The following is a 115,343-nucleotide window of genomic DNA, read 5'->3' as shown; positions in this document are numbered from 1 at the left end:
AGTTGGTGCCACCGACGCCGAACGCACTGACCCCGGCCACGAACCCCTTGTCGGGCAACGGGCTCAACCCGGTGTTCACCCTGATCCCCAGCGACTCCAACGAAATGGCCGGGTTGGGCGTGACGTGGTTGAGGCTCGCCGGCAACCGGCGATGGCTGATCGCGAGCACGGCCTTGGCCAGCCCGGCGATCCCCGCCGCGCCCTCCAGGTGCCCGATGTTCGTCTTCACCGACCCGACCAGCACCGGCTCACTGCGCCCAGCACCGATCACCGCGCCGATAGCACCGGCCTCGACCGGGTCGCCGACCTTCGTACCGGTGCCGTGCAACTCGACGAAGCAGGTGTCGGACGGAGTGGTGCCGGCCCGCTCGTGCGCGAGCCGGATCACGGCCTCCTGCGCCTCCTGCTCCGGCGCGGTGAGGCCGGTGCCGCCACCGTCGTTGTTGACCGCGCTGCCGCGGATCACGCACAGCACGCGGTCGCCGTCGGCCACCGCGTCCGCCAGGCGCTTCAGCACCACGACGGCGCCGCCCTCGCCGCGCACGTACCCGTTGGCACGCGCGTCGAACGTGAAGCACTCGCCGTCCGGCGAAAGTCCGCCGAACCGGTCGGCGACGACCTTGCTCGCGGGCGCCAGGTTCAGCTGCACGCCGGCGGCCAGCGCGATGCCGGACTCCCCGGTGCGCAGGCTTTCGCAGGCCAGGTGCACGGCCACGAGCGAGGACGACTGTCCGGTGTCGACGGTCATGCTCGGGCCGCGCAGCCCGAGGAAGTACGAGACCCGGTTCGCGATGATGCCGCGCTGCAGCCCGGTCAGGCTGTGCTGCGTCACCGCGTCCCCGGACCTCACGAGCGTGGCGTAGTCATCGGCGATGGAGCCGGCGAACACCCCGGTCCGCGAACCGCGCAGCTCCGCGGGAACGACGCCCGCGTCCTCCAGGGCCTCCCAGCTGAGCTCCATCACGAGTCGCTGCTGCGGGTCCATCGCCGCCGCCTCGCGCGGGGAGATGCCGAAGAAGTCGTGGTCGAAGAGGTCGATCCCGGCCAGGTAGCCGCCACGGCCCGCGGCGGGCCGCCCGGACGGTGCCTCGTCCAAGAGCGCCGAACGGCCGTCGGCCAGCAGTCGCCAGTACTCCCGCGCGTCGAGCGCACCGGGCAGACGGCACGCCAGCCCGATGACGGCGATCGCGTCGTTTCCAGACATGTCCGTCCCTTTCAGCCGACGAGCCGCAGCGGGGCCGTCTCGGCGATGCCCGCGAAGAGGTCGTTCTCAGGCAGTTCGGTGTGCACCCGAGTGCGGGCGAGGTGGAAGTCCTCGGTCGGCCACGCGGCGCGTTGCACGTCCGCCGGGAAGACGAACCAGAAACCCCGAGGATCGATCTGGCTCTGGTGGGCGCGCAGGGCGCGCTCCTTGGTCGCGAAGTGCTCGCCGCACGGGACGCGGGTGGTCACCGGCAACGTGGGCCACGGGTCGTGCGCGAGCAGCGTCTCGACCTCACCCGCCCACGACGGCGGGCGCTCCACCGCGGCGTCCAGCAGCGCGGCGAGCCGCGCCGGGTGCAGGCCGACGTGGAAGTACAGCTTGCTCGCGAGCCACGCGGGACCGTGCTCGGGAAAGAGGTCGGGGTCACCCGCCGCGTCGAACGCCTCGACCGCGGCCCGGTGGCACATCACGTGGTCCGGGTGCGGATAGCCGCCGGTGCGGTCGTAGGCGAGCACGACGTGCGGCCGGAACTCACGCATGACCCGGACCAGCGGCGCCGTCACCACGTCGAGCGGCTGCCGGGCGAAGCACCCGTCCGCCTGCTCAGCCAGTCCGGAGTCGGCGAACCCGAGGAGCTGGTGGCGGACACCGAGCAGCTCGCACGCCCGCGCCAGTTCGGCGCGGCGCAACGAGCCCATGTCGTGCTGCCCCGGAGCCATCTCCGGGTTCAGCACGTCGCCCTGTTCGCCGCCGGTGCAGGTCACCACGAGCACCTGCGCGCCGTCCGCCGCGTACTTGGCCATGGCGGCCGCGCCCTTGCTCGACTCGTCGTCGGGATGGGCGTGCACGGCCATCAGCCGAAACCTGTTGTCGTCGTCGTTCGTGCGCAAGAGTCACTCCCCCATGAATCCGTGCTCGATTCATGGACATCCTGACCTCGCGGCACCACATTCCGGCACCCCTAGGGTGCCCCTGGAATGCGCTCGGCGCGGACCCTTAAAGGGTCATTCGAAACGCGCGGTCAACGCACTCACCACGCGGGGCGCAGCGGCGGCAGATCCGTTCCGGCGAGTTCGCGAATCAGCCGCGACAATGCCACCCGCAGCTCCATCAGGCTTTCCTCGCCCAGCCGTGCGGACAGCTCCGCCTCGAGCTTGTACAGCACCTGTCCGGCCACGGCCATGTGTTCGTCGGCTTTGCCGGTCAGCACCACCAGCCGGCGGCGGCCGCCCTCGGGATGGTCGACCCGGCTCAGATAACCGCGCTGTTCGAGGTCCGCGACCATCTGCCCGGCCGCCTGTTTCGTGACCCCCAGGCGCTCCGCGAGCTCGGTGCTCGTCGCACCCCTGCCGCGCAGAGCCTGGAACACCGCTCCATGCGCGGGCCGCAGTTCAGCGTAGCCCTCAGCGTCGAGGCGCCGCACGAACTCGGCCACCACGAGCTGGAACGCCATGCCGAGCACGAAGGTCAGCTCGGTGCGGGCTAGGGGGTCGTCGGGGTGCACCTGACAATATTGACACAAGTCGTGGCAAGTCGCTTTACTCACTTTGTGACCAACACCTCCAAAGCGTGAATCTTCAGTCACGCACCGTCACACACGTGGATGACTCGAGAACGACCCCTGTGATCGCATGAGCATCCCCTCCGGGCCCGCGAACCATGGCTACGCTCGCGCTCGGCACATCTTCGGAATCGGCACCGCCAGGGGAGCGAAGCCGAGTGCTCTGGGGCGACGAAGGACGCAGCCGCCGCGTCCACACGCGATGGGGGAAATACTTCGCGATGAACCTTGTCGAACGAGAAGACTTACTCGGTGAATTAGAGAACGCATTCACACGATCGCTGATGAGCGACGGCCGCACGGTGCTCATCAGCGGACCGCCGGGAACGGGCAAAACCGCCCTTTTGCGGACTGCGGGCGCGATGGTGGGCATGTCAGACACCTTGCTGCTCCGGGCCACCGCGTCGCGCGGTGAGCAGAACGTCGCGTTCGGCGTGCTGAGCCAGCTGTTCACGGGCATCGAGCTGTGCGGCGAACGCACCCAGTTGCTGCACCAGCTGCTGGAGATCGGCGCGCTGAGCGCGGAGATGAGCGACGCGCCGCAGAGCGCTCCCGTACCGCGCCAGGTGCTCCACGGAGTGCTGGCGATGGTGCGCCACCTGGCCGGGTGCAGCCCGGTCGTGATCGAGATCGACGACGTGAACCACGCCGATCCGGCGTCCCTGTGCTTCCTGCTGTACCTCGCCCGCAGGCTGTCCTCGCTGCGCGTGCTGCTCCTGCTCACCGAGTCGGCCGAAGTTCTGCCCGCCTACACCGGGTTCCGCGCCGAGATCGCCGAGACCGCCGACGTCCTGCACCTCGTCACCAGGACGCTCTCCCCGGCGGGCGTCGCCGAGCTCGCGGGCGAGCGCACCAGCCGCCACGCGTCGGCCGCCGACGACATGGTCCGCCTCACGGGCGGAAACCCCTTGCTGCTCAACGCGTTGCTGCACGACCGGAGCGCCGGCGACCAGGTGCGGGCGGGCGACGGTTTCCGGCACGCCGTGCTCTCCTGCGTCGCGCGCTGCGGCCCGGTCGCGACCCGCGTCTCCCGCGCGCTGGCCGTGGCGGGCGAAGCGGTGTCCGCCGACGCGCTCGCCGGTCTGCTGGACCTCCCTGCCGCCGGCACGACGGCGGCGCTCGGCACGCTGACCGACGCGGGCCTGGTGTGCGACGGCCGGTTGCGGCACGACGAGGTCCGGTCCGCGGTGATCGACGGCATGCCGACCGACGAGCGCAAGTCGCTGCACGTGGCGGTCGCCCGGCAGCTCGACACGACGAACGCGTCGGCGTCGACCGTCGCGAGGCATCTGCTCGAAGGCGAGTCGACCGCGGTTCCGCACGCGGCGGCCCAGCTCCAGGAGGCGGCGGGCCAGGCGTTGCGGGACAACGACTTGAAGCTCGCGATCCGCTTCCTGCAGCTCGCGTTGCGCGCCGAGCCGGACGACGAGCGCCGCACGACGATCATCAGCACGCTCGCCATGGCGAAGTGGCAGGTCGATCCCGGCTCGGTGCACCAGTATCTGCCCCACCTGGTCGACTCGGTGCGGGCCGGCCGGATCAAGGGCCAGGAAGCGTTGGACGCCATCGGTTATCTGCTCTGGCACGGCAGGCTCGACGAGGCCGCGGCAGCGCTGACCGCCCTCGGCCACGACGACGAGCTCGACACGACGCGCTGGCTGTTGTCGTGCACCTACCCCGAACTTGCGGGCGTCGAGGACGCCGATCGCTCCATCGAGCGGATCGAGCAGGTCCTGGAAACCGTGGCCCAGCGCGATTCCGCGAGCCCGGTCGCCATCGCCGCCCTCGCCGCGCTCATCTACGCCGACCGGCTCGACTGCGCCGCGCGCTGGTGCGACCGGCTGCTGCGGCAGGCCCAGGACCACAAGCGCCCCACCATGCACGCGTTGTTCGCCGCCGCCAAGGCCGTCATCTCCGTGCGGCGCGGTGACCCGGTCGCCGCCCAGCGCCGCGCGCACGCCGCGCTGGCGCTCGTGCCCCCGAAGAGCTGGGGCGTCACGGTGGGCGTGCCGCTCGCCGCGATGGTCCAGGCCGCGACCGCGATGGGCAGGCTCGAGGAAGCGGCGACGTACCTCGCCGTGCCCGTGCCGGCGAGCATGTTCCGCACCACGTACGGACTCCATTACCTGTGCGCCAGGGGTCAGTACCACCTCGCGACCGGCGCCGCCGCCGAGGCACTCGCGGACTTCCGGCGGTGCGGTGAGCTGACGGCGGCCTGGCGGCTGGACGCGACCGTGATCGTGCCGTGGCGGATCGGGATCGCGCAGGCGCACCTCGGCCTCGGCGACCACGCGGCCGCGGATCGTGTGCTGCGCGCCGAGGTCGAACATCCCCGCCCACGGCCGGGAAGCCCGCGCGACCGGGGCGTCGCCCTGCGGCTGCTCGCCGCGCGCGCGACCGGACGGCGGCGCCTCGACCTGCTGCGCGAGTCGGTGCGGGTGCTGCAGGGGTGCGGTGATCGCGTGGATCTCGCGCACACCCTCGCCGCGTTGAGCAAGGCCCACCACGAGTCGGGCGATCTGCGCGAAGCCCAGCTGCTCGCGCACCGCGCGCACCGGCAGGCCCAGCTCTGCGGCGTGGAGCCCGTTCTGCTGGAGCTGCCGGCCGAACTCGTCCCCGCCGAGCCGGCGCGACGACGCATGGATGTCGCAACCACCAACGGAACAGGCCGGGGCACCGCACCGCTCGACTGTCTCACCGACGCCGAGCAACGGGTCGCGTTGCTCGTGCGGGAGGGCCACACCAACCGCAAGATCGCCACGAAGCTGTACCTCACGGTCAGCACGGTCGAGCAGCACCTGACGAGGATCTACCGCAAGCTCGACGTGCGGAGCAGGCGGGATCTCGCCGAGGTGATCGGCGAACAGCCGAAGGTGCCGGCGCTGTGAGCGGGCGGAGGCAGCAGCGAACCCCGGCGGTCCTCCGCCGGGGTGAGTGCCTTTCACAGACCTGTTTCGAGCCATTTCAGCGCCTCGCCTCGCACGGCCGCGGCCAGCTCCGGCCGGTCGTCGCCCGGCAGGTCCTGGGCGAGCTCGTGACCGTCGAGCGCCAGCAGGTAGGAGAGAAATCGGTAGGACGGCCGGTACTTCTCCAGGTCCTCCGGCCGGATCTCCGGCGCCGTGCCGGGAATGACGGGCACGAGCGCGTCGCGTTGGTAGATCGACTCGAACCGCACGATGCGCCAGCCGTCCGGCGTGCGCCGCGCTCTGGTCAGCAGGCGCGCGTAGGCCGTGTTGTCCACCTCGACGCCGGCGACCCGGCGGCGCAGCTCGACGGCGATGTCGGTCTCGGCGATCGCTCGATCTCCGTTGCTCCGCACCAAGGACGGCCACAGGCGATGCCGCCCGGTCAGTCCACTTCGGGCGATGCCGCGGGACCGTTCGACGAACTCGGCACCGCTGCCGTGGAACCAGCTGATGTGCACAACGGAATCGGGGGCGTATGAAGCAGCCATCTCTTCCCAGCGCTCGTGGTCACGCGCATCGCGTTCGAACCGCACGAGCTCGGCCACCGCGAGGCGGTCGAGAAGCGGGGCGGCAGTGTCCTGCCGCCCCACCTCAAGGGGACCAGTCACCAGGTCACCGGCAGCGAGTAGAGACCGAACAGCAGACCGTCGGTCTTGAACTTCAGCGAGGACACCGGCTCGGCGAGACGCAGCCCGGGAGCCTTGCGCAGCAACGTGGTGTACGCGATGTCGAGCTCCAGCCGGGCGAGGTTCTGCCCGATGCACTGGTGGATGCCGTAGCCGAAACCCACGTGCTGGCGCGGGTTTCGCCGCACGTCCAGCGTGTCCGGGTCCGGGTACACCGAACCGTCGCGGTTCGCGGCGGCGCCGAGGGCGATCAGGCCCTCGCCCGCACGGATCACGGTGCCGCCGATCTCGATGTCCTCGGTCGCGGTGCGGAAGAGCGCCATGTCCGCCACGGTCAGGTAGCGCATCAGCTCGTCCACGGCTCCCGGAACGAGCGAGAAGTCGTTGCGCAGCAAGTCGAGCTGGTCCGGGTTCTCCAGCAGCACGGTGATGCCGAGCCCGATCATGCTCGTCGTGGTCTCGTGCCCGGCGTTCAGCAGGATCTGCGCCGTGCTGATCACGCGCTCGCGGTCGTACTCGCCGGCTTCCTGGTACCGCACCACGAGCCTGCTGAGCAGGTCGTCGCCCGGGTCGTTCTCCTTGGCGATGATGAGGTCGTTGAGGAACGCGCGCAGTTCGCCGATCGCGGCGCCGATCTGCTGCGGGGTGCTGTCGCCGTGCACGATGGTGTCACCGATGCGGTGGAACGTGCGGTGGTGCTCGAAGGGCACGCCGAGCAGCTCGCAGATCACCAGCAGCGGCACGGGACGCGCCACGGCCTCCATGAGGTCGGCCGGTCCGCCGCCCGCGAGCATCTTGTCGATGTGCTCGTCCACGATCTCCTGGATGCGGGGCCGCATGCCCTGGATCCGCTTGACGGTGAACTCGGCGGTGACGTGCCTGCGGTGCTCCGTGTGGTCCGGCGGATCCATCGCGATGAGCGGCCGCGACCTAGGGTCCATCACGGACGGCGGTACCGGGATCAGCCGGGGGCAGCCAGGCAGCGTGCGGTCGGAGCTGACCCTCGGGTCGGCGAGGATCTGACGCACGTGCTCGTGGCTGGTGATCAGCCACGCGGGCGCGCCGTTGCGCAACGTCACGCGCGAAATGGGTTCCTGGTCCCGCAGCTCGCCGTACTGCGGCGGCGGGTCGAACGGGCACTTCCCCGTCCGTTCCATCGGGAACGTGGGCAGTTCGGTCATCGCGGGTCCCCCTGGTTCGTGGTGGTCGAAGAGAAAGGGGCCGCCGGCACCGAGGCCGGCGACCCCACGCGCTCACTGAGCCCAGGGCAGCGCCTGGCGAACGTCACTGCCGGGCGCGCCGGCCTTGCCGTTCGGCAGCATGGCGACGATCGCCTGACCCGGTCCCTCGATGACGCGGAACTGGCGGGCCTCGTTCGCCTCCAGGACGACGGTCTGACCGACGGTGGCCTTCACCGTCTCGTCGCCGACGGTGAACTGCCAGGTGCCCGCGATGAACGTCCAGATCTGGTCGTGGTCGATCAGGTGCAGCGGCGAGTCGACGTCGGCGGCCATCTCGACACGCCACGTGCTGATCTGGTTGCTGCCCTGGCTCGGGGCCGCGAGACCTGCCATGAGGCCGGCCGGCGTCCGAGTCGTCCGCTCTTCGGTCTCGCTGATAACACGCATTTCAACTCCAGTGTCAGGTCGGTTTACTCGTCTGATTAAACCCGCTTGACTCACCTGTGTCAACCCGCTTTACTAACCACCGAAGCAACCCAGAGGAAGTGCCACGACATGCAGTTGGTCAGCGAAAGCCCAGCCCGTACTCACACCACACCGATAGCCACGATGTTCGGGCTCGCGGCGCCGAGCCAGGGCAGCTCCGAGCTGAGCACGTGGCGCATCCGGATGGAGTCACCGCATTCCCCTCCCCCGCACTCGATCGATCGCGACCAGGTGTGGATGCCCACGTCAGGAGCGTTCTCCTTCACCGTCGACGGCGAGACGACCGTCGTGCGGCCCGGCCAGGCACTGCTCGTGCCCGCGGGGTCGGAGCGCCAGTTCCACGCCGTGGAGCACGGCACCGAGGCATTCGTCTGCATGAGCCCGGGAGGCCGGGCCACGATGATCTCCACCGGGGTCGTGTACGACCTGCCGTGGACCGAGTGATTGAAATGTCCACACCGAACAGTCGAGGACTGGCGATGACCAACACTGAACTCAGCCCCGGACGGCGCAAGGCCGTCCTCATTCTGCTGGCACTGACCGGTCTGGTCGTCGTAATGGACCTGACCATTCTGAACGTCGCGCTGGACACCATTCAGCGCGACCTGGACGCCTCGACCGCTGGTCTGCAGTGGGCGCTCGACTCCTACCTGATCACGTTCGCCGCGTTCATCTTCACGAGCGGTGTCTGCGCCGACCGGTTCGGCCGCAAGAAGACCCTGCTCGCGGGCATCGTGATCTTCGGTGTCGCGTCGGCGTTCGCCGCGTACTCGGGCACGATCGGCGAGCTGATCCTCTGGCGCGCCGTGATGGGTGTCGGCGCCGCGGTCGTGCCGACCGTGACGCTGGCGATCCTGATCAACGCCTTCCCGCCGGCCGAACGCCCGAAGGCGATCGGCGCGTGGGCGGGTGCGGCGGGCGTCGCCATCGCCGTCGGCCCGCTCGCGGGTGGCCTGCTCCTGCAGTCGTTCTGGTGGGGTTCGGTCTTCCTGATCAACGTGCCGCTGGTCGTGATCGGTGTCGTGCTGATCGCCTGGCTGGTGCCGGAGTCCCGCAACCCGCAGAACACCAAGTTCGACCCCGCGGGTGTGGTGCTGTCGATCCTCGCCGTGGGTGCGCTGGTGTACGGCATCGTCACCGGCGGCGAGCGCAACGACTGGCTCGCGCCGCCCGTGATCGGGTCGCTCGTCGCCGGTGTCGCGCTCATCGCGCTGCTCGTCGTCGTGGAACGCCGGATCGCCACCCCCGCGCTCGACGTGAAGCTGTTGAAGGAGACCAAGTTCACGGCGGGCACGATGTCGATCGCACTCGCGTTCTTCGCGATGATCGGCGCGCTGTTCATCACCTCGCTGTACTTTCAGGCGGTGCACGGGTTCTCGCCGCGCACGGCGGGTCTGCTCATGCTGCCCATGGGCGTCGGCACGGTGATCATGTCGACGCGCAGCCCGAAGCTCGCCATGAAGTTCGGGCCGAAGGCGGTCGTCATCGGCGGTTCGCTCGGGATGGCCGTGGCGTTCGCCGCGTTCAGCGTGGTCGGCGCCGACACGAACATCTGGGTGCTGGCGGCGGTCCAGCTCGTCTACGGCCTGGGCTGGGGCTGCATCACCGCCCCGGCGACGGCGGCGCTGATGTCCGTTGTGCCGCCGGTCAAGGCGGGTGCGGGCCAGGCGGTGTCGGGCACCGTGCGGCAGGTCGCGGGCGCGCTCGGTGTCGCGGTCGTCGGCAGTGTGCTCGGCGTCGTCTACCGGACGACCATCGGGTCCACTGTGGACGTTCTGCCGGAGGCGTCGCGTGACGCCGCGGCCGGCTCGCTCGGTGCCACGCTCCGCGCGATCACGGCGGCGGGCGGTGACCCGGCGACGTTCGGGGCGCTGCGCACCGAGGCGCTCAACGCCTACCTGTCCGGCATGCAGGTGACGATGCTGCTCTGCACGGCTTTCTCGCTCGGAGCCGCGTTCGTCGCGCTGCGCTGGCTGCCCGGCAAGCCTCCGGCCGCCCCCGTGGCAGCGGCGGCGGCACCGGCGGCCGCCGCACCGGCCCGGTAGTAACAGCACGAAACGCGGGCCGCCGATCCACGATCGGCGGCCCGCAGTCGTCTTCGTCCGTCTCACCAACGCACCAGCGCGAGGCCGAGTGCCATTCCCCCACCGAACGCGGTCAGCAGCACGTCGTCGCCCCGTGCGATCTCACCGCGTGCGGCGGCGAGCGTGACCGGAATGGACGCGGCGCCGGTGTTCCCGAATTCGCGGACCGTCTCGTGCATTCGCGCGTTCGGCAACCCGATCTCCGTCGCGAGCTCGCCGAGCATGATTCGGTTGGCCTGATGCGGAATGAAATGCCGGACCGCGTCGGCCCGCACCGGAAGATGTCCGATGAAGTCGTGGACGGCCCCCGGAACCTCCTGTTTCACGAATTCCCGCACCGCCCGGCCGTTCATCTGGAAGTAGTGCTCGCCGGCGAGCAGCGACTCCTTCGACGGCGGAATGCGGCTGCCGCCCGCCGGCACCCCGATCAGCTCGCGGTGGCTGCCGAAGCTGGCCAGCCGCACGCCGTGGATCGCGCCGGTGGCGGACGGCCCGAGCACCACCGCGCCCGCGCCGTCACCGAACAGCACGGCCGTGCGCCGGTCCGCCGGGTCGATGATGCGCGAGTACACGTCGACGCCGACCACGAGCGCGAACCCGCCGTCGGCGACCATGCGCCGGGCGACGTCCAGCGCGAAGACGAACCCGCTGCACACGGCGTTGACGTCGAACGCGGCCGCACCGTGCGCGCCGATCCGGTGCTGCAGCACGCAGGCCGTCGGCGGCTGCGGTGAGTCGGGCGTCGACGTCGCCAGGACGATCACCGACACGTCGGCCGCCGTGATCCCGGCGTCCTCCAGCGCCTCGGCGCACGCGTGCGCGGCGAGGTCCGACGCGGCCTGGTCCTCGTCGGCGAACCGTCTGCTGAGGATGCCTGTGCGTTCCTCGATCCAGCCGGGCGGCACCCCGGCCGCCGCGGCCACCTCCTCGTTCGACACCACGCGCGGGGGCAGGTAGCTGCCGCACCCGATGATGCCGACCGGATTCCGATTATCGCCCTCCGCCCAGGTGGCAAGAGCGCAGCCACAATGGCAGGATTCGTCGGCGACCATCAAAGGTCCTCCTGACCGTACGCGGATATATGTCCGCTGGAAGGCTATGTTGCCCGATTTCCGCTGGACACCCCTCAACACCGCCCCCTTAAGGGTCGGCCGACTGTTAGGGGTCCTCGGCGAATTGTTCGCTCGTTAACATCGGAGCGTGCAGCAGATTGTCGACGCAATGGTGTCCGATGCCGCGAGCCACGAGGACTTCGCCGCGCTCGCCGTGCCCGATCACTACCGCGGCTGCCTCGTGCGCGAGGACGAGTCCGCCATGTTCGAGGGGATGGCGAGCCGCGACAAGGACCCCTCGAAGTCGCTGCACGTCGAGGACGTCGCGACGCCGCAGCTCGGTCCGGGCGAGGCGCTGGTGGCGGTCGCGGCGAGCGCGATCAACTTCAACACCGTCTGGAGCGCGCTCTTCGAGCCCGTGTCCACCTTCAAGTTCCTGAAGAGGTACGGCCGCACCAGCGAGTGGGCGGCGCGCCACGACCAGCCCTACCACGTGCTCGGCTCCGACCTGTCCGGCGTGGTGCTCCGCACCGGTCCTGGCGTCACGAGGTGGCGTCCCGGCGACAAGGTGGTCGGCCACTGCCTCTCGGTGGAGCTCGAGTCTCCCGACGGCCACAACGACACGATGCTCGACCCCGAGCAGCGGATCTGGGGCTACGAAACGAACTTCGGCGGCCTCGCCCAGCTCGCGATCGTCAAGGCGAACCAGCTGATGCCGAAGCCCCGCCACCTCACGTGGGAGGAGGCAGCCTGCTCCGGCCTGGTGAACTCCACCGCGTACCGGCAGCTGGTGTCCCGCAACGGTGCCGGCATGAAGCAGGGCGACGTGGTGCTGATCTGGGGCGCGGGCGGTGGCCTCGGCTCCTACGCGACCCAGCTCGCCCTGAACGGCGGCGCGATCCCGGTCTGCGTGGTGTCGAACGACGCGAAGGCGCAGATCGTCCGGGACATGGGCGCCGAGCTCGTCATCAACCGCGCCGAGGAGGACTACGCCTTCTGGACGGACGACGACCGGCAGAACCCCGCGGAGTGGAAGCGTTTCGGCGCCCGCATCCGTGAGCTGACCGGCGGCGAGGACCCCGACATCGTGCTGGAGCACCCCGGCCGGACCACGTTCGGCGCCAGCGTCTTCGTCACGCGCCGCGGCGGCACCATCGTCACCTGCGCGTCCACGTCGGGCTACCAGCACGAGTACGACAACCGCTACCTGTGGATGAACCTGAAGCGGATCGTCGGCACCCACTTCGCCAACTACCGCGAGGCGTGGGAAGCGAACAGGCTGATCTGCAAGGGACTCGTCCACCCCACTCTGTCCACAGTGGTCGGATTGGACGACGCGGGCGCGGCGACCGCCGCGGTGCACCGCAACGAACACACAGGCAAGGTCGGGGTGTTGTGTCTCTCACCGGGCGAGGGGTTCGGCGTGGAGGACCACGAGACGCGGGCCCGGCTGCTGCCTGAGATCACCAGGTTTGCTGTGCAGTGCTAGTTCACGAGTAACCAGTACATCAAGGGCGCTCCCCCCCGGAGGGAAGTGCCGGGGCACAGCGCTAGTTCACGAGTAACCAGTACATCAAGGGCGCTCCCCCCGGAGGGAAGTGCCGGGGCACAGCGCTAGTTCACGAGTAACCAGTACATCAAGGGCGCTCCCCCCGGAGGGAAGTGCCGGGGCACGTGCCGTACCAACAGGGGGAAGCGTTATGGAGGAACGACGAACAGTCATCGGCGTGATCGGCGGCAACGACGACTGGGTGCTCGACGCGGTGCGTGGCACCGACCATGAGGTGATCACGGCTGAGCACGACCTGGACGCCCTCGTGCGGGCCGACATCGTCATCGACACCACGCCGGACGTCCAGCACGAGAAAGCCGCGCTGCTGCAACGCCTGGACGCCATCTGCCCGCTGGACACGCTGCTGGTGACGATGATCTCCACGTCGTCGGCCGAGCACCTGGCCGCGCTGTCGGGCCGGCCGTCCCACGTGGTCGGCCTGCGCGTGCCGCTGCCCCCACCGGCGGGCACCGGGGCGGAGCTGCTGCTCACCCCGATGACGTCCACCACCACCGCCGGGCGCGCCTCCGTGCTGCTGAAGTCGCTGGGACTGACCGAACTCACGATCGGCGCCGCCACCGCGTCCGCCATCCGCGAACTGGTCTTCAGCTACCTCAACCGCTCCGCCGCCCTGCTGGAGGAGGGCTACGCGAGCCGCGAGGACATCGACACGGCCATGCGTCTGGGCTGCGGCCTGCCGTCCGGCCCGCTGGAGCTGCTCGACCACATCGGTCTCGACACGGCCCACGACCTGATGATCGACCTGATGGACCGCACCGGCGACAAGTCGTTCCACCCCACCGGTCTGCTGAGCTCACTGGTCGACGCGGGCCACCTCGGCCGGCGGACCGGGCGCGGGCTGCACAGCTACGACGACCAGGGCAACCGCTCGGATCCTGGCCGCGACGCCAGTCCGCTCGACGTCCAGGTGCGCCGGGTGGGCGTGGTGGGCGCGGGCACGATGGCGTGCGGCATCGCCGAGGTGGCGGCGGCCGCGGGCATGACCACGATCCTGGTTGCGCGTGACCGCACCAAGGCTGGCCGTGCCCTGGAAACGCTGACCGCCTCGCTGACGAAGTCGGTCCGCCGCGGTCGCATCAGCGTGCAGACCAAGCAGGCGGCACTCGACCGGTTCGAGGCGACCGACGACATGGAGGCCCTCGCCGACTGCGATCTCGTGATCGAGGCGGTGGCCGAGAACACCGCGGTGAAGCGCGCCGTCTTCACCGCGCTCGATCGCACCTGCAAGCCGGACGCCGTGCTGGCCACCACGACGTCCAGCCTGTCCGTCACGACGTGCGCCTCGGCGACCGAGCGCCCGCAGTCGGTGGTCGGCCTGCACTTCTTCAACCCGGCGACCGCGATGAAGCTCGTCGAGCTGTCCTGCACCGACGCGACCAGCGACCAGGCCGCGGCGGTCGCCCGCGCGTTCTGCCGGCAGACCGGCAAGACCTCCGTCGACTGTCACGACCGGGCCGGCTTCATCGTCAACTTCCTGCTGTTCCCTTACCTCAGTCGCGCGATCGGGCTGCTGGAAGCGGGCGACGTGACGGTCGCCGAGGTGGACAGGTGCGTCGAGCAGGCTTTCGGTTATCCCATGGGGCCGTTCAAGTTGCTCGACACCATCGGGCTCGACGTCTCGCTGGCGATTCAGCGGCGGCTGCACGAGGAGTTCGGCACCGCGGAACACGCGCCGTCGCCGGTGCTCGAGGCGATGGTGGCGGCCGGGTGGCTCGGCCGGAAGAACGGCAGGGGCTTCACCACGGCCCCGTAGGTCGGCCGAACCACTCTCAATCCGCTCAAAGCCCACTCGAGGAACGCCGTCCGCGCACTCCCCCGCGGCTATGTTGGCGCTACCGCAACGGTGTGCCAAGGGGGAGCGGATGACGCATCAGGTGATCGAGGACGTCGAGCCGCTGGAGTTCCACCGCCGCGCCCTGCGCACCGTGCCCGTCGAAGAGGAGCCGCGAGCCGACGTGGCACGCGTGCTGGTCGCCGGACCGGATGTGCTGGCACGGCGTGGAATCACGGCCGTGCTCGGCACGCACCTCGACATCACGGTCGTCGGCGACTGCGAACCGGGAACGGCGGTGCGGCCCGCGATCAGCAGGCTGTGGCCGGATGTCCTGCTCCTGCACGGCGTGCGCGAGGGCGAACCGGCACTCGAAGCCACGCTCACCGCGGTACGGCACGCGCGGTGCACCACGAGGGTGCTCACGGTCGGCGCTGGACAGACGCCCCGCTTCGACGACGGTGTCTGCGGGGCGCTGCCGCTGTCCGCGACGCCGGAACAGCTGGTCGCGGCGGTGCGGATGGCGTCGGCCGGCTACGTGATGATCAGCGGCGCGCTGCCGGGCGAGGACGTCCAGGCCGCCGCGCGGGACGGGCTGACGCGGCGCGAGTGCGAGGTGCTGTCGTTGATCGCGCGTGGGCTCAGCAACGCCGAGATCGCGCTCGCGCTCACGTTGTCCGAGCACACCGTCAAGTCGCACGTGCAGAACCTGCTCAGCAAGCTCAAGCTGCGCAACCGGGTGCACGCGGTGATCTACGCGTTCGAGGCCGGCCTCGGCAGCCGGCCCCTCACACCCCTCGTCTGACGTCTGTTACTAAAGCCGCCAGCCGGTCCAGCCCCTGGGAGATCTCCGCGCCGGTCACCGCGCTGCACGACAACCGAAGCTGGTTGAACCCGCCGGTACCCCCGTAGAAGTGGTGCATCGGCGTCCACACCACGCCATACCGCGCCGCAGAGTGCTCCAGCAGCGCGTCGTCGACCCGGAAATCCACGGTGAGCACCACGAAGAACCCACCGTCCGGCGCCGTCCAGGTCACGTCGGAGAACCGGCCCAGCCCGGCCAGCATCAGGTCCATGTTGCGCCGGTAGATCGCGGCCTCCCGCACGTTCGCCGCGACGAGGCTGCACCCGTGCTCCAGCAGTTTGCCGCCGACGACGGCCTGCGCGATCGGCGAGGTGTTCACGGTCAGCATGCTCTTGAGCTTGCCGAGCTCGTCCGCGAGCACCCCGGAGCCCACCGGCTGGTCCGCGACGACGTAGCCGACTCGGGCACCGGGCACCGCGGTCTTGGCGAACGAACCGAGGTAGACGACGCGACGGTCGGTGTCGAGTGCCTTCAACGTCGGCGGGCGCTCGCCGCGCCGGTGGAACAGCCCGTACGGGTTGTCCTCCAGCACCAGGAAGTCCTCGGCCGAGGCGATCTCCAGCAACCGCCGCCTGGTCGGAACATCCAGGCTGACGCCCGACGGGTTGGCGAACTCCGGCACCAGGTAGAGCGCGCGCGGGCGCAGTCCCGCCGCCCGCGCGCCGCGCACCTGTGCCAGCAGGTCGTCGAGATCGATGCCACCCGCGCCGTCGCGCACCGGGAGCACCGGCATGTCCAGCAGCCGTGCCGCACCGGTGAGCCCGACGTAGGTCGGCGCCACCGCGAGCACCACGTCCTGCGGGCCCGCGCGCAACGCCCGCAGCACCAGCACCATCGCCTCCTGGCAGCCGACCGTGACGACGATCGACTCCGGGTCGGCGGTGATGCCCTCGTCCACGAGCAGGTTGCGCGCCACCAGGTCGTTGATCACGCCTTTGGTGCGGCCGTACTGCATCAGCTCGCGGTTCACCTGCGCGTCGCTGTATCCCTTGTCCCGCACCAGATAGTCGCGGTACAGGCCCAGATACCGGGACAGGTCGGCGAAGTCGAAGTGCTCCTCTGTCGGCCGCCCGGCCGCGAACGAGATCGCGGCCGGGTACCGCTCCGCGATCTCGTTGAGCAGGTTCATCGACGTCAGCGCGGAGTCCCCCAGCGCGGGGAACAGCTCGGGCGAGACGGCGACCGTCACAGCTGTTCCTGGGCGGTGATGCGCTCCATCTCGACCGCCTGGTACAGCGCCTGGACGTTGCCGCTGCCGAACGTCTGCGCGTGCAGCCGCTCGATGACCTCGAAGAACAACGTGCGGCGCGGGTGCGTGGAGCGGGTGAAGATCTGGAACAGGTGGCCGTCGTGGTCGGCGTCGACCAGGATGCCGAACGGCTCCAGGTCGTCGATCTCGTGCCGCACCAGCTCCAGCCGGTCGGCCAGCATGCGGTAGTAGGTCTTGGGCGGGTCGAGGAACCGCACGCCGCGCCGGGTCAGCGAGCTGACCGCCTGCACGATGTTCGACGACGTGAAGGCGATGTGCTGCACGCCAGCGCCGCCGTGGTCCTTGAGGAAGTCGTCGATCTGGCCGGGCTTCGCGGTCGTGTCGGGCTCGATCAGCGTGAACGTGACGGTGCCTGACGCGCTCTGCACGGCCTTGGAGTTCATCGCCTGGTCGCCGACCGCGATGCGCTCCTCGAAGATCGCCGAGAAACCGAGCACCGACTCGTAGAAGCCGACGGCGACCTCGAGGTCACCCGCCTCCAGGCACACCGCGAAGTGGTCGAGCGCGATCAGGCCGTGCTCCCGCGCCGGCGGCTCTGGCAGCACGCCGAAGCCCGGCAGGTACCGCTCGGGGGCCTGCAGCAGCGTGTGCACGACGTCGCCGAACGCACCGATCACCGCGGAGACCACACCGGCGGACTCCATCGGCTCGGCGATCGGCAGGGCACCCTTGGCCACCGCGCCAGCGAACGCGGCGCGGGCGTCGGCCGTGCGCAGGACGATGTTCGCGACGCCGTCACCGTGCCGCGCCACGTAAAGGCTCGCGGGGTGGTCGTCGTCGTGCGGCTGGGTGAGCACGAAGATGATCTCGGCCTGACCCACCGCGATCGAGGTGTGGCTCGCCTCGCTGACCTTGCCGAGCACCTCGAAACCGTAGCCGCCGGTCAGTTCGGCGAGCGGCACCTCGATGTCGGCGACGTAGAACTCGACGTGCCCCATTGTCAGGTCGTTGTACAGCATCGGGAATCCCCCTGGTTTCCTCAAACAGCCGTGATGACGGAGAAGTGCGAGTTCGGGATGGCGCGAACGGACTGCAGCGCGTAGCCGGAAGCGGCCAGCAGCACCTCGAACTCGGTGCGGGTGCGTTCCTTGCCGCCGGTGAGCACCATCATCCCGACGTCGCTCCACTTGCTCGGGTGCCAGTCGTCGCCGTCGGGCACGATCATCTCCACGATGTGCAGCCGGCCACCGGGATCGAGCGCTTCCTTGCTGTGGCGCAGGATCCGCGTGCACTGCTCGTCGGTCCAGTCGTGCAGGACGCTGCACATCAGGTGGGTGTCCGCCCCAGCGGCCACCTTCTCGAAGAAGTCACCGCGCTCGCAGCGCAGCCGCTCGCCGAAGCGGGCGGGCAGACCGGAGTCCTCGACCACGTCGACCGTGGCCGGGCGGTCGAACAGCACACCGCTGACATGCGCAGCGTGGTTCAGCACGGTCTCGATCAGGTACCCGTCGCCGCCGCCGACGTCCATGACGACCGAGCTGGGCGTCCAGTCGACGGCGGTGGCGAACTCGGGGTACGACCGGCTCGCGCGTTCCCGCATGCGGCGCAGGAACATCCGGTTCGCCTCGAGGTCGTCGTCCTTGTGCGAGAAGAACTCCCCGCGGTGAGCCTGGTCGAACGACGACCTGCCGGACCGGATCGTGTCGGTCGCCCTGATCCACGCGAGCTGCGAGTCGATGTTCACCAGCGAGGCCCAGGAGGCGCGCAGCCGCTGGCCGCGCTCGGTCAGCGCGAACGTGCGGCCGGACTCCGTGACCAGACCGACGCTCGCCAGCGCACGCAGCAACCGGTGCACCGAGTCCGCGTCAGCGTCCACAACGGACGCCAACGAGTCAGAACTGGCCGGCAGGTGATCGGCGATCTTCAGCTCGGCCGCGATCCGCAGCACGTGCGGCAGGACCGCGACGCAGCTGTCGTCGACGAGCGTGAAGTAGTCGTCGACCACCGAGTGCCCGGTGTCAGCCATGGAAGGCCTCCACCAGACTCTTCGGGCGCAGGTCGGTCCAGTTCTCCTCGACGTGAGCGAGACAGGCCTGCCTGCTGTCCTCGCCGAACGCCACGCGCCAGCCGGCGGGCACCTCGGCGAACGCGGGCCACAGGGAGTGCTGGCCCTCCTCGTTGACCAGCACGAGGAACCGGTGGTCGTCGTTCTCGAACGGGTTCGTCATGGTCTCAGTGCCTTTCGTTGAGCACGCGGGCCACCTCGGCCAGCGCGTCGGGTCGCGTCATGCCGCCGTGGTCGGCGTCGACGAGGTGGTCGCTGATGCGTCCGGTGATGTACGGCTGCCACGCCCCCGCGTCCGGCGAGGACTCGGTGCGGCCCCGTGCCGCGGTGAAGAAGTCGAGATCACCGTCGAAGACCGCGGGTTCGAAGCGCTGGATCAGCCTGCTGTTGTTGAGGAACACCTCGAGCATCGCGTCGATGTGCCGCTCGCCGAGGTTCGCGAGCGCGCTGCCCTCCTCGCGGAGCACCTCGCGCACGGTCTCCCTGGTCAGCGGCCGGTCGCCGGTGGAGGCGTTGACCGCGTTCAGCAGCAACCGCAGGATGTCCTGCTCGCCGAGCTCGTGGCCCTCCTCCCAGGCCGCCGGGAACGCGTCGAGCACGACGAGCCGCGCGACCTCGTCCCCCTGCTCGCGCAGCCTGGTCGCCACCGCCTGCGCGACCATGCCGCCGAACGACCAGCCGAGCAGGTGGTACGGGCCCTGCGGCTGGGCCTTGCGGATCTGCTCGACGTAGTCCGCCGCCATCTCCTCGATGGAGCCCGGCAGCGGGTCGGGTGAGCCGAGACCCCGTGCCTGCAACGCGTACAGCGGCCGGTCGCCGAGGTGACGCAGCAGTCCGGAGTAGATCCAGCCGATGCCACCGGCGGGGTGGACGCAGAACAACGGGGCGTCGTCACCACCGGCGCGCAACGGGAGCAGCACGTCCAGCGAGTCGTGCTCGGTGCCGACCTCCAGCCGTTCGGCCAGGGTCGCCACGGTCGGTGCCTCGAACAGGTCCCGGATGCCGACGGTCAGGCCGAGCACCGCGGTGATCCGCGCGACCAGCCGTGCGACGAGCAGCGAGTGCCCGCCCAGGTCGAAGAAGCTGTCGGTCCTGCCCACCTTGGCGAGCCCGAGCACCTCGGCGAAGAGGCCCGCCAGCACCTCTTCCTGTGGCGTGAGCGGCGCTTCGGCGGTGTCCGAGACCGCCCAGTCCGGTGCGGGCAGCGCGGCCCGGTCGAGTTTTCCGTTGGGGGTCAACGGCAACCGATCGAGCACGAGCAGCGCCGACGGGATCATGTAGTCGGGCAGCGTGCGGGCGAGGTGCTGACGCAGTTCGGCGAGGTCGGCCTGCTCGGCGACCAGGTAGCCGACGAGCCGGTCACCGGTGCGGACCACCGCCGCCCTCGTGACGTCCGGGTGCGCGGCGATCGCCGTCTCGACCTCGCCCAGCTCCACCCGGAAACCGCGGATCTTGACCTGGTCGTCGGCGCGACCGGCGAACTCCAGCGTGCCGTCCGCCCGCCACCGCGCCACGTCACCGGTGCGGTACATCCGGGAGCCGGCCGGGCCGAACGGATCGGCCACGAACCGCTCCGCAGTCAGCGCCGCGCGGCCGAGGTACCCGCGGGCCAGACCGGCGCCCGCGAGGTACAGCTCGCCCACGACTCCGGTGGGAACAGGAGCCAGCCGGTCATCCAGGACGTAGCTGCGGACACCGTGCAACGGGCGTCCGATGGGGACGGTCGGCGGCACCGGCTGCGACGCGGTCAACGTCAGGAACGTGGCGCCCAGCGTCGTCTCGGTCGGTCCGTAGAGGTGCTGCACGACGGTGCACGGGCAGGCGTCGAGCACCCGTTTGATCGCGGTGGCGGACACGACGTCGCCGCCCGTCCACACCTCGCGGACCCCGGCGAAGCACTCCGGCGCGAGGTCGGCCAGCAGGCCGAACAGGCCCGCCGTCAGCATCACGCAGGTGGCCCCGGCGATCGCCTGCCGCAGCGCGAGCACGTCGAGATCACCCGGCGGTGCCACGACGATCTGCGCGCGGGACAACAGCGGCACCCACAGTTCGTAGGTCGAGATGTCGAACGCGTGCGGCGAGTGCATCAGCACCCGCTCCCCCGGCCCCGACCGCCAGCACGGGTCGAACGCCAGGCTGAGCACGTCGCGCTGGGTGATGCCGATGCCCTTGGGCGTGCCGGTCGACCCCGAGGTGTACATGACGTACGCGAGCTGGTCGACGTGCCCGAGCACACCGGGGTCCGTCGCCGGCGACAGCAGCTGGCTCACCGCGACCTCGACGCAGCCCAGATCGGTCTCCCGATCGGTGATCAGCAGCTGCGCCCCGGTCTCCTGCAGCACGAGCCGCATGCGTTCGGCCGGGAAACCGTGGTGCAGCGGCACGTACACGCCACCGGCCTTGATGATCGCAAGTGTCGCCACCACGACGTCCGGCGAGCGTTCGAGCAGCACGCCGACGGCGTCCTCCGGCGCAACCCCCAGCTCGATCAGCCGGTTGGCCAGCCGGTTCGCACGCTCGTCCAGCTCGCGGTAGGTCAGTTCGACCCCGGTACCCGACACCGCGACGGCGTCCGGGGTGCGTGCCACCTGCTCGCCGAACCACTGCGCGATGGTGCAGTGCGGCGTCGGCACCTCGGGGAACACGACCATCGCCCGCTCGGACTCGGTGCGCACGTCGATCTCACCGATCGCAGTGTCCGGAGTGGACACCGCCGCGCGCAGCACCGTGATCAGACGCTCGGTGAGCGCCTCGACCGTGCCGCGGTCGAACAGGTCCGTGCGGTACTCGATCACCGCGTCGACGCCGGACGTGCGCTCGGTGAGGTTGACCGTGAGGTCGAACTTCGCCACCCCGATGCCGAACGGCTCGACGCGGGCTTCCAGCCCAGGCAGCCCGATCGCCGCTTCCGGGGTGTTCTGCAGTGCGAGCAGCACCTGGAACAACGGCTGCCGCGAGAGCGAGCGTTCCGGGTTGAGCGCCTCGACGAGCCGCTCGAACGGCAGGTCCTGGTGCGCGTACGCAGCGAGGTTCGCGGTCCGCACGCGGTCGATCAGCTCGCGGAAGGTCGGGTCGCCGCTGGTGTCGGTGCGCAGCACCAACGTGTTCACGAAGAACCCGACCAGGTCGTCGAGCGCCTCGTCGGTGCGACCGGCGATCGGGCTGCCGATCGGCACGTCCGTTCCGGCACCCATCCGCGTCAGCAACGTCGCCAGCGCGGCCTGCAACACCATGAACAGGCTGGCGCCCTGCGTGCGGGCGAGGTCGTTCAGCGCCCGGTGCAGGTCGCCGTCGAGCTGGAAGAGCACGGTGTCGCCGTCGGCACCGCCGATCGCGGGGCGCGGCCGGTCGGTCGGCAGCACGAGCTCGTCCGGCAGCCCGGCGAGCGCGCCGCGCCAGAACTCGATCTGCCGGGCCACCAGGCTGCCGGGGTCGTCCTCGGAACCGAGCAGTTCGCGCTGCCACAACGTGTAGTCCGCGTACTGCACCGGCAGTTCGGTCCACTGTGGAGCCTCGCCGCCGCACCGTGCGGTGTAGGCCGTCACGAGGTCACCCATCAGCGGGGCCAGCGACCAGCCATCACCCGCGATGTGGTGCAGCAGCAGGCACAGCACGTGCTCGTCGTCCGAGACCTCGAACAACGTGACGCGAATCGGCAGTTCGGCCGCAAGGTCAAAGCCGTGCCGTACAGCCGCTGCCAGGGCAGTGGAGACATCAGCGGTCGGGACGATGTCCAGCTGGGGTACTTCGTCGATCACGCGGCAGGTCCGGCCGCTGTCGTCGGGGAAGATCGTGCGCAACGACTCGTGCCGCGTCACGACGTCGCGGATCGCGGCCTGCAACGCCTCCCGGTCCAGCTCTCCGGTGAGCCTCAGTGCGAACGGCAGGTTGTACGTCGGGCTCGGGCCCTCCAGCCGGTGCAGGAACCACAACCGCTGCTGGGCGAACGACAGCGGCACATCGCGACCTCGGTCGTGGCGAACCAGCGCGGGCCTTGCCTCCTCACCGACGGAGATCGACGCCGCGAGGCCGGCGGGGGTCGGCGACTCGAACAGGTCCCGCACGGTCAGCTCGGCGCCCAGCGCGGTGCGGACCTTGCTCACCAGCCGCGTCGCGAGCAGCGAGTGCCCGCCCAGCTCGAAGAACCCGTCGTCGACACCGGCCGCGTCCACGCCGAGCACCTCGGCGAACAGACCGCACAGGATCTCCTCGACCGGGGTGCGCGGGGCGCGGGACGCCTTGCCCTCCGGTGCGGGCAGCGCCTTGCGGTCGAGCTTCCCGTTGGGCGTCAACGGGAACTCGTCGAGCGTCACGTACGCGGACGGCACCATGAAGTCCGGCAGCCTGCGCGCCACCTCGGCGCGATCCACCTCGCCGACCACGTAAGCGACCAGCACGGAGTCACGGACCACGACCGCGGCCTTGGCCACACCGGGCTGCGCGGTCAGCGCCGCCTCGACCTCGCCGAGTTCGATCCGGAAGCCGCGCACCTTCACCTGGTCGTCGGCGCGGCCGAGGAACTCCAGCGTGCCGTCGGCACGCCAGCGCACCAGGTCACCGGTGCGGTACATCCGGGATCCGGCCGGGCCGAACGGATCGGCGACGAACCGGGCCGCTGTCAGGCCGTGCCGGCCGAAGTAGCCGCGTGCCACGCCGTTGCCGGCGAGGTACAGCTCCCCCGCCACCCCGGCGGGCACCAGCCGCAGCTGGCCGTCCAGCACGTAGATGCGGGTGTTCGAGATCGTCCCGTCGATCGACGACGCCGCGGGCCAGTCCGCCGGGTCGTCCGGCAGGGTGCTGGTGGTGACGGCGTGCGTCTCGGCGGGGCCGTAGACGTTGTGCAGCCTGCGTCCCGGCCGGGCGAAGAACTCGCGCACCCGCCTGCTCAGGGTCAGCGCTTCGCCGCCCTGGAGCACGTCGGTGAGCGCGGGCAGTTCGGCACCGAGCTCGGCGGCCGCCTCGCACAGCGACTCGACCACCAGGTTGGGCGCGAACAGTTCGTTGACCCCGGCCCGCTCCAGCCACCGCACGAGCTCCTCGGCACTGCGCCGGACCTCGTCGGACGGCACGGCGAGCGTGCGGCCCGACACCAGCGCGGAGAGGATCTCCTGCACCGAGAAGTCGAACCCGATGGCGGTGAACTGCGCGGTCGTGGTGCCGACCCCGCCGGGGAATCGGCTCGCGTGCCAGGTCAGCAGGTTCGCCAGGCCCGAGGTCGGCATGACGACGGCCTTGGGCTTGCCGGTCGAGCCGGACGTGTAGACCAGGTACGCCGGGTGCTCGCGGTGCAGCCGCGTGGTGCGGCAGAAGTCCGCGGGGTTGTGGTCCGGCTGGTCCGCGAGTGCCGGATCCGCCAGCAGCTCCGGCGTGATCACGCACTGCGGCTTGGCATCGGCGAGCATGTACTCGATGCGGTCGGCCGGGTACTCGACGTCGATCGGCAGGTATGCGGCGCCGGTCTTGAGCACGGCGACCAGCGCGACGATCAGGTCGGCCGAGCGCGGCAGCGCCAGCGCCACCACGGTCTCCGGGCCTGCCCCGCGGCCGATCAGCAGGTGCGCCAACCGGTTCGCGCGCTCGTTCAGCGCCTCGTAGGTGAGCTCCGTGCCCTGGAACGTCACGGCTACCGCGTCCGGGCTGCGGAACACCTGGGACTCGAACAGCTTCGGCACGGTGACCTTGGGGACCTTGCGCACGTCACCGCGTCCGGCGGCGAGCAGCTCGGCGCGTTCCGCACGGAGCAGGTCGAACGTCCGCAATGGACTGTCGGGTGCCTGCGCGGCGAGCTTGAGCAGCCGCATCAGCCGGTCGGCCAGCGCCTCCACCGTGGTCCGGTCGAACAGGTCGGTGCGGTACTCCAGCGCGCAGTCGACGCCGGCGGGGGCACCGTCGGAGGTGACGCGTTCGGCCAGGCTGAGATGCAGGTCGAACTTCGCGATGCCGACACCGATGGTCTCGAGGCTCGCGTCCAGGCCGGGCACGTCGAGCTCACCGGACACCGAGTTCTGGAAGGCGAGCATCACCTGGAACAACGGGTGCCGCGACAGCGATCGCTCCGGCTGCAGCCGTTCCACGAGCTTCTCGAACGGCAGGTCCTGGTGCGCGTACGCGGCCAGGTCGGTGGCCCGCACCCGGCGCAGCAGTTCGCGGAACGTCGGGTCGCCACTGGTGTCGGTGCGCAGCACCAACGTGTTCACGAAGAACCCGACCAGATCGTCGAGCGCCTCGTCGGTACGACCGGCGATCGGGCTGCCGATCGGCACGTCCGTGCCCGCGCCCATCCGCGTCAGCAACGCCGCCAGCGCCGCCTGCATGACCATGAACAGCGTGGCCTGCTCGGACTTCGCGAGGTCGAGCAGCGAGCGGTGCAGCCCGGTCGAGACGCGGAACGCGAACGCGTCGCCGTCGTGGGACGCCACCGCGGGCCGCGGCCGGTCGGTCGGCAGCTCCACCTGCTCCGGCAGGTCCGCCAGCTCCTGCTCCCAGTACGCCAGCTGCGGGTTCAGCACCTCGTCGAGCAGATCGCGCTGCCACAGCGTGTAGTCCGCGTACTGCACCGGCAACGGAGTCCATTGTGGAGCATCACCCTGAAGACGTGCCTCGTAAGCAACGCCGAGATCGCGCGACAGGGGTGCCCACGACCAGCCGTCACCGGCGATGTGGTGCAGCAGCAGGAGCAGCACGTGCTCCTCCGCGCCCAGGCGGAACAGCCAGGCCCGCACCGGCAGATCGGTCGCGAGGTCGAACGTGTGCCGTGCGGCGGACCGCACCGCTTCGGCGAGCTCGTCCGGGGTCACGTCCACGACGTCGAGCACCGGCTGTGCCTCGTCCAGCACGTGCTGGTGCGGTTCGCCGTCGTGCGACGGGAACAGCGTGCGCAAGGACTCGTGGCGGGCCACGACGTCGGCGAGCGCGAGCCGCAACGCTTCGGCGTCGATCGGGCCGGAGAGCCGCAGCGGCAACGGGATGTTGTAGGTCGCGCTCGGCCCTTCGAGCTGGTTGAGGAACCACAGCCGCTGCTGGGCGTGGGACAACGGCACGAGCTCACCCCGCTCGCGGCGGACCAGCGGCGGACGGGCAGTGCCCGCCCCGCCCATCAGCACGGCGAACTCCGCCGGTGTCGGGGCCTCGAACAGGTCGCGCACGGCCAGCTCAGCGCCGGCCGCCGCGCGAACGCGGCTCACCAGCCGGGTGGCGAGCAGCGAGTGGCCGCCCAGGTCGAAGAAGTTGTCGTCGACGCCGACCTCCGGCACGCCGAGCACCTCGGCGAACAGCGCGCAGACGACCTGCTCGTCGGCGTTGCGCGGGGCACGCCGCTCCGCCGAGCGGAACTCGGGCGCGGGCAGTGCTTTGCGGTCGATCTTGCCGTTGGGCGTCAGCGGCAGCTCGTCGAGCACGACGAACACGGTCGGCACCAGGTGCGCGGGCAGTCGTTCCGACAGGTGCTCACGCACCGACCGGACCAGGTCGCCACCGCTGAGCGCGCGAGCGGGATCGTTGGTGTGCGGGCGGTTCGGCTCCGGCAGGTGCACGTCGGTGAGCACTGCCGGGCTGTCGGCGAAGATCGCATCCAGCTCGGTGTCGCCGCACCAGGTGACGGCCGCGGCACCCAGTTCGTAGAGGTGTTCGGGATCGACGCCGGTGGCGCCTTCCAGCCGCCCGTTCGGAATGCCCGTGACGCGGACCAGCCCTTCCAGCGACTTCAGGTCGTCGAGGTTGGTCCACTGGACGGTGCGAGCGTGCCGTGCCGACAGGACGTCGCCGACCTGCTTGTGCAGCACCACGTCGTAGCGGTGCCGGGTCAGCTCGTTGTGGAACGTGCCGCGCTGGACCCGCACGTCGACCGCCGAGACACCGTCGATCGTGGCGAAGTAACTCGGGTCGACCAGCAGCTCGCGTTCCGGGGCGGGCACCGCACCGCGTCCGCGTTCGACGGCGGCCCGGAAAGCAGGCAGCAGCCGCAGGTTGCGGACGTCGCCGACGAACACGCGCCCGCCGGGGGTCAGGAGGTTCAACGCACCTTCGATGACCTCGGTGAGGTAGCTGTCGTTCGGGAAGTACTGCGCGACCGAGTTGATGATGACCGTGTCGAACGTGGCGGGCAGGCCGTCCAGCTCGTGCGCGGCCTTGGCGTCCAGCGTCACCTTGCCGGCCAGCTCCGGCTGGGCCGCGACCTGTGCCCGCAGCGAGTCGATCACCGCGTGCGAGAAGTCGGTGCCGCAGTACTCCTCCACGTGCGGCGCGATCTTCGCGAGGATCAGGCCGCTGCCGACACCGAGCTCCAGCACCCGCCGCGGCCGCAGCGCGAGCACGCTGTCGACTGTCGCCTGGCGCCACTCCCGCATCTGCTCGAGCGGGATCGGTTCGCCGGTGTAGCTGGAGTTCCACCCGTCGAACGTCTCGCCGAACTCGCCGGACGCGACGTCGTCGTAGACCGTCTCGTAGGTCTCCTGCCACTCGGTGATCTGGCCGGCCTCGCGATCGAGGTCGCGGTCGGCCGACGGCACGACGTACCCGACGAGCTGGTCGGTGCGGGCGATCACGGCCGCCTGCGCCACCCCGGGACACGCCGAGAGCGCCGCCTCGACCTCGCCGGGCTCGATCCGGAACCCGCGCACCTTGACCTGGTCGTCCGTGCGCCCGGCGAACTCGAGCTCACCGTCGGACGTCCAGCGGGCCAGGTCGCCGGACCTGTACATGCGAGATCCGGCCGGGCCGTACGGGTCGGCGACGAACCGCTCCGAGGAGAGACCAGGGCGGCCGAGATAACCCAGTGCCACCCCCGCGCCGGCCAGGTACAGCTCGCCCGTGACGCCGACGGGCACTGGACGCAGGAACTCGTCCAGCACGTACGTGCGCGCACCGACGATCGGCGTGCCGATGGTGGGAACGTCCACACCGGACAGCGGCCAGCTCATCGTGGCGCAGACCGTGGTCTCCGTCGGCCCGTAGGCGTTGATCATCACGCGGTCGCGGGACCACGCGCCGGCCAGGTCCGGCGGACAGGCCTCGCCCGCGACCACCAGCGTGCCGACGCCGGGCCAGTCGCCGGGCGACATCACCGCGAGCGCGGTGGGCGGCAGAGTCACGTGCGTGACGCCCTGCTCGCCGACCAGCGCGGTCAGCGCGTCACCGGGCAGCAGCCGGTCGGCCGGTGCGACCACGAGCGCCGCACCGGTGAGCAGCGACATGCACAGCTCCCAGAACGCCGCGTCGAAGCTGACCGACGCGAACTGCAGCACCCGGCTGCCCGGTCCGACGGCGAGCCGCTCGATCTGGGACTGGACCAGGGCGTGCGCGCCGGCGTGGGACACGACCACGCCCTTGGGGCGTCCCGTGGAACCCGAGGTGTAGATGACGTACGCCGGTTGGGCCGGGTCGATTTCAACGGCCGGGTCCGTGGCCGGGAACGCCGAGGTGTCCTGGGTGGCGTCAAGCACGGTGGCCGCGTCCCCAGCGCCCCCAACCGACAACTCCGGCATGTCATGCGTGCCGTCCAGCACCAGTGCGGGCTTGGCATCCGCCAGCATGAACTCGATGCGCTCAGCCGGGTAACCAGGATCGACAGGCAGGTAAGCCGCCCCCGCCTTGAGCACCGCAAGCTGCGCAACGACCAGCTCAATCGACCGCGGCATCCGCAGCGCGACCAACTGCCCGCTCGTCACCCCGGCATCGATCAGCAGGTGCGCCAACCGGTTCGCGCGCTCGTCCAACTCGGCATAGGTCAGCTCGACCTGCTCGAACACCAGCGCCGTGGCATCAGGCCGCTCAACGACCTGAGCCGCGAAAAGAGCAGGAACCGTTGCGGGAACCGGACCTTCCGCGGTCGCGCTCCACGAGGTGAGCAGCCGGTCGCCCTCACCGTCGAGCAGCACGCCGAACTCGCTGACCCGTCGCTGCGGCGTCTCCGCGAGCTGGACGAGCAACGCCAGCAACCGCCGGCCGAACGCCTCGACGGTCGTGCGGTCGAACAGGTCGGTGTTGTACTCGAAGTCGCCGACCAGCCCGCCGTCCGGCTCCTCGCGCACGGCGAGGGCCAGGTCGAACTTCGCGAAGTCGACCCGCACCGGCTCCTGCGCCACCGCGAGTCCGGGGAACTCCAGGTCGCCCGCGGGCATGTTCTGGAACGCGAGCAGCACCTGGAACAACGGGTTGCGTGAGAGCGACCGCTCCGGGTTGAGCACCTCCACCAGCCGCTCGAACGGCAGATCCTGATTCGCGTACCCGGCCAGGTCGGTGGCCCGCACCCGGCCCAGCAACTCGCGGAACGTCGGGTCGCCACTCGTGTCGGTGCGCAGCACCAACGTGTTCACGAAGAACCCGACCAGATCGTCCAGCGCCTCATCGGTACGACCCGCGATCGGGCTGCCGATCGGCACATCCGTACCGGCACCCATCCGCGTCAGCAATATCGCCAGCGCCGCCTGCATGACCATGAACAGCGTGGCCTGGTTCTCCCGCGCCACCACGGAAAGCCGGACGTGCAGCGAGGGATCGACGGTGAACGGCACTGTGTCGCCGCGGTACCTGGCGACCTCCGGCCGCTTGCGGTCCGTCGGCAGGTCGAGCTCCGCGGGGGCGTCACGCAGATGCGACGTCCAGTGCGCGAGCTGCTTGCTCACGACGCTGTCCGCGTCTTCCTCGGAGCCGAGCAGTTCGCGTTGCCACAGCGTGTAGTCCGCGTACTGCACCGGCAGCGGAGTCCACTGTGGAGCACTGCCGAGACAGCGGGCTGCGTAGGCCTCGGCGAGATCGCGCAGCAACGGGGCGAAGGACCAGCCGTCACCGGCGATGTGGTGCAGGAGCACACACAGGACGTGCTCGTCCGGCCCGACCTCGAACACCGTGACCCTGATCGGGGTCTCGAGCGCCAGGTCGAACGCGTGCCGGCCGGCCGCCGCGATCTCCTCCGGCAGCTCGTCCTCGGTGACGCTCCGGAAGTCGAACGGCACCACCGGCTCGTCCAGCACCAGCTGGAACGGCACCCCCGAGTCCTCGGGGAACACCGTGCGCAGCGTCTCGTGCCGCCTCACGACGTCGTCCAGCGCGGCCCGCAACGCCGAGACGTCCAGCGAACCGGTCATCCGCAGGCCGAGCGGGATGTTGTAAGTGGCGCTAGGACCTTCCAGCCGGTGCAGGAACCACAACCGCTTCTGCGCGAACGACAGCGGCACCAGCTCGTCGCGCTCGCGCACGGTCACCGGCGGGCGCGTGCTCGACCGGCCAGCGACCAGGGCCAGCGCGCCCGGCGTCGGTGCCTCGAACAGCTCGCGCACGGTCAGCTCGGCGCCGACCGCGGCCCTGATCTTGCTCACCAGCCTGGTCGCGAGCAGCGAGTGCCCGCCCAGCTCGAAGAAGTTGTCGTCGACACCGACCTCGGACCGGCCGAGCACCTCGGCGAACAGGCCGCAGATGATCTCTTCCGGCGCGGTGCGCGGACGGCGGGACCGACCGGCCTCCGGCGCGGGCAGTGCGGCCCGGTCGAGCTTGCCGTTGGGGTTCAAGGGGAACTCGTCGAGCACGACGAACGCGGACGGCACCATGTAGTCCGGCAGCCTGCGAGCCACCTCGGCCTTCAACGCGGCCGGGTCGGCGGTACCGACGACGTACGCCACGAGCACCGAGTCGCGGGCGATGACCGCGGCCTTGGTCACCCCGGACTGGTCGAGCAGCACGGACTCGATCTCGCCCAGCTCGATGCGGAACCCGCGCACCTTCACCTGGTGGTCCGCACGGCCGACGAACTCCAGCTCGCCGCGCGCGTTCACCCTGGCGAGGTCGCCGGTGCGGTACATGCGCTCGCCCGGTGCGCCGAAGGGATCGGCGACGAACCGCTGCGCGGTCAGGCCGGGCCGGTTCAGATATCCCTGCGCCAGCACGGCACCCGCGAGGTACAGCTCACCGGTGACGCCCTGCGGCGCCACCCGCAGCGCGGCATCGAGCACGTAGGCTCGCGCGTTGCCGATGGGCAGGCCGATCGGCGGGTGGTGCGCCCACTCGGCGCTGTCCCTGGACACCGCCGCGGTCGTGACGACGTGCGTCTCGGCAGGACCGTAGTGGTTGTGCAGCAACGGTTGTGCGGTCTGCCGGTAGAACTCGCGGACGTGCTCGCTCAGCACGAACGCCTCACCTGCCTGCGCGACGGAGGTCAGCGCGGGCAGCTCGACGCCCTGTTCGACCGCCGCCTGGCACAGCGACTCGATCACGAGGTTCGGTGCGAACAGCTCGTTGACCTCGTTGGCGGCCAGCCACCTGGCGAAGCCCGCGGAGTCGCGGCGCACCTCGTCGGACGGCACGGCGAGCGTCTTGCCCGACAGCAGCGCGGACAGGATCTCCTGCGCGGCGACGTCGAAGCTCAGCGTCGTGAACTGCGCGGTGACGGTGCCTGGGCCACCGGAGCGTTCCCAGTGCAGCAGGTTCACCAGCACGTTCGCGGGCATGACGACGCCCTTGGGCACACCGGTCGAGCCGGACGTGTAGATCACGTAGACGGGGTGCTTCGGGCGCAGCGGGCGGACTCGGTCGGCGTCCGTCGGGTTCGCCGAGCCAGCGAGCCCCTCCCCCATCCACTCGGGCGTGAGCACGCACAACGGCGAAGCGTCGCTCAGCATCGCCTCGATCCGCGCGGCCGGGTACTCCGGATCCACCGGCAGGTAAGCGGCACCGGACTTCAGCACACCAACGAGCGCGGCGATCATGTCCAACGACCGGGGCAGCTGGATAGCGACGATCTCGTCCGGACCGGCACCGGCAGCAATCAGCTTGTGCGCAACGGAGTTCGCGCGCTCGTTCAGCTCCGCATAAGTCAGCGCCAAGCCGTCGAACGTCACCGCGACCGCGTCCGGCGTCCGCGCGACCTGCGCCTCGAACAGCTCAGGCAACGTCTGCGCGGGCCGCTCGACAACCGGGCCGGCGAGCAACTGCCCGCGTTCGCCGGGGAACAGCACGTCGACCCGGCCCAGCGGCGTGTCGAGGTCCGCGGCCAGCGCGGCGAGCAGGTGCACGAACCGGGCGGCCAGCAGCTGGGCGGCCGCGGAGTCGATCAGGTCGGCGCGGTGGTCGAGCCGCAGCCGCATGGTCTCGCCGGGAATGACGAGCAGGCTCAACGGGTAGTGCGTGGCGTCGTTGACCTCGATGCCGGTCATCCGCACGCCGGCCGCCGACGAGCGCAGCACGCCCTGGTCGAGCGGGTAGTTCTCGAAGACCACGACGGTGTCGAACAGCTCGCCGTGCCCGGCGGCGCGCTGGATCTCGGTGAGGCCGAGGTGCTGATGGCTCATCAACCTCGACTGCTGGTCCTGCACCGCGTGCAGCACGGAGCGCACCGGCTGGGCCGGGTCGAGCTTGACCCGCACCGGCAGGGTGTTGATGAACAGGCCGAGCATCGACTCGATGCCGGGCACCTCCGGCGGACGGCCGGACATCGTGGCGCCGAACACCACGTCGGTGCGGCCCGAGACCGAACCGAGCAGCATCGCCCAGGCGCACTGGACGAACGTGTTGACCGTGATGCCCGCGGTCCGCGCGGCGGTCGTGACCGCGGCGGTGACGTCGGCGGGCAGCTCGACGGAGAGCTGGGCGGGCAGTGCCGGTGCGCGGCCGCGGTCGGCGCCCGCGATCAGCGTGGGCTCCTCCAGGTCGTGCAACGCCGCGCGCCAGACCTCTCGCGCACCCTCCTGGTCCTGCTGGGCGAGCCAGCCCAGGTACGCGCGGTACGGCGTCACCGCGGGCAGCACCGTCTCGTCGCCGCCGGAGCCGTACAGGGCGAAGAGCTCCTGCGTCAGCAACGGCATCGACCAGCCGTCGATCAGGATGTGGTGCGTGGTCAGCACGAGCCGGTGCCGGGTGGGCGCGAGCCGGATCAGCGCGGCCCGCAGCAGCGGCGGCTTCGCCAGGTCGAAGCGCTTCAGCCGATCCGCGAGGAGATAACTGTCCATTTCGGACTCGTCCAGCTCGGTCCACGGCACCCGCGCCTCGTGCGGCACCACCTGGACGGCGCGGTCGAGTCCCTGTTGCCAGAACGCGGCCCTCAGGTTGGGGTGCCGGCGCAGCAGTCCGTCGACGGCGGCGCGCAACGTCGGCGCGTGCACCGGTCCGTCCAGGTCGAAGATCAGCTGGACGTGGTAGACGTCGATGTCGTTCTCGTCGTAGAGGGCGTGGAACAGCAGCCCTTCCTGCAACGGCGACAGCGGCAGAACGTCCGCGATTGCCTGCTGCGTCATGTCGAAACCCTCCAGGCTGCTTCGAGTAGGTCGATCTGCTCCTGGCTCAGCGAGACCAGCGGGAGATCGGAAGGTGTGTAACCGCCTGCCGTGCCGGCGCCGGCGTGCTTGACCAGTGCCTCCAGCGCGCGGAACCACGTGCGGGCCAGGTCGGCGACGTCCTGTTCGGACAGCAGCGCGCCGGGCCAGCTCCAGGTGGCGGACAACCGCTCGCCGCGGGTGACCGCGTTGAGCTCGATCAGGTGCGCGAGCGGCATGGCCGGGTCGGCGCCGTCGCCGAGCGCGTCGGAGTCGACCTCGGCGAACCGGCCGAGGTAGTTGAACGCGAACTGCGGCGTGGGCAGTGCGGTGAGCGTGGTCTCGTTGTTGATGTACCGCAGCAGCCCGTAGCCGACCCCCTTGTCCGGCACGGACCGCACTTGCTCCTTGATCTGCTTCAAAGCCGCACCCATCGCGGCACCACCGGCGAGTGCCCCCGCTCGGTCGACGGCGGCGAGATCCAGCCGGACCGGGTGCATGGTGGTGAACCAGCCGACCGTGCCGGACAGGTCCAGGTCGTGTTCGCGGCCGTGCCCCTCGAGGTCGAGCAGCACCGCGCTGTCGTCACCGGAACCACGCCGGCGTCGCCAGTCGGCGACCGCCAGCGCGAACGCCGTCAGCAGCGCGTCGTTCACGCCGCCGTGGAACGCCGCGGGAACAGTAGTGAGCAGCGGGGTGGTGATCTCCTCCGCCAGTTCCAGCGTGAGATGACCGGCACTGCCCGCGGTGTCCCTGACCGGGTCGAGCGGGTCCGAGATCCTCAGGTCAGGGCGGCAGATGTCCTGCCACAGCGGCAGTTCGGCGGTGCGCTGTGCCGCGGATTCGGTGAGGACCTGGGCGTAGCGGCGGAACGACGTGGGCACCGGTGGCAGATCCGCGCCCGCGGCCAGGTCCGGCAGCAGCACACGCCACGAGACACCGTCCACGACGAGGTGGTGGACGACCAGCAGAAGCTTGCTCTGCGGCGGGAAGAAGACCGCCTGCACCATCACGCCGTGTTCGGGGTCGAGCCGCTCGCGAGCCGCCGCGGCCTCGCTCGCCACATCCGCCTGCGCCACCCGCAGGACCGACCGGGCGTCGACCGCACCGGGCGCGGGCACGTGCAGCGCGTCGCCGGTGTAGGTCGCTCGCAGCATGTCATGCCTGTCCAGCACCGCTTGAAGTGCCGCGACCTGACGTTCCTCGTCGCCGATGACGTCCACGCAGACCGTCTGGCTGAAGCTCTGAATCGGCCCTCCGCGCAAACGCAGCCAGTGCATGATCGGGGTCAGTGCGACCGCACCGATCGGATCGTCCACAACGGACTCAGCGGGCTCGCTGGTCTTCGCCGCGGTGGCGATCCCGGCGACGGTCCGGTGCTCGAACACGTCCCGCGGCGTGATCACCAGCCCGGCCTTGCGGGCCCGGCTGACCAGCTGCACGGACATGATGCTGTCGCCGCCCAGCTCGAAGAATCCGTCGTCGACGCCGACGTCGGCGAGCCCGAGCAGTTCGGCGAAGAGCCCGGCGAGCACGCGTTCGGTGTCCGTGCGCGGTTCGCGTGCCGTGGTCGTGACCTCGGGCACCGGCAGTGCCCGGCGGTCGAGCTTTCCGTTGGTGGTCAACGGCAGGCGGTCCATCGTGACGATGGCGCCCGGGATCATGTAGTCCGGCAGCGCGGTCTTGAGGTGGGCGATCAGCTCCGCCTGCCCGGCGGTGCCGACGACGTACCCGACGAGGCGCTTGTCCCCTGGCCGGTCCTCGCGGACGATGACCGCGGCCTGCGCCACCGCGGGGTGCTCGGCGAGCCTGGCCTCGATCTCGCCCGGCTCGATCCGGAACCCGCGCAGCTTGACCTGGTCGTCGGTGCGGCCGACGAACTCGAGCTCGCCGTCCGCGGTCCAGCGCACCAGGTCGCCGGTGCGGTACATCCGGGTGCCCGACTCCCCGCACGGGTCGGCGACGAACCGTTCCGCGGTCAGGTCACCGCGGCCGAGGTAGCCGCGCGCGAGACCCGCGCCCGCCACGTACAGCTCGCCGGTGCTGCCGGTCGGCACCGGCCGCAACCGCGGATCGAGCACGTAGGCCCGCATGTTGTCCAGCGGCCTGCCGATCGGCACGCGGGTGCCCACCGGCTCGGTGGTGCGGCGGCTGGTGGCGAAAGTCGTGGTCTCCGTGGGGCCGTAGCCGTTGACGACCGCGATCCCCGGACAGGCGGCCAGCACGCGGTTGAGGGCCGCGGCGGACACGACGTCACCGCCGGTCCACACCTCGCGCACGCCGGCGAAGCAGTCGGCGTGCTCCTCCGCCATCACGGTGAACAGCCCCGAGGTGAGCCACAGCCCGGTCACGCCCGAGGTGCGGATCAGATCGGCGAGCAACTCGGCGTCGGTCTCCCCCTCCGGGGCCACGACGATCCGGCCACCGCCGAGCAGTGGCACCCACAGCTCGTAGGTCGACGCGTCGAACGAATGGGGCGAGTGCAGCAGCACGCAACGGTGCGCCTCACCGCGGAACGCCCGATCGAAGGCGAGGCTGACGACGTCGTGCTGGGTGACGGCGACGCCCTTGGGCACACCGGTCGAGCCGGACGTGTGCATCACGTAGGCCAGCTGCTCCGGGTGCACCGCGACACCGGGGTCGCGTTCGTCCACTTCGGACACCGGTGACACGGCGGAAGCGTCGAGCCCGTGCTCGGCGCGGTCGGTGATGACCACCCGGCAGCCGGTCTCGATGACGATCGACCGCAGCCGCTCCAGCGCGTACCGCGGGTTGAGCGGGACGAAGAAGCCGCCGGTCTTGAGCACGGCGAGCAACGCGACGACGAGCTCGGGCGAGCGATCGAGCAGCACGGCCACGCCGGTCTCCCCGCTCACCCCGCGCCGCAGCAGCGTGCGGGCGAGGCCGTTGGCCCGTGCGTTCAGCTCGCGATAGGTCAGGTGCCGGTCGCCACTGGTCAACGCGATCGCGTCCGGCGTCCGGGCGGCCTGCCGTTCGAACAGCTCCGCGATCCCGGCGTCCGGCACGTCGGTGGTGGCGGTGTCGTTCCACCGGCGCAGCAACGTTTCGCGCTCGTCCGCGCCGACCAGCTCCACCTCGCTGATGGGCCGCTGCGGTGCGCGGGCCACGACGGCGAGCACCTCGACCAGCCGCCGCGCGATCATCGCGGCCGTCGCCGGTTCGAACAGGTCGTTGCTGTACTCGAGGAATCCGCTGATGCCGTCCGGGCGTTCGGTCAGCTCGACGGTGAGGTCGAACTTCGCCACGCCGACGTGCACCGGCGCGAGTTCGCCCACCACGCCGTTCAGGTCCGCGAACGCGCGCTCGTTGTTCTGCAGCACCAGCATGACCTGGAACAGCGGCTGGCGGGACAGCGACCGCTCGGGGCTGATCAGGTCGACCAGGTGCTCGAACGGGATGTCCTGGTGCGCGAACGCCTCCAGGTCGGTCGTGCGGACCCGGTGCAGCAGCTCGGCGAACGACGGGTCACCGGAAGTGTCGGTGCGCAGCACCAGCGTGTTGATGAAACAGCCGATGAGATCGCCGGTGGCGGCGTCGGTGCGGCCGGCGACCGGGCTGCCGATCGGCACGTCCGTGCCCGCGCCCAGCCTGGTGAGCAGGGTGGCGAGCGCCGCCTGCAGCACCATGAACAACGTGACCCGGTGCGCACGGGCGAGGTCGAGCAACGCGTGGTGCAGCTCGGGTTCGATGTCGAGCGCGATCGTGCCGCCCTGGTAGCTGGTGACGGCGGGGCGCGGCCGATCGGTCGGCAGCTCCAGCTGCTCCGGCAGGTCGGCGAGCGCGTCGGTCCAGTACTCGGCCTGCTCACCGGCGAGCCCGTTCGGGTCGTCCTCGGCGAGCAGATCGCGTTGCCACAGCGCGTAGTCCGCGTACTGCACCGGCAACGGCGTCCACTGCGGAGCCTCCCCGCGGCAGCGAGCCGTGTAGGCGTCGGCCAGGTCGCGGCCCAGCGGTGCGAGCGACCAGCCGTCCCCCGCGATGTGGTGCAGCGCCAGCAACAACATGTGCTCGTGCTCGTCGACGACGAACAGGTGAGCGCGCAGCGGCGGGTCGACGACCAGGTCGAACGGCTTGCGGGCCGCCGCCTTGAACGCCCCGATGACGTCGTCACCGACGTGCTCGACGAACAACGGCGGCGGTGTCGTGCCGACCAGCTGATGCGGCACTCCGTCCACGTCGGGGAACGTCGTGCGCAGGATCTCGTGCCGCTCGGCGACATCCGCGAGCGCGGCGCGCAACGCCTCGGCGTCCACCGCGCCGGGCAGGCGCAGGCCGATCGGGATCGTGTAGGTCGGGCTCGGCCCGTCCAGTGTGCTGAGGAACCACAGCCGGCGCTGTGCGGGCGAGAGCGGCAGCAGCGCGGGCCGTGCCGCGGCCTCCAGCGGCGGCCGGCCACCCGGCGCGCTGTCCAGCAGCTTCGCGAACCCGGCGACGGTCGGCGAGTCGAAGATCTGCCCGACGGTCAGCTCAGCGCCGAGCTCGGCACGCACCAGCCGGGCGAACCGGTCGGCGAGCAGCGAATCCCCGCCCAGCACGAAGAAGTTGTCGTCGACGCTGACGTGCGCGATGCCAAGGACCTCGGCCACGAGTCCACAGAGGACGGTCTCGCGCTGGTCGTCCGATCCGGTACGGCCGCCGTCCAGCACCGGAGCGGGCAGGGCGCGGCGGTCGAGCTTGCCGTTCTGGGTCAGCGGCAGGTGGTCCAGCACGACGAACGCCCCCGGCACGAGGTGTTCGGGCAGCAGGTCGCCGACATGCCGGCGCAGCACCACGGTGTTGACCGCCGCGTCACCGTTCGGCACGACGTACGCGACGAGCATCCGGTGCCCCGGCCGGTCTTCTCGCAGCAACACGGCGGAGTGCGCGACACCGGGATGGGTGGCGACGGCGGCCTCGATCTCGCCGAGCTCGACCCGGAACCCGCGGATCTTGACCTGGTGGTCGGCGCGGCCGAGGTAGTCGAGCGAACCGTCGGGACGCAGCCGGGCGACGTCGCCGGTGCGGTACATCCGCGAGCCCGGCAGGCCGAACGGGTCCGCGACGAAGCGTTCGGCGGTGAGCCCGTGCCGGCCGAGGTAGCCCCGCGCAAGCCCGGCACCGGAGACGTACATCTCCCCCGCCGTCCCGGGCGGCACCGGTCGCAACGCCTGGTCGAGCACGTGCACCCGCAGGTCCGGGATGCCGACGCCGATCGCGCTGGCCGCACCGGGCACCGCGTCGGCCACGCCGAGCGCGCGGAAGCTGACGTGCACCGTGGTCTCGGTGATGCCGTACATGTTGACCAGCCGCGGTGCGTCGTCGGCGTGCAGCGCGTACCAGTCGCGCAGCCGCGGCAGGTCGAGCGCCTCGCCGCCGAACACCACGTAGCGCAACGCGAGCGCCCGGCCGGGACGCTCCTGGTCGGCCTCGACCAGCTGGTAGAACGCCGACGGTGTCTGGTTCAGCACCGTGACGCGTTCGCGGGCGAGCAGGTCGAGGAAGTCCGACGGCGAGCGGGACACGTCGTGCGGCACCACGACCAGCTTGCCGCCGTGCAGCAGCGGTCCCCAGATCTCCCAGACGGAGAAGTCGAACGCGAAGGAGTGGAACAACGTCCAGACGTCCTGCGCCTCGAACCCGAACCAGTGATCGGTCGCCGTGAACAACCGGACGACATTGCCGTGCGGCACGACGACGCCCTTCGGCTGTCCCGTCGAGCCGGACGTGTAGATCACGTACGCCGGGTGCTCCGGGTGCCGCGCGACCTCCGGGTCGGTGGCAGGGCCGGTACCCACGACGTCGGTGAGCACGTGCCGGGGCTTGGCATCGGCCAGCAGGTAGTCGATGCGCGCCTGCGGGTACGAGGGGTCGACCGGCAGGTAGGCCGCCCCCGCCTTGAGCACGCCGAGCAGTGCCACGACCAGGTCGAGCGACCGGGGCAGCACGACGGCCACGAGGTCCTCGGGGCCGATGCCGCGCGCGATCAGGTCATGCGCCACGCGGTTCGCGCGCTCGTTCAGGCCGCGGTACGTCAATTCGGTGCCGTCGCACGTAACCGCGACCGCGTCCGGGCACTCGCGCACGCGCTGCTCGAAGAGTTCCGGCAACGTGTGCTCGACGATCTCGCCTTCGAGCACCTCGGGGATCGTGTGTTCGTGCACGTCCACCCGGCCGACCGGCATGTCCGGATCAGCCTGCGCGATCGTGGTGAGCACACCGATCAACCGCTCGGCATGCGCCGTGACGGCCGCGTCGTCGTACGCCGCGGGGTTCGCGTCGACGTCGACGCGCAACCCGGAACCGCTGGGGTGCACCGAGATCTTGATGTCGTCGACCGGACCGGTCGACAGCTGCTCGGACCTGGCTCGCACGCCGGCGAAGTCGAGGTCGTCGAGGTCGAACGGCATGATGTTGACGACCGGTCCGTACAGCCTGCGGTCGTCGCCGACCAGCTTGAGGTCGCGGCGCAGGTCCTCGATCCGATAACGCTGGTGCCGCAACGCCTGGTCCATCTCGTCGGCCACGTGGTCCAGCAGCTCGCGCACGGTCATGTCCTGCCGCACGAAGAGGCGCAACGGCAGCACGTTGGTGACCATGCCGGGAACGTTCCTGGTGGCCTTGGCGACGCGGGCGGCGGCGGGGAAACCGAGCACCACGTCGCCCGAGCCGGACATGCGGCTGACGTACAGCGCGGTGGCGGCGACGACGGCGACCGGCCAGTCGTCCACAAGGGACACTTCGGTGGTGTGCCGGCGGAAGGTGTTGCTCATCGGCGCCGAACGGCCGGACAGCGTCGCGATGTCCGGCAGGTCGCCCATGCACCCCAGCCAGAACTCCCGGTCGCGGTCGGGGCGGTACTCGGTCTCGACCAGCTGACGCAGTGGCGGGAACGGCTGCGCGGTCTCGCCGGAGTAGTACGCGGCGACCCGTTCCGTCACGAGCCGGAACCCGACTCCATCGAGCAGCAGGTGGTGCGCCCGCAGGTACCAGAGCACGGCGTCACCCGTGAGGAACACCGCCTGGGTGTACAGCCCGTCGCCGGTCAGGTCGGCCGCGGTGGCGAGATCGCGGCGCATCCACTCCCGCGCGGTCTCCCGTGGCTCGGCATCGGCCCGCAGGTCGACGACCTCCACCGGGAAAGCTTTGTGGGCCAACGACTGACACACGCCGTCCGGCCCGTCGGTGAATCGCGCCCGGAGCGCCTCGGTCTCGCCGGATGTCCGCTCGATCGCTGTCACCAACGCCTCGACGTCCACCGCACCCGTCAGCTCCACGCACTGCGCGGCGTTGAAGCCGGGGTTCTCCGGGTCGAGCCTGCTCGCGTACCAGACGCCGAGCTGCGCTGCGGTCAACGCGATCGCGCCCATCTCGCTCCCCCAACCGAAAGGTTCTTCCCCGTACGGCGACGAGTCTTGCTTTCGGCGTTGACATGACGCTGATGCGGCGCTGACATGCCTTGGGGACAAAGCGAAACGCCCCTGAGCGGGGGGATGCTCAGGGGCGTTTCGGCCGTGCCTGCGGGGCAGAGGGGGTGTGGGTTACCCGCGCCGCACGGTTACCGGAAGGGTCTTGGCGCCGAACAGGCCTTCGCGGTGGTAGCTCACCTCCGCGCCCGGCGTGACGCGCACGTCGGTGAACGCATCGAGCATGAGCTCCAGCGCAATGCGACCCTCGAGCCGCGCGAGAGGCGCACCGAGGCAGAAGTGGATGCCGTGCCCGAAGGCCAGCTGCTGGCCGTCCTTGCGGTCCGGATCGAACCTCTCCGGCTCGGTGAACCGGCGCTCGTCGTGGTTGGCCGACAACAGCCACGGCATGACCATGGTGTTCGCCGGCACCGTCACGCCCGCGATCTCCACCTCCTCGGTGGTGACGCGGCTCGCGATGGTGATCGGCGCGCGGAAGCGCATGACCTCCTCGATCGTCGCCGGGATGAGCGACCGGTCCGCCCGCAGCCGGTCCTGCAGCCCCGGGTTGTCCTCCAGGCACAGCACGGTGTTGCCGAGCAGCATCGTGGTCGACACGTGGCCCGCCATGAGCAGCAGGCACGCGAAGTCGATCACCTGCTTGTCGGTCAGCCGCTCGCCGTCGAGCTCGGCCTCGACCAGCTTGCCGAGCAGGTCGTCGCGCGGCGTGGCGCGCCTGTCCTCGAGGTGGCCCCCGAGGTAGGCGCGCATCTGCTGCATCGGCGTGCGGACCAGCCGGTCGAAGTCGGCGTCGTCGTTCTCGAACTGCATCGAGACCGGGTCGTCGAACTCCTTCGACAGCATCTTCTCCGACCAGTCGCGGAAGAGGTCGCGGTCCTGCGCGGGCACGCCGAGCAGTTCGGCGATCACGATCACCGGCAGGGCGTAGGCGAACTCCTCGATGAGGTCGAACCGATCACTGTCGATCTTCTCCAGCAGCTCGCGGCCGAGCTCGACGATCCTCGGCTCGAGCTGCGCGACCATCCTCGGCGTGAACGCCTGGCTGACGAGCCTGCGCAGCTTGCGGTGCAGCGGCGGGTCGATCACCGAGAGGATGTCGCGCGACAGCGGGTCGAGGTCGGGCATGATCCGGCTGATGTCCGACGAGAACGTGGCAGGGTCGGACGTCACCCTGAGCACGTCCTCGTAGCGGAAGACGTGGTACACGCCGTACTCGTCGCGCCACACCGGAGCCGTGTCCCGCATGTCGCGCAACCATCCGAGCAGCGCGGCTCCACCATCCTGAGTGGACGGACGCGCGGTCACCTGGTGCATCTCGAAGTCCTCCTAGGCGTGTTGGGGAACGGCAGCGGGCTGGGCCTTCTCCGCGCGCCGGAGCAGGAACCCGGCGAGCAGGCCACCGCACAGGACGGCGAGCGCGCCGATGAGCTGGCTGCTCGACATTCCCGCGGCGAACGCCTCACGCGCCGCCGCCGCGGTCTCCGGGCGCTCGGCCGCCGCCGACAGCGCGGCGGGCAACGACTTGCCCGCGTCCGCGCCGAGGTCGGCGGGCAGGCCGCTGACGAACCTGGAGGTGAGCACGGCACCGAGAACGGCGACGCCGAACGAGGCACCGATCTCCTGCAGGGTCTGGTTGATCCCGGACCCGGTGCCCGCCCGCTCCAGCGGGATCGCGCTCATCATGGCGTGCGCGGCCACCGGCATCGCGAGTCCGACACCGAGCCCGATGAGCACCAGCCCGCCGAACGTCGGCAGGTAGCCGTTGGCCGGGTCGACCAGCGCGATCAGGGCAAGACCCGCGGAAGCAACGGTCATGCCGACCGTCATCGTCGGGCCCTGGCCGAGCACCTTGCCGATCCTGGCGCTGAGCAGACTGCTGCTGATCAGCACGCTGATCGCGAGCGGCGCGATGCGGAAACCGGCCTCCAGCGGGGAGAACTGCAGCACGAACTGCAGGTGCTGGGTGAGCAGGAACAGCGAGCCGCCCATGCCGAACGCCGCGAGCACACCACCCGCCGCCGCACCGTTGAAGCGCGGGTTGGCGAACATCGAAAGCTCGAGCATCGGGTTGTCCGTCTTGCGCTGCCACCAGATGAACACCACGAGCAGCACCACGCCGGCCGCGAAGGTGCCGAGCACTCGCGGTTCCGTCCAGCCGTGCTCGGAACCCGAGATGACCGCGTAGATGAGCGCGGCCATGGACGCCGCGGACAGCACACCGCCGAGCAGGTCCGGGTACTTGCCGACCGGGTCCTTCGACTCGGGCACCAGCAACGCCACCGCGATGAAGCCGACGATCGCGATCGGCACGTTCACCGCGAACACCGAGCCCCACCAGAAGTGCGCCAGCAGGAAGCCGCCGACCACCGGTCCGGCCGCGATGCCGAGCGACGACACCGCCGCCCAGATGCCGATCGCCTTCGCGCGTTCCTCGTTGTCGAACACGCGCACGAGCACCGCGAGGGTGCCCGGCGTCAGGAACGCCGCGCCGACGCCCATGACGGCCCGCGCGATGATCAGCTGGATCGCTGACCCGGCGAACGTCGCGAAGAGCGAGCCGAGTCCGAAGAGCGCCAGTCCGAACAGCAGCGCGCGCTTGCGCCCGTACCGGTCGGAGAGGCTGCCGGCGGCCAGCAGCAGACCGGCCATGACGAGCGAGTACGCGTTGATCATCCACTGGATGTCCGAGGTCGACGCGCCGAGACCGGCACTCAGCGACGGCACCGCCACGTTGAGGACGGTGTTGTCCAGCACGACGACGAGCAATGCGAGGCAGAGCACGGCGAGAATCGCCCAGCGCTGCGGAAGTCGTTCGGTTTTTTGCACGACAAATCTCCAAATAGGGCTTTTCGACGCGATTCAGCCCCGGCCGCAGGACGTCTCGCAGACATGCCGAGCAGGCACGTCAAACGTCACGCGGGCACGCCAAAGGTGCCGCGAGCAGCGGAAACATGGGGGTGGGAATGGCGCGCCAGAACGAGAAAGGACGAGGCGCAAGCCATTGAGAGGGGACGCCTGCGAACGAGGCGGCGCCGAAAGAGACCTCAGTAGATCATGGAACTCATGATGCCACACTCTCCGCACTCGCACAAATACCGGCCGCCGTCGCATCGAACGTCACCTGATCGGCGGAAAGGAATCCGGTCGAATCGAACACGGTGAGGTGGCGCCGATGCTGGGTGGCCACGGCGGGGGACGCACAGAGTCGCGCGATGCTCGGCCCGATCTGCGTCTCCCGCAACGGTCCGCACTCCCCCGTCGCACGGGCGCGCTCGACGTGGTCGGGCGACACCAGTGCGCGGTCGAGCAACGCTCTCGGCAGTCTGCGGCCGAGCGTGCTGATCGCGTTGACGTGCAGGTGCCCGCGCGGATACCAGTACGGCAGTTCGGGTCCGGGCCCGACCACCGTGATGATGTCCGCCCCGGCCACGATGTCCTTCGGTTGCGCGACGGTCACTCCGTCCAGCGGCGGAACTTCCTGTCCCACCAACACATCGGTGAACGCGAAGAGCCTGCTCAACGCGTGCAGGTGGACCTGCACCTCGGGGGCGGTGCCGAAGATCCCGAGCACCGAACTGGTGGGCCGTGCAAGCAGTCTGCTCGCTACGGCGGCCATCGCGGCCGTGCGCATCGGGGTCGACGCGTCCGGCACGGCGGTCAGCGCGGGTTCTCTGCCCGCCGCGAACAACGCGCTCTGCGCGCCCGCGATGGCCCGGTCCATCAGCTCGTCATGCTCGAGGCTCCGCATCACGCATCAAACTCCCCCGCTGGTAGGTGAGCAGAATGGTGCGGGATCCGGCTGACACGGCGCTGACAAAACCATGACGAGCACCTGGCGCAACAGGTGAAGACCGCTAGTCTCCATTGCCGTGAGCGAGATTCCGGAAACAAAGGAAGAACTCCGCGCACTGATCGCGGAGAAACTGGAGGTCGACGCCGCCGAGATCGCCGACGACGACGATCTGATCGAATGGGGACTGAACTCCGTCACCACCATGGGGCTGGCCGGCCGGTGGCGTCGCGCCGGTGTCGACGTCGACGCGAAGAAGCTGGTCAAGGACGTGACCGTGAACGGGTGGTGGGCACTGCTCGCAGCGGCCTAGGCGGGTGCTCGAACAGTGCTCGACAACTCTGAGACGCGCGCCTGAGGTCGGCTACTTTCGCCAGCATGAAATTCGGAATCAACTTCTTTCCAGTCGTCGATCCCGACGCCAAGACAGCCACCGACTACTACGACGAGAGCCTCGGCCTCGTCGAACTGGCCGAAGAACTCGGATTCGAGCACGTGCAGACGGTCGAGCACTATTTCTCGGCCTACGGCGGCTACAGTCCGGATCCGGTCACGTTCCTCGCCGCAGCGGCCGCGCGCACCAGCCGGATTCGCGTCGCGACCGGCGCCGTCATCGCCGCGTTCACCCACCCGGTCAAGCTCGCGGGCAAGCTCGCGATGCTGGACCACCTGTCGCACGGCCGGCTCGACGTCGGCTTCGGCCGGGGCTTCCTGCCCGACGAGTTCGCCGCGTTCGAGATCCCCATGGAGGAGAGCCGCGCCCGGTTCGCCGAGACCGTCGAGGCCGTCCGTCGTTTGTGGACGGAGGAGAACGTCGTGTGGGACGGTGAGTTCCACAAGTTCGGCCCGGTCAGCATGCTGCCGCGCCCCTACCAGGTACCGCATCCGCCGATCTTCGTGGCGTCCGCGACGAGCCCGGAGTCGTGCGCCGCGTCCGGTTCAGCCGGCTACCACCTGCAGGTCGTGCCGTCGGTGACGTCACGGGAGACGTTGCAGGAGAACATCTCCCGCTACCGCGCCGCCTGGGAGGAGGCCGGTCACGCGGGTTCGCCGCGCATCCAGATCAAGTACACCGCCTACGTCTCGGAGAACCGCGCCGAGGCACTCGAGGCGGGCGAGACCTACGAGCGCAACTACATCGAGAAGATGGCGAGCGCGATCGCCTCGTGGGCGAGCACCCGCAGCGACCAGTACCCCGGCTACGAGAACTTCGTGGACAAGGTCGGCCAGTACGACTTCGCCGCCTCGTTGCGGGACAACAAGGTGCTGGCGGGCACGCCGGACGACGTGACCGAGCAGATCGCCACGATCGCCGAGTGGTTCGGCGACGACCTGTGCGTGAGCATGCAGTTCAACCCTGGTGCGATGCCGATCGCCCAGTCGCGCAAGGCGATGCGCCTGTTCGGTGACCACGTCATGCCCGCGTTCACCGGCTCCCGCGTGCTGGAAGGCGCGCGATGAACCTCGACGCGGACGTCGCCGTCATCGGCCTCGGCGCGTGGGGTTCCGCCGCTGCCTGGCAGCTGGCCGCGCGCGGGATGTCCGTGCTCGGCATCGAGCAGTTCCAGCCCGGCCACGCGCACGGTTCCTCGCACGGCACCACCAGGATGTTCCGCACCGCGTGCCTGGAGCACACCGGCCTGGTGCCGCTCGCCCAGCGGTCGCTGACGCTGTGGCACGAGCTGGAGAACGCTGCAGGGCGCCCGTTGTTCGACCCGACCGGCGGTCTGCTGATGGGTCCCGCCGACGGGCACATCGTGACCGGCACGCTCAAAGCCGCTCGCGCGCACGACATCCCGGTGGAGGTGCTGGACAACACCGCGCTGGCACAACGCTTCCCGGCGCACGCGAACCTGCCCGCGGACCACGTCGGCGTGTGGGAGCCCACCGCGGGCCTGCTGCGCGCCGAGGACACCGTGCGTGCGGCCGTCGAGGTGGCGGAGCGGCTCGGTGCGCGGGTGCTCACCGGCACCAAGGTCACCGAGATCGACCTCGTCGCCGACGGCGTGGTCGTCCGCACGCCCGCACGCGACTTCCGCGTGCGCCAGGTGGTGGTGACCACGGGACCGTGGGCGACGAAGCTCGTTCCCGGTCTGCCGCTCGACCCGGTGCGCATGCCGATGACCTGGTTCCGCCCGACCGGCGACGCGGAACCGTTCGCGCTCAAGAACTTCCCGGTGTTCATCCGCGAGCTCGGCCAGACCGGTGCCATCTGGGGGCACGGCTGGTCGGACGGCGAGACCTTCGACGTGAAGCTCGGGCTGGAGGACGGCGGCCGCGACTTCCGGTCCATCGACCCGGACCACGCCGACCACGCGGTGACGCCCGGCGACTGGCGCAAGCTCACCGGCCTGCTCGAGGACGCGGTGCCCGGCCTGACGGACCTGCCGACGTCGGTGGCCACCTGCATGGTGACCCGCACGCCGGACAAGCAGTTCCTGCTCGGCCGGCCGGGTGGCGACCGGCGGCTGGTGCTCGGCGTCGGCTGCGGCGGGCACGGCTTCAAACACGCGAGCGGCATCGGTGAGGCACTCGCGGACATCGTGCAGGGCAGGGAGACCCACTGCCCGTTGACCTTCACGGACCCAGACCGGTTCCGCTAGCGGACAGCCAGATGGGGGAGACTGTGCGACTTCGAATCCTGGGCCCGGTCGACGTCTACGACGAGACGCGTGGCAGGAGGATGACCCCGAACGGGATCAAGCAGCGGGCGTTGCTCGCTACCCTGGTCGTCCGGCAGGGGCAGACGCTCTCGATGGACCGGCTGATCGAGGAGCTGTGGGGCGACGTCCCGCCGGGCAACGCGACCAACGCGTTGCAGGCGCACGTCGCCCGGCTGCGCCGGTTGCTCGGCACCGCGGGTGGTGCGGCCGACATCGTGACCGACGCGCCGGGCTACCAGCTCCGGCTCGGTCCACATGAGACGGACGTGGACGAGTTCCAGCGGCTGTCGGCGCAGGCCCGCGAGCTCACCGCGGACGACCCCGAACAGGCCGTCGAACTGTTCCGCCGCGCGCTCGGCCTGTGGCGCGGTGCGGCGTTCGAGGGCTGCGTGACCGGCTCGCTGCTGGCAGGTGAGGCGGCGCTGCTGGAGGAGCAGCGCCTGACGAGCGTCGAGGGACTCTTCGACGCGCACCTGCGGACCGGCCGGCACGGCGAGATCGTCGGCGAGCTGGAGGAGATGACCGCGGCGCACCCGTTGCGCGAACGGTTCTACGACCAGCTGATGGTCGCGCTGTACCGGTGCGGGCGGCAGTCCGAGGCGATCGGTGCCTACGACCGCGCCCGCCGGAACCTGTTGCGGGAGCTCGGCGTCGAGCCCGGTCCCGCGCTGCGCGGGCGGATGCAGGCGGTGCTCGCCCACTCCCCCTCACTGCTGCCCGGCGGCCGCGACCAGCTCACCCACGAGATCGACCAGCTGCGCAACCGGATGAACTCCCTGGTCCAGCAACAGGAAGCGTTGATCCGGATGGTCAGCCAGATGTCGGCCGCCGTGGGACTGAGTGCGTAGACCCGAGAGGAAGGACGACCATGCTCCAAGGATGTGTGCCGTGGCCTGAGGAGACCGCGGCCAGGTTCACCGACGCCGGCTACTGGCGCGGCGAGACGCTCGGCGCGCTGCTGCGCGGCTGGGCCGCCGACCACGGCGAGAAGACCGCGCTGGTGTGCGGTGACCGGCGGATCAGCTACCGCGGGCTCGACACGTGGGCCGACCGGCTCGCCGCCGGCCTGCACGCCGAGGGAATCCGCTCCGGCGACCGGATCGTCGTGCAGCTGCCCAACGTGGCCGAGTTCGTCGCGCTGTGCTTCGCGATGTTCCGGCTCGGCGCACTGCCGGTGTTCGCGCTGCCCGCCTACCGCGCCAACGAGATCAGGCACCTGTGCGAGCTGTCCGGCGCGATCGGCTACGTCGTGGCGCGCGAGCACCTCGACTACGACTACGTCGCGCTGGCCGAGGAGATCACCGGTGCGGTGCCGGCGATCGAGCACGTGTTCGTCGCGGACTCGTTGCCCCAGGCCGATCCCATCGACCTGCCGGAGCCCGACCCGCGCGATGTCGCGTTCTTCCTGCTCTCCGGCGGCACGACGGCACTGCCGAAGCTGATCCCCCGCACGCACGACGACTACGCCTACCAGACCCGGATCACCGCGGAGATCAACGAGCTCGGCCCCGGCAGCGTGTACCTCACAGTGCTGCCGATCGAGTTCAACTTCCCGTGGGGCTGCCCCGGCATCATCGGGGTGTTCCAGGCGGGCGGCACGGCGGTGCTCGCACTGACACCCGAACCCGAGGAGTGCTTTTCGCTCATCGAACGCGAGCGGGTGACGATCACGTCGGTCGTGCCGACGATCACCCACCTCTGGCTGGAGGCGGTGCCGTCGAACAACCGCGACCTGAGCAGCCTGGAGATCATCCAGATCGGCAGCGCGAAGCTGCACCCCGAAGTCGCGGCCCGCGTGGAGCCAGCGTTCGGCTGCCGGTTGCAGCAGGTGTTCGGGATGGCGGAGGGCCTGCTCACGTTCACCCGCTCCGACGATCCCGCGGACGTCGTGCTCACCACCCAAGGCCGTCCGGTCAGTCCCGCCGACGAGATCCGCGTCGTCGACGAGGCCGGCAACGAGGTGCCGGCCGGTGCTTGTGGTGAGCTGCTCACCCGCGGCCCGTACACGTTGCGCGGCTACTACAACGCGCCTTCACACAACCAGACGGCGTTCACGTCCGACGGCTTCTACCGCAGCGGCGACCTGGTGCGGATGACTCCGTCCGGCCACATGGTGGTCGAGGGCAGGGTCAAGGACGTCATCAACCGCGGCGGCGACAAGATCTCCGCGACCGAGGTCGAAGCCCACCTGACCGCGCACCCGAACGTCGCCCAGGCGGCCGTCGTCGCCGTGCCGGACCTGGTGCTGGGCGAGAAGACCTGCGCGGTGATCATCGCCGACGGAGCGGCACCTCGCCTGCCCCAGTTGCGCAGACTGTTGAGGGAACGGGGACTCGCCGACTACAAGCTGCCCGACCGGGTTCTCGTCGTCGAGGCCTTCCCGCTGACCGGACTCGGCAAGGTGGACAAGAAGTCGTTGGCCGCCACGATCACGGGAGGCCACAGTGGAGGGTGACTTCATCGTTCCCTTCGCCCGCAGGGGAAGCATCGTCGGAGCGGACGAGCTGGCCATGGTCGGCGATCTCGTCGACTCCGGCGACGTGCTGTCCGCAGGCGGCTTGCGGGACCAGTTCGAGGCGCGGTTCGCCAAGCACGTCGGCTCGCGCTACGCGTTGTCGGTCACCAGCGGTACGGTGGCTTTGGAGCTCGCGATCGAGATGCTCGACCTCGAGCCCGGCGACGAGGTGATCGCGACGCCGCAGACGTTCCAGGCGACGCTGCAGCCGTTGCTCGACCGCGACGTGCGTGTGCGGTTCTGCGACATCGACCCGGTCACGCTCAACATCGACCCGACCCTGCTCCGGTCCCTGGTCACCGACCGCACCAAGGCGATCCTGCTGGTGCACTACGGCGGCTACCCGGCCGACATGGACCGGATCATGGCGATCGCCCGGCCACGCGGCATCAAGGTGCTGGAGGACGCCGCGCACGCCCTGGGCACCGGCTACTTCGGCAGGCGCCCCGGCGCGTTAGGCGACATCGGCTGCTTCAGCTTCCACTCCACCAAGAACATCACCACCCTCGGCGAGGGCGGCATGATCACGCTCGACCGCGACGACTGGGCCGAGCGCATCGACCGCCGCCGCAACAACGAGGCGGACGGCCTCTACGTTCCGGACGCGACGGAAGAACCGTTCCTGTTGCCGTGGATGAAGTTCTCCGCGGACGTGTACCGCTGGACGTGCGTCGGCGTCCGCAAACCCGGCACCAACGCGACGATGGCCGAGGCCGCCGCCGGGGTCGGGCTGGTGCAGATGGACAAGCTGGACTCGTTGGTGGAGCGGCGCCGGTGGATCGCGGGCAGGCTCGACGACGCCATCGCGCGGTTCCCCGGCACGCGGATCCAGCGGGTGCCGTCCGGGATCGAGCACTCGTACCACCTGTACACGTTCTTCGTCGATCACGGCCGCGATGATCTGGTTCGTGCGTTGCATTCGCGGGGTGTCGAGGTTCAGCTGCGGTACTTCCCGCAGCACCTCACGCCGGAGTGGCGGTGGCGGGGGCATGGCCTGGGGGAGTGTCCGGTGGCGGAACGACTCTGGTTCGACTCGCACATGAACCTGCCGTGCCACCCTGGCCTGTCCGACGCCCAGGTCGACCACCTGGTCGACGCGGTTTCGGCGAGTCTGCGGGATGTGCTCGCCACGCGTCAGCGTGCCAGTTAGCCCTCTCTTTTTAGGAGAATGCCGTGCCGTACATCGATGTGAAGTTGTTCGAGAGCAGGCTTACCGATGAGACCGAGAAGGAGTTGATCACTCGGATCACCGATGCGGTGGTCGACGTGTTCGGGGAGTCGATTCGTGAGCACACTTGGGTGTCGCTCACTGGGATTCCCAGTCATCGGTGGGGGGTTGGCGGCGATCGCGGCTGACTGGCTTTTTTTGGGGGCGCGGCGATCTCTTTGGGGGTCGCCGCGTTCTGTCGTTTAGGGCACGCCTGCGGCGACCCGGCATATGCCCTCCTTCGTCGGGCGTGTGCCGGAACGAATTTCTGTGGTTGCGTTGCGTTGGTGGTTGCGGGGCGTGGTGTTGTTTCTTTGTTTTGCTGCCGGTTGTGTAGGTGGTTGCTAGTGGTTGCGTGTGTCTAGAGAGAAGAGCGCGCACGGTGCCTATGGGGTCTGACCTGCTAGTTCGCTCGTGTGGGTGACACCTTCTGGTCTAGTGATCTTGGGCGGGCTAATAGAATTGCGGCATGGAAGTCGTCGAGTTTCTGGACGCTCTCGCGTATCACGACAAACAGATTGCCTATCATCAAGCGCAGCTCATGCGCACCCTCGCTGATTACGCCATCGCATGTGAGGGCGAAGAGTTTTTCGATGCTGAGATCGCCGCTGCGATGCGGTGGACGTCACGCTGGACCAGTGACCAGGTGGCGATGGCCCTGGACCTGGCTTCGAAGTTGCCTGCCACGTTGGATGCCCTGGAGAAGGGTGAGATCGACTTCTACAAGGCCCGCGTGCTCTACGACAAGACCATGCCGCTGACCGCAGAGTTGGCGGCGCAGGTCGAGGAACGGGTGCTGGCCAAGGCGCCAGACCTGACCAGTGCGCAGATGCGGCAGCTCACCAACCGCGTGGTGATGCGGGTCGATCCCGAAGGTCAGCGGGAGCGGGCCGAGCAGCGCAAAGCCCAGCGCTGCATGGGAATCGACGCGCTGGAAGACGATGTGGCGCGAGTGTGGGCCTTCCTGCCCGCGCATCTGGCCACGGCCTGCTATGCCCGTGTTGATGCGATCGCTCGTCAGGTGAAGACGCCGTCTGATCCTCGGACGCTGGACCAGATCCGTGCGGATGTGTTCGCGGATCTGTTGCTGGCGACGCCGGACGGGGCCAGTGCGGTGAAGGTCGAGCTGTATGTCGCTATTTCGGCGGCGACGGTGATGGGCTTGTCCGAGCAGCCGGGCGAGTTGGCTGGCTATGGCCCGATCACCGCTGACCTGGCGCGTGAGTTGGCTGGGGATTCGACGTGGCGGCGGTTGCTGACCGAGCCGGTGACCGGTGCGGCGTTGGAGTTCGGCACCAGCACCTACCGGCCGCCGAAGGCGCTGCGCAGGTTCATCTGGGCCCGCGACCGCACCTGCCGCCACCCAGGCTGCATGCGCCCGGCCCAGAAGTCCGAACTGGACCACACCGAACCGTTCCCACTCGGCCACACCTCCGAAGCCAACATGGGCCCCTTCTGCAAACGCCACCACCGCGTCAAACACCGCACAGCCTGGGAAGTCACCCAGCCGACACCCGGCACGTTCTGCTTCCGCAGCCCAGCAGGCAAGACCTACCGACGCGACCCCGAACCAGTCCTCGGCGACCTACCGCCCTTCTGATGATCACGGACGAAGCCCTTGGTCGATCGTGACCAACCAAGGGCTCCCGCGACTCAGTCCTCGCGAGTCCGCAGCGCGGCCACCGCAGCGACCCCGGCCAGCACCACCGCACCCACCAGCGCGGTCGCGTGCCGATCACCCGCGGTACCGAGCAGCACTCCGCCAACCGCAAGCCCGACGGCACCACCAAGCTGCTGGGCGCTGGTGACGAGCCCACCGGCAACACCGGCGTTCTCGGGCGCTACCCCGGCCACCGCCAGCTGCGCGGTAACCGGCAGCACGGTGCTGATCCCGAACCCGAAGACGACCAGCCCGGGCAGCAGCGCCCGGTAGTCACCAACCAGCACACCACCGGCGAGCAACAGCCCACCCAGCGCCACCACGAGCGTCGCAAGCAGCAGAAGTCGTTGCGGCGCCATGCGTTGCGCCAGCCGTGCACCGGTCTTGATGCTGGCGAACGACCCCAACGCGAACGGCACGTAAGCAAGACCCGCAAGCACCGGCCCGAAACCCAGCGTCCGTTGCAGCTGCAAGGTCAACGTGAAGAACACACCGAACAACGCACCCGTCGCGAGCACACCAGCCACCAACGCGGCAACGCGAACGCGCGAGGACAGCAACCCGGCCGGCACCAACGGGTTCGCCCCGCGCTTCTCCGACAAGGCGAACAGCGCGAACAACACAGCGGCCAGCGCGAGGAAGCCCACGGACCGCACCAACGAGTGCGCTTCGGCGAAGCCCAGCAGGCCGTACACGGTCGCGGCGACCGCCCCGGTCAGCAGCACCGCTCCGGCCAGGCCCACCCGGACATCGCGCCCGCCAGCAGCCACACCGCGCGTCAGCATCGGCAACAGCACCAGCGCGACCGCGGCCACCGGCAGGTTGATGAAGAACACCCAGCGCCACTCCAGCAGGCCGGTGATCAGGCCGCCCAGCACGACGCCCGACAACCCGCCGGTCACCGCGACGCCGCCCCAGATCCCGAACGCGCGGCCGCGCTCGGCCGGGTCGCGGAACACCACGGTGATCAGGCCGAGCACGGTCGGCGACGTCAGCGCGGAACCGATGCCCTGCACGAACCGCGCGGCGACGAGCTGCCACGGTTCCTGGGCGACACCACAGGCCAGCGACGCCACCGCGAACAACGCCGTGCCCGCAACGAACGTGCGGACCAGACCGATCCGGTCACCGATCCGGCCCGCCGCCACCAGCAGGCCGCCGAACGCGAGGATGTAGGCGTTGACGACCCACGGCAGCGCCGCGGGTGTGAAGCCGAGCTGGCTCTGGATGCTCGGCAACGCGACGTTGACCACCGTGTCGTCGACCATGAGCATGAACTGCACCAGGCAGACCACGCCGAGGATCTTCCAGCGATGCGCCAGCACCGCCGAGTTCGTCGTCGTTGCCTCAGTCATGGAACAAACCTTCCTCGATCTTCATTTGAGCCCTAGTGCCGTGACCGTCAGCATTTGCCCCGTATTTCGGTGGTCAGACGGGTGCATCGTGGTGCCGGCCCCGCGTCCTCGTACTGGTTGTACGGGGGCGCGGGGCCGGTGCCGCGAGGCGCCCTGCTGAGCGCCGGAAGACGCGGTGAATGCTGGCGGTCACGGCACTAGTTAACCGGGCCACTAGCGCCAGGACCTCGTGTTCTGGTCGAGGCTCGCTCGAACGGGCGGCTGACTAGCGCAAAATCCTCGAAGGTTGCTCGAGGTCCGCTCGAACGGGCATGTCGAGCACCAACGGAGCCTCCGGCGTCCACGGGAAACCGGTCCGCAGATGCACCTCCGGGATGTCCGGCCCGACCACCTCGACAGCCGCCGCCAGCAGCGTCGACGCCATCGGTTCGAGCTCGACGAACTGCCACCGCCCCGCCAGGTCGTCGCGCGGCGGACGGAACGACCGCAGGCGTTCGCCGTCCAACGCGAACCCGAACGAGTCGAACGGCAGCGCGAGACCCAGTCCCCTGGCCTTCGCGTAGGCCTCCTTCAGCGTCCAGAGGCGCAGCACTCCGCGCCGGCGAGCCGCGTCCGGCAGGCCGGCGAGCCACTGCTGTTCCTCCGGCGAGAACGCCTCGGCGACGGCGTCGATCGTCTTGACATCCTCGCGGTCGAGCCGTTCCACGTCGACGCCGATGCGCCGGTGGCTCGTGACGGCGATGACGTTCACGCCGCGCGTGTGCGACAGGTTGAAGTCGATGCCCTCGTCCTCGTACGGCCAGCCGCCGACCGGTGGTTCCAGGAACGGCCGGCCGCGGTGGCTGCGCCAGAAGCCCAGCTGGTTCTCGGCGACACCGGTGTGCAGGGCGAGCACGCGCCGCACGAGCGCGTGCGCTACCAGGTACTGGCTGCGGTCGTGGTCGAACACGAACCGCCGCGCGGTCGCCCGCTCCCGTTCGTCCAGCCAGCGGCGTTCGAGGTCTAGCGCGTCCTGCTCGGCCAGGTCGGTGTTGCCGCACAACCACAGTTGCACGGAGTCGCCGACGGCCAGGCGTTCAGCCGCTGTGGTGGGGACCATCGTCGACCGCCCTCCGCACGTCCGAGACGATCCGGTCGACGAACTCCTTGATGTACGACCGGAAGTAGAAGTGGTCGCCCGGATAGAGGTGCAACCCCAGGTAACGCGTCGTGTGCTCGCGCCAGTCGGCGAGCCGCTGCGGCCGGACGACGACGTCTCGATCGCCGCCGAACACCGAGAGCGGCACCGGTAACGCCGGTGTGCCGTCCCGCGGCCGCCAGGTCTCGACGAGCCGCAGATCGGTGCGCAGCAACGGTTCCAGGAACGCCCACCAGTCCGGGTCCTCCAGGACCTCGCGGGGTGTGCCGCCCATGTCGGCCAGCGACCTGCGCAGCTCGGCGTCCGGCATCAGGTGCCGGGTGCGCAGGTCGAGGCCGCCGTCGGGCCGGGGTGCTGCCCGCGCAGACAGGCCCAGCCAGTCCGGTGTTGGAAGGTCGTCCGCCACTAACCGTTGCGTCAGCTCATATCCGGTCAGCGCACCCATGCTGTGTCCGAAGAGGACGAACGGTCGATCGAGCAGTGGCGCCATGTCCTCCAGGAAGAACGAGACGAGGTCGTCGGTCTCGCCGATCGGCGCCAGGTCCGACAACCGGCCACGGCCGGGTGCCTCCAGCAGACACACCTCCCAGTCGGCGGGGAAGTGCCGGACCCAGTCGCGGAACAGCAGGTGCGAGCCGCCCGCGTGGTGCAGGAGGAACACCCGCCGGACCGCGTCCGGCACCGGCTGCGGGCAGAGCACCGAACGCTTCACATGTGTGCCGATCATGCCGCCACCTTCACCTTCCTGATCTGGCGCACCATGCTGGTGAGCGTCGTGCCGCCGATCTCGACGAACTGGGCGTCGTCGCGTTCGGTCAGCGGCTGGATGGACTCCGCCCAGCGCACCGGGTGGTCGATCTGCCTGATGAGCAGCTCGGCGATCCCGTTCTGCGGATAGGGCAGTGCGGTGTGGTTGGCGATCACCGGGAAGCGCAACGGGCCGAACCGCACCGAGCGCAGCACCGGTGCCAGCTCCTGGGCGGCGGGCGTCATGTAGCGCGAGTGGAACGGCCCGCTGACCGCGAGCTTCTTCGCCATGCGCGCGCCCGCGTCCTCCAGGATCGTGCCGAACTCCGCGAGATCGTCGACGGGCCCGGCCAGCACGGTCTGCTGCGGCGTGTTGAGGTTCGCCAGATCGATCGTGTCGAAACCCGCGCGCAGCAACAGGAACCGGATCAGCGTCTCGTCCAGGCCGACCACCGCGGACATGCCGCCGCCAGTTATCCGCGCCATCGCCTCGGCACGGGCGGCGACGAGCTTCAGCCCCTCGGCGAACGTGAAGGCACCGGCGGCCTCCAGCGCGTTGTACTCGCCGAGGCTGTGGCCGAGCGCGAGCTCAGCCGGACCCGTCTCCGCGAGCTTCGCCCGGTACGCCAACGCGTTGACGACGTACATCGCCGGCTGGGTGTACCTGGTGTTGCCGAGCAGGCCGTTCGGATCCTCCAGGCACAGGGTGCGCAGCGAGTAGCCGAGCAGGTCGCTCGCCTCGCGCTCGAGCTCCGGGTACCGGTCGAACTCGGCCCGGCCCATGCCGACCCGCTGGGCGCCCTGGCCGGCGAACAGGAAGATCCTGGTCATCGCGTGTTCCCTTCCCTGTGTCGGCGCACGATGCCGGCGACGTTGCGCGCCAGCTGTTGCACGTTTTCCCCCGTCAGCAGCGACACGTGGTTGCCGGGGATGATGTGCACGGTCAGGTCGGGACAGTGGTCCTCCCAGCCGAGACCGGGCGTGCGGTAGTAGTCGGCGGCGGCCGCGAAGTCCGCGTCACCGCCGAAGGTGGTGTCGGCCGCCCGGAAGAGGGCCACCGGACCGGGGTAGGGCTGTGGCTCGTGCCGTTCGATCGCGGCCAGCGTGGTTGCGAGCAGCGCGTACGGATCGCCCTGGCCGGTGCCGGTCATCCAGTCCGCCACCGCGGCCAGCTCGTCGAGGTACGCGGCGCCGGTCTCGGGCGTCTCGCCCGTGCCGGAACCTTCCCGGTCGTGGCTCCGGACCTGGTTCAGGAAGCTGTTGTCCGCCTCGGTGTCGGTGGTCGCGCCGGTCGGCGCCGCGGCGTCGATCAGCAGGACCAGCGGGGTGCGGCCGGTCTCCCGGTGCACCAGCCTGGCCAGCTCCTGCGCGAGCACGCCACCGCCGGAGAACCCGCCCAGCACGATCGGTGCCGCGGTGAGCCGTGGCAGCAACAGCCGCAGGTAGTGCTCGGCCAGTTCGGGCACCGAGCGGTGCACCGGCTCGCCCGGCTCGTCGACGCGCGGGTCCCTGATGCCGAACACGGCCTCGGGGCCGTCGTAGCGGCGGGCGAACTCGGCGTAGCACGCGACCTGCCCGCCCGGCGGGTGGATCAGGTACAGCACCGGTTCCAGTCCGGGGCACAGCGGCACGATGGGCGTGCGCGCCACCTCGGTCTGCCCGCCGAGTGCCGCGGCGAACGCGGCGGCGGTCGGGTTCGCGAGCAGGTCGTCGAGGCGGACGGGGGTGCCGCACCGCTCACCGATCTCGCGCAGGAACCGGCCGGCGAGCAGGGAATGCCCTCCGCTTTCGAAGAAGTGGTCGGATGGCAGGACTTCCGGCACTCCGAGCACCTGACGCCACACCTGTTTCACGGTCTCGGTGAGCGGCTCGTCCGGCCACTCGGCGAGCACGGTGCTCTGGACCTGCGGACGCGGTGCCACGACCGGCAGATCGCCCAGCCCGTCGACGAGTTCGGCCACGGTGAGCGAGTCGAGGCGCTCCAGCCGGGTCAGCACCTCCTGCCACAGCTCGGCGATGCGCCGCGCGGAGTCCGTGCCGATGACGGTGCGATCGTGCACGACGGTGAGCACGACGTCCTTGTCGTCGTGGTGCAGCAACAAAGTGCACGGGTACGCGGTCTCCGCACCCTTGACGGTCGGTTGCTCCACGGCGATGCCCGCGTCGGCGAGCAGCCGGCCGACCTCGCCGAGCGAGCTGGGGTAGTTCTCCACCACCAGCAGGCTCTCGAACAGCGGGACACTGCCCGGCCGGCCGCTCCAGTCGTGCACCTGGCCCGTGGACACCCACTCGAACGTCGCGGTGTCGAGCGCGGCCTCCCGCACCCGGCCGACCAGGTCGAGCACCTGCTCGTCCGGCCGCACCTGCACGGTGAGCGGCAACGTGGTCATCAGCAGGCCCGGAATCCGTTCGGCACCGGGCAGGTCGATCCCGCGGCCGGACAACGTGACGCCGAACGCGATCGCGCGGTCGTCGGTCGTTCCAGCGAACCGCCACAGCAGCGCGGCCCAGATGGTTTGCAGGACGGTGTTCTCGGTCGCCGCTCGTGTGGAGACAACGGCGCGCAACTCCGCCAGCCGTTCGGCGGGGAACCTCACCTCGACGCGACCGACGCCCTGTTCTGCCACCGCTTCGCCGCTGATACCCGGCGCGGTCGCCGGGTCCAGCCCGCACAACCGGGACGACCAGAACCCTTCCGCGTCGGTCGTGTCCTGAGCCTCGAGCCACCGCGCATGGGTGCGCGCGTCCGGCTCGTCCGGGTCGATCGGCCGCGGGTGGCCCAGGTAGTGCAGGTAGAAGTCCTCCAGCACCAGGGCGGTGCTCCACCCGTCGAGCAACGCGTGGTGGAAGCTGAGCAGCACGCGATGTGCCTGCCCGTCGGGCACCAGTGCGAGGCGCAGCAGTGCGGGTTCGCCGAGGTCGAACCCGCGGGCCCGATCGGCGGCCAGCAGGTCGTCCCACGCGGTGTCCGAGTGGACGCGGACCTCGGGTTCGACATCCGGGTGCACCAGCAGGCAGGGCGTGCCGTCCCAGTTGAACGCCGCGCGCAGGGCCGCGTGCCGGCGCGCGGTGTGGCGCCACGCGGCGGTGAACCGTTCGACGTCCAGCGGCCCGTGCCACACCCAGCTCATCTGCTCGACGTAGCGGCCCGTGCCGCGGCGGGCGAGCGAGTCGACGAGGATGCCGTACTGCTGCGAGTTCAGCGGCACCGACTCCGGTTCACGGTTGGCCGTGAGCTCCGAGATCACCCTGGTCAGCTGCGCCAGCAACGCTTCGACACCGTGCTCGTCGACGCCGTCGAGTTCCGCCGGCGCCCAGGTGGCGCCGAGCCGCAGCCTGCCGTCGCGGACGATGCCGTACAACTCGACGGTGTGGGTGCGTTCGGCGCGCGGAGACCGTTCGCCCGGCACCGCACCGTCGACGACCGTGAACCGCTCCCCTGCCGCGGACGAGTCGATCTGACCGAGGTAGTTGAAACACACCAGCGGTTTCGGCAGGTCGTCGAACTCGGCCCGCAGCAGCCCGAAGCCCACGCCACCGTCCGGCACCGCGGCCAGCTCGTCGCGCACCGCGGCCAGGTGGGTGAGGGGATCTGCCGTGCGTTCCACGCCGAGCACCACCGGGTACAGCGCGGTGAACCAGCCGACCGTGCGCGACACATCGCCGGTCGCGGTCTGCCTGCCGTGGGTCTCCACGTCGAACGTGACGGTGCCGCAGCCGCGCCAGCGAGCCAGCGCGAGCGCCACGAGCCCGGTCAGCACGTCGTGGATCGGCATGTCCACAGTGGACCCGAGAAGACGCGCGGTCGTGTCCTCGTCGAGCACGGCCTCGGTGCGGCGGGTCTCGCCTTCGACGCCGGTGGACGTGCTGCTCAGCCCGTCCACCGCCTGGCGCCGACGGGCCACCGACCGCCAGTAGGCGATCGTGGCCTCGTCGGCCGCCAGCCCGGCGAGCCAGCTCCGGTAGGACTGGCCCTCGTCGGGCAACCGCGGCAGCTCACCCTGTTCGAGCGCCGCCACGGCGAGGTCGAGGTCCTCCAGCAGGATGCGCCAGGAGACCCCGTCCACCGCGAGGTGGTGGACCACGAGGAGCAGCAGGTCGGTGCAGTCCTCCGGGTTGTGCAGCAGGCGGGCGCGCACCAGTTCCCCGTCGGTGGGGTCGAGCGAGCGCTGCACCTCGTGAATCGCCCGGTCGCGTTCCTCGGCCGAGGTGATCTCGACCGCGTCGAACACGCGCTTCGGGTCGCCCAGTTCCGGGTGGACCAGCGTCAGCGACTGCACCGCGAGGCTCAGCACCAGCCGGTCGACCGGACGGGTCAGCTCCAGCAGCACCGACTGGTTCCAGTGGTGCTGGTCGGTCCGCACGGTCGCGAAGAACCACTCCTGGATCGGCGCCCACCGCGGCGCGTCGACCGGTTCGGGAGCGATGTCGACGCCGGTGCCGACGGCCGCGGCCAGGTCGGCGAGCACAGGGCTGCGGTGCAGTTCCCGGACGTCGAGCTTGAGTCCCTTGCGGCGCAACGCGGACACCAGCCGCATGGCGAGGATCGAGTCCCCGCCCGCGGTGAAGAAGTGGTCCTGGTCGCCCGGAACACGGCCGAGCACATCAGCCCACGCGGCTCGCACCAGTTCCAGCGCCGCGGTACCGGCCCGAGCCCGCGTCTGCTGGACCGGCACCGCGACAGGCGCCGGTGCGGGCAGCAGCTTGCGGTCGGTCTTGCCGCTGGGCAGCCGGGGAAACTCCGCCAGCGCCAACAGGTGCGGCGGCACCATGTACGGCGGCAGCCGGTCGGCGAGCACCGCCCTGACCGCCTCGACGTCCACTTCGGACGGTGTGACGTACCCGATCAGCTGCCCGTGCCCGTCGTCGTGCCTGCGCACGATCGCGACCGCGTCCCGCACACCGGGCGCGGCCAGCATCGCGGCCTCCACCTCGCCGAGCTCGACCCGGAAGCCGTTGAGCTTGACCTGGTGGTCAAGCCTGCCGAGGTACGACAGCCCGCCTCCAGGAAGCTCGCGCACGAGGTCACCGGTGCGGTAGATCCGCTCGGTCACCCCGTCCAGCTCGACCTCGCGGAACTGCTCCGCGGTGCGTTCGGGGTCGTCGTGGTAACCGTCCGCGAGCGCGTCGCCGGCCAGGCACAGCTCACCGGGAGCGCCGGGCGGGACGGGCCGCAGCCGCTCGTCGAGCACGTGGCAGCGGATGTTGTCGAGCGGGTCGCCGATCGGGACATCAGCCTGACCGGTCCAGCGCCCGGACGGCGTGCTCGCGTCGAACACGGTGGCGTACACAGTGGCCTCGGTCGGGCCGTACGCGTTGTACAGCTTGGCTTTCGTCGCCTCCTGGCACGCGCGGCGCAGGTGGTTGGTCAGCGCCTCCCCCGCGCTCACGACCGCGCGCAGTGCACTGTTGCGCCCGAACGCCGGGCTGTCGACGAGCAGCCGCAGCAACGCGGGCACGACGTGCAGCAGCGTGACCTCGTTTCGGCGCAACGTCTCCGCCATCACGTCGGGGTCGCGCTGCTCGCCGTCCGGGACGACGACGAGGCAGGCGCCGCACACCAGCGGCACGAACAGCTGGTGCAGCGTCACGTCGAAGCTGAGCGTGCCGGAGAACGCCATGACGTCGTCCGGGGTCACGTCGAAGTAGCGGCGGCTCCAGGCCAGGTGGTTGACGAACGCGCGGTGGCCGACGACGACGCCCTTGGGCACGCCGGTCGAGCCGGAGGTGAAGAGCACGTACGCGGGTTCGCCTGCTCGTGCGCCGGGTTCGACCGGTGGGTGGGCACCGAGCAGGTCGGTGAGCTGGACGCCACGTACACCACCAGGAGTAGCACGGTCGGACTCCTCCCTGATCACCAACGCGAGCTGAGCCCGCCGAGCGATGTCGTCCAACCGATGATCGGGGTGCGCCGGATCCAAAGGCACGAACACCGCCCCCACCCGCAACACCGCCAACACCGCCAGCACCTGGTCCGCACTACGCGGCAACCAGATCCCGACCGTGTCGCCCGCCCGAACCCCATTCGCCCGCAGCCCCGCCGCCAGCGCCCCAACGTGCTCATCCAACGAGCGATAGGTCCACTCCCGCGAACCTTCTCGCAACGCGACCCGATCCGCGAACTCCGAAGCGGCACCCCGAAGCAGCTGATCCACGTCGGCATCACGGTCGAAGTCGCAGGTAGTCAGGTCCTGCCGCACCGCCACATCGGCCAGCTCACCGACCGGCACGTCCGCGACGGCCATCGCCTCCACTGTGGACACGAGCTGCGCCGCGAACGCCGCCACCGTCCCCGCGGCGAACCGGTCGGTGGCGTACCGAAGCCGGCCGCGCAACCGGGAACCGTCGGCGAACATCTCCAGCGTCAGGTCACCGACGACCGGCTGGTGCACCTCCTCCAGCAGCCGGATGCGCAGACCGGGCACGCGATCACCGAACGCGTCGTGGTCGTACCAGCTCTGGTAGGTGAACACGCAGTTGAAGACCTCACCGGCCCCCGCGAGCTCGGCGATGCGCGGAAAAGGCAGTGCGGCGTGGTCGATCGCCCGCGCGAGCTCGGCCTGCGACGCGCGCACGTAGTCCGCGGGCAGCAGGTCCGCGCCGGCAGGCGACCGCACCGGCACGGTGTTGACGAAGCACCCGACGACCCCGTCCAGGCGGGGATCGCGCCGGGTGCTGACCGGCACCGCGACCGCGACCCGTTCCTGCCGGGCGTACCGGGCGAGGGTGCGCTGGTAGGCCGCGAGCAGGACCGCGAACACCCCGACGCGGTTGCGCCGCGCGAACGCGTTCACCGGACCGGCATCGATCTCCAGCGAGACATCGGCCGTCCCCGGTTCACCCGCGCCGTCGCTCGGCAGCTCCACCAGGCAGCCACCGGCGACGACCTCGCGCCAGTAGTCGCGCAGCGGTTCCTGATCGACAGCAACAGGAACGTAGACGGAGGGCTCGGTCTGCTCAGGAGCAAGCGAGGTGCCCGAACGCTCCGCCGCGTAGTGCCGCCACAGGTCCGCGACCAGCACGCCGGACGCCTCGCCGTCGAGCACAACGTGGTGCACCACCAGCAACAGGTAGTGCCGGTCCGGCGCCGCGGTCACCAGGACCGCGCGCGACATGCCGCTGACGTCGATGTCCAGCGGCGCGACCGACTCGGCCTGCAGCAGCGCCACGGCCTCGTCCCCGCTCAGTCCAGGAACCTCCACAAAGGACAACGGAATGGTGCGCGACGGGTCGGCCGACATCGTGAGGTCGGCCGGGATCGCGGTCAGCACCGGGTGGCGGCGCACGAGCGCGGCGAGCGTCCGTTCCAGTGCGGGCACGTCGACCTCGCCGGTGAGCTCGAAGGCGATCGGCACGTGGTAGCGCGCCGAGTCCGGCTCGGTCCGCTGCACGTACAGCAGTCCCAGCTGTTCCTCCGACAACGGCAGCGCGGACCACGCCACGCCGGCGATCGTGGTCACAGGTTCCCTCCAAAGGCGGCGACGGCGAGGTCGGCGATGTTGTCGGTCTCGAAGAGCGTTTCCAGCGGCAGATGCCCGCCGCCCGCCGCGGTCACGCGGGCCGCGATCCGTTGCAGCTGCCTGCTCGTCACGCCCAGCGCGAGCAGGTCGGCGTCCGGCGGCAACGACTCCGCGGCGATGCCGGTCTCCGCGCGGACGATGCTCACCAGCCGGTCGAGCGCGACTGACACGTCCCCGGACGGTGCAGCCGCAGCCTTGCCGCGCAAGCGCAACGGCGTCGGCGGCAACGACACCCGGCGTGCGCCCGAAACAACGGGCCAGTCCCCACCGTCAAGCCACCGCAGAGCCGACGACGACGGTTCGCCCACCACGCGGTCACCGGCGCGGATCGCCGCGGACAGCTCCCGCAACCGCTGCGCCGCGTTCTCCCGCGTGGCAACGACAATGGCGCGTTCCTTCCGCCCCGCCCTACCCTCAGCCAAGGTCCGCGCGACCGACGCGAGCGAAGGCCCCTCGACCGCATCGGCCAACGCCTCAGCCAGTGCCGCCAGATTCGCCGTGGTGTCGGCGGACAACGGCAGCACGTGCTCCTCGTCGTCCACCGCCTCGGTGAGTGCCGGCGGCTCCTCCACCACGAGGCAGCCGTACGAGCCGGTGCCCGCGAAACCGTTGATCAGCGCACGCTTCTTGAGCGCGCCGGTGTCGTCCGGCCGTGGCTGCCACGGCGTGGTGCGGCGGGCCAGTTCGACGGACGGCACGCTCACCACGTTGGGGTTGGGCTCGGACGTCAGCCGCGTCGGGTGGATCACGCCGGCGCGGAACTGGCAGATCACCTTGGCCAGCTGGGCGAACACCGAGGACGCCTCCAGGTGCCCGACGACCGGCTTCACCGATCCGACCACCACCGGTTCGGTGAACACGTGCCCGAGCCCGGCCACCTCCAGCGCGTCCGCGAGCGCCGCACCGCTGGCCGCGGCCTCGACGTAGCCGACCGCGTCCGGCGACACACCGGCGTCGTCCAGCGCGGCGCGCACGGTCTCTTCCTGCCGTTTGCGGCTGGGCAGGCCGAACTGCCGCGTCGTGCCCGAGTGCCGGACCGCACCGCCGCGGATCACCGCGTGCACCGGGTCCCCGTCGGCAAGCGCTTGCGCGAGCGGCTTGAGCAGCACCGCGCCGACACCCTCGCCGACGATCCACCCGCTGGCGCGGTCGGTGAAGGCGCACGAGTCGGTCTCCTCGGCGACGAGCCCGAGCTCGGACAGCACGTCGAGGTGGTCGGGGTGCAGCACCAGGTTGCTCGCGGCGGCGACGGCGGAAGTGCACTGGCCGCCGCGGATCGCCTTGACCGCCGCGTCGATCGCGGCCAGCCCGGAGACGCATCCGCTGTCCAGCACCAGGCTCGGCCCGGTGAGGTCGAACGCGTGCGAGATCCGGTGCGCGAGCCCGCCTCGGGTCGCGTGCGTGCCCGCCTCGCCGTCTGCCCGGCTGGTGACGCCGTACAGCGCGTGATCTGCCCACATCGCGCCGACGAACACACCCACCGGCCCGCTCGCCGCCAGTCCCGCCTTCGTGACGCCCGCGTCTTCGAGGCACCACCGGGTGGTGGTCAGCAGAAGTCGTTCCTGCGGGTCGATCGCCGCGGCCTCGGCCTCGGTGATGCCGAACTCGTCGCCCTCGTAGGAAGTCACGTCGTCGAGGTAGCCGCCGACCGTCGCACCGGCCCGCTTCGCGTTGAGGCGCAACGGGTTCCAGCGCTGTTCCGGCACCGGGCCGATGGCGGTCCCGCCACCGGCGAGCAACGCGTCGAACTCTCCGAGCGAGTCGGCGCCCGGCAGCTTCGCCGCGAACCCGATCACCGCGATCGGCTCGGTGTCGCTCACCTCGGGAACCGTTTCGCCTGACGTGAGGGCCTTGCGTCGCCGCGTGTCGCCGTTGCCGAGCGCGCCACCCCACAGCGAGACCAGCAGCTCCTGGTCGTCGTCGAGCTGGAAATGCGCACGGATGCCGTCGAAGTCCATCTCGCCGACCGGGCACATTCCCAGGCCGCGCGAGGGTGCGGCCGTCATCAGCAGCTGCGAGATGTGCCCGGCCTCCAGCCCGCTGTACTTGACCGCGAGCCGTTCGCCGTAAGCGGGCGCGATCGCTGCGGGCGTCGACACGAGGAAGATCCCGAACGCGGCCCCGCCGACCAGGGCGCGGTTGTGGTGCACCTGGGTGACCTCGGTGACGTTCAGCTTCGGGTCGACCCGGACCAGCGCCCGTTCGCCGGGGTGGACGTAGTAGAGACCGCCCTCCAGGCCGTCGACCCGGTCCTGCCGCACGTACACGTAGACCTGCACCGGGTAGAAGCCGCCGGCGGACGGGTAGCTCCTCTTCGTGCGGCCGTCGAGCTCGCCCGACGCGGTGAGCGCCAGCAGCCCCAGCAACTCCTGCGCCAGCAACGGCTCCGTCGTGAAGTCGCGGAACGACGAGGCCTCGAACAGCTCCAGCGGCGACGGTGCCGCGCCCAGCGCCAGCCGTGGCACGTCCTCCGAGATTCTGCGCTCGGAGATCCTGGCTTCCTTGAAGGCCTTCTTGGCCTCCGGGTCGAAGGCGATGCGGATGTCCGCGGCCTTCGGCTTGGCCTCTGGCTTCGCACCGAGCCCCGCCGCGATGCCGCGCGGCGTCGGGCTGTCGATCAGCACGTCCACCGGCACCTCGACGCCGTGCCGTTCGCCGAGCGCCTGCGCCAGCCGGATCATGGTGAACGACGTGGCGCCCAGGTCGAACAGGTCGACGTCGTCGCCGATCTCCTCGATGCCGAGCAGTTCGGCCGCGATCTTCGCGATCGCTCCGGCGTCGAATCCCGGTGACTCGACGGGCTGTTCGACACCCCCGAGCACGGTCACGAGGCCCGCCACCGTGGGCGTGTCGATCAACGCGTCGACCGGCACCGCGACACCGGTGACCCGTTCGATCTCCTGCGCGATCCTGATCACCGTGAACGAGGTCGCGCCGAGGTCGAACAGATCGACGTCCGGCGCGATCGTCTGGATCTTCAGCGCACTGGTCACGATCGACGTCACCGCGGCGAGCAGATCACCCTGCGGCTCGGTGCGGAACAACGCGGTGGCGACCTTGCGGTCGAGTTTTCCGTTGGGCGTCAACGGCAACGCGTCCACGAACCGGTAGAGGTTCGGCACCATGTAGGCGGGCAGCACGTCCTTCAACGCCTGCCGGATCGCCGACACCGACGGCGCCGCACCGGAAGCGACGCAGATCGCGGCCAGGTTCGGCTCGCCGTCCTCCCCCGTCACCGGCAGCACCCGCGCGTCGGCCAGGCCGCTGCGCGACACCAGCGCCGCCTCGATCTCCTCCGGCTCGATGCGCAGGCCGCGCAGCTTGAACTGGTTGTCGATCCGGCCGAGGTAGCGGATCTCGCCGTCCGGCCCGACCACTCCGAGGTCGCCGGTCCGGTACAGCCTTGGCGCGTAAGCGGTCGAGACGAACCGTTCCACGGTCAGCTCCGGCCGGTTGTGATAGCCCAGCGCGACGCCGTAGCCGCTGATGCAGATCTCGCCCTGCGTGCCGGGCGACACCTCGGCCAGCGACGAGTCGACGATGTGGATCCCGGTGTGCGAGATCGGGTGTCCGATCGGGACGGTTGGCTCGTCCCAGTCGGCCCGGCACGGCCAGTGCGTGACGTCGATGGCGGCCTCGGTCGGCCCGTAGAGGTTGTGCAGCTCGCTACCGCCGAGCACGTCGAAGAACGACTTCATGGTGCCGACCGGCAGCGCCTCACCGCTGGCGAAGACGTAGCGCAGCGAGGTGCAACGGCTGACCGACGGCTCGCGCAGGAACATGCCGAGCACCGACGGCACGAAGTGCGTGACGGTCACCGACTCCGCCCGGATCAGCCCGGCGAGGTAGCTCGTGTCGACGTGGCCGCCCGGCCTGGCGACGACGATCGACGCACCGGTCATGAGCGGCCAGAAGAACTCCCACGCCGACACGTCGAACCCGTACGGCGTCTTCTGCAGCACGCGGTCCGAAGCGTTGAGCGGGAACGTCTCCTGCATCCACACGATCCGGTTCGTCACGCCGCGATGCGAGTTGGGGCAGCCCTTGGGCAACCCGGTCGAGCCGGAGGTGTAGATCAGGTAGATCGGATCGCCCAGCCCGACGCGCACCTCGGGAGCCGTGTCGGGTTCCTGGGCCAGCAGTGCCGCGTCGCGGTCCGGGCAGATCACGTGTGCCCCTGCCGCGACCGACGCTCGCGCGCCGTCGGCGATCATCAACCGTGCGCCGGAGTCCTCGACGAGGTACTTGACGCGGTCGGGCGGGTTCACCGGGTCGACCGGCACGTACACGCCACCCGCGCGCACCACCGCGACCAGGGCCACGACCAGGTCGGCGGAGCGGTCCATGTGCACGGCCACGTGGTCACCGACCCGGCAGCCGTGCCGGATCAGGTGCTGTGCCAGACGGGCGCTGCGCCGGTCGAGCTCGGCGTAGCTCAGCACCTCGCCGGCCCACCGGATCGCCGGCAGGTCGGCGTTGCGGGCGAAGCTCTCCTCCAGATACTCGTTGATCGTCCACTTGGGAGTGTCGACGAGTGATCGCACCCGGCGTTCATAGGACGCGAAGAGCTCGGTCAGCCGCGCCGACGGCAGGGCGTCGCCCGCAGCATCCCACTGGCAGACCAGGCTGTCGCCCACGAGCAACGGGACGTTGTCGAGCCCGACCTGCGCGGTCTGCGACTGGCTGACCCGGATCTCGACCGAGTCGCTGTGGAGGTCCGCGGGCACGTCCGGCACGCGGGTGAACACGAGTGGCAGCCGCAGCGCGCCCTTGGAGCGGAACACCCGCTGCCGCTGCTGCCCGAGACCGGACCTCGTGGCGCCGCAGTCCAGGTCGGCCTTGACCCGGGCCCAGATCTCCCTGGCGCGGTCGTCGAACGCCGCGGGCAACGTGTCGTCGACGACCAGCCAGGACAGGCCGGTGAAGTCACCGACGATCTCCGCCGTGCCGGCCGGACGGTCCCACGACACCACAACGGTCGTGAACGGCTCGGTGAACTCGTCGCGCAACGCGTCGGTGTACGCGGTGAGCAACAGCATGTCCGCTGGCACGCCGATCTGCTCGGCGCGCTGCCGCAGGGCCGTCCACGACTCGAGGTCGAACCGGCGGTGCGTCCGTTCACCGCTGTCAGCGATCGGCGGACCGGACGGCAGTGCCGCGAACTTCTCGGCCCACCGCGCGGCCGCCTGAGCACCCTCGGGGCTGTTGGCGCGCTCGGCGACACCATGCAGGTAGCCGGCCAGGTCGTCCGCGCCACCGCCGAGCACGTTCTTGCCCTGCGACAAGGCGAAGAGCTGCCCGAACAGCAACGCGAAGCTCTGCGCGTCGGCCAGCAACGCGTCCAGTGCCGCGTGCAGCACGATGTCGCCGCCCGGCAGCAGGCTCGCTTCGAGCGCGTACATCGGGAAGCTGCCGAGGCCGAACGGAGTGTCCTGCATGCGTTGCGCGACCTCGGCGAGCCTGCGGTCGGTCTCGCCCACGCTCAGCCCGGTCAGGTCGTGCCGGGCGAACTCGTACGCGGGCACCTCGGCCCGCACGGTCAGCGTGCCGTCCGGCTGCACGATGCCGCGCAGCGCCGGGTGGTGCCCGACGAGCCGGCGCCAGGCCTGCTCGAGCCGGTCGACGTTGTGGCCGCGCAGCCGGAACTCCTGGTACACCCTGGTTTCGGCGGTGCCGGCCAGCCCACCGGCGCGTCCGGCGAGGTAGGCGGACTGCACCTCGGTGAGCGGTAAGCCGGTGATGTCGGACTGGGGCGCGGTGAGCACGTCCGCACCTTCGCGGGCGATGCGCCGCGGGACGTCGAACAGTCCCGCCACGCCGAGCACGTCCGTACCCTCGCGAGCGATGCGGTGCAAGACGTCGGACAGCCGCGCGAACGCCTGCTCCACCTGGGCCACGTCGAGCACGCCGGTGGCGATGTCCCAGGACAGCACCAGTCCGCCGTCCCGGCCGGGTTGCACGCACTGTTCGATGTGGACACCCGGCGTGTGCGTGATCGTCGAGCTGTCGTCGACCCGACCGGCCCACCCGTCGGCGTCGCCCGGCGTCAAGCTCCCGAGCAGGCTGGTGAACACGACCGGCACCGCACGCCCGGCCCTGGAACGGTCCTGGCGCGTCCACTCGCGGTGCGCCCTGACCCCGCTGACCGCGGAGTTCTCCAGGTCGCTCCACAGCTGGCGCTGCACGGCCTGCGTACGCTCGCCGAGGGTGCCCGCCTGCTCGGGCGCGAGGAAGATCGCGGTGGAGATGAACGGCCCGACGAGCCGTGCCACGTCGCGGTGCACCGGCGTGCGGTTGTACGTCGTGAGCACGACCGGCCTCGCGCCACCCAGCGCGGCCGTGTAGAGCGCGAGGAGCAGTGCCGACGGGGTCGCCTTGGCCGTGCGGGCCACCTGCTGCACCGCTGCCCAGTCGTTCTCGTTCAACGTCAGCGAAAGCCGCCTGCGCGCCCGGTCGTCGCCGTCCGGCCGCGCGGTGAACGGGGCAGGCTGGTCGAGCCGGGCGTCCGCGAGCTTCTCCCGCCAGTACCCGAGTGCCGAGGACAGCCGCTCCTGCGGGACGGCGGTCGCCTTGACGTAGTCGCGGAAAGAGAGCTCCAGCTGGGCCGGCTCGTCACCGCGATAGATGGCGTGCCACTGCTGCAGCAGAAGGGAAACGCTCGGCCCGTCCGCGACCAGCTCGTCCACGGCGAAGAACACCCGCGCGCGCCCGTTGCCGAGCAGCGCGACCCTGATCGCGAACAGCGGCCAGGTACCGGGGTCGAAGCCGTCGCCGGACGTGCTGTGCCGCAGGCGCTCCAGCTCGGCGGCCTGGTCCGCGGATGCCGACAGATCGGCCACGGGAACGCGGTAGTGCGGCACCTGCTCGGCAACGGACTGCGCCGCGTCCACACCGACGGTGACGCGCAACATGTCGGTGTGCCGCACGAGGCGGTTCCACGCGTCCTCCAGCCGGGGCACGTCGAGGTCGTCGACCTCGAACTCCAGCTGCACCTGCGTCCCGACACCGGTGCCGAGCCTGCGGCCGACGTAGAACGACTCCTGGATCTCCGTCAGCGGGAACGAGTTCTCTTGTGACATGGCAGCTACCCCCGGTGCGCCGTGATGTGGTCCGCCAGCTCGGTCAGCGGCCGTTCGGCCAGCTCCGCCAGCGGGATCGACATCCCGAACTGCTCCTCGATCTCGAAGCGCAGGTTCATCAGGTTGATCGAGTCGACGCCCAGCTCCGGCAGGGCGCGCTCGCGGTCGAACGGCCCCGTGCCGCCGACCGCCTTCGGCTCGGCGAGTGCGACGAGCCGGTCGAGCACAGACGTGTCAGGCACTGTTTCCTGTTCCACCACAACAGGAGTCGGCTCATCGACGACCAGCTCGCGGCCGGTGAACCACAACGGCCTGCCCAGCAGCGCGGACGGCGGCACGGGCACGATCCGATGCGCCCGCTCCCCGTTCAGGCTGAGGCCGTCCAGCCAGAGCCTGCCGATCTGCTCAAGCCTTCCGTTGTGCCACAGGCGTTCCACGAACTCTTGCGTCTCCGGCACACCAACCAGTGCGTGCTCGCCGCGCACCTCGCTGACCTCGGCCGCGGTGAGCCGCTCAGCGAGTTCGGCCCGGCTGCTCGCCACGACCGCGATCCGGCACGGCCCAGCCGCCCGGCCGGTGCGCAGAGTGGCCGCGACCGCGGCCAGGTCCACGTTCTCGTGCCGCACCCACTCGGCGATGCGTTGCGCGGTCGCCCGTGCGTGCTCCGGCGTAGGGCCGGAGACGAGGAACAGCTGCGGCCCCGACGAGCGCGCGATCTCCTGCTGCGGGTACTCCTCGATGATCACGTGAGCGTTGACCCCGCCCGCACCGAACGAACTGATGCCCGCCCGGCGCGGCGCGCCGTCGGACTCCCAAGCCGCCGGTTCGTGCTGAAGTGCGAACCGGGTCGGCGCGAGGTCGAGGTTCGGGTTGACCGGGTCGGCGTGCAGCGTCGGCGCGACCGTGCGGTACCGCAACTGCAGCAGCACCTTGGTCAGCGCGGCGATCCCCGCGGCCGACTCACCGTGGCCGATCGCCGACTTCACCGAACCGAGCGAGCACCGCGGCCCACCGCCGTAGGTCTGCACCAGACCGGCCAGCTCCACCGGGTCGCCCAGCTCGGTTCCCGTGCCGTGGGCTTCGAGCACGGTCACCGTGGCCGGGTCGACGTCCGCGTTGCGCAACGCCTGCCGCAGCACCCGTGCCTGAGCGAACGGGCTCGGCGCGGTGTAGCCGTTGGTGCGCCCGCCGTGTGAAACCGCGCTGCCGAGCACCACGCCGTGGATGATGTCGCCGGCCGCGATGGCGTCGGCGAGCGGCTTCACCAGCACCGCGCCCGCACCCTCGCCCGGCCCGAACCCGGCGCCACCCGCCCCGAAGCTGCGGCACCTGCCGTCCTCGGCGAGGAAACCGGACTGCCGCAGCATCCGGAACCGCGACGGGTGCAGGTAGAGGTTCACGCCGCCGACCAGCGCGGCCGCGCACTCGCCGCGCCGGATGCTCTCGCACGCCTGGTGCAGTGCCACGAGCGACGACGAGCAGGCGGTGTCCACCGGCTGGCTCGGGCCGTGCAGGTCGAACAGGTACGAGACCCGGTTCGCGAGGCTCCAGTAGTGCCCGGTCGGCATCGTGCGGCTGCCGCGCGCCCACTCCTCGGCGCCCAGCAGCTGGTAGTCGCTGGAGGTGACGCCGACGAACACGCCGACGCCGCGGCGCTGCCCGTCCGGCGCGACCAGCTCGTCCAGCCGGTCGCCCGCGTAGCCCGCGTCTTCGAGGGCCTCCCACGCGACCTCGAGGAACAGTCGTTCCTGCGGGTCGATGAGGGCGGCGTCGTGCTCGGACAGGCCGAAGAACTCGGGATCGAACCGGTCGATCCCGGCGAGGAAGTGGCCGCGTGCCGCAGGCGTGCCGGAGAAGCGGTCGGCGGGCAGGTCGGCGACCGTGTCGACGCTTCCGACCAGGTTGCGCCAGAACGCATCCAGGTCGGGCGCGCCCGGATAACGTCCGGCCAGCCCCACGATCGCGAAGCCGTCGCTGTTCTGCGGTACCTCGCGTGGCTTCTCCAACCGCGGAACCTCTTGCACCGGCAGCGCTGCCGTCAGGTGCTCGACAAGTTCACCGAGGTCACGCACCCCGTAGATCAGCTCCGGTCCGAGCGGCGCGACGTCCCGGCTCAGTTGTGCGACCAGAGTCCGGATCATCAACGAGTCCAGCCCGAGTGACTCGATGGTGGTGCTCAGCCCGAACTCGTGCGGCTGCCTGCCGAGCGCGGCCGCGAACGCCCCGAACACGAGTTGCGCCACCTCAGGAACGGCCACAGGCTTCGGTTCCGCGATCAACCCGTGTTCCCGCAGGTGCTCGCGCCACTTCGCCTTGTCCCCGTGGAACACCGACACGACCGCCCCGGTCTCCGGCTCGGGCGCCGCCAGCAACCGTTCCAGCGCGTCCAGCCCGAGCGAGACGGGCAACGGCACCATCCCGATCTGCTGCTCGACCACGACCCGGATCGGCTCCGGCACCGACATCCCGCCGCCGTCCCACAGCGGCCACTCCACGGACAACGTGCGACCAGACCGCGAACCCTCAGCGACGCGCCCGGCACGTTCCACCGCGAACCCGTCCAGATAGCCGTTGCCGAACGCGTAGTCGGTCTGCCCCATGTTGCCGGTCAACGCCGCAACCGACGAGAACAGCACGAACAACTCCAACGGCAGATCCGCCGTCGCAGCGTCCAACGCCCGTACCCCATCGACCTTCGGTGCGAGCACCGCAGCCAGATCCGCCGTCTGCTTGCGGGCCAGGAACGCGTCCCGCACCACCCCGGCGGCGTGCAACACGCCGTGCAGCGCGCCCTCCGTGGCAACGATGTCCTGCACCAGCGCGGCAACGGCAGCAGCGTCGGCGACATCCGTCTGCACGTAACGGATCCCGCCGCCAGGCGACTCGCGCGGCGTCCGGCCGCACAGCACGACCTTGGCACCGAACCGTTCCACGAGCCGGTGAGCCAGCGCCAGCCCGATGCCGCCCATGCCACCGGTGATCAGGTAGACGCCGCCTTGCCTGAACGCCGGTCCCTCCACGGAGGACAGCTCAATCGGCTCCGCGACCGTGCGACCCGGCGTGGAGATCGAGGCACGCGGGTTCTCCTGGCGCACCGAGCGGACGAACGACTCCACAGCTGCGGCAAGTGCACCTTCAGCCTGTGCCACCACAGCCGAGCCCTCGGCCAGCGCGGACCGCACCGACTCGAACCCGGCGATGACCGCCTGGTGTGACGGCTCGTCGAAGCGCACAACGACCCCGCCGGCGGCGACCGCGGACGCCGAACGCACCGGGCGCCACAGATCCAGCAGCTCGATGTCGGAACGAACCGGCACCACGCCGGGCTGAACTGGCGTCACGTCAGAGCGAACAGGCACCGCGTCCGACCGAACCTGCACCACGTCGTGGCGGTCCTTCGCGAACGGGTAGCCAGGCAACGCCAGCCTGCGGTACCGCCCAGCCGGATACACCTCGGCCCAGTCCACGTCCTCCCCACGCAGGTACGCCTCAGCCAGCCCCACCATCAGCGGCGGACCGGACAGCGGAGCCTCCCCCGCCAGTGCAACCAGCAACGCGGCCCGATCGCGCACGACGAACGCCGCCCGGTGCTCGTAATGTGTCCGCGCGACCGCGAGCGTGTGCGCGACATCCGCGACCGAAGCCTGCGCACCGGGCCCGGCCAGCCACCGCCGCAACTCGCGCCGAGCAGAAGCGAGCCCCTCCGGACGCCGAGCCGACAACGTGATCACCACAGATCCGTCCACAACAGACGGACTACGAAGAGGTGCCTGCTCCACGACAACGTGTGCGTTGGTACCGCTGAACCCGAAGGCGCTCACCGTCGCCCGCCGCGGACGATCCACCGGCGCCAGCGTCGTCCGCCGAGCAGCCACCGTGAACGGGCCCTCGGCGAACGGCACGGCCGGGTTGGCGCTCGACTGGTGCAGCGTCGGCGGCACCTCGCCGCTGTTCACCACACCGATCGCCTTGACCAGACCGGCCAGCCCCGCGGCCGCCGACGTGTGACCGACATTCGTCTTCACCGAACCGATCGGCACGCTGCCCGCAGGCAGTCCAGCCGGCCCGAACACCTCGTTGAGCGCCCCGACCTCGATCGGGTCACCGAGCGGCGTACCGGTGCCGTGGCACTCGACGTAGTCGATGCCGGCAGGAGAAACCCCGAACCGCTGGTAGGTCTCGCTGATCAACGCGGCCTGCGAACGGCCGCTGGGTGCCGTGATGCCGTTGGTCCGCCCGTCGGAGTTGATGCCCGAGGCGCGGATCACCGCGTGCACCGGGTCGCCGTCGGCGAGCGCACGGGACAGCGGCTTGAGCACGACGACCGCGCAGCCCTCACCCGGCACGATGCCGTCGGCACCCGCGTCGAACGCCCGCTCGCGGCCCGTCGGCGACAGCATGCCCGCGCCGCTCATGAACACGTACGGCAGCTCGGTCAGGTAGAGCGTGACGCCGCCGGCGATCATGAAGTCGGCCTCGCCCAGCCACAGCGACTGGCACGCCAGGTGCAGCGCGACGAGCGAGGAGGAGCACGCGGTGTCCACGGTCGCCGTGGGTCCGCGCAGGTCCAGCTCGTAGGCCAGCCGGGCGGCGAGCATCGAGTTCGAGTTGCCCTGCATCACCTGCGGCAACCGGGAGTGCTCGCTGTCGCGCTCGATCCGGTTCAGGTAGTCGTTGAGCATCACGCCCGCGTACACACCGCAGCGCGCGCCGGACAGCGCCTCCGGCCGCAGCCCCGCGTTCTGCAGGGCCCGCCAGGACTCCTGCAGGAACAGCCGGGCTTGCGGGTCGGTCAGCTCCGCCTCGCGGGGCGTCATGCGGAAGAAGTCCGCGTCGAACGCGGTCGCGTCCTCGATGAACGCGCCCCACTTCGACACCGTGGCACCGGCCGCGGCAGGATCGGGGTCGTAGAACCCGGTCCACCGGTCGGCGGGCACCTCGGTGACGAGATCGGTGCCGTCCAGCAACAGGTTCCAGAACTCGTCGGCGTTCTCGGCACCGGGGAAGCGCGCGGACAGGCCGATCACCGCGATCGGTTCGCGGTGTCCGACCGCCGGCTCGTTCGGCGCGGCCAGGTCGGGCTCGCCCCGTTCACGTTCCCCAGCGGCTGGCTCGCCCGTCTCACGCTCCCCAGCGACCGACTCGCCCAACCCCCGCAGCTGCGCCGACGCGGCGGCCAGATCGAGCTCACCCGAACCGACCCTGGTCAAGATCTCTCGTGCGTCCATGTTCCCTCGCGTCATCGGGCACCCCCGTAGGCAGCGGTGATCCGCTCGGTGACCTCGGGCAGGTGGAACGAGACGCGGTGCATCTCGACCTCCCTGGCGATCACCGGATCCGTGCGCTCGATCAGCGGCGCGGCCAGTTCCTTCTTCAGCAGTTCGAGCGATGCCCGCGGTGCCTGGGCCACGGTCGTGGCGAGCTCACGGGCTACGGCGGGCACGTCGGCGTGCCGCACCACCCGTGCGGGCACACCCCGATCGCGCAGCTCGGCGCCCCTGTAGTTGCGGCCGCTGTAGAGCATTTCCGCGCCGAGCACCGGCCCGAACTTCGCGGGCAGCAGGTGGGTGGCGCCCATCCCCGGCGTGAAGCCGTACCGCATGAAGTTCGCCGCGTAGAACGACCTCTCGGACAGCACCAGCAGGTCCGCGTAGAGCGCGAGCACCAGCCCGCCGCCGATCGCGTGCCCCTGCGCCGCCGCCACGACCGGCAGCGGGCACCGGGCGAACACGCGGAAGAAGTCGTCGGTGTCGAAAGTTCCCTTGCCCTGCGCGAAGTTCAGCAGCTCGTGCTGCGACCCGCCCGCGCAGAACAGCTCCGGCAGTCCTTCGACGAGCAGCACCTTGGTGCGCTCGTCGGCGACCGCCCGGTCCACCGCCGACACCAGGCCGTGCGACAGCTCCGGGCCGAACGTGTTGCGGCGCTCGCGATCCGCCATCGTGACGACGGCGACCGGGCCCTCGTGCGTCAGCTCGACCACGCTCATGACGCCACCAGCGCGTTCTTGAGACCGGTCATCCGCTCGCGGACACCGGGGGTGCCCAGCCTGCCGAGGAACGCGCCGGCCGCCGTGCTGCCGATGTCCTCCGGCCAGCCGAACACCTTGCCGCGGTACGACTTGAGCGCGCCGACTGTGTCTCGGTCGACCCGGCGCAGGCTCACCAGCAGCGGCCGCAGCAGCTGTTCGGCGCTGTCGGCACATCGATCGGCGAGACCGGTGCGCACGGCGTCCTCGGCGTCGAACTCGGTGGCCAGCAGCGTCGCGGTGAACGCGGTCTGCTCGCCCGTGCGGCGTGCCACGAACGGCAGCGCCATCGCGGGCACCAGCCCGAACAACGCCTCGGTGAGCCGGAACGTCGCCCGCGTGCCCGCCAGCACGACGTCGCACGCCGCGGCGAGACCGACGCCACCGGCCGTGGCCGCACCGTCCACAACGGACACGGTCACCAGCTCGGTGGTCGTGAGCCTGCGCAGCAGGGTCCAGTACGGCAGCTCACCGTCTCCGGCGTGGTCCTCATGTGACGCGGAAAGGTCCATGCCCGCGCAGAAGTCCTCACCCAGCGCGGAGATCACGAACACCCGGCAGTCGGGCGCGGCCTCCGCCGCCGACAACGCGTCGGCGAGCTCGGCCAGCAGGTCGTGGTCGATGGTGTTGCGGCGAACAGGCCGGTCCAGGATCACCCGGACGTGCCCCGCGCCGCGTTGCACGATCGTCATCGCTGCTCACCGCCCAGCCACACGTACTCGCGGTGGTGGCCACGGACCTCGGACAGCACCAGCCGCGACCGGTTGGCCAGCTGCGCCTTGACGATCTGGGGGAACCGGTCGAGGTCGAAGGTGAAGTCGGGCGTGCCGAACTTCAGCTCGGCCGTCGCGACGAGCAGCTCGTCGTACTCCTCCATGGCCAGCTGGTAGCGGTCGGCCAGCGCGCCGCCGATGTCCATGGCGCGCACCGCGCGCTGCGACTCCGGCGAGACGACGACGCTGTAGAACTCCGATGCGGCACCGGAACCGTACGAGAACACGCCGACACGCAGCTCGTGGTCGATCACCGCGTTGTCGATGGTGCTGGCCAGCGCGAGGAACACAGTGCCCGCGTAGATGTTGCCGACCTCGCGCGGGAAGGTGATCGCGGGACCGAGCCTGCGGGTGAAGTCGGCCTCCAGCTCGGCCGGCGACATCCTCTTCAGCCTGCGCAGCACGGTGCGGTGCGCGCCCTTCACCATGCCGGGGAACGGCGTGTGCATGGCCAGCAGGTCGAACGAGTCGACGATGTCCGCGCCCTCGACCTTGCTCGCGTAGTCGGTGAACGAGCCGCGCAGGCAGTCGATGTAGGTCAGCAACGACAGGTCGACGTCACCGGCCTCGGCCTCCGGCGTGGGGCGGCAGGTGTCCATCACCTCGTAGCTGTGGAAACCGTTGGCACCCCAGTCGAACGCGGCCACCGTCGGCGTGTCGCTGATCAGCATCGCCATCGCGCCCGCACCCTGGCTCGGCTCGACGTAGGTGTGCGGCACCGGCCGCGCCACATCGCTGGAGATCACCAGCGCCTTGGTGCCCTCGCGCGGGTTCGCCGCCACGACTGCGGCGGCCATCTGCATCGCGGCCGTGCCGCTGTAACAGGCCTGCTTGGTCTCGAACAGCCGGCAGCTGCGGCTCAGCCCGAGGTGGTCGTGGACGTAGGTGGCGAGCGACTTGCCGAAGTCCACTCCGGACTCGGTGCCGACGATCAACAGCTCAATGGAGTCGCGTTCTTCTTCCGTGAGCGCGTCCACGATGGGTTTGGCCGCGTTGACCGCGAACGAGACCGCGTCTTCGCAGTGCAGCGCCACGCTCTTGCGGTTCATCATCAGGTTGTCGAGGCGGCTGGCGTCCAGGCCCCGCGCGTGGAACAGCGTGGGGACGTCGACGAACGTCTCGCCGCAGTAGGCGTTGATGGCCTCGATGCCGACCTGCTTCATGGTGCGTGCTCCCGATCTCAGGCGGCCCGGACGAGGACCGAAGCGTTGATTCCCCCGAAGGCGAAGCTGTTGGACAGCGCGGCGCGGATGGGGTGGTGCTCGGCGGTGCGCCCGGCGAGCCGGATGCCGCCGATCGGCCGGCCGAGCGTGGGGTTGGGGTGAACGGTGTTCGCGCCGAGCTGCACGACCGTGGCGATCAGCTCGACCAGGCCAGCCGCCGAAAGACAGTGCCCCACAATGGGTTTCGTCGAGTTGACCAGCGGCGTGGCTGCTCCGAACACGGTCCCGATCGACCGCGCCTCCGTCTCGTCTCCGAGCACCGAGCCGGTGCCGTGCGCGTTGACGTAGCCGACCTCGCTCGGGTCGACCTGCCCGAGCGCCGCCCGCATCGCAGCGACCTGACCAGAGCTGTCCGGCTCGGTGCCGCGCCGCGCGTCCAGGCACTGGCCGTGGCCCGCGATCTCGGCCAGCGGCTGGGCGCTTTCCCGCTCCAGCAGGAGCGCCGCAGCAGCCTGCCCGTAGACGAATCCCGACCGCTCGACGTCGAACGGACGGCACGTCTCACCGGCGGCGACCATGGCGCCGGTGCGGCGGAACGCCTCGAACTCGGCGGCCGACAGCTCCGCCAGCGGTGCCACCACGAGCACCTGGTCGAGCCACCCCGCGTCGATCATGCGAGCGGCCTGGATCACCGCGAGCGTGCCGCTGGCCGACCCGCCGCCGAGTGCCCAGCCCTCACCCCGGATCCCGGTCAGTTCGCTGACCACCCCGACCACGTCCACGTCGAGGTGTGTCAACGCGTACGACGCCCGCAGTGCTGTCGGCTTCTCTCGGTGCCGCAGCACGGTTTCGGCCTGGTGGCCGAGCGGTTGCCCACCCGCGACGATCAGCCCGCAGCGCTCCGGCCGCAGCCCTCGCGCCGCCTTCAGGGCAACGCACGCCGCGGTCTGCGCCGGCCGTGCTGCCCGGTGGGCGACCTTCTTCAGCCGCCTGGCGGTGACCGCGTCGAGGTGCCGGTCAGCCCAGTCGCCCAGCTCGAACCCGAGCCGCGCCCCGTCGGCGTCCTGCACCCCGCTGCGCCCTTCGAACAGCGCCTTCTCGAAGCCCTCCAGTTCCTCCGCGACCGTGCACAGGACGGCCGCGGAGGTGATGACACTCATGCGTATGCCTGGAGTGCGACGACGAGCGACTTCAGGTCGTGCACGTCCTTCATCGCGGCCGCGGGCACGTTCACGCCGAGCTCGTCCTGCACGCCGATCACCACGTCCATCCGGTCGATGGAGTTGGCGCCCAGGTCCCGCATGCTGCGGTCGAGCCGGATGCGGCTCTCGTCGAGCTCGGGCAGCACGTCCAGCAGGTGCCGGCGGAGGACGGCGAAGATCTCCTGCTCGGTCATCGGGTCTCCTTCAGCAGGGCGAGCGCCTGGTCGACGGACAGCTTGTTGTCGCGCACGGCGGCCAGCACAGCGTCCACATCGGACGGTTGTGCCGGCCCACCGGTCAACAGACCGGCGACGTGCGCCGCGAGCGTGGCGACGGTCGGGTGGTCATAGAGCGCGCCTGCCTTGACGTCGAGCTGGTAGGTGCGGTTGACGAAGGCGATCAACTCGACACCGAGGATCGAGTCCACGCCGAGCTCGTTGAACGTCCTTGCCACGTCGACCTCGTCCTCGGTGCTGTAGAGCACCTCGGCCAGCTGGGCGCGCAGGGTCGTCGTGATCTCGCGGGTGCGGTCAGGTGCGGCCGGGGCGGGTGCGGGCGCGGGCGCTGGTGTGCCTCCGGCCAGACCCGACACGTACCCGGCGAACGACGCCGGCGTCGGGTGGTCGTACAACGACGTCGCCTTGACCTCCAGACCGAAGCGCCCGTTCACCGCGCGGACGAACTCGACACCGAGGATCGAGTCCACGCCGAGGTCCTGGAACGATCGCTCCGGATCGAGCTCACCAGGCCCCAGGTAGAGCACGGACGACAACATCTCGGTCAGCACGGAGTCGATCGGACCGGCCGGCGCCGCGACCGGAGCGGCCGGAGCGACCTGAGGCGCGGTCTCCCGCACCGGCGACGGCCCCGGCTTCTCGAGCACGCGGAGCGAGATCTTGCTGCTCCTCGGCATGGACTCCCCCTTCTGACGGTTGGTGTTCGGGTGCCGGAGCCCGATGGCGGGCCCGGGATCGAGTGAGAGGCTCGGGCAGACCAACATCCCGGACGCGGCCAGCAGGGCCTGCTCGAACGAGGCCCGGCCCACCGGTGCGGCTGCAACAACAGGCTCGGCAGGTGCGAGCGGCGCGGCAGGCTTGACCGGGGCCGCCGGTGCGGCAAGCACGACCTGCTTGGTCGGCGCGGCAGGAGAGGCCGACTTGCCGAAGTCCCGCAAATGCCCGCGCTCAACCGGATCCCGCTCCGGATCGAGATGCCGGATCTGCAGGTCGTACCAGCACCGAACCCGCTCAAACGGATAGTGCGGCAACGGAATCCGCCGCCCGCCAGCTGCCCCGCAGCCCGCCATCCGGTCGACCGGACCATCGAGCACCCAAGCCGCGGGAACCGAACCAGAAGCGACCTTCTCCAGCCCCGCAACGAGTTCCGCAAGATCCCGAGCCGGAATCGCACAACGCCGAGGCAGATCCACCCGGCCAACAGCAAAGGTGTAAGCCACATCGACCAGGTCCGGCGAGAAAGCCACCACGTGATCCCGCAACGACCGCGCGTACGCGGCCAACGCCGCATCGGTTCGAGCGGACAGGAACACCGTCACCGGGCCCCCACCACCAGTGCGCGGCAACCGAGCGGGAGCCTGCTCGACGACGATGTGCGCGTTGGCCCCGCCCGCACCGAACGAGCTGATACCGGCACGCAGTGGCCCGCCAGACCGCGACTCCCATGGCGCAACCGACTGCTGCACCGCGAACGGCGTGGCCGCGAAGTCGATCTCCGGATTGGCCGGAGTCGCGTGGATCGACGGGACGAGAGTGCGGTGCTGCAGTTGCAGCAACACCTTGTGCAGCGCCACCGCGCCGGCCGCGGACTCCAGGTGACCGAGGTTCGACTTCACCGAACCGATCGGCACCGCACCGGACGTCACGCCGTCGCGGGCGAACGCCGTGGTGAGGCCGCGAACCTCGATCGGGTCACCGAGCGAGGTGCCGGTGCCGTGCGCCTCGACGTAGTCGATGGCCGACGCGTCGAGTCCGCCGTCGCGCAACGCCTTGGTGATCAGGTCGGCCTGCGCCCGCGGGTTCGGCACGGTGTAGCCGTTCGTGCGGCCGCCGTGGTTGGCCGACGTGCCGCGGATGACGCCGTGGATGTAATCGCCGTCGGCGAGCGCGGCGGCAAGCGGCTTGAGCAGCACGGAACCGACGCCCTCGCCGGGCACGTAGCCGTCGCCGCCTGCACCGAAGCTGCGGCACCGGCCGTCGCCGGCCGCGAACTTGCCCTGCCCGAGCATGAAGTACTTGTTCGGGTGGATGAGCACGTTCACGCCGCCGGCGATCGCGACCTTGCAGCTGCCCGCGCGCAACGACTCGCAGGCGAGGTGGATCGCGGTCAGCGCGGACGAGCACGCGGTGTCGACGGCGACGCTCGGACCCTGGAAGTTGAAGAAATAAGACACCCGGTTCGCGATCGACCAGTACGCGCTGTTGGCGAGGATCGGATTGCCCTGCAAGCGTTCCTCGGCCTCGTGCAGCTGGTACTCGCCGTACATCGCACCGACGAACACGCCGACATCGCGCTTGTAGATGGGATCCGCCGACGTCACGACCTCGTCCGGCCGGTAGCCCGCGTCCTCCAGCACCGACCAGCAGCTCTCCATGAACAGCCGGGACTGCGGGTCGATCACGCTCGCCTCGCGCGGCGAGATGTTGAACAGCGGTGCGTCGAAGTCCTGTACACCGTCGAGGAACGAACCCCACTTGGTGTACGTGCGGTCGACGCGCGTGCGGTCGGCGTCGTACATCGCCTCGGCGTCCCACCGGTCGCGCGGCACCTCGGTGACGCAGTCCTTGCCGGCCAGCAACGTCTGCCAGAACTCGGCGGGTTCTTCGCCCTCCGGGTACCGACCGGCCACACCGATGATCGCGATCGCCCTCGGGTCGGCCTCGTCCGCCGAGGAGACCGCCGAGACCACGACCTCCGGCTCGACCGGTGTCTCCACCACCGCGCCGGTCAGCTCGGCGCACCGCGACGGGTGCTCGGCGAGGAAGTAGTCCGCCAGCTCGGCCACGGTCTGGCACTCGAACAGCAACGTCTTGCTCAGCGGCCCGAAGTCCGCCTCCAGCAGCTCGACGATCCGGACCACCAGCAACGAGTCGATGCCCAGGTCCTCGAAGTAGCGGTCCGCCCGCACCTCGGCGACCGGCGTCCTGGTCGCCTCCGCCACGACGGCGGCCAGCCTGGACTCCAGACCCGCCCGCCCGCCACTCAACGGCTGCGCCTCGACCACCGGTTCCTCCGCTTCCTCGAACACCGGGAACGACTCCTGAATCCGCTCGAGATCACCGCACAGCACCACGGGGTCGACCGGCGAGTCCGCCGCCAGCAACGACTCCAGCACCGCAACACCATCCACAGTGGACAACGGCCGCATCCCGAACGAGCCGAGCACCTCCTCGACCTCGCCACCCATGCCGCCGTCCGCCCAGTACGGCCAAGCGATCGACAACGTGCGCCCGGACCGCGTCCGCTGCCGGGCGAACTCGTCGGCCGCCGCGTTGGCGAAGGCGTAGTCGGCCTGCCCAGGACTGCCCAGCACGCCGGACACCGACGAGAACACGACGAAGTGGTCGAGCTGCCAGTGCGCGGTCGCCTCGTCGAGCACCAGCGCGCCGCGCAACTTCGGCCCGACGACCTCGGCGACCGTGCCGGGGTCCTTGCGCAGCAGGAAGGAATCCCGCAGCACACCCGCGCAGTGCAGCACACCGCGCACCGGTTCCATCGCGGCGACGAACTCCCGCACCGCGCGCTCGTCGGTGCAATCGACCTGGTGGTACTCGACCGAGCCGCCCAGCCCGGCCAGCGCGGCGGCACGATCCGACGTGGCAGAACGCCCGGTCAGCACGACGTGCGCCTGGTAGCTGCTCAGCAGGTGGGCAGCGATCGCCTCCGCGAGCGCACCCATGCCGTTGATCCAGTACCGCCCCCCGCGCACGAAAGCGTTGCCCTGCGACGTGATCCGCAACGGCCGGAGCACGGTCTTCCGAGCAGAAGCCACATCCTGGCCGAAGTGCCCGGTGTGCTCGACCGCGACGAGCTCGAACCGCGGGTTCTCCGCCCGCAGACTGCGCCCCATCGCCGCGATGCCGGGACCGGCCAGGCTTCCCGGCGCGTACGGCACGACGATGCGCGCACCCGTCCGGGACAACGACTTCAGCAACGGCTTGAGGAACACGACCGCATCCGCAGCCTGCTGCTCCGGCGCGCCGTCCGGCAACGGCCACACGATCAACGGCGGAGCGTCGGCAACAGGCACCTCGCGCAGAACCGTGCCGAAGACCTCGGCCAACGCAGCGGCCTGCGCATCGGTGCCGTCCACAAGCACGACAGCCTCAGCAGCGATCCGCGGCTGCGCGACGGTGGCCGGCACGAACAGATGGACCGCGTCACCAGGCAGCGAGACAGCGGCACGGGCGATCGGACGCAGCGCCAGATCGGTCAGCCGCAACACGACGGTGCCATCCGAGTCGGTGGCGGTCAGCGTGAACTTGCGGATCCGCTTGCCACCACCGGCAAGTGCCACCGGCCGCACGTGCACGCGGATCCGGCCCGGCACCGCGCCGAACACCTCGACCCTGCCGAGCGCGAACGGGATGAACGTCTCCCCGCCCAGGTCGTCCCCGGACAGGCAGCCGATGACGGTCTGCAACACCCCGTCCAGCACGTACGGCGAGACGCGGTGATCCGCACCGAGCGAGCCCGCGATCACGGCGACCGCGCCTTCCTGGCCGCGGGTGAGCTCCTCGATCACCTGGAACGACGGCCCGTAGGCCACCCCGTTGTCCGCGAACAACTTGTACAACGCCGCCGGTGACACGGTCTCGGTCACCCGCGGCGCGACCTCCGCGACCACCGGACCGGCAGCCGACACCGTGGCCTCGAAATGCAGCACGTCCGACGAGATGCGCACCCGTTCGCCGTCGACCACGACCTGCAGCCGCGTCCGGTCCGTCACGCGGACTGGCTGGTGGAACGTCACGTCCGTCAACGCGGTCACCGCCGGACCGGCGGCCTTGAGCGCCAGGTCCAGCTGTGCGGCGGCAGGCAGCACTGGATCACCCGCGACTACGTGATCCGCGACAACCGGGTCAGCTGGCAGCACCTCCACACCAAGCTCCCCCGCCCGCGGCCACCGCCGCCGAGCGAACGGATAACCGGGCAACCGCACCCGCCGCCCAGAAACGACCGGCAGCTCACCAACACCATCAACCCAAGCCTGCGCGGTAGCTTCCAGATCAGCGGAAGCAGGCAACACAGCCCGCGTGTCACCACGCCGCACCGGCGCCGCAGTGCCCCGCACCCCAGCACCCGCGCGCAACGCGGCAACCAGCCCGGGAACGTCCTCAGCTACGACAGCCAGCCGCGAGCGCTCGTGCACCCGCCCGCCGGACAGGGTCGCGGCAACGTCGTCCAAAGCGAAGTCCGCGCCGTCGAGCGCGTCCGCCACCCGCCCGGCCAGCTCCTCCACCGCAGCCGGAGTGCGCGCCGACAACGCGACCACCTGAGGCCCACTCGAAGTCCCCAAAACGACCGGGGGCGCCTGCTCCAGCACGACGTGCGCGTTGGTGCCACCGATGCCGAACGAGCTCACCGCCGCCCGTCGCGGCCCATCCGCGACCGGCCACGAGGAGCTGCCGACACCAACGCTCAAACCCCCGGCGGACAACCGTGCGTTCGGCGCCTGAAAGCCTTGCTGCGCGGGCACAGTGCCGTGCTCCAGCAGCAGCACCGCCTTGATCAGACCGGCAACACCGGCGGCCGTGTTGGTGTGCCCGACGACGTTCTTCACCGAACCCACGTGGCCGCGCGGGTAGACGCGGGCCAGCGCGGCGAACTCGATCGGGTCGCCGAGATGCGTGCCGGTGCCGTGGGCCTCCACGTAGCCGACCGTGGCCGGGTCGATCCCGGCCAGCAGCAACGCTTCCCGGATCACCGCCTCCTGGCCCTCCGGCGACGGCGCGTGGAAGTCCATCTTGCGGCCGCCGTCGTTGTTGATGGCGCTGCCGCGGATCACCGCGCGGATCGGGTCGCCCTCGGCGATCGCGTCGGCGAGCCTGCGCAGCACGACCACGCCGACGCCGTTGCCGAACACGGTTCCGTCCGCGGTGTCGTCGAACGGGCGGCACTCACCGCTCGGCGAGAGGATCATGTCCCGCGACGCCACGTATCCGGCCTGCGGGAAGTGGAGCGACGCACCGCCGACGACGGCCGCGTCGCACTCCTCGTTGAGCAGGCTCTCGGTCGCGAGGTGCACACCGACGAGCGAGCTGGAGCACGCGGTCTGCACGGTCATGCTCGGCCCGGTCAGGCCGAGCTGGTAGGACACCCGCGTGGCCGCGAAGTCCTTGTCCGTCGAAGAGAAGCGGATCATGCCCGCCGCGTCGAGATCGGTGATCTCCAACGGTGGCGTGGTGGGCTGGCCGACGGACATCCACACACCGGTGCGGAGTTCGCTGCCACGCGGCGCGATGCCCGCGTCCTCCAACGCGTGCCACGAGGTCTCCAGCAGCAACCGCTGCTGCGGTTCCAGCCACTCCGCGTGCTGCGGGCTGTAGCCGAACACCTCGGCGTCGAACGCGTCGGCGTCGGCGAGCACGCTGCCCGCGGGCACGAAACCGCTGCGCCGCAACGTCTCCGGGCGGTGTCCCAGTGCGATCAGCTCGTCGTCGGAGTAACGGCGGATGCCGGTACCGCCGCCGGCCAGCAGTTCCCACAGCGCGCGGGCTGAGTCCGCGGGGCCGAACCGGCAGGCGAGGCCGATGACGGCCACGGCGTTCAGGTCAGGGTCGGTGCTCATCCTGCGTCTCCGAGTCGAATGGCGCGGCGCAGTTCGCGACGCGAGCGGGGCGCGGAAGGGGCGGACGGCACGGGCGCCGTCCCCTGCGTGCGCTGGCCGATCAGCTCGGCCTGGTCGTCGATCGTCGGCCTGGCGAAGAGGTCGGCGACCTCCAGCCCGGCGGCCGGGAACAGCGGGACGAGCCGGGCGAACAACCGGCCCAGCAGCAACGAGTTGCCGCCGAGGTCGAAGAACTTCCGGTCACGTGGCGGATCGTCGACACCGAGCACGGCGGCCCACGCCCCGGCCACTGTCGCCCCGACGTCGACGCTGCCGCCGATGCCGTCCGCACGAGGCGTTTCCTGGTGCGGCACACCGGTCACGAGCGCGGCCACCGCCTTGCGGTCCACCTTGCCGTTCGGGGTGAGCGGGAAGCCGTCGACCACCAGCACGCGATCGGGCAGCATCCACGCGGGCAACCGCTGCTCTCCCAGTCGCCGCAACGCATCCAGGTCCGGCACAGCGCCCGCCCTGGGCACGACCACGGCCACCAACCGGGCATCGGCGCCCGAGCCGGTCAGCACGACGATCGTGCGCGTCACCGCGGGATGGGCGTCGAGCACCGTCTCGATCTCGCCGAGCTCGACCCGGTGACCGCGCACCTTGACCTGGTTGTCGGCCCTGCCGACGAACACCAGCCTGCCCGCGCCGTCGCGCCGCACCAGGTCACCGGTGCGGAAGTAACGGCCGCCCATCTCGGGCACGACCGGGTGCGGGCAGAACCGTTGCGCCGTCAGGTCCGGCTGCCGCCAGTACCCGGCCGCCACCGCGGGCCCGCCGATCCACAGCTCGCCGTCCGGCGTCACCACGAGGTCCGTAGCGCCGATCGGCTCGCCGAGGTGCACGGGGCCACCCGGCTCGATCGCCGCGATCGTCGACCAGATGGTCGCCTCGGTCGGGCCGTAAACGTTCCACAGCCGGCGAGTGCGGGACGTCAGCGCCGCCGCCAGGTTCTCCGGCAACGCCTCACCACCGCACAACGCGACCAGGTCGGGCTTGCCCTGCCAGTCTCCGTCGAGCAGCAGCTGCCACCCGGCCGGCGTCGCCTGCAGGACGCTGATCTCCTTGTCCGCCAGCGTGCGGGCGAACTTGCGTGCGTCGATCACGGTCTCGCGGTCGGCGATCACCACGGTGCCGCCGCTGATCAGCGGCAGGAAGATCTCCAGCACCGAGATGTCGAAGCACACCGTGGTCACCGCGAGCAGCCGGTCGCGGTCGGTCCAGCCGATCGTCGCGGCGATCGCGTCGAGCGTGTGCACCACGTTGCCGTGGGTCACGCCGACACCCTTCGGCCGCCCGGTGCTGCCCGACGTGAACATGAGGTACGCGAGGTCGGCAGGCGCGGGCAGCACCGCCATCTGCTTCGCGGCCGCGTGCTCCAGCTCTTCCACCAGGACCAGGTGCAGGTTGTCCGGCAGCAGGCCGGTGTACCCGTCCGCCACAACGGCGACGCGGCACCCGGCGGCCGCCAGCACCATTTCCAGCCGCTCCGGCGGGTAGGCCGCGTCCAGCGGGACGTACGGCGTTCCCGCCGCGAGCACGCCCAGCAGCACCGCCGGGAGCCGCGCGTCGCGGTCCAGCAGCACGGCCACCGGCTCGCCCGGCTCCGCGACGGCGGCCACCTCGGTGGACACCTTGCGGGCCAACGCATCCAGCTCGGCGTAGGTCAGCGACCGGGTGGCGTCCTCGACCGCGATCGCGTCCGGCGTCGCGGCGACCGCCTCGCGGAACCGGCCGACGAGCGTGCCCGCGTCCGCCCTCATCAGGTCGCCGACCAGGCCGGGGCCGCGGTTCAGCTCGATCACCATGCGGCGCAGATCGTCGACGAACCGGTCGACCTCGGCACCGGACAGCGCCGCGGTGCGGTGGTTCGCCAGGACCTCGACGCCGGTACCGGTGTCGGTGACCTCCAGCCCCAGGTCGAAGTGGCCCTGCTGACCGCGCTGGTGCACCAGGGTGCCGAGCAGCCCGGGAGACCGCTCGCCGCGCTGCCAGTTCTGGAACGCGAGCGTCACCTTCGGCGCCTGGGCGCTGTGCGCGACGATCTTCGGGTACGGCAGGCCGGCGTTGGCGAGCGCGTCCCGCACCTCGTCGCGCAGGCCGGCGAGCCAGTCCCGCACCGGGAGGTCCTGGTCGATCCGCACCCGCAGCGGCACGGAGTTCACGAAACACCCGACCGTGCTGTCGAACTCGGCCCGCGACCGCCCGTAGGTCGGCACCGCGACGAGGAACTCCTCGTGCCCGGTCGTCCGCGCCACCGCCAGCGAGAACGCGGCGACCAGCACCACGAACGGCGTCACATCGTCCGAAGTGGACAGAGGCAGCGGCAGCCGGTACTCGCGGTGCGATCCGCTCATGTCGGCAGGGTCGCCGCCGAACAGCGGGTTCGACGGTGTCCCGGCCAGCCGGTCACGCCAGAAGGACTCGCTCTCGGCCAGCCGTTCGGTGGGGACCGCGTGCTCTTCCTGCAGCGCCACCGCGAACGGCACCGGCTCCGGCAGCGTCCTTCCCTCGTAGAGCGCCTCCAGCTCGTCCCGGATCAGCTCCGCGGACTTCCCGTCGACGACGAGGTGATGCGTGATGACCTGCAGCACCGGCGGTTCGCCGTCCGGCAGCCACAGCACGGCCCGCAACGGCGGCTCGTCGCTGAGCCGGAACCGGCGCTCGGCCTCGGCCCGCAGCAACGGCCCGACCGGCTCGCCGACGTGCCGCGCCTGCAGTGCGGGCGGCGTGGCAGCGGGCATGAAGTCGAGCTCGCCGCCGTTCGGCACGACCGTGCTCGCGAGCACGGAATGCCTGCGCACCAACGCGGCCACCGCGCCACCGAGCGCGGCCCGGTCCACGTCGGCCGGGAGCTGCCACGCCATCGAGATGGAGTACGGCGCCGCGGGTGCGGCGGTCTGGTCGGCGAACCAGATGCCCATCAGCCGTTCGGTCAGACCGGAAGCGGGGCTCTGGTAGGGCTCCTCCGGTGCGGGCGGGGTGCTGATGCCGCCGAGCTGGTCGGCGTGCTCTGCCCGCAGCCGGTCCGCGAGCACGCCCAGCGTCGGGCTGTCCATGAGCGTCGTCATCGGCAGCCTGCCGATGTCGGACTCCAGCGCCCGGTTGAGGCGCATCAGCACGACCGAGTCGACGCCGTACGCCGCGAGCTCGCGGTCCGGGTCGATCAGGTCGATGCCGACCCCGATGGCCCGGCTCAGCTTCTCCCGCAACCACTCCACCAGGCTGCGGTCACGATCGCCGCTGGGCGGGGCGGAAGCCGGTCCCTGCTCGACACGCAGCGCCGACTCCCAGACGTCGCGGTGCCCGTGCACCAGCGCGACGTGCGTGCACCGGTGGTCGGATCCCAGCAGGCGCCACAGCTCGTCGGCCGCGCGGGTCATCGGCATCGGCGTCAGGCCGAGCGTGTCCTCCAGGTACCGCAACGACTCCGGGCTCGGGCTCATGCCGCGGCCGGACAGGATCGGCCAGCCGACGGACAGGGTGCGGCCGGACCGAAGCCCGCGCGACACCCAACCGGCGCGCACCGCGGCGAACCCGTCGAGGAAGCCGTTGGCGAAGGCGTAGTCCGACTGCCCCTGATTGCCGGCGAGCGCGGCCAGCGAGGAGGCGAACGCGAAGAAGTCCAGCCGGTGCTCGGCGAACGCGATGTCCACGTTGGTCGCGCCGAGGATCTTCGCGTCACATACCTCGCGCACGCTCTCGTCGGTCTTGGTGCGCAGGAACCCGTCCCGCAGCACGCCGGCGAGGTAGACGATGCCGCGCACGTCGGGCAACGACCTGGCCAGCTCGGTGACCTGCTCCAGGTCGGTCACGTCGCACTGGCGGTACATCGGCCGCAGGTCACCGAGCGAGACCGCGCCCGGTGCCGACCGCCCGACCAGCACGACCTGGGCACCGGCGGCGATGATGCTCGCCGCGATCTCCCGGCCGAAGCCGCCGAGCCCGCCGACGAGCAGGTAGCAGCCGTCCTTCGCCAGCTCGAGCTTCTCGCGTGGTTCCGGCTGCGCCACCAAAGTCGCGACCTCCCGCCGCCGGTGACCCAGCCGCACCCAGGACGCGGGGACGAAGTCCTCATCACCGACGAGCGCTGCGGCGACGTGGCTGGGCTCGACGAGCCAGCCGCGGTCGATCGTGACCAGCCGGATCGCGAACCGCGCGGTCTCACCAGCGATCGTGCGCACCAGGCCGTGCACCGCGTGCAGCAACGGCGAGGGTTCGGTGTCCGCGGCGGTCAGGACGTGCACCCGCGCGCCGTCGATCTCCCGGTCGCGGACGAGGTCGCGCAGCAGGCCGAACACCGTTTCGACCGGGAGGTCCCGGTACTCGGCCGCGTTCTCCGGCCGAGTACCGAAACTGTCGCCCATCCCGGTCAGATCGACCAGGATCTCCTTCGCTCCGGCGGTGGTGCCTCGGAGCATGTGGCGGGCGACGGGCCCGTCGCCGAGGACCGCGACGGGTCCACTCGGCACGGTCCGGGAGGAGACGGGCACCCAGTCGAGCCGGTAGGCAGTGACCGGGGTGAGCCCTGAAACGTTCCTGGTGTCTGCGGGCCTGGTGTCGGCGGGCTTGTCGCCGCCAGCCCTGATTCCACTGTGGACGGTGAAGCCGATCACCTCGGCCAGCACCACGCCGTCGACCCCGATGATCGTGATGTCGAACGACGACTCGTCCTCCTGCCGCACGTGCAGGAAGCCCTGCCCGGACACCGGCTGGTGCACGATCAACCGGTCGATCGCGATCGGCCGGTACCGGCGGGTGCTGTCGCGGGCGAGCAGTCGGTACGCGGCGGCCTGGCAGGCGGCGTCGAGCACCGCTGGGTGCAGCACCTGCCTGCCGTCCGGGTCCTCCCCCTCCGGCAGTGCGAACCGGGCGACGAGCTCGGTGTCCTCCAGGCGGGCCTGCCGCACGGTGCGGAACAGCCTGCCGTAGCCGAACCCGGCGGCCGCGAACGTTCCGTAGAAGTCTTCCGCCGCAACGCCACCGACGAGCCTGCGCTCGAGACCGGAGACGTCATAAGACTGCGGCACAACGGTGTCGCGCTGGATGATCGAACCCTCGGCGATGACCCTGCCTGACGTGTCGACCTCGAACGCCTTCTCCTCCAAGGTGATCCGCAGGTTGAGCGGGCTGCCCGAGGCCGGTGCGGGCCACGTGATCGCGTCGAGCGCGACCTCGTACGGCGACCGCCCGGCCGACAGCAGCGTCTCGTAGACCAGTTCCGGGTGCACCGCTCCAGGCAGCAGCGCTTCACCGTCGACGACGTGGTCGGCCAGCAGGCGCGACTTCGACGTGAGCGCCAGCGACGCCGTCCGGGTGGGCGGCATCGCCACGGACTCGACCAGCGGCAACCCGATGGCGGCCGGCTCGAAACGTTCGGTGCGGGCGAACGGCGTGGTGGGCAACGGAATCCGGCGAGCCTGCCGCGGTGCCGCGATGTCCGCCTGGTTCACGCACGGGTGGCTCTCGCCGTGTGCCAGCGCGTTGAGCGCACCGACGAGCTCGTCCCGGTCGCGGCTGGTGATCGTGGCCTGGTGAGGCCACGGTTCGCGGCCGACGTGCAACGTGTGCGCCATGTCCGCCGGGTCGACCTCACGGGCGACCTCCGCGAGCCGGCGCGCGGTCTCCGCGAGACGTGCCGCATCGGGGGCCGTGATCCGCAACTGCACGGTCTCGGCCACCGAAGACTTCACCGCCTGCGGGTACTCCTCCAGCACGACGTGGGCGTTGGCGCCACCCGCACCGAACGAGCTCACCGTGGCCCGGCGCAGGGCACTCGACTCCCACTGCTCGCGACGGTGCTGGACGCGCAACGGCGTGCCGTCGAGTTCAAGCTTCGGGTTGGCCGGTTCGGCGTGCAGCGAGGGCACCAGTTCCCGATACCGCAACTGGAGGATCGCCTTGGTGAGCCCCGCGATCCCGGCCGCAGCCTCGCCGTGACCGATGTTGGACTTCACCGAGCCGACCCGCACCTCATCAGCGCCGCCGAGCGCGATCGCGAGTGCCCGCATCTCGATCGGATCGCCGAGCTGAGTGCCGGTACCGTGCGCCTCGACATAGCCGATCTCACCGGGCTCGACGCCCGCGGCCTTCAACGTCGCACCGATGAGTTCCGCCTGTGCCAACGGATTCGGCACGGTGTAGCCGGCGGTGCCACCGCCGTGGTTGACGCCGGTACCGCGGATGACCGCGAGGACCGTGTCACCGTCGGCCTCGGCGTCGTCAAGCCGCTTCAGCACCACCGCACCAACGCCCTCACCGGGCACGAACCCGTCACCACCGGCTCCGAACGCGCGCGTCCGGTCCCCGCGCGACGGCATGCCCAGCGCACACAGCCCGGCGAACCGATCCGGGTGCAGGTAGAGGTTCACCCCACCGGCCAACGCCATCTCCGCGTCGCCGTCGCGCAACGCCTGACACGCAAGGTGCAACGCGGTCAGCGACGACGAGCACATCGTGTCGACGGTCATGCTCGGCCCACTGAGGTCGAACAGGTGCGAAACCCGGTTGGCCACCGACGCGAGCGCGGTGACCGCGTACTCGGCGTTGTCGGCACCGCTGACGCGAGCATCGCGCCCCGCGATCACGTGACTGTTCGCCGTGACACCGGCAAACACCCCGACCCGCCGCGACGTGAGCCCACGCCGCGAGTAACCGGCCGTCTCGAACGCCTCCCACGCGATCTCGAGGAACAGCCGCTCCTGCGGGTCCATCACCGCCGCGTCCCTCGGCGAGATCTTGAACAGCGCCGCGTCGAACCCGTCCCAGTCGTCGAGGAAGCAGCCCCAGCGGGCGTAGGCGCCGGTGACGGTGCGGGCGACCCGCCAGTCCCAGCGATCCGCCGGCACTTCTCGCACCGGGGAGACGCCGTCGCGCAGCAGCCGCCAGAACTCGTCGAGGTTGGTGGCGCCGGGGTAGCGGCCGGCCACGCCTACGATCGCGATCGGCACGCCTGGGCGGTGTGGAAGCTCGCTGACGGTTGAGGGCGCGGCGGGCGCGGCGGGTACGACGGACACGGCGGGCACGACGGGCACGACCGCACGCGGCTCTGCGGGCGTGCTGACGATCGGCGGCACCTCGGCGGTGACCGACATGTCGGCGGTGATCGGCACTTCGGCTACGACCGGCACGACCACCCGGTCGGCGAGGTGCCTGGCGAGCAGGTCGAGTGTGCGGTGCTCGAACAACGCCACCGACGAGATCTCGACGAACGTCTGGGACACCTCGGCCACGAGCTCGTTGTTCAGCAACGAGTCGATGCCCAGCTCCTGCCACGACGCATCCCCAGGCACGTCTGCGGTCGGAGCCCCGATCAGCTTCCGCACGATCCCGCGCAGCTTCTCCGCGATCTCGCGCACCCTCTGCTCGATCTCGCGCTCGTCAGCCTTCGCAGCAGCAGCAGTCGAAGCCGCAACTGCCACCGCCGGCGCAGCCACATCCACCGCCAGCGCGCCCACCGGTGCGCCCGCAGCCACCGGCGCAGCCACAGTCACCCCCGTCGCAGCAACAGCAGCCGGCGCGGCCCCACCCGGCGAAACACAGGTCAGCACCGCGACCGCCCCCGGATCACCGCTGTGCGCAGCCGACTCCAGCCGCCAGTCCAGCTCGACGAGCAGCCGCTCCCACCGCTCGACGTCCAACAGCGGCCCATGCGGCATCCGACGCTCCGGATCCACGTAACGCCACCACCCGTCGGTGACCCCGAAGATCAGCGTGTAGACGGCGGCGGGCACGACCATCTCGCCGAGCACCATGCGGCCGCCCGGCGCGAGGACCCGCGCGACGTTCGCGAGCGTCGTGCCGAGGTCGCGGGTGGCGTGCACGACGTTGCTGCCGAGCACGATGTCGAAAGAACCGCTGTCGAAGCCCTGGGCCGCCGGGTCCTGCTCGACGTTGAACAGCGCGGTCGTGACGGCGTCACCGAAGCGGCGCGCACCGTGGTGCAGGAACGCCCGCGACAAGTCTGTGTAGGTGTAGTCGACGTCGACGGACAGCGCGTCGAGCACGAACTGCGTGGTGCCACCGACTCCGGCACCGATCTCCAGCACCCGCGGCCGCCGGCCGGTCGCGGAGATCCGCCCGGCCTCCAGAGCCACCGCCGCGGCGACCGAGGCGTTGACCGGGTCGAACAGCTGGTTGCCGCTGTAGATCGCGGACACCCCGGACAGGTCGCCACCGGGGAACAGGACATCGGCGGCGGAACAGGAGCCGTTCAGGATCGGACCGTACGAGGCGAGCGCGCGATCCAGCAGCTCGACGTGACCCGCGAGATCCGGGTGGTCGGTGAGCAGGGCAGCCCGGTCGTCGAGCGAACCGCCGGTGCCGGACGCGAGCAGGTCCAGCACGGCGGCCAGCAACCGGCGGTGTGCGGGCACCACGCCGAGCAGACCGGCGGCGGAGGCGGCGTCCGTCGAGAAGTCGGTAAGACCGAGCTCGCGCATGCGGGCAGCGAGCGCGGCGCGGGCGTACGAGTCGAGCCGCTGCGCGGCACTCTCCTCGACCAGCGCAGGCGACTGCACCGCAGCACTCGCCTCGACCGGCGCAAGCGACTGCCGCGCAGCACCCGCCTCGACCAGCCCTGCACCCTGAGCCCCAACCACGTGCGGCTGCAACGCAACAGGTTCCCCCGCCAGCACAACAGCATGCCCGTGCCCACCGGACACCGCAGCCTCCAACGCCGCGATCCCATCAGCAGGACGGAAATCGGTGAGACCGGGATAGCTGCGCACCACGTGCGCGGAGTACTTCCTGGCCAGACCCGTGTCCCGCCAAAGCCCCCAGTCCAGCACGTGCACCGGACCACCGACGGCCGCCGCGTAGTGGCCGAGGAAGCTGTTGGCGGCGGCGTAGTTCAGCCCGCCCTCGCTGCCGAACAGACCGGCCACCGACGACGACAGCACCAGCAGCTTGTCGCCCAGCTGCCTGCGCAACTCGATGACCGCGGACACCTTGGTGGCGAGCACAGCGTCCACATCGGACGGTGTGAGGTCGGCGAGCAGAGAAGCGCTGACCGAGCCGACCGTGTGAACGACACCGTCAGGCTCGCCCAACGTCGTGCGGCAGTAGGCGAGAACGTCGGCGATCTCGTCCGGCCGCGTCAGATCGGCCTGCCGGTACACCGTGCCCGGCGGCACGTCAGCGGTAGCCGAACGACCCACCAGCAACACCTGTGCGCGGTAGACCGAGACGAGGTGCCGGGCGATCTCCGTGCCGATCCCGCCCGCACCACCGAACAGCACGTACACGCCGCCCGAGCGGAACGCCCGCGCAGAACGCACGGGTTCGTCTCCGAACACCTGACGGAAACGCTGTCCCCGCAACGCGATCAGCGGCGCGCCCGTACCGCACGGCTCGGTGTCCACGCCGGTGTAGTCGGAACCCTCGACGTCGACCGCGCACACGGTCACCTCGGGCAGCTCCATCGGCAGACTGCGCACCGCACCGACCAGCGCGCCCTGCAACGCGGCACCCGGCGTCGGCTGGTAGAGCCCGGACGTGACGAGCCGGACCGTCGCCGGCGAGCCGCTCAGCGCCTGCCCGATCGCCACCACGGCGTTCAGCCACGCCCGCAACCGCGGCACGTCGTTCTCGGTCCACCGAGCCCCGCCCACGCGCAGGTGCACGTCCTTCGCCGCGGCGGCCATCGTGGCCAGTCGCGGGTCGCCGACGTGCACGTCACCGGTGGTGAAGTCGTCGTGCACCACGAGCCTGGGGCCATCGGAGAGCACCGGCCGCACGGACTCGGGAACCCAGCGCGGCACCAGCATCCGCACGCCCGTCGCCGCCATCAGCCGGAACCCGCGCACGCGCAGGACGCCGGGCACATCGATGTCCACGACCCCGTCACCCACCCGGCGCACCCGGATCCGCGCCTGCGCGGGCACCGTGCCGGTCCAGGTCAGTTCATCCACCCCGGCGGCGACCATCGTCGACAAGGTGTCCAGAACGGCGTGCGAGGCCTGCAACACCGCGTCCAGCCAGGCGATCCGGCGGGTTCGGGTGTCACCGTCCGGTGCACCCACCACGCCGACGGCGTCGGTTCCGGACCGGCGGAGGTCGCCGACCACTCGGTAGACGGAACCGACCTCGATCCCGCGCGCTGCCAGAAGTCCATACAGGTCAACGGAGTCACCACCAGAGCCGAAGTCGAAAGCTTCCAGGGGCGCGAACTCGGCGCGTTCCGCACGAGCGCACGGCTCGCCACCCGCGAGCACGACACCGTCGAGCACCGTCAGCGCGTGCAGATCGGAGACCGGAACCGGCCGCTGGAAACGAATCCGGCGCAACGTCACCGGCCCCTCGCCGAGGAGCGGGAAGATCAGCGCGGCACCCGGCACCGTCGCCTGGCCGGCCACGGCGTGATCGGCCAGCGGCTCGGTGCGGGCCAGCCAGTGCGACCGGCGCGAGAACTGATGCGGTGCCAGCGGTTCGCGCCCAACGAGCCCGCGCGGCGCCTCCTCGACGATCACGTGCCCGTTCGAACCGCCGAAGCCGAACGCGCTGACCGCCGCCACCCGAGACGTGCCGTCAGCCGGCCATGCGACAGGGCGGGACGCGACCGTGATCGGCGTGCCGTCGGTGGAGATGTCGTTGTTGAGCTGGGAAAAACCGACGCTCGCCGGGATGACCCCGTGCTGCAAAGCCAGGATCACCTTGATCAGCCCGACGATGCCCGACGCGCCTTCCAGGTGCCCGATGTTGGACTTGACCGAGCCGACCCACAGCCTGCCGTCCGGCCCGGCCGCGGCGGCACCGTCCAGCGCACCGGCGATGCCGTCGATCTCGATCGGATCGCCGAGCGCTGTCCCGGTGCCGTGCGCCTCGACGTATCCCAGCGCGCTCGCGCCGAGTCCGGCCTGGGTCAGCGCGCGCCGGATCAACCGGGTCTGCGCCGCCGGGTTCGGCGAGGTTAGGCTCGCCGCGCGCCCGCCGTGGTTGACCGCCGCGCCGCGCAGCACGGCCAGCACCCGGTCGCCGTCGGCACGGGCCTGGCTCAACGGCTTGAGCACCACCCAGCCCGCGCCCTCGCCGCGCACGAACCCGTCCGCCGCGTCGTCGAACACGCGGCTGTGCCCGTTCGGCGACAGCATTCCGGCCTGGCCGAACGCCGTCGTGTTGAAGCTGCTGCTCAACAGGTTGGCGGCACCGACTAGTGCCATGCCGCAGTCACCGGAGCGCAGCGAGGCCATCGCGGTCGCGAGCGCGGTCAGCGCGGCGGAACACGCGGTGTCCACGGTGAGGCTGGGCCCGGTGAAGTCGTAGTGGTGCGAGACGCGGTTGGCCAGGAACGCCGGGAACGTGCCGGTGGTCGCGTAGCCGTCGGCCGCGCCCGCGCCGAGCAGCCGTTCGCGGTAGTCGTAGCCGCACGCGCCGACGAACACGCCGACATCGTTGCCAGCCAACGACTCCGGCTCGATGCCCGCGTGCTGGAGGGCGTGCAGGCTCAGCTCCAGCAGCATCCGCTGCTGCGGATCCATCGACGCGGCCTGCCGGGGCGTGATGCCGAAGAACTCGGCGTCGAACAGGTCGACGCGGTCGAGCAGGGCGGCCTTGAAGCCGGTGCCGAGATCGGCGGTGCGCGACGGCGGCACGTCCCCGATGCGGCACTCACCGCGCTCCAGCAGCGACCAGAACTCGTCGACGTCGGACGCACCCGGCACGGTGCAGGACATACCGATCACCGCGATCTCGCCGGTCGACTCGACCACCACCGGCGCAGTCACCACAGGCGCGACGTCCCCAAGACTCTCTGCCAGATCGCGCAGCCTCGGATACCTCCACACAGCGGTGACCGGCACCTTCGTCCCGAACGCGGCACCGATCTCGCGCACCAGCCGCATCGCCCCGGCGGAGTCCATCCCCTGCTCACCGAGCGGACGATCCGGGTCGATCGCATGCCCGAACACCGACTCCGCCACGGAAGCGATGCGCTCGACCACCGTGCCCGACGAGACCGGCACCTGCTCGACCCGCTCCGGCGCGAAACTGTCCCGGATCGCGGCGAGGAACCGCGCGGCCTCGTGCCCGTTGAACACCGAGTGGTCGAACGCGAGCACCATCTGCCGCACCCCACCGGCCCGCGCGCCAAGGAACAACGTGGCGACAGCGGGCGGCACGACGACCGGCACGGCAAACGTCGCGGAGTCATCGCCAAGGTGCGAAAGGATGAGAGAGACGGTGCTGTCCGCCTGTGAACGCCCCGCCCGAGCCTCCTCGACCGCAGACCCAAGCTGTTCCACGAAGTCCTGCGGCGAAAGCCCTCCGGCCACCACCGCGACGGTCAGATCGTCGTCCTCAGTGGACACCGCCACACCGAGGTTCACGAAGTCCTGCACCACGATCCGATCGCCGTCCACACGCCGCGACCGGACCGCCGGAAAGTCAGCCGCGATCCGGGAAACCCGATGCGCGAAAGCCTGGAACGGCGTGCCGAACCCGTCCGCCACAGCCGCGTCGAGCAACGTCGCATCGAGCGGAATCGCCACGGCGGCGGGCACGACCTCGGCGTTCGACCGGCGCAAAGCGGCGTTGAGCTGACGCTGCCGCGAGGTCTGAACAACGGCAGGCACCTCCACAACAGCGGCCCGAGCATCCACAAAGGACTGCACGTCCTCCGGCAGCAACACCGGCCCGGCCGCCGGGATCGACGACATCTCCTCGTCGGCGATCCCGAGCCGACGGGCGAACAGCCGGGTCTTCGGTGGCACCCGCACCTTCGTCCCGGCGGGCTCGATCACCGCGATCTCCGCGCCGATGGGCACGACGTCGCCCTCCTGGACCAGCCACTCCGCCAGCACGCCCGCGGCGGGAGACTCGATCTCCACCGCCGCCTTGTCGTGCTCCATCTCGTAGACGACCTCGTCCCTGGCGACGCGGTCACCAGGCTTCTTCAGCAGGCGCACGATGCGGACCTCGACGATTCCCTCGCCGAGCTGCGGAACGACCAGCCTCGTCATCGGATTCCTCATCTCAGCTCAGTACCGAGCGAACGGCGGTGACGACGTCGTCCGCGCAGGGCAGGACTGCTCGCTCCAGCTCGGGGTGGAAAGGCACGTGCATGTCGTCGCGGGACACCAGCCGCGGCGGGGCGAGCAGCGAGTAGAACTCGTCGTCCGCGCTCACCAGCTCGCTGAGCAGGCCGGCCCCGAAGCTGCTCGTCCTGCCGTCCTCCTGGACGACGACGAGCCGGCCGGTGCGGCGCAGCGACGCGGCCACGGAAGCCCGGTCCCACGGCACCAGCCAGCGCAGATCGATCACCTCGGCGGAGACACCATCGTCCGCGAGCAGCCCGGCCGCCTCGGCGGCGAGCTCGATCCCGTTGCCCCAGCTGACGATCGTGACGTCAGCGCCTTCACGAACGACACGCGCGCCGCGAGCAGGAACCGGCGACGCTGACGGTTCCTGCTTGCGGCGCATGAGGTGCTTGGGCAGCAGCACCAAGGTCGGGTCCTGCCCGGCGAGTGCCTGCGCGAACGCGACCTCGGCATCTTCCGGCGTGGACGGGACGACGACGTGCAGTCCCGGCAGGTGGGTGAAGAGGCTCTCGTTGCTCTGGCTGTGCCAGATACCGCCGCCCGGCAGGTAGGCGCCCCACGGCGCGTACATCACCACCGGGCACTGCCAGTCCGACGCGGTGCGCCACCGCAACGTCGTGAGCTGCGCCGCGATCTGGTTCCACGCCGGTCCGGCGAAGTCGACGAACTGCAGCTCGACGATCGGCCGCATGCCCGCGATCGCGAGGCCGATCGAGACACCGACGATCGTCGCCTCCGCGAGCGGCGAGTTGACCACCTGGTCGGTACCGAGTCCTTTGGTGAAGCCGAAAACGCCGCCCTTGGGGTCCTCGACGTCCTCGCCGAACACGATCACGTCGGCCGTCTCGATGCCCGCACCCAGCGCGCGGTTCACCGCGGCCACGATCGTGCCGCCGACCGGCGACTGCTCCGCGACCGGCTCGGCGACGGGGCCGAACAGGTGCTCCCCCACCTGCTTCGGGTCCGCGACCGGCTCGTCGGCGACCCGGCGGAACACCTGCTCCACCTCGTCGGCGAACCGCTGCCGGGTCGAGGCGAGCCACTCCTCGGTGAGATGGCCGGCCTCGACGAGTTGAGTGCTGTAGCGCGCGATCGGGTCGCTCATCTCCGCGAGCTCGTCGGCCGAGCGGTACAGCCGATGATCGTCGGACGAGCTGTGCGGCTCCAGCCGGTCGAGCTCGCACCAGAGCACGGTCGGGCCGCCGCCCTCGCGCGCACGATCCACCGCGACCCGCCCGGCGTCGAGCACGGCGTCCGGATCCGCCCCGTCGACGACGACCAGCCGGTCCGCGGGCACCATGCCGAGGTCACGCGGGGACATGCCCTTGGTGGAGGTGCTGATGCCGTAACCGTTGTCGGCGACCAGGAACACGACCGGCAGCTCGTTCTGCACCGCGAACGCCAGCGCCTCGAAGAACTCGCCCTGCCGGGACGACGCTTCGCCGAGCGAGCAGACGACCACCGCCTGATCGCCGCGCAGCACGGAAGCCCACGCGACACCGGAGGCGGGCAGGCACTGGCTCGCGGTGGGGCTGGCGAGCGACACCACGTTGCCGGGACGGTGGCTGAAGTGCGACGTCATCGAGCGGCCCGCCGAGTGCGACCCGGCCTTGCCCATGAGGTCGCGCGCGATGTCCTCGACGCTCATCCCGCGGGACATGACCAGCGCGCGGTCGCGGTAGTGGGGGAACACGAAGTCCTGCGGCGCCAGCACGTCACCGAGCGCGGCGAGCGCCTCGTGCCCGGACGACGAAATGGTGAACCAGGCCGCGCCCTGGCGCAGCATCAAACCCGACCTGCGGTCGCACTCGCGCGACAGCATCATTCGTTCCAAGAGCGCGATCTGGTCGTCGACGCAGGTCAAGGCGATCCTCCCCCTGGCAAGAACATCCCCGGCAGCTGGAAATTCTTCGCATTTGGAGGCCGCACAACAATCCGCGCGAATAGCTATGTACGAAGGCCGCGAACAGTCGTCGCGAGAATGACTTTCGCCGAGTCCGGCTCGTCCTCAGGAGGGATGCCGCAGCACCGAACTCACTCTTTCGAGCGACTTCGGCTGAGACGGCGGCGGGGAGCCTTCACATGCGACGTGAAGGCCCCCCGTTCCGGTCGTGCGCTTACGTCGGCAGCAGTTGCCGGTACCAGTCGGTAGCACCGGTGAACCGCTCGGCGAGCCCCGGTCCCGGCCGCACACCAGCGTGCCGCCAGATCCGGCTGCTCTCGTAGTAGTGATCGAACGCCAGCAGCTCGAACTGGTGATCGGTCAACTCAGGCAGGCACTGCCGGGTGAGCTCACGGTGCTCCTTGGCCGGCAGGTCCTCCTCCGGCAACGGGAGCCCGAGCTGCGCACACGCCGTACCGGTCAGCTCCTGCATGCTGACCGGCTTCGGATCGCTGACGTGGAACACCGCTCCCGGTCGTGCCCGCCACGGCCGTTGTGCCAGTCCTGCCGTGGCCGCTCCCAGGTCGTCCACGGACACCACCGACACCAGAGCGATCCCGCGTTCGATCCAGGCGGGAACGCGGTCGAGCAGGCGCAGCAACGTCGGGATGAACCAGACGTCACCGGGGCCGTAGACGAGGTGCGGTCGCAGGACCACACCGCCGGCCTTGCGCACCTCGCGCTCGGCCTTGAGCCTGCTCCAGCTCGTCGGCGACACCGGCGCGGGTGCCAGCAGCGACTCGCTCGCCCCGCGGTGCACGCCGTGCCCGTAAACGGAAGTGGTGCTCAGGTAAGCGATCCGGACCACACCGGCGGCCCGGGCCTCGCGCAGCAATGCCCTCGTGCCGAGGTAGTTGACCGCATCGCACAACGCCGGATCACCGCCGATCTGCGCGGCCATGTGCAGGACGGTGGTGACCCCGTCGCACACCCCGCGCAACCCGTGCGGTTCGGTCAGGTCGCCGTTGACCTCGACCACCCCCGCGTCGAGCATCCAGCGCGGCAGCCGCTGTCGCGACAACACCCGGACCTCGGTCCTCTTAGGACCGTCTTGTTCGGACAGAAGAGCGCGGACGACGGCGGACCCGACGAATCCTGTTCCACCGGTCACGAGCACGGCGCCCGTCTTCTTCCCAGCCCCAGTTGCAAAGTCTTCTTCGCCCCAGTCCCCCATGACTATGGCGAGCGGGTCAGCAGACGACCATCATGTCGAGCACACTCGTTGCCACGGTACTTCCGTCTTGATCGAACACCACGCGCACACCTCGATTGCCACGGATGGCAGGCGGCGCCGGTAGCGCCGTGACGACCGTCGGTGCGTCGAGCTCCACATACCGGTCGAACGTGAAACAACATCGCACCGGCAGGGAGTCCGGTTCACCGACCGTCAGCTGCGCCACCTGACGAGCGGCCTCCATCAGCACCATGCCGGGCACGTGGTCGACCGGGTGGTCGAACAGCACCGGATGGGTCTGGTCGACCCGCAGCTGCCACGTGTGGCCGCCGGGCATCGCCGACAGCACGACGTCCCGCGGCCGCTCGCGGCCGATCAGGTAGCCCGACACCGGCACCCCCAGCGCACTCGCGGCGGGAACCTGCGTGTCCTTGCCCCCGCGCAACCGCGAGTAGGTCGCGGGCGACACACAGCTCCACCGCAGCTCGCCACCACCGATCCGCACGCCGTCGCGGTAACAGCCGATCTCCACCCGCATGCCGGTGACACCGCGCTTGGTGCGCTTGATGTCGTGACACGTCATCGAGAGCAGGATGTTCGCCGGCCGGCCGTCCATCTCCAGTCCCTCGGGGGTGACGCCCCAGGTCTTCTCCAGAGACACGAACTTCCAGTCGAGCGGTACCTCGAACACCTGGTGGGCGATCAGCAGCACCGCCTGCCGGATGGTCTCGGCCAGCAGCATCGGGTCGTGCCGGTCCGTCCTGCGCAACCGGTAGAAGCTGTGGTCCCTCGGCCACTGCGCCCCCACCTGGAACGTGGTCTCGTCGGTCACCCGCAGGTCCGTCAGGAACACCTCGGACACCGCGGCGCGGTGGACGAGGTGTCTCGGGATCGTCTGATCGAAGAGAACCTGCCCTGTCTCACCGACCGCCGCGGGGAACTCCGCGACCTGGGGTGTTCGTAAGAGACGCGAATCGGACATAAAGGCCGTTGCGGGCTTCAACATCGATGACACGGAACCCTCCCAGTCGTTCAACAACAACGGGGCTCACTTCCCCCGGCTCCTTCATAACATACTAACCGCCCGGTTTGTTTTGCATCCGATCAGAAAGGCTTTGCGCTAGGCTGCAAACAGGCAGACAGTGCTTGACGATCACAGCATCGGCCAAGCCGAACAGATCGGAGGGACTCCTGGTGGCGCAACAGGAGCGCGCGGAGCGCACGCGCACCGCCATCCTCGACGCCGCGGCGCAGGTGTTCGACGAAGGCGGGTTCTTCGGGGCGAAGCTGTCCGAGATCCTCCAGCGCGCCGGTGTCACGAAGGGCGCGCTGTACTTCCACTTCCAGTCCAAGGAGGAGATCGCCCAGGCGATCATCGGGGAGCAGTTCGGCGTCTGGGACCCGATCTCCGAGATAGGCACGAACGGCGTGCAGGCGGTCATCGACCTCACCCAGGCGATGGCGCGGAGCCTGCAGCGCGACGTGCGCGTCCGGGCGAGCATCCGCCTGGTCATCGAGCAGGGCACGTTCGCCTCTCCCGCGACGGGCGCCTACCAGGGGTGGATCAACGTGGTCGAGGCCTGCCTGGTGCACGCACAGGACAAGGGCGACCTGAAGACCGACGTCTCCCCGCACGACCTGGCGACCTACGTGATCGGGTCGTTCACCGGCGTGCAGGTGAGCTCCGAGGTGCTGACCGGCCGCGAGGACGTGGTCCAGCGCGTGACGAACATGTGGCGCTTCCTGCTGCCGGGTGTCGTCCCGCCGCGGCGCCTCGGCAAGTTCGACCCCGCCGGGTCCAACCAGGACGACGCCGCGCTCGTGGGCCTGAGCACCACCAGCTGAGCACCTCCCGCCGGTCAGCCGGCGGGAGCAGCCCCTTCCACGATCAGTTCACCGGCGAGCTCCGCCGTCACCAGACCGGGCAGCACCAGCCGCCACGCGTCCGCGAAGAGCGTGGCCACGTCGGTCTTCGACAGTCCGGACGACCACAGCGCCTCGATGCCGACGTACAACGCGAGCAGAGGCAGCGACACGTCCGAAGTCCCGGTCAGCTGCCCGTTCGCGGATGCGGCGCGCAGCAACTCGCGCACCGTGTTCCACCACGCGTGGTGGAAGTCGACGAACGGCTCGGCCCGGTCACCGCACTCGCGCGCGAACCGGAAGCTCGCCCGCACCGCCGGTTCGGTGACGAGCATCCGCGCCACGGCGTGGCTGAGATCGATCAGCGCCTGCACCGGTGGCCGGTCAGCGGCCGCGATCTTCGAAACCACCTCGCCCAGCAGTGCCGTGCTGGTCTCCTGCACGGCCGCGGCGAGTTCCTCCTTGGCGGTGAAGTGGAAGTACAACGCGCCCTTGGTGACACCGGCGGCGGCCGTGATGTCACTGATGTTGGTACCGGCGAACCCGTACCGGTCGAACAGCTCGGCCGCGACCTGAACCAGTCGCGCCCGAGTCTGTTCGGCCCTCTGCTGCCTGACCACGGCTCAGCCCACGTGCTCTAGCTGCGCCTCGGCCTCGGCCGGAAGTGCCAGTCGTGCGTCGGCGGTCAGGACGAGCCGCTGCAACCGGTGCAGCGCGGGCGACGGTTCGAGGCCCAGCTCGTTGACCAGGTTCTGCCGCAACCTGCGGTAGACCTCGACGGCGTGACCACGCCGGCCGCACCGGTAGAGCGCGACCATCAGGTGCGCGGTCAGACCTTCGTGCATGCGGTTGCGCGCCACCAGTGCCGTCAGCTCGCCGACGAGCTCGTGATGACGGCCCAGGCGCAGATCGGCGTCGATGCGGCGGTCCAGCACGTTCAGCCGTGCCTCGTTCAACCTGTCCAGCTCGACCTCGAGCATCGGACCCGCCTGAACGTCGACCAGCGCCTCGCCGCGCCAGTGCGACAACGCCTCGCGGAACAGGCGCGCCGCGGCGTGGAAGTCGCCGTCCTCCCTCGCGCGGTGCCCCTCGAGTGCGCGCCGGTCGAACTCCTTGACATCGACGACGCCACCGCGGAGGAGGTAACCACCGGGTTGCGTCAGCAGGACGGCCTTGGGATCGCCATCGACCTGGGCCTGCTTGAGAGCGGCGGCGATGAGGCCCCGCAGGTGGAACACGTACGTCTGCAGGGTCGTGCCCGCACTGCGCGGCACAGCCTCACCCCACAGCTCCTCGTACAACGACGCCACCGGCACGACCTCACCGGCGTGCACCGCCAGCATGGCCAGCACCTTGCGAGGCTTCGCCGCGGTCGGCGTGACCGACACACCCGCGATACGTGCGTCCAGCGGTCCTAATACATCGATGTCCACGTTGTGCTCCCCAGTCCGACGGAGTTCGACACCAACCGCCTCCCCGGCGGCCCCTTGTGCTCCACCACCATACAAAACCAACCGCCCGGTTTGTCAAGCCGAAACAAAACCAACCTCCCGGTTTGTTTTGAGAACCTCAGGTCGCAGGTCAGAGCGTTGCCGCCCTCCGCTGAGCGTCACGGTCAGATCGAACTCGGTCAGCAAGTTCGTCAGAACTCGACTCACACCGGCCTCCCCGCCGTGCGCCAGGCCGTACACGTACGGCCGCCCGACGAGCACCGCGTCCGCCCCCAGGCAGAGGGCTTTGACCAGGTCAGCACCCGTGCGCACACCCGAGTCGAACAGCACGGTGATCCGCTCCCCCACCGCCGCCACCACCTCGGGCAACGCGTCCAGCGCGGCGATCGCACCATCGACCTGCCTGCCGCCGTGGTTGGACACCACCACCGCGTCCACGCCGGCATCGGCGGCCAGCACCGCGTCGTCCGGGTGCAGAATCCCCTTGAGCACCAACGGCCCCGGCCAGTTGCGGCGCAGGAACCCGAGGTCCTGCCACTCCCGGTCCACCCCGGTGAACATCGCCTTCCACTGCGCGATCGCCGCGGGCAGGTCGTCACGCGGCGGCCGGTCGAGCCGGGAGCGGAACACCGGGTCGCTGAACGCGGTCGCCGTCCCGATCCCTTGTGCCGCAGGCGAATAGTCCTGGTCGAGATCGCGCGTGCGCCAGCCGAACGTCCAGTTGTCCAGCGTGACGACCAACGTCGTGCACCCGGCCCGGCGCGCCCGGTCGAGCAGGCTCAGGCACACCTCAGGATCGTCCGGCCAGTAGAGCTGGAACCAGCGCGGGCCGTCACTCGCCTCGGCGATCTGCTCGAGCGAGTACGACGACATGGTGCTCACCACGAACGGCAGCCCGCACGCCGCCGCAGCCCGCGCCGACGCCAGTTCCCCGTCCGGATGCACGATCGACTGAACGCCGATCGGCGCCAGCAGGATCGGCGCGGGCAGGCGCTCGCCGAACAGGGTGGTGCCGAGGTCGCGGACGTGCGCGCCACGCAGCATCCTCGGCACGATGCGCCACCGGTCGAACGCCGCCCGGTTGGCCCGGACCGTCGCGCCCGACCCCGCGCCACCGGCCACGTAGCCGAACGGGCCGGGCTCGAGAAGGCGCCGCGCCGATTCCTCGAGCGCAGTACCGTCCGTTGTGCACAGTGGTGTGTTCACCGTTTCACGTTATGCAGCAACGGGTTTTGCGCGAAGGGCGCTCATGCCGCCGTCGAGCGCCCCTCGACCCGCTGTGCTGTCCGTGGCTGGAACTCACAAGGCAGGAACGAGCACCCGGCCCTCGTTCAACTCCAGCTCCTCACCCTGCCACCGCTGCCGCAGCAACCGATCGTGCGACACCACGACCACGGCGCCGGGATAGTCGGCGAGCGCCGCCTCGAGCTCCTCCACCAGCGCGAGCGACAGGTGGTTCGTCGGCTCGTCGAGCAGCAGCACGTCCGACTCCTGCCGAAGCAGCCGGGCGAGCGCCAACCGGCGACGTTGCCCGATCGACAGCGCACCGACCGGCGTGGCGAAGTCGGCCTCGCGGAACAGGCCCAGCGACGCCAGCGCCTCCACGTGGTCGTCCGGCGTGCCCGGCCTCCCCGCGGCGAACGCGCCCAGCACCGTTCGCCGCGGGTGCCGCACCACGGTCTCCTGCGGCAGGTAGCCGACGACACCGTGCCGCGTGACGGTGCCGCGCTCGGGTTCGAGCGTGCCCGCCAGCACGTCGAGCAACGTCGTCTTGCCCGCGCCGTTCGGCCCGGTCACGAGCAACCGCTGCCCCGCCTTGACGACCAGCTCGTCCACGCACAACCGCTCGCCGACCCGCGCGTCGCTCAGTTCGAGCACCGCGCCCTCCCGCACCGCCGCGTTGAGCGGTGCGTTGAGGTGCAACGGTTCCGGCGGCTTGGGCACGGGATCGGCCCGCAACCGCTCCAGCCGTTCCGACGCGCTGCGCACCCGCGTCGAGATCGACGCCTGCACGCGCCGCCCGTCGCCGTTGTACTTGCACTTGTTGTGGTCCTTGATCGCCCGGCCCGGCGCGACGTTGTACGCGGTCGTACCCCGCCACTCGGTCCAGTGCGCGATCTCGCCGACCCACTCCGCGTACGCCTGCTCCCAGCGCTGCCTGGCGGCCCGCTTCTCCGCGAGGTAGCCGGCATAACCGTTGCCGTAGCGGGAGATCGTCCAGCGGTCACCGTCGACCTCGATGATCGCGGTGACCACCCGCTCCAGCAGCAGCCGGTCGTGCGTCACCACGACGAGCGTGCCGCGGTGGGCCCGCAACCGGTCCTCCAGCCAGGTCAGCGCCTGGTGGTCGAGGTGGTTGGTGGGTTCGTCGAGCAGCAGCAGTTCCGGCTCGGCCGACAGCACACCGGCGAGTGCCAGCCGTGCGCGCTGCCCGCCGGACAACGTGCCGAGCCGCCGGCCCCTGCCGATGTCGCCGATGCCCAGCGCGGACATGGCGGCCTTGACGCGGGCGTCGGCCGAGTAGCCGTCCCGCAGCTCGAACGCGGTGAGCAGCTCGCCGTAGGAGGCCAGCTCCGCCGCGGTGGCGGTGCCGAGCTCCTGCTCCGCGGCCGTGATCCGCTGCTCCAGCACGCGAATCTCGACGAGCGCGGCGTCGATGGCGTCACCGACCGTCGCCTCGTCCGGCAGCGCGAGCACCTGTCCGAGGTGCCCGACGCCGCCTTCCGCGACCACGGTGATCTCGCCGTCGTCCGGCGTCTCCTGCCCGGCGATGAGCCGCAGCAACGTCGACTTGCCGGAGCCGTTCTCGCCTACTACGCCGAGCTTTTCGCCGGCGCGGACCGTCAGCGAGACGGCGTCGAGAACGCGGCGGTGGGCGAAGGTCTTGCTGACCGACCGAATTGTGAGCTGACCTGACATGGAAGCCTCCGAACGCGCGTAAGGGGAAGGGACAGGGCACCGTGCGTTCTGAAGATGAACATCTCCCTTAGTCCTTTCTCGTTGCGTAACAGAGGTTTCAGGCGACGCGACCGGCGTCGAGGGCCAGTTCCGGGCCCTCCCAGTTGCGCCGCAGCCAGCGGTCGTGCGAGGCGATGACGACAGCACCGGGTGCCGCCTTCAGCGCGTCCTCCAGCTCCTCGGCGAGACTGAGCGAGAGGTGGTTCGTCGGTTCGTCGAGCAACAGCACCTCCGGCGGCCTGGCGATCAGCAACGCGAGCGCCACGCGCCTGCGCTGCCCGATCGACAGCTCACCGACCGGCCGGTCGAGGTCGCGGGAGGGCAGCAAACCCAGCCCGGACAACGACACCGCACCCTTGGCCGCGACCTTCTCGTAGAGCTGACGCGCGGTGCGCGACAGGTCGGGGAACACCACGTCCTGCTCCAGCAGGCCGACCCGGACACCACGCGCCCGATGCACGTCACCGGCGTCCGGCGTGAGCTGTCCGGCCAGAATCTTGAGCAGCGTGGACTTCCCAGCCCCGTTCGGCCCGGTGATCATCAGCCGCGACGACGTCGACACGTCGAGCTGACCGATGTCGAGCCGCCCGGACAGCCGAACGTCCCGCAACGACAACGCGAGCTGCTCCGCCCCGACCTTCCCGGTCATCGCGCCGTTGAAGCGCAACGGTGCCGGTGGCCTGCGCACCTGGGTGCGGGTCAGCTCGTCCAGCCGCTGCTGCGCGTTGCGCACCCGCCGCGAGATCTGCTTCTGCACCCGGCCGCCGTGCCGGTCGTAGCCGACCTTGTTGTTGTCCTTGATGGCGCGCTGGTGGTTGACCGCGTGCGCCGTCACCTCGACGGAGACCCGCAGTTCCTTCAGCTCGTCCTGCTCCTGCGCGTACTGCTGCTCCCACCGCACCCGATCGAGCCGCTTGGCCTCGAGGTAGTCCGTGTAAGCGCCGCCGTACCGCGTAACGCCGCCACGGGCCGGGTCGAGGTCCACGATGTCCGTGCACACCTCGTCCAGGAAAACCCGGTCGTGCGACGCGACGACCACGGTGCCCGGCAGCCCGCTCAGCTGCCGCTCGAGGAAGCCGACCGCCTCGTCGTCGAGGTGGTTCGTCGGCTCGTCGAGCAACATCGCCCGCGGCTGCCGGATCAGCAGTGCCGCCAGCCCGAACCGCGACCGCTGCCCACCGGAGAACGTGTCGAGCCGGCGCGCGACGTCCACATCGGACAGTCCAAGCCCCGCGAGCACGAGCTTCGCCCGGCGGTCCGCGTCCCACAGATCGTGGTCCTGCGCCCACTCCAGCACGTCGCCGTACTCGGCGAGAACAGCCGCGTCATCCGGCCGCCGCTCCAGCGCGGCACTCAGCTCGTCAAGCCGCGCCTTGGCCGCGCGAATCTCGGCCAGCGCGTCGTCGAGCACGTCCTGCACCGTCGCGTCCGGCTCGAACGGCAGCTCCTGCCACAGGAAACCGCAGTCCGCGGGCCGCTGCAGCTGACCGTCGTCCGGCTGCTCGACGCCGGCCAGCAGACGCAGCAGCGTCGACTTGCCGACCCCGTTCTCACCGACCAGCCCAATGCGCTGACCAGGCGATGCGGACAACGAGACCCCGTCGAGAACACGACGTGCGCCGTAGGACTTGACCAGATCACGGGCATGCAAAAAAGGAATGTTTGACATGAGGGCACCCACCCGCCGAAGAAAGGAAATTCGGAAACGGAAACACGCGGGGCACACAGCGCTTCAAGAGCGCGGGCCACAGCCGCGTATCGGGGAGGTGTCAGTAGATCACGCAACCGATCATGCCAGCCCGACTCCAGGACGTCAACCGAGGAGCACCCTGCGTCACACAATCGGGCCGAAGCCGGCCCCGTCACTCCTGCTCAGGGGTGACGGGGCCGATCACTAGTTCCCTGCCGACTGCCAGTCGCCGAACGGCGAGTCCGCCCCAGGAGCCGTCTGCACCCGTTGGTGCAAACGCATGTCACCACCGAGCACGAACACCCGCACAAGCCCCTGCGCATCCACCACAGCAGCGGGCCCGACCTCGAAGTACCCGCCCAGCACCTCCCACGGCGCGAAGTTCCCGGCCGCGTCCTGACGCACCATGCTCAGCCCGTAGTCGTTGTTGCGCGCGAACGCCAGCGTCCGGCCACCGGTCGACACCGCGGCGACCGGTCCGAGACCGCCCCCGCCGAGGTTCTTCAGCGTCGTCTCCCACGAGCCGTTCGGCGTCATTTCGCGCAGCGTTCCCACCGAACCGTCGTTCTGCCTGCGGGTGAACACGCGGACACGGCTCGCGTCCAGCGCGGTGCCGATGGACGCGGAGCTCTCCGCTCCGGTCGTCAGCGCCTGGTAGATCGTCGACCCGCCGACGTTCTGGTACCAGTGGAACGCCCTGCCGTTGCCGTCGGCGAAGAGGTGCATGCGGCCGCCCGGCGCGGTGATCGCGGACGGCTGGGACATCGCCTTGCCGTTGCCGCCGGTCGCGGTGACCCAGCCGCTGAAACCGGTGCCCTCCTGCCACTTGTTGCCCAGCGTGCCGGTGCGGTTCACCACGAACAGCTCCAGCGACCCGTTCGAGACGGCGAGGACCGGCGTCTGGTAGGCGGGCGAGGAGTTGTTGGGGTTGCCCAGCGACGTCCACGTGCCGAAGCTCTGCGCGCCGGCGGCGGTCTGCGTGCAGGTGCGGATCGCGGCCGTGTCCAGGTCGAGCACTGCGAGCTGCAGGCGGTTGTCGCCGCGCATGGCCACCGCGACACCCGGTGCGAACGACCCGTTCAGCAAGGCGGTGGGGCCGACCCACGCGCCGCCGTTCGGCTGGCGCCACCACATCAGCGAGTCGCCCGCGGCGATGAACGCGTGGACGGTGCCCACACTGTCCACAGTGGCCCACTGTGGTGCGACGGGCCAGCGTTCGTAGCAGCGGGACAGGTTCACGTCGAACGCGTCGCCGCTCAGCGGGTCCAGCGCCTTGTACTTGTTGTACGCGTTGGTCTTCGGCGTGCGCAGCACGGCCGGCACGTTCACCGGTGCCTGGCGCGTGTTGTAGCAGCGGTAGCGGACCAGCAGCGCGAACGGTCGTCCGCTCGGGCCCATGTAGGTCTTCACGGCCCGCTGCGCGAACTTCGCCGTGTGGATGTGGTCCAGGTGGTCCGGCATGCCGTTGGCGTAGCGGACGTCGTCCGGGAACGGGTCCTGGCAGCGGATGACGGTCGGCTGGAACTGTTGCAGCAACGCCACCAGCACGGCGATCACGTCGGCCTGCCGGTAGGTCTGCACGCGGTTGGAGGGGCTGCCGGTCGGGACGATCGTGCTGGTGCTGTACGAGGTGCTGTCCCACAGCTTCTTCATCGCGTCTTCGTGCAGGTCGTCGCCGCCGTCCGGCAGGTTGACGTAGATCAGCTGCACGGTCGGTTTGCCGTCGAGGGTGTTGACCTCGACGGTCTTGCCCGCGACGACCATCGCGGTGCGGGTCCACTGGCTCGCCACACCGGCGAGGAACGCGTAGGCGTTGCGCTGACCCTTGTGCAGCTCGGCCGACAGCTGCTCACGGGTCAGGTTGGGCGTGCCGTTGAACTCGTCCGCGGTGAGGACGATCGTCCTAACGGGACAGCCGGACTGGATCGCCGGTTGGATGTCAGGGTTGATGAACAACAGGTCGTCGTCCGAGTGCGCGACGATCTGGACGAAACTCGCGTTCGCCGGCGCGGCGTGTGCCGTGCCGGCGTTGACCCCGACCGCCGTCAGCGCGGCGGCCGCGGTGCCTGCCTTGAGAACCGTACGTCTGCTGATCTTGGGCATTGGGCGGCCTCCCGGTGTCTCCTGCCCGGACTTCGGCCGCCCTCGAATCTTCGTTACACCGCGTAGTGTCTGCCCGCGCCGCCTACTCGGCGCCGCGGCCCAACTGGCTGGGGCGATAGGCAATCTTGCGGGCTCGCATCACCTCGCCCAACGGGCGGTGCGCCACCAATGCGTTCCACGGATCGAACTTCGCGGCCTCGACCTCGGCCGCGAACTCCGCATCCGGTTCCTGCTGCCCGATCACCAAGCGTGCGACTGTCCTGTACGGAGAGTCCCAGATCGCCGCCGCGTCCTCGATCGGTGTGCGCGCCTCGTCGAGGAAGAACTGCAGCTGCACCTCGTACACCAACGGGGCCTTCGCGAGGCGGTCGTAAACGTCCACCGACCAGTCGTTGTCCGCCTGCGGGTTCACCTCGTCCGACGCGGCCCGCACCCGGACCCGGACCGCGTACGGGCCGCACGAGATCGGGGCCGCGCTGAAGAAGTCCTCGGTGGCGAATCCGCTGAACGGCTTGTTCAGCGCGCCGCGCACCTTCTTGAGGTCACCGAACAGCCGCGGCGAACGCAGCAGTGCGCGCAGAATGCCACCCAGGCCACCGCCGCCCGCGGTGGTGACCTGGCTGAACTCCTTGCTGGTCGAGGAGCTGAACTTCTCGTGGTTGATCAGCACGAAGTCCTGGCTCGGCGCCGGACCGCCGAACACGGACTCGCCCTCGACCCCGAGCACCTTGAACGCGAAGCCACGGATGTCCGGCGTGGCGTCCGGCGCCCGGTCGAACCCGCCGTTGGACAGCCGGACCCACACCTCGTAGCTGGCCTCGGTGGCGAAGATGCCGTGCCTGGCCTCCTCCGGCAGGCCGGCGAGCACCTCCAGCGTGGCCCGCAGAGCCGGGCGTTGCTTGCGGTGCAGCGCCCGCCCGGTGCCGAACCGCTCGGACTTGCGCCGCTGCATCTCGACGAACAACTCCGCCTGATCCCGGTGGCGCTGCTCTTCGTCCGGTGCGACGACCTCGTGCCACGCCGTGCTCGGTGCTGTCATCACGTCCGCCCGTCAGATGTTGGTGCTGTTGGGGATCAGCGACGGCCGCAGGTACTCGTACGGCATCGCCCTGCGCCGGTTCCTGGCGGCGATCTCGTCCTCGATGCTGGTGAGGTCGGCCAGGAAGCGCTTGTGCCCGGTGGTCACCGGGGTGTTCTTGAAGTCGTCCTCGTAGTCGCCGAGGACCGTGTGGCGGATGGAGCCGAGGAAGTTCATCACGCAGAACTGCTGCACGGCGACGTCCAGCGGCGGCAGGTTGTCGAGCCAGTCGGTCTCGGTGTGCCCCTTGCCCGTCGGCTCCGGCGTGTACCCCGCCAGCGGGTTCGCGGGCAGGAAGGCCATGTGGTCCTTCTGCGCGAAGTTCACCGCGGCGTGCTGCGGACCCGCCGTCCAGATCACCATGGTCAGGATGTCGACCAGATCGTGCCGGTCGGCGATCTGGCCCGGCGTGGCACCGAAGTCGCGGACCTGGCCACCCAGCGGCGACGCGACCTCCGCCGCCCACGCCTGCAGTTCGTGGTCGGTCAGCACGTCGGCGTCAGCTCGGTAGTAGGCCGCGACGAAGTTGCCGACCCACTCCGCGATCGCCTGCCACACCAGCAGGCCGTCGTCGCGGTACGGGAAGTGCGGCAGCTCGCGGCTGCCCGCCGTGCCGGTCGCCGCGAGCGTGGCCGGCAGGTAGTTGTCGCGGAACGACCGGTTCGCCCGGTGCTTCGCGAGCCACGGGTAGGTGCTGGCGAGGTCGGACCCGATCAGGTACTCGACCGCCTTGCCCGGCTGGATCAGCAGCTCGACCGCGAGCTTGTTGATCGAGAAGGTGCCCTCGAAGTGCCGCTTGAGCAGCACGGCGACCGGATGGTTGGCCGCCAGGTTGCGCACCGCCGCGAGCAGCACGGGTTCGCTCATCAGGTGCGTGAACCCCAGGTGGGTCAGCACCTCGTGGTAGGTGTTGTGCGCGGAGAGCACGCAGTTCTTGGCGAGCTTCCAGGAGTAGCCGTCGGCCGGGGTGTAGATGTCCCTGCCCGCCGGGTCCTGGCCGCACTGGATCGCGAACGGCTGCAGCGGCCCGCCCCGGCGCGGCACGCAGAACGCGGCCATCGGCGAGTACATGTACTTCGGAGCCTGCGGATGCTTGCCGTTGTCCAGCTCGGACATCGCCTCGTAGTCCACCCAGTACACCCGGCCCGCCGCGATGGCGGACTCCAGGTCGTCCCCCGCGAGCGCGGGCACCGCGGTGAGGTGCGCCGAGGTGATCGGGAACTTGCCGGGAACGGCGGTCATCCGCTGCAACCGGGTCGGGTCGGGACCGGCGACAAAACACTCGGCGAAATACTCGTCCGTCTCAAATCGTTCGACGATCGACGGCGCCTGCGTCAATGCGAAAACTTCTCGGAAGTCCTGCAGGCTCTTTTGTCTGGTTTCACCCGTTGTACCGCCCGGTACAGGCATGAAGTAGTCGACGATTCCGGCCATGTCATCGGACCGGATCATCGCCGCCAGGCGTAGCGGGGCCAGCGGCTGCAGCTCGTTGACGAAATTCCACCGGCCTCTGCGCTTGAGCAGACGCAGGTTCATCCGAAGTCTTTCCTGGGCTTCGAGCGACTTGATCTGCCAGCGCTTCGCCGGACCGTCCTCATCGCGCGTACCTGCGGCGACCGGGAAACCCATGTCCATGTTGTACCGGTACACGTCCCGTACCGCGGCCACCTGCTCAGCTCGTTCCGCACGGCTGTCCTGCTGCGAAATGAGATACTCCGCCACGATCCCCTCCACCCGACCAACGCAATCACTCACGGCACTTGCAGAAACCCTCATGAGATTTCATGGAGGGATCGAGTGGAGATCACCAACTCATCCCGGCGCCATGATGCCACGAGTCGGGAAAAGCGCGACGCGGGCTCCGTTCACGTCCATGAACGGAGCCCGTGCTCAATGGATGCGGCTGGCTCGGCGTTCTTCGCGCGCCTGCTGGATGCGTTCTTCCAGCGCCTCGAACCACCGCTGGCCCTGCTCGCCGTAGTTGTCGCGGATCTCGTGTTTGAGATCGGCCGTGGTGGCGTTCAGGGTGCGGACCATGCCCAGCCCCTGGTCGACGTG

57 protein-coding genes (2 of these 57 cut by a window edge) are annotated in these 115,343 nt (G+C 70.3%); 15 read left to right on the top strand and 42 right to left on the bottom strand.

The features are described 5' to 3' along the window. The 3 genes from ACIA8G_RS27505 to ACIA8G_RS27495 form a co-directional block, all read right to left on the bottom strand. Nucleotides 1-1,204 carry the beginning of an SDR family NAD(P)-dependent oxidoreductase gene (locus tag ACIA8G_RS27505; RefSeq protein WP_396421549.1) on the bottom strand. Its footprint begins 11,384 nt before the window's first position, so only the first 1,204 of its 12,588 coding nucleotides appear in the window; its start codon is at nt 1,202-1,204; its stop codon lies beyond the left edge, outside the window. Between the two features lie 11 nt (nt 1,205-1,215). Further along, nucleotides 1,216-2,094: a mycothiol conjugate amidase Mca gene (gene mca, locus ACIA8G_RS27500; protein WP_396421548.1), complete on the bottom strand. Its 879-nt coding sequence runs from the start codon at nt 2,092-2,094 to the stop codon at nt 1,216-1,218. Between the two features lie 140 nt (nt 2,095-2,234). Further along, complete coding sequence (locus ACIA8G_RS27495; protein WP_396421547.1) at nt 2,235-2,708, bottom strand: MarR family winged helix-turn-helix transcriptional regulator; 474 nt, start codon at nt 2,706-2,708, stop codon at nt 2,235-2,237. A gap of 155 nt (nt 2,709-2,863) precedes the next feature. Between ACIA8G_RS27495 and ACIA8G_RS27490 the strand changes: the two genes are divergently transcribed. Further along, entirely contained in the window at nt 2,864-5,653 is a 2,790-nt protein-coding gene (locus tag ACIA8G_RS27490) for an AAA family ATPase (protein WP_396421546.1), read from the top strand. 53 nt (nt 5,654-5,706) lie between these two features. Here ACIA8G_RS27490 and ACIA8G_RS27485 read toward each other — a convergent pair whose 3' ends face one another. From ACIA8G_RS27485 to ACIA8G_RS27475, 3 genes are all read right to left on the bottom strand, one after another. After that, nucleotides 5,707-6,339 carry a nuclear transport factor 2 family protein gene (locus ACIA8G_RS27485; RefSeq protein ID WP_396421545.1) on the bottom strand — a complete coding sequence of 211 codons (633 nt, stop codon included), beginning with the start codon at nt 6,337-6,339 and terminating at the stop codon, nt 5,707-5,709. Next, on the bottom strand, nt 6,336-7,538 hold the full coding sequence (locus tag ACIA8G_RS27480; protein ID WP_396421544.1) for a cytochrome P450: 1,203 nt from the start codon (nt 7,536-7,538) through the stop codon (nt 6,336-6,338). Before ACIA8G_RS27480 ends, ACIA8G_RS27485 begins: the two co-directional genes overlap by 4 nt. A gap of 72 nt (nt 7,539-7,610) precedes the next feature. Next, nucleotides 7,611-7,985, bottom strand: coding sequence for a cupin domain-containing protein (locus ACIA8G_RS27475; protein WP_396421543.1), 375 nt, complete (start codon nt 7,983-7,985; stop codon nt 7,611-7,613). Between the two features lie 162 nt (nt 7,986-8,147). On the opposite strand from ACIA8G_RS27475, the gene ACIA8G_RS27470 reads away from it, so the two are divergent. Together ACIA8G_RS27470 and ACIA8G_RS27465 are read left to right on the top strand one after the other, a co-directional pair. Beyond that, nucleotides 8,148-8,468 (top strand): cupin domain-containing protein, encoded by a 321-nt coding sequence (locus ACIA8G_RS27470; RefSeq protein ID WP_396421542.1) that lies wholly within the window; start codon nt 8,148-8,150, stop codon nt 8,466-8,468. 35 nt (nt 8,469-8,503) lie between these two features. Further along, on the top strand, nt 8,504-10,069 hold the full coding sequence (locus ACIA8G_RS27465) for an MFS transporter (protein ID WP_396421541.1): 1,566 nt from the start codon (nt 8,504-8,506) through the stop codon (nt 10,067-10,069). A gap of 62 nt (nt 10,070-10,131) precedes the next feature. Here ACIA8G_RS27465 and ACIA8G_RS27460 read toward each other — a convergent pair whose 3' ends face one another. Further along, on the bottom strand, nt 10,132-11,160 hold the full coding sequence (locus ACIA8G_RS27460; protein ID WP_396421540.1) for a 3-oxoacyl-ACP synthase III family protein: 1,029 nt from the start codon (nt 11,158-11,160) through the stop codon (nt 10,132-10,134). Between the two features lie 169 nt (nt 11,161-11,329). Between ACIA8G_RS27460 and ccrA the strand changes: the two genes are divergently transcribed. The 3 genes from ccrA (at nt 11,330) to ACIA8G_RS27445 (ending at nt 15,309) form a co-directional block, all read left to right on the top strand. Then, a complete protein-coding gene (gene ccrA / locus ACIA8G_RS27455; protein WP_396421767.1) occupies nt 11,330-12,649 on the top strand; it encodes a crotonyl-CoA carboxylase/reductase in 1,320 nt (439 codons plus the stop codon). Between the two features lie 211 nt (nt 12,650-12,860). Next, entirely contained in the window at nt 12,861-14,486 is a 1,626-nt protein-coding gene (locus ACIA8G_RS27450) for a 3-hydroxyacyl-CoA dehydrogenase family protein (RefSeq protein WP_396421539.1), read from the top strand. A 109-nt stretch (nt 14,487-14,595) separates the two neighbouring features. Continuing rightward, nucleotides 14,596-15,309: a LuxR C-terminal-related transcriptional regulator gene (locus ACIA8G_RS27445; RefSeq protein ID WP_396421538.1), complete on the top strand. Its 714-nt coding sequence runs from the start codon at nt 14,596-14,598 to the stop codon at nt 15,307-15,309. On the opposite strand, the gene ACIA8G_RS27440 is transcribed toward ACIA8G_RS27445, so the two are convergent. The 9 genes from ACIA8G_RS27440 to ACIA8G_RS27400 form a co-directional block, all read right to left on the bottom strand. Next, the gene (locus tag ACIA8G_RS27440; RefSeq protein WP_396421766.1) at nt 15,293-16,498 is read right to left on the bottom strand and encodes a PLP-dependent aminotransferase family protein; all 1,206 of its coding nucleotides are present in this window, start codon (nt 16,496-16,498) and stop codon (nt 15,293-15,295) included. The two genes, ACIA8G_RS27445 and ACIA8G_RS27440, sit on opposite strands and share 17 nt — an antisense overlap. 56 nt (nt 16,499-16,554) lie before the next feature. Further along, the gene (gene hppD / locus ACIA8G_RS27435) at nt 16,555-17,598 is read right to left on the bottom strand and encodes a 4-hydroxyphenylpyruvate dioxygenase (RefSeq protein WP_396421537.1); all 1,044 of its coding nucleotides are present in this window, start codon (nt 17,596-17,598) and stop codon (nt 16,555-16,557) included. Nucleotides 17,599-17,618: 20 nt separating this feature from the next. After that, nucleotides 17,619-18,605, bottom strand: coding sequence for a methyltransferase (locus tag ACIA8G_RS27430; RefSeq protein WP_396421536.1), 987 nt, complete (start codon nt 18,603-18,605; stop codon nt 17,619-17,621). Further along, complete coding sequence (locus ACIA8G_RS27425) at nt 18,598-18,807, bottom strand: MbtH family protein (RefSeq protein WP_396421535.1); 210 nt, start codon at nt 18,805-18,807, stop codon at nt 18,598-18,600. Before ACIA8G_RS27425 ends, ACIA8G_RS27430 begins: the two co-directional genes overlap by 8 nt. A gap of 4 nt (nt 18,808-18,811) precedes the next feature. Then, the gene (locus ACIA8G_RS27420; protein ID WP_396421534.1) at nt 18,812-32,866 is read right to left on the bottom strand and encodes an amino acid adenylation domain-containing protein; all 14,055 of its coding nucleotides are present in this window, start codon (nt 32,864-32,866) and stop codon (nt 18,812-18,814) included. Then, a complete protein-coding gene (locus ACIA8G_RS27415; RefSeq protein ID WP_396421533.1) occupies nt 32,863-40,251 on the bottom strand; it encodes an amino acid adenylation domain-containing protein in 7,389 nt (2,462 codons plus the stop codon). The genes ACIA8G_RS27420 and ACIA8G_RS27415 overlap by 4 nt, the downstream gene beginning before the upstream one ends. Before the next feature lie 171 nt (nt 40,252-40,422). Further along, nucleotides 40,423-41,622: a cytochrome P450 gene (locus ACIA8G_RS27410; RefSeq protein WP_396421532.1), complete on the bottom strand. Its 1,200-nt coding sequence runs from the start codon at nt 41,620-41,622 to the stop codon at nt 40,423-40,425. 12 nt (nt 41,623-41,634) lie between these two features. Continuing rightward, on the bottom strand, nt 41,635-43,134 hold the full coding sequence (locus tag ACIA8G_RS27405) for a DHA2 family efflux MFS transporter permease subunit (RefSeq protein ID WP_396421531.1): 1,500 nt from the start codon (nt 43,132-43,134) through the stop codon (nt 41,635-41,637). A 235-nt stretch (nt 43,135-43,369) separates the two neighbouring features. After that, the gene (locus ACIA8G_RS27400) at nt 43,370-44,056 is read right to left on the bottom strand and encodes a hypothetical protein (protein ID WP_396421765.1); all 687 of its coding nucleotides are present in this window, start codon (nt 44,054-44,056) and stop codon (nt 43,370-43,372) included. Between the two features lie 121 nt (nt 44,057-44,177). Between ACIA8G_RS27400 and ACIA8G_RS27395 the strand changes: the two genes are divergently transcribed. The 8 genes from ACIA8G_RS27395 (at nt 44,178) to ACIA8G_RS27360 (ending at nt 52,083) form a co-directional block, all read left to right on the top strand. Beyond that, the gene (locus tag ACIA8G_RS27395) at nt 44,178-44,411 is read left to right on the top strand and encodes a phosphopantetheine-binding protein (protein ID WP_396421530.1); all 234 of its coding nucleotides are present in this window, start codon (nt 44,178-44,180) and stop codon (nt 44,409-44,411) included. Between the two features lie 65 nt (nt 44,412-44,476). Beyond that, entirely contained in the window at nt 44,477-45,559 is a 1,083-nt protein-coding gene (locus ACIA8G_RS27390) for an LLM class flavin-dependent oxidoreductase (RefSeq protein ID WP_396421529.1), read from the top strand. Then, nucleotides 45,556-46,701: an N-methyl-L-tryptophan oxidase gene (gene solA / locus ACIA8G_RS27385; protein ID WP_396421528.1), complete on the top strand. Its 1,146-nt coding sequence runs from the start codon at nt 45,556-45,558 to the stop codon at nt 46,699-46,701. Before ACIA8G_RS27390 ends, solA begins: the two co-directional genes overlap by 4 nt. A gap of 23 nt (nt 46,702-46,724) precedes the next feature. Continuing rightward, on the top strand, nt 46,725-47,609 hold the full coding sequence (locus ACIA8G_RS27380) for a BTAD domain-containing putative transcriptional regulator (protein WP_396421527.1): 885 nt from the start codon (nt 46,725-46,727) through the stop codon (nt 47,607-47,609). A gap of 35 nt (nt 47,610-47,644) precedes the next feature. After that, nucleotides 47,645-49,216: a (2,3-dihydroxybenzoyl)adenylate synthase gene (locus tag ACIA8G_RS27375; RefSeq protein ID WP_396421526.1), complete on the top strand. Its 1,572-nt coding sequence runs from the start codon at nt 47,645-47,647 to the stop codon at nt 49,214-49,216. Further along, the gene (locus tag ACIA8G_RS27370) at nt 49,206-50,426 is read left to right on the top strand and encodes a DegT/DnrJ/EryC1/StrS family aminotransferase (protein ID WP_396421525.1); all 1,221 of its coding nucleotides are present in this window, start codon (nt 49,206-49,208) and stop codon (nt 50,424-50,426) included. Before ACIA8G_RS27375 ends, ACIA8G_RS27370 begins: the two co-directional genes overlap by 11 nt. A 23-nt stretch (nt 50,427-50,449) precedes the next feature. After that, the gene (locus ACIA8G_RS27365; protein ID WP_396421524.1) at nt 50,450-50,632 is read left to right on the top strand and encodes a 4-oxalocrotonate tautomerase family protein; all 183 of its coding nucleotides are present in this window, start codon (nt 50,450-50,452) and stop codon (nt 50,630-50,632) included. Between the two features lie 320 nt (nt 50,633-50,952). After that, nucleotides 50,953-52,083, top strand: coding sequence for a DUF222 domain-containing protein (locus ACIA8G_RS27360; protein ID WP_396421523.1), 1,131 nt, complete (start codon nt 50,953-50,955; stop codon nt 52,081-52,083). Between the two features lie 53 nt (nt 52,084-52,136). Here the strand turns inward: ACIA8G_RS27360 and ACIA8G_RS27355 are convergent, their stop codons facing one another. The 17 genes from ACIA8G_RS27355 to ACIA8G_RS27275 all read right to left on the bottom strand — a co-directional run bounded on the left by ACIA8G_RS27355 (nt 52,137) and on the right by ACIA8G_RS27275 (nt 103,148). Continuing rightward, nucleotides 52,137-53,498, bottom strand: coding sequence for an MFS transporter (locus tag ACIA8G_RS27355; protein WP_396421522.1), 1,362 nt, complete (start codon nt 53,496-53,498; stop codon nt 52,137-52,139). Nucleotides 53,499-53,763: 265 nt separating this feature from the next. Continuing rightward, a complete protein-coding gene (locus ACIA8G_RS27350; RefSeq protein ID WP_396421521.1) occupies nt 53,764-54,597 on the bottom strand; it encodes a 4'-phosphopantetheinyl transferase family protein in 834 nt (277 codons plus the stop codon). Then, nucleotides 54,575-55,363, bottom strand: coding sequence for a thioesterase II family protein (locus ACIA8G_RS27345; RefSeq protein WP_396421520.1), 789 nt, complete (start codon nt 55,361-55,363; stop codon nt 54,575-54,577). The genes ACIA8G_RS27350 and ACIA8G_RS27345 overlap by 23 nt, the downstream gene beginning before the upstream one ends. Then, nucleotides 55,360-56,214 (bottom strand): ACP S-malonyltransferase, encoded by an 855-nt coding sequence (fabD, locus tag ACIA8G_RS27340; protein ID WP_396421519.1) that lies wholly within the window; start codon nt 56,212-56,214, stop codon nt 55,360-55,362. The genes ACIA8G_RS27345 and fabD overlap by 4 nt, the downstream gene beginning before the upstream one ends. Next, on the bottom strand, nt 56,211-62,843 hold the full coding sequence (locus ACIA8G_RS27335; protein WP_396421518.1) for an amino acid adenylation domain-containing protein: 6,633 nt from the start codon (nt 62,841-62,843) through the stop codon (nt 56,211-56,213). The genes fabD and ACIA8G_RS27335 overlap by 4 nt, the downstream gene beginning before the upstream one ends. After that, nucleotides 62,840-69,982 carry an amino acid adenylation domain-containing protein gene (locus ACIA8G_RS27330; RefSeq protein ID WP_396421517.1) on the bottom strand — a complete coding sequence of 2,381 codons (7,143 nt, stop codon included), beginning with the start codon at nt 69,980-69,982 and terminating at the stop codon, nt 62,840-62,842. Before ACIA8G_RS27330 ends, ACIA8G_RS27335 begins: the two co-directional genes overlap by 4 nt. A gap of 5 nt (nt 69,983-69,987) precedes the next feature. After that, nucleotides 69,988-75,210, bottom strand: coding sequence for an SDR family NAD(P)-dependent oxidoreductase (locus ACIA8G_RS27325; RefSeq protein ID WP_396421516.1), 5,223 nt, complete (start codon nt 75,208-75,210; stop codon nt 69,988-69,990). An 11-nt stretch (nt 75,211-75,221) separates the two neighbouring features. Continuing rightward, nucleotides 75,222-75,968 carry a polyketide synthase gene (locus ACIA8G_RS27320; protein WP_396421515.1) on the bottom strand — a complete coding sequence of 249 codons (747 nt, stop codon included), beginning with the start codon at nt 75,966-75,968 and terminating at the stop codon, nt 75,222-75,224. Next, the gene (locus ACIA8G_RS27315) at nt 75,965-76,699 is read right to left on the bottom strand and encodes an enoyl-CoA hydratase-related protein (protein WP_396421514.1); all 735 of its coding nucleotides are present in this window, start codon (nt 76,697-76,699) and stop codon (nt 75,965-75,967) included. The genes ACIA8G_RS27320 and ACIA8G_RS27315 overlap by 4 nt, the downstream gene beginning before the upstream one ends. After that, on the bottom strand, nt 76,696-77,943 hold the full coding sequence (locus ACIA8G_RS27310; protein WP_396421513.1) for a hydroxymethylglutaryl-CoA synthase family protein: 1,248 nt from the start codon (nt 77,941-77,943) through the stop codon (nt 76,696-76,698). The genes ACIA8G_RS27315 and ACIA8G_RS27310 overlap by 4 nt, the downstream gene beginning before the upstream one ends. A gap of 17 nt (nt 77,944-77,960) precedes the next feature. After that, nucleotides 77,961-79,103, bottom strand: a complete 1,143-nt coding sequence (locus ACIA8G_RS27305; protein ID WP_396421512.1) for a beta-ketoacyl synthase N-terminal-like domain-containing protein — start codon at nt 79,101-79,103, stop codon at nt 77,961-77,963. Beyond that, nucleotides 79,100-79,339 carry a phosphopantetheine-binding protein gene (locus ACIA8G_RS27300; RefSeq protein WP_396421511.1) on the bottom strand — a complete coding sequence of 80 codons (240 nt, stop codon included), beginning with the start codon at nt 79,337-79,339 and terminating at the stop codon, nt 79,100-79,102. The genes ACIA8G_RS27305 and ACIA8G_RS27300 overlap by 4 nt, the downstream gene beginning before the upstream one ends. Next, on the bottom strand, nt 79,336-85,953 hold the full coding sequence (locus ACIA8G_RS27295; RefSeq protein WP_396421510.1) for a beta-ketoacyl synthase N-terminal-like domain-containing protein: 6,618 nt from the start codon (nt 85,951-85,953) through the stop codon (nt 79,336-79,338). The genes ACIA8G_RS27300 and ACIA8G_RS27295 overlap by 4 nt, the downstream gene beginning before the upstream one ends. Beyond that, nucleotides 85,950-98,948: an amino acid adenylation domain-containing protein gene (locus tag ACIA8G_RS27290; protein WP_396421509.1), complete on the bottom strand. Its 12,999-nt coding sequence runs from the start codon at nt 98,946-98,948 to the stop codon at nt 85,950-85,952. Before ACIA8G_RS27290 ends, ACIA8G_RS27295 begins: the two co-directional genes overlap by 4 nt. A gap of 13 nt (nt 98,949-98,961) precedes the next feature. Further along, nucleotides 98,962-100,890: a thiamine pyrophosphate-dependent enzyme gene (locus ACIA8G_RS27285; RefSeq protein WP_396421508.1), complete on the bottom strand. Its 1,929-nt coding sequence runs from the start codon at nt 100,888-100,890 to the stop codon at nt 98,962-98,964. A gap of 253 nt (nt 100,891-101,143) precedes the next feature. Further along, entirely contained in the window at nt 101,144-102,142 is a 999-nt protein-coding gene (locus ACIA8G_RS27280; RefSeq protein WP_396421507.1) for an NAD-dependent epimerase/dehydratase family protein, read from the bottom strand. A 16-nt stretch (nt 102,143-102,158) separates the two neighbouring features. Beyond that, nucleotides 102,159-103,148 (bottom strand): ScbA/BarX family gamma-butyrolactone biosynthesis protein, encoded by a 990-nt coding sequence (locus ACIA8G_RS27275; RefSeq protein WP_396421506.1) that lies wholly within the window; start codon nt 103,146-103,148, stop codon nt 102,159-102,161. 140 nt (nt 103,149-103,288) lie between these two features. On the opposite strand from ACIA8G_RS27275, the gene ACIA8G_RS27270 reads away from it, so the two are divergent. Then, nucleotides 103,289-103,987, top strand: a complete 699-nt coding sequence (locus ACIA8G_RS27270) for a ScbR family autoregulator-binding transcription factor (protein WP_396421505.1) — start codon at nt 103,289-103,291, stop codon at nt 103,985-103,987. 14 nt (nt 103,988-104,001) lie between these two features. On the opposite strand, the gene ACIA8G_RS27265 is transcribed toward ACIA8G_RS27270, so the two are convergent. The 9 genes from ACIA8G_RS27265 to ACIA8G_RS27225 form a co-directional block, all read right to left on the bottom strand. Beyond that, nucleotides 104,002-104,625 (bottom strand): ScbR family autoregulator-binding transcription factor, encoded by a 624-nt coding sequence (locus ACIA8G_RS27265; RefSeq protein WP_396421504.1) that lies wholly within the window; start codon nt 104,623-104,625, stop codon nt 104,002-104,004. 3 nt (nt 104,626-104,628) lie between these two features. Then, the gene (locus tag ACIA8G_RS27260; protein ID WP_396421503.1) at nt 104,629-105,438 is read right to left on the bottom strand and encodes a BTAD domain-containing putative transcriptional regulator; all 810 of its coding nucleotides are present in this window, start codon (nt 105,436-105,438) and stop codon (nt 104,629-104,631) included. Nucleotides 105,439-105,531: 93 nt separating this feature from the next. Beyond that, nucleotides 105,532-106,662 (bottom strand): alpha-hydroxy-acid oxidizing protein, encoded by a 1,131-nt coding sequence (locus ACIA8G_RS27255; protein WP_396421502.1) that lies wholly within the window; start codon nt 106,660-106,662, stop codon nt 105,532-105,534. Between the two features lie 93 nt (nt 106,663-106,755). Beyond that, nucleotides 106,756-108,375, bottom strand: a complete 1,620-nt coding sequence (gene abc-f, locus ACIA8G_RS27250) for a ribosomal protection-like ABC-F family protein (protein WP_396421501.1) — start codon at nt 108,373-108,375, stop codon at nt 106,756-106,758. A 97-nt stretch (nt 108,376-108,472) separates the two neighbouring features. Further along, entirely contained in the window at nt 108,473-110,083 is a 1,611-nt protein-coding gene (locus tag ACIA8G_RS27245; protein WP_396421500.1) for an ABC-F family ATP-binding cassette domain-containing protein, read from the bottom strand. Nucleotides 110,084-110,308: 225 nt separating this feature from the next. Next, complete coding sequence (locus tag ACIA8G_RS27240; RefSeq protein ID WP_396421499.1) at nt 110,309-112,207, bottom strand: PIG-L family deacetylase; 1,899 nt, start codon at nt 112,205-112,207, stop codon at nt 110,309-110,311. A gap of 82 nt (nt 112,208-112,289) precedes the next feature. Then, nucleotides 112,290-113,246, bottom strand: coding sequence for a hypothetical protein (locus tag ACIA8G_RS27235; RefSeq protein ID WP_396421498.1), 957 nt, complete (start codon nt 113,244-113,246; stop codon nt 112,290-112,292). Between the two features lie 12 nt (nt 113,247-113,258). Then, nucleotides 113,259-115,007, bottom strand: coding sequence for a lipoxygenase family protein (locus tag ACIA8G_RS27230; RefSeq protein WP_396421497.1), 1,749 nt, complete (start codon nt 115,005-115,007; stop codon nt 113,259-113,261). 168 nt (nt 115,008-115,175) lie between these two features. Continuing rightward, nucleotides 115,176-115,343, bottom strand: partial view of a hypothetical protein gene (locus tag ACIA8G_RS27225; RefSeq protein WP_396421496.1) — the final stretch only. The gene runs 852 nt beyond the window's last position; only the last 168 of its 1,020 coding nucleotides appear in the window; its start codon lies off the right edge, out of view; its stop codon occupies nt 115,176-115,178.

Origin of the sequence: Lentzea sp. NPDC051213, from assembly GCF_044455585.1 — a bacterium.
GTDB lineage: Bacteria > Actinomycetota > Actinomycetes > Mycobacteriales > Pseudonocardiaceae > Lentzea.
This window is presented reverse-complemented; position numbering and strand designations above follow the sequence as displayed.

What these genes read in the sequence shown, in the direction of transcription:
- ACIA8G_RS27390 (WP_396421529.1), top strand. Translation starts at nt 44,477, where the DNA reads ATGAAATTCGGAATCAACTTCTTTCCAGTCGTCGATCCCGACGCCAAG.
- ACIA8G_RS27430 (WP_396421536.1), bottom strand. Translation starts at nt 18,605, where the DNA reads ATGGCTGACACCGGGCACTCGGTGGTCGACGACTACTTCACGCTCGTC.
- ACIA8G_RS27315 (WP_396421514.1), bottom strand. Translation starts at nt 76,699, where the DNA reads ATGACGATCGTGCAACGCGGCGCGGGGCACGTCCGGGTGATCCTGGAC.
- ccrA (WP_396421767.1), top strand. Translation starts at nt 11,330, where the DNA reads ATGGTGTCCGATGCCGCGAGCCACGAGGACTTCGCCGCGCTCGCCGTG.
- ACIA8G_RS27235 (WP_396421498.1), bottom strand. Translation starts at nt 113,246, where the DNA reads ATGACAGCACCGAGCACGGCGTGGCACGAGGTCGTCGCACCGGACGAA.
- ACIA8G_RS27350 (WP_396421521.1), bottom strand. Translation starts at nt 54,597, where the DNA reads ATGGTCCCCACCACAGCGGCTGAACGCCTGGCCGTCGGCGACTCCGTG.
- ACIA8G_RS27280 (WP_396421507.1), bottom strand. Translation starts at nt 102,142, where the DNA reads ATGGGGGACTGGGGCGAAGAAGACTTTGCAACTGGGGCTGGGAAGAAG.
- ACIA8G_RS27320 (WP_396421515.1), bottom strand. Translation starts at nt 75,968, where the DNA reads ATGAGCGTGGTCGAGCTGACGCACGAGGGCCCGGTCGCCGTCGTCACG.
- ACIA8G_RS27325 (WP_396421516.1), bottom strand. Translation starts at nt 75,210, where the DNA reads ATGGACGCACGAGAGATCTTGACCAGGGTCGGTTCGGGTGAGCTCGAT.
- ACIA8G_RS27300 (WP_396421511.1), bottom strand. Translation starts at nt 79,339, where the DNA reads ATGACCGAGCAGGAGATCTTCGCCGTCCTCCGCCGGCACCTGCTGGAC.
- ACIA8G_RS27460 (WP_396421540.1), bottom strand. Translation starts at nt 11,160, where the DNA reads ATGGTCGCCGACGAATCCTGCCATTGTGGCTGCGCTCTTGCCACCTGG.
- hppD (WP_396421537.1), bottom strand. Translation starts at nt 17,598, where the DNA reads ATGCTGTACAACGACCTGACAATGGGGCACGTCGAGTTCTACGTCGCC.
- ACIA8G_RS27470 (WP_396421542.1), top strand. Translation starts at nt 8,148, where the DNA reads ATGTTCGGGCTCGCGGCGCCGAGCCAGGGCAGCTCCGAGCTGAGCACG.
- ACIA8G_RS27415 (WP_396421533.1), bottom strand. Translation starts at nt 40,251, where the DNA reads ATGGGCGCGATCGCGTTGACCGCAGCGCAGCTCGGCGTCTGGTACGCG.
- ACIA8G_RS27445 (WP_396421538.1), top strand. Translation starts at nt 14,596, where the DNA reads ATGACGCATCAGGTGATCGAGGACGTCGAGCCGCTGGAGTTCCACCGC.
- ACIA8G_RS27420 (WP_396421534.1), bottom strand. Translation starts at nt 32,866, where the DNA reads ATGACGCAGCAGGCAATCGCGGACGTTCTGCCGCTGTCGCCGTTGCAG.
- ACIA8G_RS27440 (WP_396421766.1), bottom strand. Translation starts at nt 16,498, where the DNA reads ATGAACCTGCTCAACGAGATCGCGGAGCGGTACCCGGCCGCGATCTCG.
- ACIA8G_RS27305 (WP_396421512.1), bottom strand. Translation starts at nt 79,103, where the DNA reads ATGAGTGTCATCACCTCCGCGGCCGTCCTGTGCACGGTCGCGGAGGAA.
- ACIA8G_RS27400 (WP_396421765.1), bottom strand. Translation starts at nt 44,056, where the DNA reads ATGCGGAGCCTCGAGCATGACGAGCTGATGGACCGGGCCATCGCGGGC.
- ACIA8G_RS27450 (WP_396421539.1), top strand. Translation starts at nt 12,861, where the DNA reads ATGGAGGAACGACGAACAGTCATCGGCGTGATCGGCGGCAACGACGAC.
- ACIA8G_RS27475 (WP_396421543.1), bottom strand. Translation starts at nt 7,985, where the DNA reads ATGCGTGTTATCAGCGAGACCGAAGAGCGGACGACTCGGACGCCGGCC.
- fabD (WP_396421519.1), bottom strand. Translation starts at nt 56,214, where the DNA reads ATGACCAGGATCTTCCTGTTCGCCGGCCAGGGCGCCCAGCGGGTCGGC.
- ACIA8G_RS27290 (WP_396421509.1), bottom strand. Translation starts at nt 98,948, where the DNA reads ATGACGAGGCTGGTCGTTCCGCAGCTCGGCGAGGGAATCGTCGAGGTC.
- ACIA8G_RS27310 (WP_396421513.1), bottom strand. Translation starts at nt 77,943, where the DNA reads ATGAAGCAGGTCGGCATCGAGGCCATCAACGCCTACTGCGGCGAGACG.
- ACIA8G_RS27490 (WP_396421546.1), top strand. Translation starts at nt 2,864, where the DNA reads ATGGCTACGCTCGCGCTCGGCACATCTTCGGAATCGGCACCGCCAGGG.
- ACIA8G_RS27410 (WP_396421532.1), bottom strand. Translation starts at nt 41,622, where the DNA reads ATGCACCAGGTGACCGCGCGTCCGTCCACTCAGGATGGTGGAGCCGCG.
- ACIA8G_RS27245 (WP_396421500.1), bottom strand. Translation starts at nt 110,083, where the DNA reads ATGTCAAACATTCCTTTTTTGCATGCCCGTGATCTGGTCAAGTCCTAC.
- ACIA8G_RS27295 (WP_396421510.1), bottom strand. Translation starts at nt 85,953, where the DNA reads ATGAGCACCGACCCTGACCTGAACGCCGTGGCCGTCATCGGCCTCGCC.
- solA (WP_396421528.1), top strand. Translation starts at nt 45,556, where the DNA reads ATGAACCTCGACGCGGACGTCGCCGTCATCGGCCTCGGCGCGTGGGGT.
- ACIA8G_RS27275 (WP_396421506.1), bottom strand. Translation starts at nt 103,148, where the DNA reads ATGTTGAAGCCCGCAACGGCCTTTATGTCCGATTCGCGTCTCTTACGA.
- ACIA8G_RS27425 (WP_396421535.1), bottom strand. Translation starts at nt 18,807, where the DNA reads ATGACGAACCCGTTCGAGAACGACGACCACCGGTTCCTCGTGCTGGTC.
- abc-f (WP_396421501.1), bottom strand. Translation starts at nt 108,375, where the DNA reads ATGTCAGGTCAGCTCACAATTCGGTCGGTCAGCAAGACCTTCGCCCAC.
- ACIA8G_RS27240 (WP_396421499.1), bottom strand. Translation starts at nt 112,207, where the DNA reads ATGCCCAAGATCAGCAGACGTACGGTTCTCAAGGCAGGCACCGCGGCC.
- ACIA8G_RS27465 (WP_396421541.1), top strand. Translation starts at nt 8,504, where the DNA reads ATGACCAACACTGAACTCAGCCCCGGACGGCGCAAGGCCGTCCTCATT.
- ACIA8G_RS27345 (WP_396421520.1), bottom strand. Translation starts at nt 55,363, where the DNA reads ATGATCGGCACACATGTGAAGCGTTCGGTGCTCTGCCCGCAGCCGGTG.
- ACIA8G_RS27360 (WP_396421523.1), top strand. Translation starts at nt 50,953, where the DNA reads ATGGAAGTCGTCGAGTTTCTGGACGCTCTCGCGTATCACGACAAACAG.
- ACIA8G_RS27355 (WP_396421522.1), bottom strand. Translation starts at nt 53,498, where the DNA reads ATGACTGAGGCAACGACGACGAACTCGGCGGTGCTGGCGCATCGCTGG.
- ACIA8G_RS27480 (WP_396421544.1), bottom strand. Translation starts at nt 7,538, where the DNA reads ATGACCGAACTGCCCACGTTCCCGATGGAACGGACGGGGAAGTGCCCG.
- ACIA8G_RS27330 (WP_396421517.1), bottom strand. Translation starts at nt 69,982, where the DNA reads ATGTCACAAGAGAACTCGTTCCCGCTGACGGAGATCCAGGAGTCGTTC.